This is a genomic window from Actinocrispum wychmicini (genome assembly GCF_004345645.1).
Taxonomy (GTDB): Bacteria; Actinomycetota; Actinomycetes; order Mycobacteriales; family Pseudonocardiaceae; genus Kibdelosporangium; species Kibdelosporangium wychmicini.
The window spans coordinates 57,672-171,678 of sequence record NZ_SLWS01000018.1; the positions used below are offsets into that span (position 1 = coordinate 57,672).

Genomic DNA, 114,007 nt, shown 5'->3' on the forward strand with positions numbered 1-114,007 from the left:
CAGATGAGCCCGGAGGCGTACGGAAAGCCGGTAGTAGGTGAGCCGAGGTTGATCAGCGTTCTGCTCGTCGTGGACATGGACCTGTTGCGCGACGCGTTGGTAACGCTGTTGTCCGACCAACAAGACATGGAGGTGGTCGCCGATCTGAAATGCGATGACAACGTGGTGGCCGTGGCTTCCCGGCTCCGGCCGGCCATTGCGGTGATCGACATCGACCAACCCGGCTCCCGCGGCCTGAAACTCGTGTACGACCTTCGGGACCAGATGCCGGCCACCCGCGTGGTCGCGCTGGCCGCCGCCAAACCACCCGGCCTGGTGCAGCAGGTCCTCACCGCGGAAGTGCTGGGTGTGGTGGACAAGCACACGTCGGCCGAGCGGCTGCTGCACGCCATCCGTGGCGTGGCCAAGGGTTCTCAGGTGGTGGACGTCAACCTCGCGGTCGCGGCGCTGTCCGCCGGCCCGAATCCGTTCACCCCAAGGGAACTGCAGGTACTCCGACTAGCCGCCGACGGCGCCTCCGGACCGGAGATCGCCTCCCGGCTGTCGTTGTCCAAGGGGACCGTGCGCAACTACCTGTCCAAGGTGATGAACAAGACCTGCGCCCGGACCCGAATCGACGCCATCCGGATCGTCCGCGAGGCCGGGTGGCTGTGATGAACCGCTCCAGTGGCCCCAGAGATCGCGGTACAGCGGTGACGTCGCCATCAGCGCGGCGTGATCGCCGACGGCCGCGCTGACCCCGTCGAGCACCAGGATCCGCTCGGAACGGCGCGCCGAGCTGATCCGGTGAGCGATGACGACCAGCGTCCCCGCCCGTCGCGCGAACGCCTCCTCGGCCTGTCGCTCGGCCACCGGATCGAGGTGGCAGGTGGCCTCGTCCAACACGACCAGCTGGGCCGGTGACAGGTAGGCCCGGACCAACGCGATCAGCTGCCGCTCCCCGGCGGACAGCTCACCGGGCTCGACCTTGTCCCCGATCCGGGTGACCAGGTCCGCGGCCCCGATCGCCTGGACCGCCTGGTCTATCTCGACCTGGCGGGCATTCGGATTCAGGTACGTCACGTTCTCGTGGAATGTTCCGGCGAAGACGTACGCCTCCTGCGGGATCAGCACCCGCGCCGAGGGGGCGACGTCACGGGCCGGGACGCCGCCCAGCCGGACGGTGCCCGAGTTCGGTGTCCGCAGCCCGCAGATCAGGCTGGCCAGCGTGGACTTGCCGATGCCGCTCGGCCCCACCACGGCGAGATGGTCGCCGGCGGCGACCGTGAGATCGAGCTCCCGCAGCACCGGTTCGGCATGCGGTCCGTACGCGAACGTGACATCCCGCAGCACGAGGTCGTACCCGACCGGTCGGCCGCCGGGCAACGCGGCGACCGGCTGCGACGACGTCTCGTCCAGGATTCGCCCCAGCGTGATGACGTACCGCAGGCCGCTGCCGCCGATGCCGGAGATCACGCCCTGCAACGCCGACTGAAGTCCGGAAAGGACATACGTCAACCCACCCATGATCGCGCCGGCGGTCAACCCGTTGCCCACCAGCCACGGCCCGGCGACCAGCAGGATCACCAACGGAGCCCAGCCACCCACGGCGAAGCACAGCGTCCGCAGCGCGGCGACCTTCGCCAACGCGCGTTCCGCGTTCGCCTGATCCTCGATCGGGCCAGCGACCATGGCGGCCGCGTGCTCCTCGGCACCGCACGCCACCACATCCCGCGCTCCGGCGAGCACCGACCCGGCGGTGCCCGCGAGCCGCTCGTCCGCCAGCACCGAGGCCCGTTGCCGGGCCGCGGAGATCCCCAACGTGGCGACGAAACCCGCGAACCCCAGCAGGAACGGCGGCATGATCAACAGGACGACGACGGGCGCCAGCGACAACATCCCGACGACCACACCGACGACCGTGACGACGAACCCGCGCAGCACCACGATGATCCCGGCGTACGTGTCCCGGACCACCTCCACCTGACGGGTCAACCGGGCCAACGCGCCGTCGTCCGGCCGTTCGGCGGCCGCCCGGGACAACGCCCCGCCGACGACCCGCCGCACCAGTTCGTCCCGGAACGGCTCGACGATCGCGCCCAGCCGGCGGAAGACCTGCCGGGACGCGGTCGCCCCGACCACCGAGGCCAGCATCAGCCCGGCCAGCCAGGAGAACCCGACGGCGGCCCGGCCGGCGAGAAACCCGTCCACGGCGTTGCCCACGGCCAAGCCGGAGACGGCGGCCGGCAACGCCTCCGGGAACGACCACACGGCGAGCGCCCACGCAGACCGCCCACGCAGGGCGTTGACCCCGTACCGAATCTCACGCCGCACAGTTGGACTCCCCGAACACCGAGCGGTACTCCGGCTGTCGCCACAGCGCGGCATGCGGCGCCACCGCTCTGACCTGGCCTGATTCCATCCACACCACCAGATCCGCGCGGGCCGCGGTGGCCACCCGGTGGGTCACGATCAGCCGGGTGCGGTGGCCGTGGTCGTCCGTCAGCGTCTGGCTGATCTGCATCTCGGTGACCATGTCCAGGCTCGATGTGGCGTCGTCCAGCACGAGCAGGCGCGCGGCCTGCCACGCGCGGGCCAGCCCGAGTCGCTGCGCCTCACCGCCGGACATCGGCGCCTCCCCCAAAGGTGTGTTGTATCCCAACGGAAGTCGTGACACGAACTCGTGCGCGTGGGTCGCCTCGGCCGCGTCCCGGACGTTGCCGGCACGTCCCATCCCGATCGCGTCGGCCACCGTCCCGCCGACCAGGACCGGCCGTTCGAAGGCACACCCGACGGCCCGGCGCAGTTCGTCATGCTCCAAAGAGGACAGCGGGACGCCGTCGAGCAGCACCGATCCGCTGTCGGGTTCCCTGAGTCGGGCGGCGACCGCGGCCAGCACCGACTTCCCCGCCCCGGACCGGCCGACCACGGCGACCGCGGCACCGCCCGGCACGGTCAGGCTCACCTGGTCCAACAGGGTCGAATCACCACTGTGGACGATCACGTCCTTGATCTCAAGCTGTCCCGGCCCCACCGGGAGCCGGGCGTCGCCGTACGTCGACGGCCGCGCCGCGAGCACCTCACTGGCTCGGCCGGCGGCCGCCTTCGACCGGGCCAACCGGCTGAACACGCCGGTCAGGCTGCCGAGTCCGGCGCCCATCACGGCGTACCGCGCCGCGGCGAACAGGTCGCCCGGGGTGATCCGGCCGGTCAGCATGGCGATCCCGCCGGTGCCCAGGACCGCGACTGTCACAAGTGGACCCGCGATGCCGCCCTGCGCGACCGACGTCGACAACACCTGCCAGCTCCGCTGGCCCTGCTCATGCAGTTCAGGCAGCTCACGCAGGACACGGCGTTTCTCGTCGTGCACCGTGCCAGCCGCGGCTATGGTTCGCGCGCCGGCGAGCGACTCGGTCAGCCGAGCCGCGATCCTGCCCTGGACCTTCTGGTACGTGCTGATGACCGCGGCTGTTCGCTTGGTGAACAGCCGCAGCACGACCGCGACCAGGGCGGTGCCGGCCAGGAACGCCACTGCCAGCCACGGGTCGATGACCGTGAGGAGGACCAGGCTGCCGACAGGAGGCACCAGGGACGTCCACACGGTCACCACCGCTGGACCCGCCTGAGCGGCGTCCACCGCGTTCCCGGATACCCGGGTCACCAGGTCGCCCGTGTCGAACCGGCTCTTCGGCCCCACCGCGAGCAGGTGCCGAACCAGTCGGTTGCGCAGCCACGCTGTCGTGCCTGCCACACACGCGGTGCCTGTGAACGTGGAAACCAGGTTGACCACGACACCGACCGCGATCAGTGCCCCGGACAACACCAGCCACTGCGTAGTTCCGGAGCCCGCGACGATCGCGTCGACGGCTCGTCCGAACACCGTGGGCAGCGCGAGCGCCGTCAAGGTGCCCACTACCGCGGACAACCCGATGACGGGCAGCCAACGGCCGCTGTGCCGCACGATCTCGCCGAACGTTGTTGCCGACGCGGTCCTCACCGAAGCTCCTATGATGGAGGGCGTGACCCCGGGGCGAGGCTCAGTCGTCCCGGGGCCACGCCTAGCTCAGACTCAGTGGCAGAGCAGCAGGCTCAGGTCACTCGTGCCGTTGCACAGGGTCAGGCTCAGGTCGCTCGGGCAGCTGTGGCCGGAGCCGGAGCTTCCGTGGCCGCCGCCGCTGTCGCCGTGCGAAGGAGCGGTGTTCTCCATGCCCTGCAGGTCGAGAAGTGACATCGTCTTCTCCTAGAGTGTCGGGGGTTTACTACGAACCCGTGCCGGTCGGCGCGGGCGTCTGGGGGGCCGTGCGGCGCGTCGGCGCGAGCAACGGCATGTGGACTGGCTCGTGGTGCAACGCCATGCCCAGGGCAAGCAGCACACCGGCGGTGCCGGTGGCCAGGTCCATCGAAAGGCGAAGCAGGGCGGTGCCCGGGAAGGCCATGCCGTCCTTGTAGGGCAGCGCGTGCCAGGCCAAGTTGCGGATCTGCTTGACCACCAGCGGGTGGTCGGACGGCAGCCGGCCAACGAGGTAGGCCAGGATCCCGGCGCGGCCCATCGTCAGGCCGGGCAGGATGTACATTGTGGACTCGGCGGCCAGCGCGATGCCCTGGTTGGTCTCGGCGAACTGCTCGTCGTGCCGGCGCGCCAGGTACTCGTCCAGCACCATACCGATGCCCACGCTGCCGGTGGCGAGGTACGGCATGGTCCGCCACCCCTCGCTGACCTCGACGACACCGTTGCTCCGCAGGTACGTCCTGGTCAGGTCCTGGCGCAGCGCTCGTGCCGCCGCGTCCAGGTAGGCGACGTCGCCGGTGTCGTCGTAGGTCCGGATGAGCAGCAGGGCCTGGCCCGCGCGGCCACGCATCAGCCCGGCATACGGGTGTTGGCCGCCGCTGATGCCCGAGTCGTCCGCGTCGTCCGGCCGTTCCGCGAGGATCCCGGCCGCCTTGTGCGCGGCCACCCGCAGCGCGGGCTCGCCGGTGCGGTCCGCGAGGTGCAGCAGGTTGAGGCCGACACCGGCCAGCCCACCGGCCAGGTCCGGGCCCAGCTCCAGCCAGTTCTCCCGCAAGCAGATGTCCACTGTGTCCAGTGCCTGCTGGCGGTAGCCCAGGTGGTCCAGGGTGAACGCGACGCCGTGCAGGCCGTCGTACAGGCCGAGCCGGATCCCGCCGGGCGGGTTCGCTGCCTGGTGCAGAAGCCATTCCTCGTACTGCTCATAGCGGCCGGCGCCGGTGACGGACAGGGCGTAGAGGACCCCGGCGGCGCCGTACGACAGGCCGTGGCCGGCTTTGCCGAACTGCTGCGGATCGCCGGGGAACAGCCGGTCCGTCCGTTGTGGCGTCGCGCTCGCGACGATCGCTCGGGCGAGGTCGTCCCGGAGCAGTGACCAGTGGGTCCGTTCGGTCTGCGGGTTCGGCAGCGCCGGCGTGCCCGGCGGGACGATCACGTCGACACCCTTGGCCAGGAACTCGGTGGCCACCGGGAAGTGGTCGGTGATGATCTGGGCGAAGTGCCGGGCCTTGACCCGGTGCAGGCCCAGCAGGTTCGTCATCGGCAGGAACAGCGCCAACCGCAGGCACGCCAACGCGTAGTTGTCGACGTCGAAACCGGCCATGGTGCGCGAGGCGAACCCCTGGTTGCCCAGGCCCGGCCGGCCGGCCTCCTCGACCGGCGCCGCGACCTCGAAGTCCAGCAGCACGGTCGAACCGTCGTCGCGCACCACGATGTTGAACAGGTGCAGGTCACCGTAGACGATCCCGCGCTCATGCACGGCGTCGATGGTCTCCGCCACCTGGCGGTGGACGTCGACCGCCCAGTCGGTGAAGGAGGCCAGGTCGTCCTCGTCCTGGGACGGTTTGATCAGCGGGTAGCGCCCCACGATCGCCTTGGACAGCACGGTCCCCTCGATGTACTCCATCGCCACGAACCGGTGCTCGCCGACCCAGAACAGGTCGTAGACCTCGGGAATACCGGGGATACCGGCCAGCCGGCGCAGCACGTTGTGCTCCCGTTCCAGCCGGCGCACCGCGTCGTGCCCCCAGGCGTCCAGGCCCGAGTGCGGGCGCGCCTCCTTGAGCACGACCTCCTTGCCGGTCCGCTTGTCCGTGCCGACGTAGATGCCGCCGCCGTTGGAGAAGTGGATGGGCCGGTCGAACGTGTACGGCACGTTCTCGATCGACACCGCGTTGCGCGCGGCCAGGTGCGGTTCGAGGAAGCCCGGCAGGGTCACCCACGGCGGCGTGTGGAACACCGGCGCGCGACGGTCCATCACCAGGTTGCCGTCCGGGTCGGCGATCGCGTCGACCAGTTCGCCGCTCTCGTCCACGGTGTACCGGCTGGCGAAGGCGCCATAGCGGACGAACAACGGGCCCTTGCCCCATCTCAGGTCGCTGAGGATGTACGGGCTGGGTTCACCGTCGAGCAGCTCGCCCAGTTCGGTGAGGATCTGCTCGCACTGGGTGTCGTCCTTCGGGTAGATGGTCACGAGCTTGCCGCTGAAGCCGCGCGGCGCGTACTTGGAGACCCGGGCCAGCAGTGCCTTCTTGGACCGGAGGAACTTGAACTCGATGCCCCGCGGGACGCAGTAGTCCCAGACGGTCTCGATCACCTCGGCGGCGTTGTCCTGGGTCGCCGAAGCGTGGATCTTCCAGCCTTGCAACGGGAGTCCGGGGGTGCCCGGGTTGATCACGAACCAGTCGTCCTGCTCGTGCTTCGTCCAGGTGTCCGGCAGTGGCCGCTCGACCGCGGCGAAGGACTCGCCGGCAGTCCGCTCGGAGTGCATCGCGTCGTAGAACGACGCGTCGGCCATGGTGTAGCCCTCGTACTCCTCGTTCATGACGACCAATACTTGTTAGGGCACCTCCGTATCGATAGTGAGTTCCGTCATTACTCATGAACGCGCATGTCACCGGCTACTGGTGCGTTCTTCACACACGTTGGCTCCGGCGTGTAACGCCCCGATCATCGAGTGCGATGCCCCTTTTGACGAAGGGGCTGGTCACCAAAGCCCCCCGTGGTGCCCAGCCCCTTGTCACGCAGGACCAGCCCACGGAGCGCGAAACCCCGGTGAGTGAAAGTCTGGCGGCGCGTACGACCGGTTACCTCCAGCGCCCTGTATCCGACCAGCGCAACCACGTCAATGGTCTAATCCAGCACCATTGATGCTGGTCGTCGAAAAACGTGAACGAGGAATGGTCGACTTCGGCCACAATGGCGCGGTGGCCACGCTCCGCGACATCATCATCGACAGCCGACACCCAGCCTCCCTGGCCCGGTTCTGGGCCGCGATCCTCGACGACTACGAAATCGCGCCCTACGACGAGGCCGAACTGGAGCGCCTCCGCGGCGAGGGAATCGACTCCCCTGAAGACGACCCCACCGTCGCCCTGGTACCTGGCTCGGGTGGGCCACGCATCTGGTTCCAGCTCGTCCCCGAGTCCAAAGTGGTCAAGAACCGGGTGCACCTGGACATCGACGGCGACCACGAACCCATCCTCGCCCTCGGCGCCACCGTCTCGGCCGAACACGACCACTGGCTGACCCTCCTGGACCCGGAAGGCAACGAGTTCTGCGTGTTCCCCCTCAATACCGACTGATCAGCGCGTACCGCTCGTCGTCGATGGCGCCACCCCACAACGCCGGATCGGTCGCGTCGCCCTGTCCGAACATGCGATACCTTGTGCACGATGTAATTGTGCGCTATGGTTCATGTCATGACAGCGCGTGACACCGACTACCTCCTCCTGGAGCAGCAGGCGTGCTTCGCTTTGTACGCCGCGTCGAGGGCTGTCACGGATGTCTACCGACCGCTTCTCGCCGAGCTCGACATCACGTACCCCCAGTATCTGGTCCTCCTGGTGCTGTGGGAACGGGACGCGCGGCCGGTCAAGGAGATCGCGTCGGCGCTTCAGCTTGACTACGGGACCGTTTCCCCGCTGCTCAAACGACTTGAGACGCGGGGATTGGTGACCAGGCAACGCACACCCGACGACGAGCGGACTGTCGTGATCAGCCTGACCCCGGAGGGGATCGCGCTGCGGTCGCGTGCCGTGCACATCCCCCGGGCGATCGGGTGCGCGCTGGGCCTCGACGACGAGGCCCGGATCGCGCTGATCGAAACGTTGCGCGCGGTCACCAGGTCCGCCCAGCACACGGCCAACACTGCCACCGAAGGAGAACACTGATGCCCAGCCGCGACGCCACCACCCACTGGGAAGGCGGCCTGCAGAAGGGGACCGGCCACGTCACCCTGGACTCGTCCAACGCGGGCCAGTTCGACGTGTCCTTCCCGACCCGCGCCGGCAACCCGGACGGCCAGACCAGCCCGGAGGAACTGATCGCCGCCGCGCACTCCTCCTGCCTGGCGATGAACCTGTCCGGCACCCTCGAGTCGGCCGGCTACACCGCCACGTCGATCGACGTGAGCGCGGAGGTCACCCTCGGCCCGGACCCGGCCGGCGGGTTCCGCCTCAGCGGTATCGCGATCACGCTGTCCGCGGTGGTCGACGGCCTGGACGAGGAGAAGTTCGTCGAACTGGCGGCGACCGCCGAACGCACCTGCCCGGTGACCAAGGCGCTGAGCGGCACCACGATCACGTTGGACGCCTCGCTCACCAAGTAACCGTCAGACGTCGAAGAAGACCGTCTCTTCCGGCCCCTGCAGCCGGATGTCGAACCGGTAGCCGTCCTGGACGGGTGTGGCGATGATGGTGTGCCGGCGGTCCGCCGGCACACCCGCCAGCACCGGGTCGTCCACTGTGGACGAGAAGTAGATTCGGGTGACCACCCGGTTCAGCAGGCCGCGGGCGAACACTGACACGTCGATGTGCGGTGCCTGGCCGGGCAGGGCGCCCGGCGGCAGGGTCAGGATCCAGTAGGCCCCGTCGGTGTCCGTCGGGCACCGGCCGAAACCGCGGAAGTCCGTGCGCTCCGGGGAGTCCGGGTGGGCGAACCGGCCGTCCGGGTCGGCCTGCCAGGTCTCGATCATGGCGTCCGGGACGGGCGCGCCGGCGCCGTCGTAGACCGTGCCGGTGATCATGATGGCGCCCTCGGTGCCGACCGGGACCACGGTCGGTCCGTCCGGCCAGGGCAGGCCGATGGACAGGAACGGGCCGACCGTCTGCGACGGGGTGCTCATTCGTCCTCTTCCTCTTCTTCGAACGGGGTGGCGTCCCGGCCGCGCAGGACGATGTCGAACGAGAAGGCCAGCGCCCAGTTCGGCATGGTCCGGGACAGGTCGAACGTGGCGACCATGCGGGCGCGGGCGGCCGGGTCGGGCACCGAGTTGAAGATCGGGTCCTGGCCGAACAGGGGGTCGTCCGGGAAGTACATCTGGGTGACGAGCCGTTGCGTGAACGACTGGCCGAACAGTGAGAAGTGGATGTGCGCGGGCCGCCAGGCGTTGTCGTGGTTACGCCACGGGTACGCGCCGGGTTTGATCGTGGTGAACGTGTAGTTGCCGTCCGCGTCGGTGAGCGCGCGGCCGACGCCGTCGAAGTTGGGGTCGACCGGGCTGGGCCACCGGTCCTCGACGTGTTTGTACCGGCCGCCCGCGTTGGCCTGCCAGATCTCCACCAGCGAGTCCGGCACCGGCCGGCCGTCGCCGTCCAGCACGCGACCGTGCACGATGATCCGCTGCCCCTGGGGTTCCCGCAGCGTCAGGTCGTTGTCCTGCGGCCCGATCCGGCCCGGACCCAGCAGCGGGCCGGTGATCTCGGTCAGCTTCTGCGGCAACAGAACAAGCGGTTGCTTCGGGTGGCGCAGTTTCGTCGAACCGTACGCCGGGAAGTCCAGCGGTGGATGGGTGTCTTCGGGGTCTTTGCGGTACAACGGTTCCTCCTAGGCGAAGGGCAGACCGACGTAGTTCTCGGCGAGACTGGTCGCCGCGGCGGTCGACGAGACGGTGTACCGCAACTGGGACAGTTGGAGCCGTTGCTGGAACGGGTCCGCGCCAGGCGCGCGGTGCAGCATGGTCGTCATGAAATACGAGAAGTGCTCGGCCCGCCACACCCGGCGCAGGCAAGTGTCCGAATAGGACTCGACCAGGTCGGTCCGGCCGGAGTGCAGCAACGCGGCCAACGCCCGGGACAGCACCCGCACGTCCGCGACCGCCAGGTTCATGCCCTTCGCCCCGGTCGGCGGGACGATGTGGGCCGCGTCCCCGGCCAGGAACAGGCGCCCGTACCGCATCGGCTCGACCACGAACGAACGCATCGGCGCCAGCAGCCGGTCCACCACAGGACCTTCGTGCAGCGCGAACCCGAACCGCTGGTGCAGTTCGTCCCACACCCGCGCGTCCGGCCAGTCGGCGATCACGTCATCCGGGTCCACCTGGAGGTACAACCGGGTCAGGTCCGGCGAACGCATGCTGTGCAAGGCGAACCCTCGCGAGCTGTGGCAGTAGATCAGCTCCTCGTTGGACGGCGGCGCCTTGGCGAGGATTCCCAACCACGCGAACGGGTACACGTGGTCGTAGGTGTGCAGTGTCCCTTCTGGAACGGATCCGCGGCTGACCCCGTGGAAACCGTCGCACCCGGCGATGACGTCACAACGCACCTCGTGCGAGACCCCGTCGGCGTCCCGGAACGTGACGCTCGGTTGCTCGTCGGTCAGGTCGTGCAGGACGACGTCGCTCACTGAGAACCGGATGTCGCCGCCGGCGGCCAGCCGCGCCGCGATCATGTCCTTCACGATCTCCTGCTGGCCGTAGACCGTGAGCGTGCGGCCGGTCAGGTCGGTCAGCGGGACGCGGTGGTTCTCGTTGTCGAATCGCAGGAAGATCCCGTGGTGGGGCAGTCCTTCACGGTCCAGCCGGTCGGCCAGCCCGACTTCGCGCAGCAGGTCGACGGTCGGTGCCTCGCACACGCCGGCCCGTACCCGCCGCTCGACGTACGCCCGGTCGCGGGTCTCCAGCACGACCGAGTCGATCCCGTCCAACCAGAGCAGGTGGGACAGCAGCAGCCCCGCCGGGCCTGCCCCGACGATGGCGACCTGGGTGCGCATATCCGCAGACTGGTCGAAAACGACCATGTCAGCGACCCCGATTTCCACTCAACGGAAGGCACACTTGGGTAATGACGTCGCAGTCCGTGGCCAGCCGGGTGTTCCGCCTGCTGGACAGTTTCACCGCGAGCCGGCCGGCCCTGAGCCTCTCCGAGCTCAGCGCCGCCGCCCACCTGCCGTTGAGCACGACCCACCGGCTGGTCGCCGAGCTCATCACCTGGGGCGGCCTGACCAGAGGCGCGGACGGCCGGTACCGGATCGGCCTGCGTCTGCTGGAGATCGGGTCGTTGTCGCCGGGCAGCCTGAGCCTCCGCGAGCGCGCCATGCCGTTCCTGGAGGACCTCTACGAGGCGACCAGGCAGAACGTGCAGCTCGCGGTCCGCGACGGCCTGGAAGTGGTGTACGTGGAGCGGATCTCCGCGCGCGGCGCGGTGAACATCCTGACCCGGGTCGGCAGCCGAATGCCCTTGCACGCCACCGGAGTCGGCCTGGTCCTGCTGGCCCACGCGGACCCGGACGTCCGGGAAAGGGTGTTCGCGGCGCCGCTGGAGCGGTACACCGAAATGACGATCACGACCACGACGCGGTTGCGTGAAGCGCTCGCGGCGGCCCGACGGGACGGCTACGTAGTGAGCGACCGCCAACTGGAAATGATCACGAAATCGATAGCGGCACCGATCCGGGACGCGAACAACGGGGTGATCGCGGCCCTCTCCATCGTGGTCCCGGTGGAGACCGACTCCCGAACCCTGATCCCGGTGGTCCGAGCGGCCGGCCACGGAATCTCCCGAGCCATGGGCTGGCGCCCCACCCACTCCTGATCCCGAAGCCGTGTCGCGCGTTCCCGGACGGCGTGTCGTGCGTCAGGAGGCGGCGGCTACCTCGGTGTGCGTGCAGCCGCAGCCGCCGGTGAGCTGCCAGCAGTCCACTACCAGCTCGTGCTGGTCCTCGTGGTGGTCGTCACACAGTGGCTCGGCGCACTCACCGGTTCCGTCGCCGTGCCGGACCAGGGTGCCGTGGCAGTGGTCGATCCCGCGGCTGCAGAGATGGCATTCGTGGGCCATCCAGCCTTGCTACAACACTTTGCCGCGTCTGCCCCGCAGACACGCCGTTGGTCTACAGATCTTGTGCGTCTTCGGCGATTTCCGCGTGGCCGATCAGGTCCTCGATGTCCAACTGGCCGAGCGCCGCGCGCAACTCGTCGAAGATCGGTGTCTCCCCAACCGTGACATTCATCGTCATGGCCCCTCTCCCTTCACACAGCGTGCGCACTCGTTCCCCCGTGGGACGCACCTGTCACCCATATGACGTAAGACAGCGCGTTTTCATTCCGGGGTATCCGAGTGAGCTACGTCGCATTTGCCACTCACGGTTCATCCTGAAATAGTGTTCGAGATACGGACATGTGTTCGCAGAGCGAACAGGAGGACGGATGGCGAGGATCACCGGGCTGGCGGAGGCCGTCGGCGAACTGGTGCACGACGGCGATGTGGTCGCTCTGGAGGGGTTCACGCACCTCATCCCGTTCGCCGCCGGACACGAGATCATCCGGCAGGGCCGCAGGGACCTCACGTTGGTGCGGATGACCCCGGATCTGATCTACGACCAGCTCATCGGGGCCGGATGCGCGCGCAAGCTCGTCTTCTCGTGGGGTGGCAACCCCGGTGTCGGGTCGCTGCACCGGTTCCGGGACGCCGTGCAGCACGCATGGCCTGTGCCACTGGAGATCGAGGAGCACAGTCACGCCGGCATGGCGAACCGTTACGTCGCCGGCGCCTCCGGGCTGCCGTTCGCCGTCATGCGCGGATACACCGGTACGGACCTGCCGAAACACACCGACACGATCCGGCCGGTCACGTGCCCCTTCACCGGCGAGGTCCTCACGGCCGTGCCCGCGCTGCGCCCGGACGTGACGATCGTGCACGCGCAACGGGCAGACCGAAAAGGAAACGTGCAGCTCTGGGGCATCACCGGGATCCAGAAGGAGGCTGTGCTCGCGGCCAGCCGGTCGTTGGTGACGGTCGAGGAGATCGTGGACGAACTCGAGCCGCGAGTAGGCGCGGTCACGCTACCCGGCTGGGTGGTCACGATGGTCGCGGAAGCCCCTCGTGGTGCGCATCCGTCGTACGCGCATGACTATTACATCCGGGACAACGAGTTCTACCAGGAATGGGACACCATCAGCCGGGACCGCGAGTCGTTCGGGCGGTGGCTGGAGGAGATCCGATGAGCTGGAGCACCGACGAGATGATGACCGTCGCCGCGGCTCGCGCGCTGCGGGACGGCACGTCGTGTTTCGTGGGCATCGGGTTGCCGAGCGCCGCGGCGAACCTCGCCCGCGCGACGCACGCGCCTGACCTGGTGCTGATCTACGAGTCCGGGTGCATCGGCGCGAAGCCCGACCGGCTGCCACTGTCCATTGGCGACGGGATCCTCGCGGAGACCGCGGACACCGTGGTGAGCGTGCCGGAGGTGTTCAACTACTGGCTGCAACCCGGCCGGATCGACGTCGGCTTCCTTGGCGCCGCGCAGCTCGACCGGTTCGGGAACATCAACACGACCGTGATCGGCGACTACCGTGACCCGAAGGTCCGGCTGCCGGGCGCGGGTGGCGCGCCGGAGATCGCCACGGCCTGCCGGGATGTCGTGATCGTCGTCCGGCAGAGCAGGCGGGCGTTCGCCGAACGGCTGGACTTCATCACGTCCGCTGGCCGGCCCAGCATGATCATCACGGACCTCGGGGTGCTGCGTCCGGACGATACCGGCGAGTTCACGTTGACCCAGGTCCATCCCGGTGTCGAGGCCGAGCAGGCGGTCGCGGCGACCGGCTGGCCGTTGCGGGTCTCGCCGGACCTGACCCGGACCGAGCCGCCGACCGAGGACGAACTGGCCGCGTTGCGTGGGCTGAAGTGATGTTCGACGAGTTGTTCGGCAAGCTCGACGACACTGCCTGGCTGCAGGCGATGCTGGACGCGGAGAAGGCGTTGGTGTCCGCACTGGCGCAGGCCGGCCACATCCCCGTCGAAACGGCGGAGGAGATCAAGCGGCACTGCACGATCGACGGCATCGACCCGGCTGAGCTCGGGAGGCGGGCGATCGCGGCGGGCAATCCCGTTGTGCCGCTGGTAAAGTTGCTGCGGGAACGAGTTCCGGAGCACGCGCGATACGTCCACTTCGGAGCGACCAGCCAGGACATCATGGACACGGCCGCGGCCCTGGTCGCCAGCCGGGCGCTCGTCCCGATGACCGCCGATGTCGACGCTGCCATGCACAAGTGCCTGCTGCTCGCGGGCGACCACCGCGACACCGTCATGATCGGCCGCACGCTGGGGCAGCAGGCGTCGCCGGTCACGTTCGGCCTGAAGTGCGCCGGATGGGCGACCGCCCTGTACCGCGCCGTCCACAATGTACGGCGGGTCAGGCTGGACGCCCAACTGGGCGGCGCGGTCGGCACGCTCGCGATGATTGGCGACACCAAGGTCTCCGAGTGGTTCGCAGTCAAGGTGGGTCTGACCGAGCCAGTCATCCCCTGGCACACCGACCGGACCAGGCTGGCCGAGTTGGCCGCCGCGCTTGGCGTGCTGGCCGGTGTGCTCGGCAAGATCGCGTTGGACGTGACCTTGTTGGCACAGACCGAGATCGACGAGGTGCGGGAGGCCACAGGCGGTGGTTCGTCGACCCTGCCGCACAAGCAGAACCCGACCCGGTCGGTGCTCATCACAGCCGCGGTCCGGCAGGTGCCTGGACTCGTGGCCACCATGCTCGCCGCGATGCCGCAGGAGAACGAGCGCGCGACCGGCGCCTGGCATGCCGAGTGGGAGACGCTCACGTCTCTGTTGCGGCTCGTCGGCGGCGCCGCGGCGCGTACCCGGGATCTGCTCGACGGGCTGCAGGTGGACAAGGAACGTATGCGTGTCAACCTGGAGCTCACGAACGGGCTGGTGATGGCCGAGGCCGTGGTGGCCAGGACAGGCCAACCCGAGGTGGTGGCCGAGATCGTGCGGCGGGCCGCCGAGTCCGGCCAGTCGTTCCGTGCGTGCCTGATCGCCGACCGGCGCATCAACCTGTCCGAAGAGGACATTGACAGGGCACTGGATCCGGCCGAGTACGTCGGAGTCGCCAACGAGTTCGTCGAGCGGGTGCTGCGGTACCGATATGAGTGACTTCGTGCAGTCGCTGGAACGTGGCCTCGCGGTGATCCGGGCGTTCGACGCCGAGCGCCCGGAGCTGACTCTCAGTGAAGTCGCCCGGCTCACCGGGCTCAGCCGGGCCGCGGCCCGGCGGTTCCTGCACACCCTCGTGGACCTGGGGTACATGCGGACCGACGGGCGGCTGTTCGCGCTGCGGCCGAAGGTCCTCGAACTGGGCTTCGCCTACCTGTCCGCGCTCGGCCTGCCCGAGGTCGCCCGGCCGCACCTGGCGAAGCTGGTCGCCGACGTGAACGAGTCGTGCTCGGTGTCCGTTTTGGACGGACCGGACATCGTGTACGTCGCCCGCGTCCCCACCAGGCGGATCATGACGGTCATGATCAGCGTCGGGACCCGGTTCCCGGCGCACGCGACCTCCATGGGCCGGGTCCTGCTCGCCGGCCGGGACGACGCCTGGCTTGACTCGTTCCTCGCGGCGAACCCGCCGGGCGCCCGGACGGACCGGACGATCACCGACCCGGCCGAGCTCAAGGCGGAGGTGGCGAGAGCCCGCCACCAGGGGTGGGCCCTTGTCGACGAGGAGCTGGAGCACGGCCTGCGGTCGGTCGCCGCGCCGATCCACGGCCCGGACGGCCGCGTCAGCGCCGCGGTGAACGTCTCGACCCATGTCAGCCGGGGCAGCGCCGACCAGGTCACGGCCGAGGTGCTGGCACCGCTGCTGGCGGCCGCGGCGGCCATCTCCGCCGACCTCGGCTCCCCGTCGACGTGATCAACCGTCCGGCTCATGTGACCATGGCTGTGGGTGAAATCCCCACTAAGATCGACATCCATGACCGACCTCGACCTGAACCTGCTCACGGTCCTCGACGCTTTGTTGCGTGCGGGCAGTGTCACGGCCGCGGCCGAGAAGCTGCACATGTCGGCCCCCGCGACCAGCCGAGCCCTCGGCCGTCTCCGTAGGACGTTGGATGATCCGCTCTTGGTCCGCGCCGGCCGGGGCCTAGTTCCGACACCGCTCGCCCTGTCGCTGGCGCCTCAGGTCGGCGCCATCGTGGAACAGGCCCGCGCTCTGCTGACCACCTCGCAGGGCCTGGATCTCTCCACTGTGGACCGAAGGTTCACAGTCCGCGCCAACGACGGCTGGACCAGCGTTCTCGGCGGGCCACTGCTCGCCCAAGTGAGCTCAGCCGCGCCCGGGATCCGACTCCGGTTCGCCCCCGAAGGCGACGACGACATCCAACCACTGCGGGACGGCTCGATCGACCTGGACATCGGGGTGATCGACGACCTCGGTCCGGAAATCACCGTACAACCCCTCTGGCAGGAACCCTGGGTCCCCGTGGTCGCCCCCAACCACCCCCTCACCCACGGCCCGGTCACCTGGCAACGCCTGGTAGCACACCCCTACGTCGCGATCTCCCGCCGCGGCCGCTCCACCGGCCCCTACGACGACCTTCTCGCCACCCACGGCCTGCACCGAAAAGTCGTCGCGATCACCCCCACCGCCACCACAGCCGCCCATCTCCTGTTCGAGTCGGACGTGATCTGCCTCTTCATGGCCACCTTCGCCAAACACGCGGCAAAGCGAATGGGCCTGTGCCCCATCCGAACACCAGACCCCCTCCCGGTCACGCGAGTGAGCCAGGCCTGGCATCCCCGGTCCGAGAACGACCCGGCCCACCGCTGGCTCCGCGAAACCATCCACACCCTGGGCCCGGACAACAACCCGCCCTGAAACCCTAGAACACCTGAATATCCGCGATCTTCCAGGAGTCGCCGGATTGTGTCGCGGTGACCAGGAGTTGGGCCACCGCGGACTGGTGTTGGTCGCCGGTCACCACCTGGCGGTCCACGAACACAAGAAGTTTGGCTGTGTCGTTGCGCAGCGTGGTTACTCCGATGGAACGGACTGCTGTGGTGAGGACCTGGTGGGTGGTGAGGGCGTGGTCCTTGGCGGCGTTGAAGAGGGCGTTGTACTGGGTCATCGCTTGGCCGGTCAGGACTTTTCCGGCTTCGGCGGCGGTTTGGTCGAGTTGGGTGGGGTCGTAGGAGAAGATGGTTCTTATTGCCCGGCCTACCTGGTCGGTGACTGTTTTGGTGGTGTTCGCGTCGACCAGGGCCGTGTTGTCGGGGTCGGGCGCTCTGGAGACCATGAACCAGATTGAGGCGACTGTGCACAGGACCGTTATGCCCGCCAAGATTCCGGCCATGGTCCCTTTCACGTGCCCACCGCTTCCAAGGCGCTGACTTTCCAGCCGTCCGGGGTCTTGGTGAGGTCCATGTCCAGGCGGCTGACAGTGGGGGTCGGCGAGCCGCCGTTCAGGGACAGTGAGACTTCCATGGCCGCGATCATGTTCGCGGTTCCGGTGTGGGTGTTCAGGTTCGTGACGGCTGCGGTCACGACTCGCGCTGTGGCAATGGTTTTCGTGCTCGTCGCGTTGGCTTTGTCCGCGTCCTGGTTACGTGTCAGGCGATCCAGCAGGGGGCCTGTGGCTGCGTTGCGCCATCGGGTGAAGTCCGGGTTCCGGTAGTCGACCGTGTTCAGGTCGATGGCGTACCGCTGGCCGTCCTGCAGGACCGCATCCCGGACCTTGGCCAGGTCGGCGGTGTCCGAGTGCCACCAGCGCCAGCCGGTGACGCCCGCCGCCACGATGGACAACACCGCCAGCACGGCGAGCACCCGGACGATCATTGCGGCAGCCCCAGGAGTTGGCCCATGGTGTGCAGGACCGGGTTGCCCGAACTGAGGCCGATCACGCCCGGCGCCTGCGGCGGTGGTGGGGCCACCTGTTTCGGCATGCCGGCGAAGGGGGCGTTCTGGGAACCACGCACGCCGATCGGACTGTTCGGCGGCTCGGCGCAGTAGGCGTTGCGGTTCACCGGCGCCGGGTCGACTTGGCTGGCGCTGCGCTGCTTTGTCCCCTCGTAGCCCCTCGTGCACGGCGGCGGGTCGAAGAAGTTCAGCATGATGCCCAGATGTCCGGTGCCGTCCGGCGCGGTGCTCGGGGTGAACGCCGAGATCACCGGGTAGGCCACCATGAACTGCTCGATCGCCGACGTCCGCGAGGTGGTGATCGTCGTGGTGGTCAACAGGTTCGCGAACACCACACCCAGGTCCGGCCCGGACTCCCGCAGGATGTCGACGACCTGGTTGGCCACCTGCGGGGTCACGTCGATGAGCTTGCGCAGGTCCGGGTCGGACGTCTTCAACTGCGCGGCCAGCTTGGCCAGGCCCGCGCTGAAGTCCAGGAGCTTCTGGGCGTCCGCCTGCTGGCGCTCCAACACGGTCCGGCCCGTCCGCAGCAAGTCAGCGGTCTGCGGCACGTGCTGGGCGGCGGTCGCGGTGAACTGGCCGGTGGCGTCAAGCAGTCGCTGCAGGTCCGGGCCGGCCCCAGCGAACGCGGTGTTCAGCTCGTCGACCACGGTCCGCAACGACTCAGTCGGCACCCCGCGCACAAAACCGTCCAGATTGGACAGCACAGTGTCGGCGGCCGGCGGGATCGCGGTCCGGTCACGGGGGATCACCGAACCACCCACGAGATAAGGCCCGGCGGGCGATGTCGGCTGGAGATCCACGTACTGCTCGCCGATCGCCGACCGGTTCGCCACCACCGCCCGGGTCGACGCCGGGATCGACGGCCCCGACGAGTCCATCTGCAGGTCGACGTCCACCCCGTCCTGGGCCAGGTGCAACTGCCCGACCCGGCCGACGGTCACCCCGCGATACGTCACCTCCGCGTTCGTGAAGATGCCCCCGGAATCAGGCAGCTGAACGGTAACGATGTATCCGGAAGCGCCGAACAAGCGATCCAGACCCGCGTACCGAGCACCGGCGTAGACCACCGCGACGACCGCGATCACCACGAACGCCACGACCCGGACCCGCACTCCCCTGGTGAGCATCACTTGCCTCCCAACAGGAGCCCGAGCAGCCCACCCAACGGCGACTGGTCAATCGACGGCGCCGGGTTCTGCGGAACGTTGGCCGGCGCGATCGGGATCGGCAACGGAACCAGCCCGTTGTTGTTCCCATAAGGCTTTCCGGGCGGCGCCAGAATGGTCTGGCCAGAGTTGCTCAGGTTGCCCAGGATCTCGCTGAAGTCGAGACTCAGCTTGGCGTCCACGTTGAAGTAGTCGCCGCGGACCGCGTTCACCGCGTACGACGGATACGGGTACGTGACGAGGTACTCCAAGGCGACCGGGAGACTGTCCCCGGCCTCCACCAGCTTCTGCAGCGTCGGCTGGAGCAGCTTCAAGTCCGCGACCAGGTCGTTGCGGCTGCGGTTCACCACGTCCGTCGCGGTCCCGGCCAGCTTGTCCAACGCCTGCAGCATGTCCACGAGCTGGCCGCGTTGACTCTCCAGCACCTTGAGGCCGGGCGCGAGGTTGTCCAGCGCGTTGGTCAGGTTCCCGGTCTGCTGGGTGAGCGTCCCGGACAGCTTGTTCAGCCCGTCGATCGCGCGGACGATGTTGTCCCGCTGGCCGTCCAGGTTCGCGACCAGCGTGTTCACATTGGACAGCAGCGACCTGACCTGGGTCTCGTTGCCGGACAACGCCTTGTTCATCTCGGTGACGATGTCGTGCAACTGTCCGACACCACCGCCGTTGAGCAGCATCGACAACGCGCCGAGGACCTCTTCGACCTCCGGGTTGCGGTTGGTCCGGCTCAACGGCACCACAGCGCCCTCAGCGAGCCGGCCCTGCGGCTGTTCACCGACCGGCGAACGCAGTTGAACGTACTTCTCGCCGAGCAGGCTGGACTGGCGCAACTCGGCGCCACTGTTGGCGGGCAACGTGACCGACCCGTTGATCACCATGCTGACCAGGACCATCTTGTTGTCCGGGGTCAGGTCGATCTTGGCCACCCGGCCGACGGACACGTCGTTGACCTTCACACTCGCCTGCGGCACCAGGTCGAGCACGTCCCCGAACTGGGCCGTCACCGCGAACGGGTGGTCGCCGACGTCGGCCCCGCCGGGCAAAGGCGTGTTGTACAGCCCGCCGAAGCCACCCACACTGCACCCGGACAGCAGCAGGACCAGAGCGATGACGAGCCGCCTCATCGGGACATCACATCCAGCAACGGCACCGGCAGCGGCGGCAGCTTTCCCTGTTGCAGCGCGGCCAACGTGTCCGCGACGGACGGCAGCTTCAACGTCCCGTCCAGCACGGGCGCGAGCTGGTTGCAGATGTCGTTCAGGGTCTGCGGGACGCCTTTGGGCGCGGACTGGGCGATCAGCTTGCAGACCATCAGGATCGGCGGATTCGTGAGCTCGTTGATGTCCGCGCGGACACCGATGCTGCCGGACGCCGCGTCGTAGGAGTTGATCAGGTTGGTGGCACCGACCGGGGCCACGTCCAGGATCTCGGCCAACGCGGCCCGCTGGTCCACGAGCGCCTTGGTCACACCGGTGAGCTTCTGCACGTTGTCGGCCAGCAGGTCCTTGTTCTGGCCGACGAAGTCCCGCACCTCGCCCAACGCGACCGCGAGGGAACTCAACGCGTTCGCCACGTCCTGCCGGTCGTCGGCGAGGAACGTGCTGACGTCGCCGAGCCGGCCATAGAACTCGTGCACCGCGTTGTCGCTGTTGGCCAGGGCCTGGGTGAACTTGCCGAGGCTGTCCACGGTCGAGAACAGGTCCTCGCGGGAGTTCGACAAGGTCGCGGCGGCGTCCGCCAACTGGCGCACGGTGTCATGCAGGTTCTGGCCGTTGCCCTTCAACGTGCCTGCAAGCGAGTTCAGGAGATCCGACACGGCCCCGTTCTTGTTGGCACCGTTCGGGCCTAGCTGGGTCGTCAGCTTGTTCACGCTCGCGTACAGGTCGTCCAACTCGACCGGCGACGCGGTCCGCGCCCGCTGCAGGACCGTGCCGGACGCCATCTCCTGGCCGCTTGTGTACGCCGGGGTGAGCTGGACGTACCGGTCGCTGACCAGGCTCGGCGCGACGATGACCGCCTGCGCGTCGGCCGGGACCCGCACGTCGGAGTCCAGGATCATGTCGACCTTGACCTGGTCACCCTCGGGCTGCACGGCGGTGATCTGCCCGACCGGGACACCGAGCACCCGGACCGCGGAGCCGGAGTAGACGCCGACCGTCCGGTCGAAGTACGCGGTGACCCGAAGCCCGGTCGGCGTCCGCAGCGCCCACCAGAGCCCGGTGGCCAGCAGCAACCCGAGAACGCACGCGATGACGACCGTGCGGACCGCGTTGAGCTGGGTGTGCGACTTGATGGTCAATGGCCACCCCCTGGAGTCAGTGGCGGCAGGCATCCGTCCGGGTTGATGGTGGTCTGCGGTGAGCCGAGGTTGATGTACGGCGGCAGCAGCCCGCACAGGTAGCCCTCGAACCAGCGGCCGTTGCCGGTGGTGTTGGTGGAGATCCGCACGAACGGCGCCAGCGCGGCCAGCCCGCGGCTCAGGTTGTCCTGGTTGCGTTGCAGCAGGGACGTCACCTTGTCGAGTTGCTGCAACACCGGTTGCAGCTGCGCTTTGTTGTCCGCGACCAGCCCACGCAACTGGGCCGCTAGGTCCTGGGTGCCTTTCAGCAGCCGGGAGATCGCGTCCTTGCGCTTCTGGATCTCGGCCAGCAGCTGGTTGCCGTCGTTGATGAGCTTGGTGATCTCGTCGTTGCGACCGGCCAAGGTCCTGGACACCTGGCTGGTGTTGCTCAACAGATGAGCCAGCTGCGCGTCCCTGCTGGACACGGTCTTGGACAACGCCGAAAGCCCGGCCAGCGCGGACCGCATGTGCTCCGGCGTGTCCTTGAACGTGTCCGCGACGACCTTGAAGCTGTCCGCGAGCTGCTGGGTGTCGATGTCGTTGACCGTGGTGCTCAGCTGGCTGATGGCCGTGGTGATGTCGAACGGCGACGACGTCCGGGTGCGCGGGATGGGCACGTTCGGGTTCTGGGCGGCGGTCCCGGCCGGTTCGAGCGCCAGGTACTTCTCCCCCAGCAGGGTCTTGATGCCGATCGCGGCCTTGGTCTGGTCGCCCAGCCGGACGTCCTGGATCTTGAACCGGATCCGCACCTGGTCGCCGGCGAGATCCACTGTGGACACCTTGCCGACCTTGACGCCGGCGACCTGCACCTCGTTGCCGTCCGCGAGCCCGCCGGCCTCGCTGAAGTACGCCGAGTACGTGGTGCCCGACCCGATGATGGGCAGGTCGTCGGCGAAGAACACGGCCAGCGTCACCAGCGTCACCAGCAGCAGCGTGAAGCCGCCGACGGCCGTTTGATTGCGGTCCTTGAGCCTTTTCACTGGCCGCACCTCGCCGGCATCTGGGTCGACGGCACCGGCAGGAACGGTACCTGCACGTTCAACGCGGAAATCCCCACGGTTCCGGACATCCGGCACAGGTAGAAGTTGAGCCAGCTGCCGTAGCTGACCGCCCTGGTGAACGTGTCGGCCCGGTTCTCCAGGCCCTTCAGCATCCCGTCGAGCAACGGCTCCTGCTTGTTCAGGTTCTCCGCCAACGGCCCCAACGCGGCGATGTCGGCCTTCAGTGCCGGTCGGGCCTGGTCGAGCAACCCGGCGGTCACGTCGGTGAGCCCGCCGAGAGCGGAGATGGCGTCCCCGATGGGTTTCCGGTCGGCCGAGAGCCCGGAGACGAGTTGCTGCAGGCTGACGACCAGGTCGTTGACCGCACCGCTGCGGCCGTTCACCGTGTCGAGCACGCTGTTGAGGTTGTCGACCAGGTCGCCGATCACCTTGTCCTTGCCGGCGATCGTCGAGGTCAGCGTCGCCGTGTGCTGGAGGATGGCGTCGACCGTACCGCCTTCGCCCTGCAACACCTGGATGATCTCGAACGCCAGCTTGTTGACGTCGTCCGGTTGCAGCGCCTGGAACAACGGCTTGAAACCGTTGAACAGAACGGTCAGGTTCAACGCCGGCGTGGTGCGTTCCACCGGGATGGTTCCACCTGGGTCAAGCAACGCGGTCGAGCCCTCGCCCGTGCCGATCGCGAGATACCGCTGGCCCACCAGATTCCGGTACCTGATCGTGGCGGTCGCCGTACTGGGAAGACGTCGGCCGGCGTCGATGTCGAAGCTCACCTCGGCCACTCGGTCGTCCACAACGGACAGTCGGTCGACCGTGCCCACCTTGACACCGAGGATCCGCACGTCGTCGCCGACCTTGAGGCCGGACGCGTCGGTGAACCGGGCCTGGTACCCGGACGTGCCGCCGAAGTTGCTGTTCGCGATGGTCGCGCCCAGCAACGCGGTCAGCGTGATCGTGACGACCGCGAAGATCGCCATCTTGATGACCGGGCCGGTGACACTCCTCAATCGACCGTCACCTCCGCTCCCCGGTAGACGGGTGCGAGCAGGAACCTGGTCCACGTCGGCACTTCGTCCGGGGTCACGCCCAGGGCCGGTGCGACCAGGACACCCACCAGGTCCATCTCGGACAGGGTGTTCGCGGCGGACTGCGGAGAGGTCGAGCCCGGGATGATCGACGTCGAGCCGGTCTGCTTGGGCGGTGGCGGCTTGGTGGAGCCGTCCTTGACCGGCCCGCCCGGCGGGTACTGCGGGAACACGGCAGGCAACTGCACCTGTTGGTAGCACCGTGGGCCGCGTTTGTCGTCGAACCGGGGAGTGTCCACACCGGGCAGGTACTTGCCGCGGTTCCCGGTGAACTCCAGGGTCACCCGCATCATGTTCGGGTGCGGCTGGCCCTTGCCGAACGCCGCCTCGGCGGCCGGGACCCGGTCGGCGATCTGCTTGAGCATGCACGGGTACTCGGGCGCGTACCTGGCCAGCACGTCCAGGGTCGGCTTGGACGTGACCACCAAGTTGATCAGGTTCGCCTTGTTGACCTGCAGGAAGTTGTCCAGGTCGACGGACGCGTTGGTGAGCGACGCGAACAGGTTGAGCGTGTCGGCCTGTTTGTCCACCAGGGTCTTGCTGGTCGTGGTCAGGTCGGACAGCGCCTGCAACACGTCCGGCGCGGCCTGGGAGAACGTGTTGGACACCGAGGCCAGCGCGGCGATGTCCGCGTCCAGGTTGGGCAGTGACGGGTTGACCTGTTTGAGGTAGTCGTCGAGCTGCACGAGCGTCCTGCCGAGCTGTTCGCCACGACCGGACAACGCCTGGGACAACGAGTTCAACGTGGTCGCGAGCTTCTCCGGCTGCACCGCTTGGAGCAGGGGCATGAGGTCGTCCAGCACCCGTTCCAGCTCGATCGCGGTCGAACTCGAGTCCTGCGGGATCACCGAGCCCGCGACGAGCCTGCGGGAGTCGGGCTGTGCGGGCAACTGCAACGCCACGTACCGTTCACCGAAGAGCGTCTTCGGCAGCAGCCGGGCGGACACGTTGGCCGGAATCACGTCCACTTTGTCCGGCTGCAACGCGAGGTCCAGTTCGGCGTGGTCGCCCATGGCCCGGACCGAGCGGACCTCACCGACGACCATGCCGCGGATCTTCACGTCCGCGCCCACGCTCAGCTGGTTGCCCACATGGTCGGTCTGCAGCGTCACCATCGAGACCGGGGTGAACTCCTTGCGGTAGCTCGCGATCGTGAACCACAGGAACAGCGCCATGACCACCAGGAACACCAGTCCCAGCAGGTGGTAACGCAGGCGCGCGATCATCCGGCTATCCGAACCGTGGTGGTCGAGCCCCAGATCGCCAGGCTGAGGAAGAAGTCCAAGATGGACAGCAGAACGATGGACGCCCGCACCGCCCGGCCGACGGCCACCCCGACCCCGGCCGGCCCACCCGAGGCGGTGTACCCGTAGTAACAATGCGTCAGAATCACGATCACACTGAACGCCAGCACCTTGAGGAACGACCAGAGCACGTCCTCGGGTGGCAGGAACAGGTGGAAGTAGTGGTCGTACGTGCCCGCGGACTGGCCGTAGAAGTAGACTGTGACCGCCCGGGAGGCCAGGTAGGACGACAGCAGGCCAACCGCGTACAGCGGGATCACGGCGGTGAAGCCGGCCAGGACCCGAGTAGTCACCAGGTACGGCATGCTCGGCACGGCCATGGTCTCCAGGGCGTCGATCTCCTCGGAGATCCGCATCGCGCCGAGCTGCGCGGTGAATCCACAGCCGACGGTCGCCGACAACGCCAGCCCGGCGGACAGCGGCGCCACCTCACGGGTGTTGAAGTACGCTGACAGGAACCCGGTCAACGCGCCCGTGCCGAGCTGGTTCAGCGACGAGTACCCCTGCAGGCCGACGATCGTGCCGGTGAACAACGTCATGCCGATCATCACGCCGAGCGTCCCGCCGATGACCGCCAACGCGCCGGTGCCGAAGCTGACCTCGGTGAGCAGCCGCAGGACTTCCTTGGAGTACCGGGTGAGCGTGCGCGGCGCCCACAGCAACGCCCTGGTGTAGAAGGAGAGCTGGCGGCCGAGACGCTCCAGGCCGGTCAACGGCCGAACCACAACGTTCATGGGACTACAGCCCCTTCGACGGCACGATCCGCAGGTAGATCCCGGTCAGCACGACGTTGATCAGGAACAGCAGCAGGAACGTGATCACCACAGCCTGGTTCACCGCGTCACCGACGCCTTTCGGGCCCGCCTTGGGATTGAGCCCGCGGTAGGCCGCGATGACGCCCGCGACGAAACCGTACAGCACCGCCTTGATCTCGCTGATCCACAGGTCCGGCAGCTGCGCCAGCGCGTTGAAACTCGCCAGGTACGCGCCGGGGGTGCCGCCCTGCATGACCACGTTGAAGAAGTAGCCGCCCATCGTGCCGACCACGCTGACCAGCCCGTTCAGCAGCACGGCGACCACCATCGCGGCCAGCACGCGCGGCACGATCAGCCGCTGGACCGGTGAGACGCCAAGGACTTCCATGGCGTCGATCTCCTCGCGGATCTTGCGGGCCCCGATGTCCGCGCACACCGCCGACCCGCCTGCGCCCGCGACCAGCAACGCGGTGATCAGCGGGCTCGCCTGTTGCACGATCGCCAACGCGCTGGCCGCGCCGGTGAACGACTGGGCGCCGATCTGCTGGGTCAACGAGCCCAGCTGCAACGCGATGACCGCGCCGAACGGGATCGCGACCAGCGCGGTCGGCAGAATCGTGACGCTGGCGAAGAACCAGCACTGCTGGACGAACTCGCGGACCTGGAAGGGGCGGCGGGGCGAGGCCCGCAGCACCTCCCAGGCGAGCGTCGAGATCCGGCCCACCTGGGCCAGCGCCGCGGCCCCGGGGACTCGTGATCTCTTGTTGGTGGTGCTCATGGGTTCATCAAACTAGAGAGTGTGTGGCGCTCGCGCCACCATCGGCGACGAATTCCGCTCCAGTGGAGTAGGAACTCTCGTCGCTGGCGAGGAACACCTGCAGGTTCGCGATCTCCTCCGGCTGGCCGACCCGTCTCAGCCCGGCGACCCGTTTGCCCACCTTGGACATGTCGATGTCGATGCCGCCGATGGCGTCGCCGGCCATCTGGGTGTCGATCGCACCCGGGTGAACAGAGTTCACCCGGATGTTCAGCCTGCCGAGCTCCAGCGCCGCGCACTTGGTCATGCCACGGACCGCGAACTTGCTTGCCGCGTAAGCCGTCAGGTGCGCCGAGCCGGCGAGGCCCTCGACCGACGAGACGTTGATGATCGACCCGCCGCCCGCCTCGGTCATCGCCGGGATCACCGCGCGCATACCGAGGAACGTGCCAGTCTGGTTGACCCGGATCACCTGCTCGTAGTCGGCCAGCGTGGTGTCGACAATGGACCCGAACTTCAGGATCCCGGCGTTGTTCACCAGCACGGTCAACCGGCCGAACGCGGCGAGGGTGGCGTCGACAGCGGCCGTCCAGTCCTCTTCGGACGCCACGTCCAGGCGCCGGTAGATGGCGTCGTCACCGAGTTCGGCGGCGAGTTCCTTGCCCAGTTCGTCCCGGATGTCGGCGATCGTGACCCGGGCGCCCTCCTGGACGAACCGGCGCGCGATCGCCGCGCCCTGGCCTCGGGCGGCCCCGGTGACGAGCGCGACTTTGCCGTCGAGCCGCATCACATCATCGCCTCTGTCAGTGGCATGAGGACGGTCTTGAGCTCGGTGTACGCCTCGTACGCGGACCGTCCGCCCTCGCGCCCGATCCCGGACTGCTTGTACCCGCCGAACGGGGTGTGCGGCTCGACCTGGAAGCCGTTGATCCCGATCGTTCCCGCGCGCAAGCGTTTGGCCACCCGGAACGCGGTCTTGGCGTCCTTTGTGTACACACCGGCGCCAAGGCCGTATTCGGTGTCGTTGGCCAGCCGGACGGCCTCGTCCTCGTCGGTGAACGGGACGACGGCCAGCACCGGGCCGAAGATCTCCTCCTGGGCGATGGTCATCTGGTTGTCCACGTCCGCGAACAGCGTCGGCGCCACGAAGTTGCCGTTGCCGTAGTCGCCGTCGAGCCGGTTGCCGCCCATCACCAGCCGTGCGCCTTCCTCCTGGCCCTTCTCGATGTACCCGAGCACGCGACCGAGCTGCCGCTCGTTGATCAGCGGGCTGGCGAGCACGCCCGGGTCGAACGGGTCGCCGTACGTCATGTATCCGCCGACGCCTTGGGCGACCGCGATGAATTCGTCGTACACGTCCCGGTGGACGAGCGCGCGGCTCTGCGCGATGCACGCCTGGCCGGACAGGCCCATCGTGACCATGCCCATCGCGGTGGCCGCTGCCAGCGGGATCTCGGCGTCCGGGAACACCACGGCCGGGCTCTTGCCGCCGAGTTCCATGGACACGCGCTTCATCGTGCCGGCGGAGGCTTCGACGATCCGGCGGCCCACGACCCGGCTGCCGGTGAAGCTGATCTTGTCCACCATCGGGTGCGTGATCAGCGCTTCCCCGGTGGGGTCGCCGGGTCCGGTCACGACATTGACGACACCGTCCGGCAGTCCCGCTTCGGTCAGCAGTTCGACCAGCTTGAGCACGGCGAAGGTGGCGTACTCCGACGGCTTGAGCACGACCGTGCAGCCGGCGGCGAGCGCGGGCCCGAGTTTCTGGGCGAACAGCAGGAAAGGCGCGTTCCACGGCAGGATCGCCGCGACCACGCCGACCGGTTCGCGGAACGTCATGGCCAAGTGGTCGCCGCCCTGGTACGGCGGGAACGTCTCGCCGCCGGCCTTGTCGATCCAGCCGGTGTGGTGGTCGAACACGTCCGCGGCGACCGTGACGCTTGCCGCGTAGATGTTCCCGAACGACAGCGGCACACCGTTGTCCAGGGCCAGCAAGGACAGCAGCTGCTGGGAGTTCTCGCGCAGCAGGTCGCTGTACTTGCGCAGGACCCGGATGCGTTCGCTGGCCGTGCTGCGCGGCCAGGGCCCTTCGTCGAAGGCTCTGCGGGCGGCTTGGACGGCGGCGTCGACGTCCTGGACGGTGGCCACGGGGAACGTGCCGATCTCCTCGTTGGTCGCCGGGTGACGATGGGTCCAGGTGGCACCGTCGCCGCTCGCCCGCCACTGCCCGTCGACGAGCAGCAGACCGTCCTTGAGCCCGACTTCGTCACGGTGTGCGAGCATGCTGAGGGTCATCGCTTCTCCATCGTCACAGCGTCTCCATACAGGCGAACGTCTTCTGGGGATCTCGGTCGGCGAAGTAGGCTTCGATATCTGCGGTGCCCTCGAAGCGTTGCTCGACGGTTGGCGCGGCCATCAGCATCACGGTGTCGCCGTGCACCACGAACACCTGGCCGTTGATCGCGTCCGCCTCGGGCGACGCCAGGAACGCTACGAACCTGCCGACGTGCTCAGGCGCCAACGGGTCCGGCCCAGTCGGTGCGTCACCGAAAACCCGCGCTGTCATACGGGTCCGGGCGCGCGGGCAGATCGCGTTCGCCCGGACTCCGTATTTGGCCAGGGATCGCGCGCTGGTGAGGGTCAACGCGGTGATCCCGGCCTTCGCGGCGGCGTAGTTCGGCTGGCCCTCCGAGCCGAGCAGGAACGCCTCCGACGACGTGTTGACGATCCGGCCGTACCCCGGGCCGTTGGCCTTGGCCTGCGTCCGCCAGTACGCGGCGGCGTTGCGGGACAACAGGAAATGCCCCCGCAGGTGCACCTTGACGACGAGGTCCCATTCCTCGTCGGACATGCTGAACAGCATCCGGTCACGCAGCACACCGGCGTTGTTCACGAGAATGTGCAGCCCACCGAGGTCGATCGCGGCCCGCGTCAAGGCGTCCGCGGTGTCGCGTTCGGACACGTCACCTTTGACGAAGACGGCTTTGCTGCCCAGTTCCTCGATCTCGGCGACCACATCGGACTCGTTGACGTCGCCCACGACGACGTCCGCGCCGGCCGCGGCCAGCGCGAGCGCCTCCGCGCGGCCGAGGCCGTCGCCTCCGCCCGTGACGATCGCGACCTTCCCGGCCAGCGTCACTCGAAGTTCACCACCTGACGGATCATCGTTCCACCACGCAGGGCCTGGAGTCCGTCGTTGATCTCGTTGAGTGTGATCCGGCGGCTGATCATGCCTTCGATGTCCAGCCGGCCGGCCTTCCACAGGTCCAGGAGCCGGGTGTAGTCGCGGCGGATGTCCGCGGATCCGTAGAACGAGCCGAGGATCCGCTTCTCGTGCAGGAACAGCTCCTGCGCGCTGAACTGGACCATCGCGTCACCGCGACCGGCGCCGACCACCACGACCGTGCCGCCCCGGCGGGCGACGTCGAACGCCGACCGGATCGTCACCGGCGCGCCCACCACGTCGAACGTGTAGTCGAAGCCCTCACTGCCGGTCAACTGCGCGTTCAGCTCCTGCAGGCCCTCGGGTGTGGTCGCGTGGGTGGCGCCGAAGCGTTTGGCCACCTCGTGTTTCTCGACAAGCGGGTCAACGGCGACGATCATCGCCGCGCCGGCCACCTTCGCGCCCTGGATCACCGAGATCCCGACCCCGCCGCAGCCGATCACCACGACCTTGGCGCCGGGCTCGACCTTGGCCGTGTTGATCACCGCGCCGACCCCGGTGAGCACCCCGCACGCGGTCAACGCGCCGATCTCCCACGGCACATCCTTGTCGATCTTGACCGCGCCCTGCCACGGCACCACGAGCTCCTCGGCGAACGTCCCCAGCCCGGCGAACCCGAACAGCGGCTGCGCACCAGCCTTGAACCGCGGGTTCATGAACGCCTGGATGGCGTGCACACCGCACAGATGCGGCTGCCCGCGCACACATGCGTTGCACGCGCCACACGGCGGAACGAACGAGACAACAACGTGGTCACCCGGCACAAGGCTGGTGACGGCGGACCCCACCTCGACGACCTCGCCAGCACCCTCATGCCCCACGATCCCCGGCGCCAGGGCGGGCAACGTGCCGTCCATGGCGGACAGGTCGCTGTGGCAGATGCCTGTCGCCCTTACCCGGATGCGCACCTCGCCAGGCCCGGGATCAACGGTCGTGACGTCGTCGCGCAGTTCGAGCTTGTCGTCCCCGATCGCGTTCAGCACAGCTGCCTTCACGGCTTCACTCCTCGTCGAGCGCCGATGCGTTCCCGGTCACACTAGAATAGGTTCTCATCGGAGACAAGGCCGCTAACCAGGAGAATCAAGCCAACTTTGATAACAGGTTCTAAGTCGAACGTCCAACTGTTCGCCCCATCTCGGCCGCGACCGACGAGAATGGCCGCCTGTCCAGTCAACGAGCCGGAGGGCATCTGATGACGGTCGGTCGAGCACTGGTCGCGGTCAGCCTGGGCGCGGCGGTTCTGGCTGGATGCACGAGCGGCACCGCCAAGCCACCGACCAGCGGCACTCCCAGCGTCACGACCATCATCGCCGAGCCGCCGTCCGACGGCTGGAAGCCGCCTAAGGCGTTCGACGCCAAGTACCACGACAGCCAGACTCTTTGCGCCGCACTCCAGGCCCATCTCCCGCGGATCGCCGCCTTCTCGCCGACGAAGGTCGTGGGCAACGGTCAGCCTGGTGACGGCGGGCAGAACTGTCGACTGGACGACGAGCACGACAGGCATATCGCGGTGAGCGTCGTGGCGTTCGGGGACGAACGCCGCGGCGGAACGAGCGCGTTGACCTTCAACGAGATGACCGCCAAGGACAGCGAACCCGTCAGTGGAATCGGCGACCGCGCCGCCATGCTGCACCACGACGGATCGACGCTCGCGGTCCTGAACGGGAACAACTTCTACCTGATCGTCGTGAACATGGACGCAGCCGTGTCTGGCGTTCCGCGTCCCACTGCCGCAGAGATCGAGGACGTGGAGAAGCAAATCGCCCTGGCCATCGTCTGACCCGTTTGCACACCGCGCCGTACCGGCTATCGTGGAACTAGAACGTGTTCCACTCCGGGAGGCCGAGTGCGCATCACCTACACGCCCGAGCAGGAGGATCTGCGCCGCGAGCTGCGGGAGTACTTCGCGGCACTGATGACCCCTGAGCGCAGGGCGGCACTCACCGCCGAAGGCGGCGAGTACGGCGACGGCTCCGCGTACAAGGAGGTTGTGCGGCAGATCGGCCGGGACGGGTGGCTCGCGTTGGGCTGGCCGAAGGAGTACGGCGGCCAGGACCGGTCGCCGTTGGACCAGCTCATCTTCAACGACGAGGCCGCGATCGCCGGGGCGCCCGTGCCGTTCCTGACGCTCAACACGGTCGGCCCGACGATCATGCGGTTCGGCACGCCCGAGCAGAAGACGACGTTGTTGCCCGGCATCGCGGGCGGCGAAACGCACTTCGCCATCGGCTACTCCGAGCCCGAGGCAGGGACCGACCTGGCGTCGTTGAAGACGCGGGCTGTGCGCGACGGTGACGACTACGTCATCAACGGCCAGAAGATGTGGACCAGCCTGATCCAGTACGCCGACTACGTCTGGCTGGCGTGCCGGACCGACCCGGCGGCGCCCAAGCACAAGGGCCTGTCCATGGTGATCGTGCCGACCACCGCCGAGGGGTTCTCGTGGACACCCGTGCACACCGTCGCGGGGGTGATGACGAGCGCCACGTACTACCAGGACGTCCGGGTCCCGGTGACCAGTCGGGTCGGCGAGGAGAACCGGGGTTGGCCGCTGATCACCAACCAGCTCAACCACGAACGGGTCGCGTTGACGTCGTCGGCACCGATCCGCAACGCTTTGCGAGACGTCGTCGAGTGGGCGCAGACCACGAAACTCGACGACGGCAGGCGGGTGATCGACCAGGAGTGGGTGCAGCTGCACCTCGCGCGCGTGCACGCCAAGGTCGAGTTCCTGAAGCTGATGAACTGGCGGATCGCGTGGGGGGTCGAGCATTCGCCCAAGCCGGCGGACGCGTCCGCCACCAAGGTCTTCGGCACGGAGTTCGCCACCGAGGCGTACCGGCTGCTCATGGAGGTTCTCGGCGCGAACGCGTACGTGCGTACCGGTTCGCGTGGCGAGGTGCTCGGCGGCCGGATCGAGCGGATGCACCGGGCGGCGCTCATCCTCACGTTCGGCGGCGGCACCAACGAGGTGCAGCGGGACATCATCGCCACGGTCGGGCTCCAGCTACCCATGTCGAAACGGTGAGGGCGATGGACTTCTCGGTCACGGAGGAACAGCGGGAACTGGCCGGGCTGACCCGGTCGATCATGGGTTCCCTGACACCGGAACGGCTGCGCGCGGCCGAGTCCGGGCCGGACAGGTTCGACCCGCGGCTGTGGGAGACGCTCCGCACGAGCGGGATCCTGGACGACTTCGGGCTGCTCGAACAGTGCAGTGTCCTGGTCGAACTGGGGCGTGCGGTCGCGCCCGTGCCGTACCTGTTCTCGGTCGTCGTCGCCGGTTCGGCGCTGGCCCGGTTCGGGACGCCCACCGACGCGCTCTGTACGGCGGCGTTGTCGGACGACGAGGTCCGGGTCGAGGACGGGCGGCTGTCCGGGTCGAAGTCGTGTGTGCCCGCGGGTGGGATCGCCGAGGTCTTCCTCGTCTCCACCGGCACCGATGTGTACGTTGTAGACAGCGCGGCGCACGGGCTCACCATCGAGCGGCAGCGGATCGTGGACAACGACAGCGAGGCGTGGCTGGACTTCGACCACGTGCCGGCGACCTGGCTCGGCGGCGCTGAGGTCGTCGAGTGGATGGCCACCCGCGCGGCCGTCGGGCTCTGCGCCTCGCAACTGGGAGTGACCGAACGGGCGCTGGAGCTCACCGCCGAGTACGCCTGGACCCGGGTCCAGTTCGACCGGCCCATCGGCAGCTTCCAGGCGGTCGCGCAGCGGCTGGCCGACGCGTACATCGACGTCGAAGCCATCCGGTCGACGCTGTGGCAGGCCGCGTGGCGGGTCAGCGAAGGACTGCCGGCCGAGGTGGAGGTCGCCACCGCGAAGTTCTGGGCCGCGGACGCCGGCCACCGCGTCGCGCACACCGCGGTGCACGTGCACGGCGGCATGGGCATCGACACGGACCACGCGTTGCACCGCTACTTTGTCGCCGCCAAACGCAACGAGTTCACGCTGGGCGCAGCAACGGCACAACTGCGGAAGATCGGGGCCGTGTTGGCGTCAACCCCGGCGTGACAAATCATGACCGGACCTGCCCGCCCGGTCATGATCACCCGAAGAGTACGTCCCTCAGCGGCCTTGCTTGGCCTGGATGTACCGGCCCACACCGGAACCCGCGCCCAGGATGAGCGCGATCACGGGCAGCACCGCGTAGCCGAGCGCGATCACGATCAGGCTGTTGCGGAAGTTCTCGATCGCCCCGATCCCGCCCGCGTTGATCGCCGAGCCGAAGCGGATCGCCCAGTACAGCGCGATCACCACCTCGAGCCCGGTCGCGACCAGGAACAGCCCCCGCGACGAGCCGTTGAGCAGCTGCACCGAGCCGACGATCAGCAGGACCACACCGAGGAACTGCGCGATCATCACCGCGTAGCCCTCGCCAAGGCCACCGGTCACCGAGGACGCGTTGATCAGGCCCATCGTGATGATGATGGTGGTGATCAGGGTGATGCCGGCCTGGATGAACGCCAGGACGGCGGCACCGGTGATGGTGCCCGGCTTCTCGATCGGCATCTGGCCGTAGCCAGGCGCGCCCTGCGGGTACGGCTGTCCCGCGTAGACAGGCTGGCCGCCCGGTGGGGTCTGAGGAGGGTAGCCGTAGCCCGGCTGGCCCGGTTGCTGGCCGTAGCCCGGCTGTTGACCGGGATATGGCTGCTGCTGGCCATATTCGTTTGTCATTCCGAACTCCTCGAGGGACGCCGGCTGTCTGAAGTGGGTGCAGTGTGCCCGGCACGCGTCGGTTATGTCGGCGGTTTCGGCCAATTCGTGACGGCTCGCACCAAATCGATACCTGACCGCCCAGTTGGCCCACGGCGGCCACCCGATCGGCCGCCCCACTGGGCGGGACACCCGCAACGGTCAAAGCCCGCCGAGCCGGGTCAGGGTCGCCTCGGTCTCGGCGACCAGCGTCGCCATCACGTCCGCGACCGACCGCACCTCGGTCATCCGGCCGACGATCTGCCCGACCGGCATCGACACCACAGTCGGGTCGGCGGACCGCTGGATTCGGTTGTGGGCGTCGGTGACCAGCAGGTTCTGCAACGGCATCGGCAACGGCTCAGGCGCGTCCGGCTCCGCCCACGCGTCCGTCCACCTTGTCTTCAGCAGCCGGGCGGGCTTCCCGGTGTAGATCCGGGTCCGGACGGTGTCGCTCGACGTCGCGCCCAGCAGCGCCCGTTGCATCGCCGACTCACCCAGCGACTGCGTGTACTCATCGGTAGCGAGCCAGTACGACCCCATCCACACGCCGTCGGCGCCGAGCGCGAGCGCCGCCGCGACCTGACGGCCGGACCCGACACCGCCCGCGGCCAGCACAGGGACGTCCACGGCGTCGACGATCTCGGGCACCAGGACCATGGTGGCCACCTCGCCCGTGTGCCCGCCGGCCTCATAACCCTGGGCGACCACGATGTCCACGCCTTGACCGACGTGCCGACGGGCGTGTTCGGCCGTCCCAGCCAGGGCGGCGACGAGGACACCGTGCTCGTGCGCCCGCTCGATGACGTCCGGCGGTGGGGAACCGAGGGCGTTCGCGATCAGCTTCACCGGGTGGTCGAGGGCCACGTCCACGTGCGACCGGGCGACCGAGTGCAGCCAGCCGAGCACACCGGCGCGGGCCTCGCCGGCCAGCGGCGGGACCCCCAGCCGCAGCAGGGTCCGTTCGACGAAGTCCTTGTGGCCCTGGGGAATGAGCTTGTCCAGGTCGACCGCCTGGCCCTCGGTCGGGACGTTGGCGGGCATGACGACGTCGACCCCGTACGGCCGCCCGTCGGTGTTCCCGTCCATCCAGTCGAGGACCTTGGCCAGTTCGGCGGCGTCGTTGAACCGGACACAGCCGAGCACCCCGAGGCCGCCGGCCCGGCTGATCGCGGCGGCCACGTGCTCCGACGGGGTGAAGCCGACGATCGGGTGCTCGATGCCGAACGTGTCGCACAACGATGTCCGCATGTCTACAGCCTCGTAGTGCCCGCGGCGACGGCCGCTTGTTCGGTGGGCTCGTTGTCCTGGGCGTACGACTGCGCCCACCGGTAGTCGGGCTTGCCGCTGGGTGAGCGTTTGATCTCGTCGACCAGCCACAGGCTTCGGGGCACCTTGTAGCCGGCGATCTCGCCGCGGGCGTGCGAATCCAGCGCGGACAGCGACGGAGTACGGCCGGGACGCGGCTGGACCACGGCGGCGACCCGTTGGCCGAGGCGGTCGTCGGGGACGCCGATCACCAGGGCGTCGAACACGTCCGGATGCGACTTCAGCGCGCCCTCGACCTCCTCGGGGAACACCTTCTCACCGCCGGTGTTGACGCACACGTTGCCGCGCCCCAGCAAGGTGACGGTCCCGTCGTCCTCCACCCGGGCGAAGTCGCCGGGCACGGCGTACCGCTTGCCGCCGACCTCGGTGAACAACGCCTTGGTCTTGGCCTCGTCCTTGTAGTAGCCCAGCGGGATGTGGCCGCCGCGGGCGATCCGGCCGACCACACCGGGCCCGACCGGCTCGTTGGCCTCGTCGATGACGATGTTGTCGGCGTCGATCTGCACGCGAGGCCCACCGTTGCCGGCCAGTCCTTTCCGGACGATACCGAGGCCGGAGAACCCGGTCTCGGAGGAGCCGATCGAGTCGGTGATCACCACGTTCGGCAGGGCCGCCAGGTACTGCTCCTTCACCGACGGCGAGAACAGCGCGGCGCTGCTGGCGATCGCGACCACCGACGACGTGTCGTAGCGGCCCTGGTTGAGCGCCTCGATCATCGGCCGGGCCATCGCGTCGCCGACGATCAGGATCACCTGCGCGCGGTGTTTCTCGATGGTCCGCCAGACGTCGTGCGCGTCGAACTGCGGCACCAGCACGACGGTTCCGCCGGAGAACAGGCTCTGGAACGTCGCCCACTGGGCCGCGCCGTGGATGAGCGGCGGCACCGGGAACCGGACCATGCTGTACTGCAGACCGGTGTTGGCCTGCTGCCACTCGTCCTCGATCCGCGCGCCGGTGATGAAGTCGATGCCGCCGCCGAGCACCCGCCAGATGTCCTCGTGATGCCACAGCACACCTTTGGGATTCCCGGTCGTGCCACCGGTGTACAACACGTAGACGTCCTGTGGGCTGCGTGCCTCGAAGTCCCGCTCGGGGTGCCCCTGGGCCAGCGCCGACTCGTACTCCTCGCCGTCGAAGTCGGCATCCGAGCCGTCGTCCACGACGATAACGTGTTTCAATTTCGCGGTCCGCGCCTGCGCGACCTTGGCCGCGTTCGCGCGTTCGTGGACGAGGGCGACCAGGTCGGCGTCGTCGAAGATGTACCGCAACTCGTTGGCCACATAGCGGTAGTTGACGTTGACCGCCACCGCCCTGAGCTTGTAGGCGGCCACCATGGTCTCCACCGCCTCGATGGAGTTACGCGAGTACACGCCCACATGAGAGCCCCGCCCGACACCACGGTCGGCGAGATGGTGGGCAAGGCGGTTGGCGCGCTCCTCCAGTTGTGCGTAGGTGACCCGGCGCTCGCCGCAGATCGCGGCGATCCGCTCGGGCACGACATCGACGGCGTGCTCGACGAGATCGGCGATGTTGAAGGTCACCCCGTCAAACTAGAACATGTTACTGTTCAGGACAATCCCCTGAGGAGGCCGGAATGACCGAGGACTGTCTGGTCGAACGCCGAGGGCACGTACTCATCGTGACGATGAACCGCCCGGAGGCCCGAAACGCCCTCTCCGGCCCGATGATGGCGATCATGAAGGCCGCCTGGGACGAAGCGGACAACGACCCGGACATCCGCGCCTGCGTCCTCACCGGCGCCGGCAACGCCTTCTGCGCCGGAGCCGACCTCAAAGCGATGACCACGGCCCACCCCGGTGACACGGCCGCGGACTGGGACCTCTCAGTGATCGAGCCGTTGTTGAAGGGCCGCCGGCTGACCAAGCCGTTGATCGCGGCCGTGGAAGGCCCGGCGATCGCGGGCGGCACGGAAATCCTGCAGGCGACAGACATCCGCGTGGCCGGCGAGAGCGCCCGGTTCGGCGTGTCCGAACCCCGCTGGGGCCTGTTCCCGTTGGGCGGCTCAGCGGTCCGCCTCCCCCGCCAGATCCCGTACACCGTGGCCTGCGACCTCCTGCTGACCGGCCGGCACATCACCGCCGCCGAAGCCCTGCGAATCGGCCTGATCGGGCATTTGGTCCCCGACGGCCAAGCCCTGACCAAGGCGCTGGAACTGGCCGCGTTGATCGCGGCGAACGGCCCGTTGGCGGTGCGGGCGATCCTTCGAACCATCCGAGAAACCGAAGCAATGGCGGAGAACGACGCCTTCAAGATCGACGCCAGACTGGGGATGGAAGTGTTCCAAAGCGAGGACGCGAAGGAAGGCCCCCGCGCCTTCGCGGAAAAGCGAACCCCGGAGTTCCAGGGACGCTGACCCACGCGAACCCACAAGTTCCGCCGCCGCAGACCAAGCGGCCCACACTCCACAGCCACGCACCGAACAACCCAACGAATCCCGACATCAGGCCAAGCGAAGCGCACAAAGCCTCCCCCGCGTTCCCTCTCTCCCGGCCGACCTGTGCTTCGCAAACCATGGGTGTCAAGGGGTGCGCCCACGCGGCGCAAGCCGAGCGGTGGCCATACGTACCCCTTGACGCCCATGGTTCCCTTGGGCAGGTTGGCCGGGAGAGAGGGAAGGCCCCTCCCCTCCTGGTTGATCTGCCGCGCGGCGAGCGCAGTCTTTTCCTTCAGGGGTACCAAAGCCTTCGTTTTTCTTCGGCGCCAACAAAAGCCTCGTTTGCCTCACGGGAGTCAAAAGAATGCCTTCGCCAGGCGGGCAGATCGATCAGGAGAGAGGGGTGCGTCCCCTTAGCTGACCTTTCCGCAGTCGTTGGGGGCTGGTTCGTCTTCTCTCCCGACCGACCTGCCAGAGGCAACCACACGTGTCAAGAGGTCCGTATCGCCGCCGCTCGGCTCGCGCCGCGTAGGCGGACCTCTTGACACGTGCGGTTGGGCTGCGCCCAGGTCGGTCGGGAGAGAAGACGGGGCTCCCCATGTGGGGCGGGCACGCCCATAGGTCGGCCGGGCACGATGATGGGCGGGCGCGCCTATTGTTGCCTGGCCCGCGCTGCTGGCTCCGTTCGGTCTCAGTCGCTCGTTGTTGTTGTTCCCGCCGCTTCCGTGACGTACGCATCGCGGAGCTTTCGCTTGTACAGCTTTCCGTTGGGATCGCGGGGCAGTTCGTCGATGTAGTCGATCGTGCGGGGCAGTTTGAACTTCGCCAGGCGTTCGCGGGCGTAGGCGAGGAGTTCCTCGGTCAACTCGTCGTTCGGCTCGACGCCGTCGGCCGGCTGGACGACCGCTTTGATCTCCTCGCCCCAGTCGGCGTGCGGCACGCCGAACACCGCTATGTCGGCGATTTTCGGGTGGACGGCCAGTTCTCCTTCGATCTCCGCCGGGTAGATGTTCACCCCGCCGGAGATGATCATGTCGCTCTTGCGGTCGCAGAGGTACAGGTAGCCGTCCTCGTCGAGATATCCCACGTCGCCCAACGTGAACAGGTCGCCGACCCGGGCGGCCAGGGTTTTCGCCTTGTCCTTGTGGTACTCGAACGTGGCGGCGCCCATCTTCATGTACACCAGGCCGGGTTCGCCCACGGGCATGTCGTCGCCGTTGTCGTCCAGTACCCGGACCACCGATCCGGGCCAGGCGCGGCCGACGGATCCTTGTTTGCGCAGCCATTCCTCGGCGGTGATCGAGGTTCCGCCGCCTTCGGTCGCCGCGTAGTACTCGACGACGACCGGGCCCCACCAGTCGAGCATCCGGCGTTTCGTCTCCAGCGGGCAGGGCGCGGCGCCGTGGATCATCGTGCGCAGGGAGGAAAGATCGTATCCGGTACGGACTTCCTCGGGCAGCGCCAGCAACCGGTGGAACTGGGTGGGGACCATGTGGCTGTGCGTGACCCGGTGGCGTTCGACCAGCCTGAGCATCTCCGCCGGATCCCACTTCTCCATCAGCACCACGGTGTGTCCCATTTGGAGGGAGATGCCCACGAAGTTCAGCACCGCCGTGTGGTACAGCGGGGAGCCGCAGATGTGGACGTGGTCGTCGAACGGTTTCAGCCCGAAGATCCCGAAGAACCACAGGGACGCGGGCGGTACGGCGTCCGGGTCCTGGCCGGTCAGCGGGCGGCGGACGCCTTTGGGGCGGCCCGTGGTGCCCGAGGTGTACACCATGGGCGCGCCGGCCGTTCGGTTCGCGGGCCGGCCGGTGCCGCCGTCGCCCAACGCCGAGAGCGGCTGGAATCCGGGGATGTCGCCGACGCCGAACCTGTGCGGCACGTCCGTGCCCGCTTCCACCGCCACGTCGGTGAATCGGGAGTGTGCGATGAAGATCTTCGCGCCGCTGTCCGAGATGATGTACGCGACCTCAGGACCGACCAGGTGCCAGTTCACCGGCACGACGTACAAGCCGGTCTGCAGCACCGCGAAGTACAGCGCGACGAGGTCGGCCGAGTTGGGCAGGGCCATCACCACGGTGTCACCGGCCTGAAGACCGAGGGACTGGAAGCCCCGGCCGAACCGGTTCGCCCGGTCGGCCAGCTCGCGGTAGGTCACCACCTCGCCGTCCGGGTCGATCACGGCCGGATGGTCGGGCAGCTCAGTGGCGATACCCCACAGCCCAAGCGCGGTCATACCCACAAAACTAGAACGTGTTACCTCAGATAGGCAACACCTGGATACGCTTGGTTGCCGGCAAGATGAGAACGTGTTTCACTTGCCGAGTGACCCCGCTCAGCGCACCGCTCACCGTGGCGTTCGACTACACCCGGTCGCTCGGTCCGGTCCTCGGCCGGTTCGTCACGGGCCTGCGCGACCGCCGTGTCGAAGGGATCCGCGGCTCTGACGGCCGCGTCCACGTGCCGCCGGTCGAGTTCGACCCGGTCACCGCCGCGCGGCTCACCGAATGGGTGCCCGTCGGGTCCGCCGGCACGGTCACCACCTGGACCTGGGTCGCCGAACCGGACGAAGGGCAGCCGCTGGACCGGCCGTTCGCGTGGGCGTTGGTCAAGCTGGACGGCGCCGACACCGCGATCCTGCACGCCGTGGACGTCCCTTCCGCCGACGCCATGGCCACCGGGATGCGGGTCCGGATCCGCTGGGCGGCCGAACCCGTGGGCAGCATCCACGACATCGCCTGTTTCGAGCCCGGCGAAGCCGCCGGGATCACTGTGATCGAGGAAAGACCGCCGGGCGAGCCCGTGACCATGCTGACCACGCCGGTCCGCTTGAACTACACGCATTCCGCGTCCGAGGAGGAAAGCCGTTACCTGCGTGGCCTCGCCGAAGGACGGCTGCTGGGTCAACGATGTCCGGTCTGCCGCAAGGTGTACATCCCGCCGCGCGGTGCCTGCCCCACCGACGGTGTGCCCACTGTGGACGAAGTCGAGCTGCCCGATCGCGGCACAGTGACCACGTTCTGCGTCGTGAACGTCCCGTTCCTGGGCCAACGGATCGAACCGCCGTACGTGGCCGCGTACGTCCTGTTGGACGGCGCCGACATCCCGTTCCAACACCTGGTTCTCGGCTGTGACGCGGCCGAGGTCCGGATGGGGATGCGAGTCAGGGCGCACTGGCGGCCACGGGCCGAATGGACCACGTCGTTGCGGAACATCGACCACTTCGAGCCGAGCGGCGAACCGGACGCGCCGTTCGACACCTACTCCCAGCACCTGTGAGGCCTGTGGTGAGAGACGTCGCGGTAGTGGGTTTCGCCCAGGCTCCTGCGGTCCGACGAACCCACGGCACCACCAACGGCGTGGAGATGCTGGTACCTGTGCTCCAAGAGGTCCTCGCCGGCACCGGGCTGTCCAAAGGAGACATCGGGTTCTGGTGTTCCGGCTCGTCGGACTACATCGCTGGCCGGTCGTTCTCGTTCGTCGCCGCGGTCGACGCGATCGGCGCGGTGCCGCCGATCAACGAGTCCCATGTGGAGTCCGACGGCGCGTGGGCGCTGTACGAGGCGTGGGTGAAGATCCAGACCGGCGAAGTGGACACCGCGCTGGTGTACGGCTTCGGCAAGTCCTCGGCGGGCAAGCTGCGGCGGACGTTGACCATGCAGCTCGACCCGTACACCGTCGGCCCGCTGTGGCCGGACTCGATCAGCGTCGCCGGGCTGCAGGCCCGCGCGGGACTGGACCGCGGCTGCTGGACGGCCCGCGAGATGGCGCGGGTCGCCGCGCGAAGTCGGGCCGACGCGCGCGACAACCCGATGGCCCAGCTCAAAGGCGAGTTCGACGTCGACGCGTTGCTCGACGAGCCGTACCTGGCCGATCCGTTGCGGAAACACGACTGCGCGCCCATCACCGACGGCGCCGCCGCGGTCGTTCTCGCCGCCGCGGGACGTGCCCAGGAGGTGTGCGAGCGGCCGGCGTGGATCACCGGGATCGCGCACCGGGTCGACTCCGCCAACCTCGGCGGCCGGGACCTGACCACGTCGCCGTCGACCGTCGCCGCCGCCCGCGACGCCGGACTGGACACAGTGGACGTCGCTGAGCTGCACGCCCCCTTCACCCACCAGGAGCTGCTGTTGCGCCGCGAGCTGGGGCTGAACGGGACGACCAGGATCAACCCGTCCGGCGGCGCGCTGTGCGGCAACCCGATGTTCGCGGCCGGCCTGATCCGGATCGGCGAGGCGGCCCGGCAGGTCACCGAAGGGCACGCGGACCGGGCGCTCGCGCACGCCACGAGCGGGCCGGCGCTGCAACAGAACCTGGTGTGCGTGATGGAAGGACGCGACTGATGGCCGGACAGCTGGCCGCGGTGATCGGCACCGGGCAGACCCACCACACCGCCAAGCGGCTGGACGTGTCCATGGCCGGGCTGTGCCGGGAAGCCGTCGACCGGGCGCTCGCGGACGCGGCCGTGGACTGGCCGGACATCGACGCGGTCGTCGTCGGCAAGGCGCCGGACATGTTCGAAGGCGTCATGATGCCCGAACTGTTCCTCGCGGACGCCTTGGGCGCCAACGGGAAGCCGCTGCTGCGCGTGCACACGGCCGGCTCGGTCGGCGGGTCGACCGCGAACGTCGCCGCCAGCCTCGTGCAGGGCGGCGTGCACCGGCGGGTGCTCGCGGTGGCGTTCGAGAAACAGTCCGAGTCGAACGCCATGTGGGCGCTGTCGATCCCGACACCGTTCGTCATGCCCGTGCACGCCGGCGCGGGCGGCTACTTCGCGCCGCACGTGCGTTCGTACATCCGCAGGTCGGGCGCGCCGGAGCACATCGGCGCGATGGTCGCCGCGAAGGACCGCCGCAATGGGGCGTTGAACCCGTACGCACACCTGAAACAACCGGACATCACGGTCGAATCGGTCCGTGCGTCGAAGATGCTGTGGGACCCGATCCGGTACGACGAGACGTGCCCGTCGTCCGACGGTGCCTGCGCGGTCGTCATCGCCGACGAGTCGACCGCCGGCGAAGGCGCCGCGTGGATCACCGCGACCGCGATGCGGACCGAGCCGACCACGTTCGCCGGACGCGATCAGGTGAATCCGCGGGCGGGCCGGGACGCGGCCGCGGCGCTGTGGCGGCAGGCCGGCATCACGGACCCGTTGAGCGAGGTCGACGTCGCCGAGATCTACGTGCCGTTCTCCTGGTTCGAACCGATGTGGCTGGAGAACCTCGGGTTCGCCGCGGCCGGTCAGGGCTGGAAACTGACCGAGGCCGGCGAGACCGCGCTGGGTGGGCAACTGCCGGTGAACCCGTCGGGTGGCGTGCTGTCGTCGAACCCGATCGGCGCGTCCGGGCTGATCCGGTTCGCCGAGGCCGCGGCGCAGGTGATGGGTCGAGCCGGCGCCCACCAGGTGGGTGATGCAAGGGTGGCTCTGGGTCACGCGTACGGCGGAGGTTCGCAATACTTCGCGATGTGGATAGTGAGCGCGAACAAACCGGCCTGAGAACGGCCCTCGTCACCGGCGGCACCGGCGGCCTGGGCACCGCCGTGACCGCCCGGTTCCTGCATGAGGGGTGGCGGGTCGTCGTGCCGTGGGTGGCGCCCGGCGAACTGCCCCGGCTGCCCCGGCACAAGATGCTGGAGCTGACCGAGACCAACCTGTTCGACGACGACGCGGTCGCCTCGTGCGTCGAACTGGCCGCCAGCCGCGAGGACGCACCCCTACAGGCCGTGGTCAACCTGGTCGGCGGCTTCAGCATGGCCGGCCGGGTGCACGAGACCCCGATCGAGGACTTCGAGTCCCAACTGCGCCTGAACCTGCGGCCCACCTACCTGGCCTGCCACCACACCCTGCCGCACATGCTGAAGACCGGCGGCTCGATCGTGTGCGTGTCCAGCCGGGCCGTGCGCCGCCCGTTCTCCCGCGCCGCCGGGTACATCACGGCCAAAGCCGCCGTCCTCGCCCTGGTGGACTCGCTGGCGGTCGAGTACAAACTGGAGGGAGTCCGGATCAACGCGGTCCTGCCCAGCACGATCGACACCCCGGGAAACCGCGCCGCCAACCCGGACGCCGACTACAGCCGCTGGGTGAAACCCGAGCGGATCGCGGACGTCATCCACTATCTCTGCACCGACAGCGCCAGCGCCATCACCGGAACCCACTTGGACGTCCCCGGCCGGGTGTGAGCGCTATGCGTACGTGACCGGGAACTCCTTGATCGAGTTCAGCCAGCCGGAGCGCAGCCGCACCGGCTGCCGGGCCATGGTGATGTTCGGCATCTGGTCGGCGATCGCGTTGAAGATCAGCTCGATCTCCAGGCGGGCCAGGTTCGCGCCCACGCAGTAGTGCGCGCCCGTGCCACCGAACCCGAGGTGCGGGTTGGGATCGCGGCCGATGTCGAAGCGCTCCGGGTGGTCGAAGACGTCGGAGTCGAAGTTCGCCGAGCTGTAGTACAGGCCGAGCCGTTGGCCGGCCTTGATCGCCACCCCGGCCAGCTCGGTGTCGGCCATGGCGGTGCGTTGGAACACCATCACCGGGGTCGCCCAGCGGACGATCTCGTCGGCGGCCGTGGCCGGGCGTTCGGCCTTGAACCGCTCCCACTGGGCCGGGTGCTCCAGGAAGGCGTGCATACCGTGGGTGATCGCGTTGCGTGTGGTCTCGTTGCCGGCGACCGCGAGCAGCAGCACGAAGAAGCCGAACTCGTCCGAGGCCAGTGCCTCGCCGTCGATGTCGGCGTGCACCAACGTGGTGACGATGTCGTGGGCGGGACAGCGTTTGCGGTCCTCGGCCATCTGCCAGGAGTAGCCGAGCAGTTCCGCGGACGCCAACTCCGGCTGGGAGGCCGACGGGTCGTCGTACGAGATCATCCGGTTCGACCAGTCGAACAGTTTGTGCCGGTCGTCCTGCGGCACGCCCAGTAACTCGGCGATCGCCTGCAACGGCAGCTCGCAGGCGATGTCCCGGACGAAGTCGCCGGTGCCCTCGGTGGCCGCGGTCTTCACGATCCGCTCGGCCCGGTCGGCGAGCGCGTCCCGCAGGCTGTTGATGGCCCGTGGGGTGAAGCCGCGTTGGATGATGGCGCGGACCTTGGTGTGCTGCGGCGGGTCCATGTTCAGCATGATCAGCCGCTGGGCCTCGATCTTCTCCCGGGTGATGTCCGGGCCGAACCGGATGATCGCGGTGTTCTCCCGGGTGGAGAACAGCTCGGCGTTGCGGGACACCTCCTTGACGTCCGCGTGCCGGGTGACCACCCAGTAGCCGTCGTCGTCGAAGCCGCAGTCCCGGTTGGGGGTCGCGTTCCACCACACGGGTGCCGTGCGCCGAAGCTCGGCGAACTCCGCGTGCGGAATTCGGGCGGCGTACACGTCCGGGTCGGTGAAGTCGAAGCCTTCGGGGATCCTGGGCTCGGCCACAGCTTGCCTCCTCGATTGCCCCACCACAGTGTGGTCACAAGCACGTGAAACACGTTCTACCGTGGATCTAAGCATACAGTGTTAACTGAACGGAAGACCTGGCGCGAGATTCACCTTGCCCCCAGCAAGAACATGTTCTACTTTTCGATCAGTGACAACGAGGTGAGGAGCCGTCGAGTGGGCACTGCGGTGATCGTCGAAGCGGTACGCACCCCGATCGGGAAACGTGGCGGATGGCTGGCCCACCTGCACGCGGCGGAGTTGCTCGGCGCCGCCCAACGCGCGGTCGTCGAACGCTCCGGCATCGACCCCGCGTCGGTGGAACAGGTAGCCGGCGGCTGCGTCACCCAGGCGGGTGAGCAGTCGAACAACATCACCCGCACGGGGTGGTTGCACGCCGGCCTGCCGGCATCCACCGGATGCATGACCGTCGACTGCCAGTGCGGCTCCGCCCAGCAGTCCATCCACCTCATCGCCGGCCTCATCGCCACGGACGCCATCTCGGTCGGGATCGGCTGCGGCGTGGAGGCGATGAGCCGCGTCCCGCTGCGGGCGAACGTCGGCACGGACGCCGGAACACCGCGTCCGTCGTCGTGGGACATCGACCTGCCGAACCAGTACGTGGCCGCCGAGCGGATCGCGGTCCGCCGCGGCTTCACGCGCGCGGACATCGACGCCTTCGGCGTGCGCTCACAAGCACGCGCACGAGCCGCGTGGGATGCCGGACACTTCGACTCGCAAGTCGTCCGTGTCGGCGACGTCCGCCGGGACCAGGGCCTGCGGGACACCACAGTGGACGGTCTGGCCGGCCTGAAACCGGTCATGGACAACGGTGTCCACACCGCGGGAACGTCGTCGCAGATCTCCGACGGCGCCGCGGCGGTCATGCTGATGGACGCCGACCGGGCGCGGGCACTGGGCCTGCGTCCCCGGGCGCGGATCGTGGCGCAGTGCCTGGTCGGGGCCGAGCCGTACTACCACCTGGACGGGCCGGTGCAGGCGACCGCGCGTGTGTTGGAACGCAGCGGGATGAAGATCGGCGACCTGGACCTGTTCGAGGTGAACGAGGCGTTCGCGTCGGTCGTGCTGTCGTGGATGAGCGCGCACCGCCCGGACGAGGACCGGGTCAACGTGAACGGTGGCGCGATCGCCCTCGGCCATCCGGTCGGCAGCACGGGCGCCCGGCTGATCACCACGGCCCTGCACGAACTGGAACGTCGTGACGGCACGCTCGCGTTGATCACGATGTGCGCGGGCGGCGCGTTGGCCACCGCGACCATCATCGAACGGATCTGATCAAAAGATTCGTCGAATCATCGGACTACCCGACAGGAAATGTCGTTCACGGTCGCTTTCATGAAATAAACGACCGTATCACCTGACAGATCCTGTGCTGGCCGCATGTACAGTCGCCGCCGTGCCCAATGAATTGATTCGCGTCCGGGCCGGGCGCGCTGTCCTGAGCGATGCGGTCTTCAAGGTGGCGGATGTGCTCAATCCGCTCGGCGCCGCGGCCAAGATCGTCGCCACGCTCGGCGCCTGCAGTATCGAGCTGATGACCATGCGGTCGGAGCGGCAACGGTTGGCCGCCGCCCGCGATACCGCGCTTGAAGTGCTGAAAACCCGACAAGGCGTGATCATCGGCCTGTTCGAGCTCAATGCCCGGGAGAGCACCGAGGTGAGTATCGACCGGCGGGAATTCCGACAGGTCTTTCGAGAGATGTCCGCGGCCTCCCGCGACCACAAGTCCGCGGACAGCTTCCGCGTGGCCGCGATGGGCACCGTGCAGATCATGTCGGCGAGCCTGGTCAACCTGCACACGGCCGCCGGCGACCGGCTCGTGCGGTTGAGCGACTCGCTGAACCTCGGCAACACGCGCGCGGCCGTCGAAGCGCTGAGAGCCATCGGCAGATAGATGGCCAAGCGGAACAACTCCCTCGTGGGCTGCCTGTTCCTGCTGTTCCCGATCACGGTGGCAGCCGAACTCGTCTTTCAGGGCCTGCACTGGATGTTCACCCAGGGCCTCCCGGTCACCCTCACCCTGCTCGCACTGCTGGTCATCGACTTCGCGGTACGGTTTCAGCGCACCCGGAAACGGGTGCGAGAACTCACCGAGGACCTGGAAACCCGGGTCAAGCGGGTCCGGGCGGTCGAAGAACGCGCGAATCGCGCGATCCGGCGAATCGTCGCCGACCGGCCCCGCGTCGACAGCAGTGTGAAAAAGCTGACAGACCTGCGCCAGACGATGCGCGGCGAGATTCATTTCCACGTCCTGACGCAGGAGCACAACACATCACGCCTGGCAGGCGACTCCTGGCACGGTCATATGCACGACGCGATCGGCGCACGGCGGGACTTCTCCGGCGAGATCAAAAGCTTCGGCCGGTACGTCGGCGAACTGGAGTCGGTGAAACGAGGCCGTCCGACGTCCGCCATCCGGCAGGCCAAACAAACCGTCGACCATCTCCGGCAGATGTCGGCCGAACTGCAACGCGAGATCGACCGCAGCCGAAGCTCACTCGACTCGCACAACAACCAGACGAAACTGCTCAAAGAACATATCCGCGACCGATGCGGCGGCCGTGGTCAGCGCTGGTACCTGGAACTCGAACAGCGAACGGCGGCCCGAAAACCCAGGACTACCAGGTCCTGAAGACGTCCTCGGCCTGCCGGACCACCCCGTGGATCACTTCCGCGCAGGTCGGCAGGTCGGACAGCATTCCGACAACCTGGCCCGCCGCGAGCACCCCCGCGTCCGTCCGGCCCTCCACCAGGCCCGCGCGTAGCAGCATGGGCGTGTTCGCGGCCATGATCACCTGGGCCAGTGGCAGCTCCTTGCGCATCGACCAGCCCTCCCGGGCCATCGAACGCCACGACAGGTCGCTGAGCTTCTTGAAGCGCGCCGCATTGGCCAACGCGTGCAGCAGGCTCGTCACCCGGCCGGACCGTTCCAGCCGCTCGACGAGTTCGGTCCGCAGTACGCGATGCGGCACACCGTCGACTCGCTTGGTCACCACCGTGCCGTCCAGGCCGCGGTCCAGATAGAGCTGCTTGACGTCGTCCGGGACCGTACTTTCCTTCGTCAGCAGGAACCTCGTGCCCATGGCGATGCCTGCGGCGCCGTACGACAGCGCGGCGGCAAGACCCCGGCCGTCGAAGAACCCACCCGCCGCGATCACGGGAATGTCGACCGTGTCGACCACCGACGGGATCAGCAGCGTCGTCGCCACCGAACCGGTGTGGCCGCCGGCTTCCGCGCCCTGGGCGATGACCGCGTCAGCGCCCCAAGCCGCGACCTTCTCGGCGTGCCGGACGGCGCCGACGGACGGGATGACAACGGTTCCGGCGTCCTTGAGCTTCTGGATCAGGTCCGGCTTGGGGGCACGGGCGAACGACGCCACCCGGACCCTCTCCGCGATGAGCAAGTCGATGCGCCGCGCGGCGTCCACGGCGTCCGCACGGAGATTCACGCCGAACGGTTTGGTCGTGCGGGACTTGGTCTCGGCGATGGCCGCGACGAGTTCGTCGTACGTCATCGTGGCGGACGCGAGAATGCCCAACCCACCTGCCTCGGCGGTGGCCGCGACCAGGCGAGGCCCGGCGACCCACCCCATCCCGGTCTGCACCACCGGATGCTCGACACCGACCAGGCTCGTCAGCGCTGTCTTCACGTCGGCACCTCACGGTCACGCTTGCCGTCCGGATCAAGCACGGTCCTGATCAACCGCAACTCTTCCTGATCAGGCACCCGGGTCGTACCGACATCGCCCGGCGGCAGCGGAAATCCGGTCTGGTCGCGCACCTCGTCGACGTCGACACCGGGATGGACGCTGACCAGCCGCATGTGCCGGTCCAGTGTGCCGAAGTCGAACACAGCCAGGTTCGTGACCACCCGATGGACATCGTGGAACGGGCCGACAGCGTGATCGAACCCGACCCCGGACACCACGTCGACCGCTTCGACGAAGACACGTTTGCTGTGCCTGGGAACCCAGTAGCTGGTTCGGTGGTTCACGGTGTTGCCGGGCGCGCCTCGGACACCGAGCAGTTGGCGGGTCGGCCGCCGGTGGTCGCCGATCGCGGAGATGTTCTGGTTGCCGTACCGGTCGATCTGGTTCGCGCCCATCACCACGTGCCTTGTCCCGTGCGCCACCACGTCGAAGACCTTCCGGTACGGCAGCCAGCCCTCGGTTCGGCCGTCCGGGGTCAGCAGGTCCGCCTCACCGTCGCTGAGCAGCAGGTCCGGTGCCCGGGTGAGCCGCGCGAGGCGGGCGCCCAAGCTGGGAACGAGGCCCATCGGACTGGCGAGGATCTCACCGGCGAACAGGTCCGCACAGGCCGCCACACACACCTCGGCCCTGGTCACTTCCGCCATTCGGCCACCGCCTCCTGGTATCCCCGTTCGCCACCCGCCAGAAAGCGATCCACAAAGGACTCATACGGCTCCGTGGCGTAGAGCCGCTGGAACGCCTCGTCCCGCGGATAGTCCGGGACACAGCTGGTGAAATGCGCTCCCCGCGGCGTCTCGACGACCCCGTCGACCATCATCCGGTTCAGCAGCAACGTCTGCACCGGCCCGGCCAAGGCGTCCACGATCCGCTCGGTCGACACGTACCGCCGTTGCGCCGCCATGCAGAACAGGTCGTCGAAGTACGGGTCCGGGCCGAGATACTGCGCGTTGCCATGCTTGTCCGCGCGGTTCATGTGCACCAGCGCCACATCAAGGCGTAACGCCGGCATCGCCACCAGTTCCTCGTCGCCATACGGGTCGCGGACCGTACGCAACTCCGGGTTCAGCCGCATGACGTCCGAGCCGAGCCCGGCGCGGGTCGGCAGAAAAGGCAGCCGGTGGGACGCGGCGAGCAACCCGGTCTGGAGCATGCCTTCGTCCAGCTCCATGGTGTCCAGCTTCTCGGTCTGCCGGACCCGTTGGAAATGCGGGTCGTAGGCGACCGTGTCCAGCGAGACGAACCCGAACACCAGCCGGCGGATCTTCCCGGCCGCCGCCAGCAGCCCGACGTCCGGGCCGCCGTAGGAGACGATCGTGAGGTCCTTCAGCGGCGAGTCCAGGATCGCCCGGACCAGCGCCATCGGCTTGCGCCGCGAACCCCAGCCGCCGATGCCGATCGTCATCCCGTCGGTCAGTGTGGCGACGACCTCGGCCGAGGTCATCCGTTTGTCACGCATTCCTCGTCCCGTTCACGAAGGCGTCCCTGGCTTCGTCGGACGCGCCGGTCAGGTTGAGCTCGAACGTGAATCCCTGCTCGTAGCGGTAGCTGCGGTGGACGTGCTGCGGGTCGATGCCGTTGATCGCCTCCTTGGCCCGCCGGATCACCCGGGTGTCCTTGGCCGCGATCTCCTCCGCCAGCACCAAAGCCGCCTCGTCCAACTCGTCGCGCGACACCACCGAGTACACCGACCCGTGGTGGTGCAGTTGTGCGGCGTCGATGTTCCTGGCCGTGTAGTACAACGTGCGCATCAGGTGCTGCGGCACCAGCCGGGCCAGGTGGGTGGCCGCGCCGAGCGCGCCCCGGTCCACTTCGGGCAGTCCGAAGTAGGCGTCGTCGGACGCGATCACGACGTCGCTGTTGCCGACCAGGCCGACCCCGCCACCCAGGCAGAATCCTTGCACGGCAGCGATGACCGGAACCGCGCAGTCGTATACGGCCGCGAAAGCCGCCGCACAGCCACGGTTCGCGCCGATCAACGCGTCGTGGCCGGCGCGTTGCATCTCCTTGATGTCCACGCCGGCACAGAAACCACGGCCTTCGGCCCGCAGGATCACGACGTGGGTGGACGGGTCTTCGCCGGCCTCGCGGACCGCGGTGGCGAGGTCGAACCAGCCCCGCACCGGCGGCGCATTGACCGGCGGGAAGTCCAGGGTGACCTGGGTGACACCGGGTTTCGCCCGGCCGCTGCTGACCGACATGGGCCTTCTTCCTAACCTAGCGATTGCTTGGTAACTTATCAGGGCCGGATGCGCATGACCAGGAGGAACCGTGGAACCAGGCCGTGGTTCACATGCCGGGTCGCCGCGCGGCCTGGCGCTCGACGGGTCTGTGGTGCTGGTCACCGGGGGCGGTCGCGGCGTCGGTCTCGGCATCACCCGCGCCTTCCTGGACGCGGGCGCGACCGTTGTCATCTGCGGGCGCCGGCCGCCGGAATCACCCACCGGCGCCGAGTTCCTGCCGTGCGACATCAGGGAAGCCGACCAGGTCGACAGCCTCGTCGCGCAGATCACCGACCGCTTCGGCCGGCTCGACGTGCTGGTCAACAACGCCGGCGGCGCACCGCCCGCGGACACCGCGACCGCGTCACCGCGCTTCCACGACGCCGTCGTCCGGCTCAACCTGCTGGCGCCTTTGCTGGTGTCCCAACGGGTGAACGCCGTGATGCAGTCCCAGGACACCGGCGGCGCCATCGTGATGATCAGCAGCGTGGCCGCGTCGCGCCCGGCGCCCGAGGTCGCCGCCTATGGCGCGGCCAAAGCCGGCCTGAACAGCCTCACATCGACGCTCGCGGTGGAGTGGGCCCCGAAAGTCCGGGTGAACGCACTCGCGGCGGGCATGGTACGAACGGAACTGACCGCCGAGATGTACGGTGACTGGTCCACGACCATCCCGTTAGGACGGCTCGCCGAACCGGCCGAGATCGGCGCCTGCGCGGTGTTCCTGGCTTCACCGCTGGCTTCGTACGTCAGCGGAGCGACCCTGTTGGTCCACGGCGGCGGCGAGGTGAAATCGTGAACGACTTGTGCGCTGGGCGCGTTGTCATCGTCACGGGAGCGGCACGCGGCCTCGGTCGCGCGCACGCCCTCGCGTTCGCGCAGGCAGGCGCACGAGTCGTGGTGAACGACTACGGCGTCGGTCTGGACGGCACAGGCGCGTCGACCAGCCCCGCGGCCGAAGTCGTCGCGGAGATCAAAGCACTCGACGGCGACGCCGTCGCGAACGTCGACGACGTGGCATCCTGGAACGGCGCCGCACAACTCGTGTCAACGGCGATCGAAACGTACGGCCGGCTGGACGTCCTGGTCAACAACGCGGGATTCCTGCGTGACCGAATGCTCGTGAACCTCAACGAGGACGAGTGGGACGCGGTGGTCCGTGTCCACCTCAAGGGGCACTTCGCACCCCTGCGCCACGCTTCCACCCACTGGCGTGCCGAAGCCAAAGCAGGACGACCAGTCGACGCCCGAGTGATCAACACCAGCTCGGGCGCGGGCCTCCAAGGCAGCGTCGGCCAAGGCAACTACTCGGCCGCCAAAGCCGGCATCGCCACCTTGACCCTGGTCGCAGCGGCCGAACTCGCCCGTTACGGAATCACCTGCAACGCGATCGCCCCGGCCGCCCGAACCCGAATGACCGAGCACACCTTCACCGCTATGGCCGCGCCCACTGACGGCTTCGACGCGATGGCACCGGCGAACGTCTCCCCCCTCGTGGTCTGGCTCGGCAGCGCGGAATCCCGGGACGTCACCGGCCGAATGTTCGAAGTGGACGGTGGCCGGATCACCGTCGCCGACGGCTGGCGCCCCGGCCCGACCTCGGACAAGGGCGCCCGGTGGGACCCGGCGGAACTCGGCCCGGTGGTCAGGGACCTGCTGGCCCATACCCAGCCGCCGGTTCCGGTCTACGGCAGCTCCGGCAGCCTGGCCTGATACAGCCACGCGGCGAAGTCGTCCGCCAACGGCCGTGGCGAATGGTTCTGCACCAGTGCCGTGAACGCGTCCGTGGTGACCGTGCCGTACTTGTTCGACGACGTCCACTCGCGCAGCATCGTGAAGAACGCGGACTCCCCCAGCAGCAGCCGGAAACTGTGGATGGCGAGCGCGCCGCGCTGGTAGACGCGGTCGTCGAAGATCCGCTGCACGCCGGGGTCGGCCAGGATCAGGTCCTGCGGCTGCTTGGCGAGTTTCAACCACGCCGTGCGGGCCAGGTCGTCCGCGTGCCGGCCGCCGGATGCCTGCGACCACAGCCATTCCGCGTACGTGGCCATGCCCTCGTTGAGCCAGATGTGCTGCCAGCCGGCCACAGTGAGGCTGTTGCCGAACCATTGGTGGGCCAGTTCGTGCGCCACCAGGTTCTCGGCGCCGCGGTGGCCGTCCACGTGGTTGGCGCCGAAGATCGACAGGCCCTGGGCCTCGATCGGGATGTCCAGGTCGTCGTCGGTGACCACGACCGTGTACCAGCCGAACGGGTACGGTCCGAACATCCGCTCGAACGCCACCATCATCTCGGTCTGCCGGCCGAAGTCGTGCGCGAACCCGGGCGCCAGCCGGGACGGCAGCACCGCCCGGATCGGCACCCGTTCGTCGGCCTGCTCGACCACCTCGTACCGTCCGATTTGGACAGTCGCGAGGTAGGACGCCATCGGCTCGGTCTGTTCGTACACCCAGGTCGTGGTGCTCGCGCCGACCCGCCCGTCGATCAGGTTCCCGTTCGCCACAACGTGGTACGGCGACGCCGTGGTCACCGAGATCCGGTACGTGGCCTTGTCGCTCGGGTGGTCGTTGCACGGAAACCAGGACGGCGCCCCGACCGGCTGGCTCGCCACCAGCACGCCGTCGGACAGCTGGTCCCAGCCGACCTCACCCCACTCGCGGGTCCGGATCGGCTCCGGGTTGCCGACATACCGGACGTCGACGGTGAACGACCGGCCGGCGGCGACCTTGCCGAACACGGTCAGCCGGTGGCCGCGATGGGCGAACCGGACCGGCCTGCCGTTCAGCTGCACCCTGGCGACCCGGAACGCGCCCAGGTCCAGGGTGAATCTGGACAGGGCGGTCCGCGCCACCGCGGTGACGGTGGCGCGGCCGGACAGCCGACCGGCGGCGATCCGGTAGTCCAGCTCCAGGTCGTAGTGCTCGGTGTGGTAGCCGGGGTCGCCGTGGTCAGGCAGGTACGGGTCGATCACGTTCCCAAAGTAAGCCACGCCGAGATCGGGTTGCCCAGCCACCTGGTGTCCGGCGGGACGCCCTCGCCGCGCATCACCAGCGAGGCCGGTCCGATCGTGGCACGGGCGCCGACCTTCGCCCCGGGCAGCACGATGCCGTGCGGGCCGAGGGTCGAGCCGTCGTCCATGAGCACCTCGGACATGCTCATGATCCGGTCGTGGAACAGGTGCGTCTGCAGCACGCAGCCGCGGTTCACGCTCACGCCGTCGCCCAGGGACACCAGGTCGGCCTCGGGCAGCCAGTACGTGTCCAGGTAGACACCCCGGCCGATCTTCGCGCCCATGGTCCGCAGCCAGGCGGTCAGCACCGGCGTGCCCAGGGACGACGTGACCAGCCACGGACCGGCGACCACCTCCACGAACGTGTCCGCCAGCTCGTTGCGCCACACGAACGAGCTCCACAGTGGATGCTCCACGGCCTTGAACCGGCCCACCAGCAGCCACTTCGCGGCGGTCGTCAGCAGGCAGGCGGCCACGCCGCCGGCCAGCAGGACACCACCGGACAGCAGCGCCGCGACACCGAAGCCGAACTTGACGGTGAGGGCTTCGAGGGCCGCCAAGGCCAGGACCGCCAACGCGACCGCGGCCATCACCGGGATGACCCGGCACGCTTCGACCAGCGCCCGCGCCAGGACGAGCCGTTTCGGCGGGTTGAACGTCCGGCTCGCGTCACCCTCGGCGGTCTGCCGGCGCAGCTTCATCGGCGGCATGCCCAGCCACGACGACCCCGCCTTGGCCCGCTTCGGCGTCGCCGACAGGACACCCACCAGGCCGCCGTTCGGCACCGCCCGGCCAGGCGCGGTCATGCCGGAGTTGCCGAGGAACGCGCGCTTGCCGACGCGCGCCGCGCCGACCCGGACCCACCCGCCGGCCAGCTCGTACGTGGCGACCATGGTGTCGTCAGCCAGGAACGCGCCGTCGCCGATGGTCGTCATCTTCGGGATCGCCAGCACGGTCGACGCCTCCACGTGCCGGCCGACCTTGGCGCCGAGCAGCCGCAGCCACACCGGCGTGAACAGGCTCGCGTACATCGGGAACAGCAGGATCCGGGACAGGTCCATCAGCCGTTCCGTGGCCCACGCCTGCCAACCGACCCGGCTGTGCACGGGGTGGTCGCCTTCCCGCAGGCCGATGCCCAGGAACCGGACCGTGACCAGGATCAACGCGGCGAAGCTCGCCATCGCCGTGACGGTCGCCAGCGGAACCGCCAGCAGCACGCTCAACAGGCCACCGTCAACAGCCGCGGCCAGGATCAGCAGACCGGGCACGGCGCCGAAAAGCGGGTACATGCCCATCAGCAACGCGGTGACGCCGTACGCGACGACCCAGCGCAACTTGCGTGGGGCGCGCGCGGACGGCCATGAGCGGTTGGGTTTGCCCGACCGCGCTGCCGGCGCGCCGGCCCAACGCTGACCGGGCCGCACCGCGCCGACGACCGCCGAACCAGGGGCGATCTCAGCTCGTTTGCCGATCCGTGCGCCCGGGAACAGCGTGCTGCGCGCGCCGACCGTGGCGCCCGCGCCGATACGGATCTTGCCGACGTGCAGCTGGTCGCCGTCCATCCAGTAGCCGGACAGGTCCACCTCCGGCTCGACCGCCGCGCCCTTGCCGAGCTTCAACATCCCGGTCACCGGCGGCAGTGAGTGCAGGTCCGCGTCACGGCCGATCTTCGCGCCCAACACGCGGGCGTAGTACGTGATCCAGGGCGCGTTGGAAAGGTTCGACACACCGGTCGTCGCGGCGACCCGTTCAGCCAGCCACAGCCGCAAATGAACGCTGCCACCACGCTGGTAGGAGCCTGGTTTCAGGCCCTTCAGCAGCAGTCTGGCAGCGCCCGCGGCGATACCGAGCCGGCCGGGCGGACTCACGAACAGCAGCCAGCCGAGGCCGACGAACCACCACGAAACCGTTGGGCCCCAAGAGAAGATGTTGTTGAGCGCGGCGAGCGCGACCATCCACCGCAGGCCAACCAGAGTCAGCAGCGGAACCATCAGCAGCGTCTGCGCGACGGCTGCCTTGCGCGGCATCGGCGTGACGGTCCGCGTCATGGTCTGCGCGTCGCCCAGTTCGTCCAGGCGTTTGGCGAGATCGCGGAGCTTCGGGTTCTGATAGACGTCGCTGACCGAAAGCCCCGGGTAGCGGCGGCGCACGAGCGACACCAGCTGGGCGGCACCCAGGCTGCTGCCGCCCCGGGCGAAGAAGTCCTCGTCCTCGGTGTCGACGCCGATGCCGAGGACCTCGGTCCACTGCTCGGCCAGCCAGCCTGCGGTGCCCGCCAGACCCGTGCTGGCGGTGGCCAGCGGCCAAGGCAGGGCGTTGCGGTCCACCTTGCCGGACGTCCGCGTCGGCAGCGTGTCCACGACCGCGAGCAGCGGCACCAACGCGGCGGGCAGCGCGGTACGCAGCCGCTCCAGCGCGCCGGTCTCGTCAAAGTCCTCGGCCACCACATAACCGACCAGAACCTGGTTGCCGGCCTTGGTCTTCTTCACGGCCGCCGCGGCGCCCGCGACACCGGGCAGCGCCTGCAAGGCGGCGTCGACCTCGCCAAGCTCGATCCGGCGGCCGCCGAGTTTGACCTGTTCATCGCCCCGGCCGACGAACACCAAGCCCTCCGGCTCGGCCTTGACCAAGTCGCCGCTGCGGTATGCGCGGTCCCAGCCGAGGGTCGGCAACGGTGCGAACTTCTCCGCGTCCTTGGCCACGTCCAGGTATCGGGCCAGGCCGACGCCGCCGATCACCAGCTCACCGACCTCGCCCATGGGCACCGGCTGTCCCTGCGGATCGACGACCGCCAGGTCCCAGCCGTCCAGCGGCATCCCGATCCGGACCGGGCCCTCGCCTGTCAGCTGCGCGGCACACGCGACGACTGTCGCCTCGGTCGGGCCGTACGTGTTCCAGACCTCGCGGCCTTCCACCGCGAGACGTTCCGCCAGCTCAGGCGGGCACGCCTCACCGCCGAAGATCAGCAGGCGAACCTCGTCCAACGCCTCCACCGGCCACAACGCGGCCAGCGTCGGCACCGTGGACACGACCGTGATCTCCTTCGCGAGCAGCCACGGGCCTAGGTCCATGCCGGTGCGCACAAGCGCGCGCGGCGCGGGCACCAGGCAGGCGCCGTGCCGCCAGGCGAGCCACATCTCCTCACAGGACGCGTCGAACGCGACCGACAGCCCCGCGAGCACACGGTCATCAGGGCCGATGGGTTCTTCGGTGAGGAACAGGCGGGCTTCGGCGTCAACGAACGCGGCCGCGCTGCGATGGCTGACCGCGACACCTTTCGGCGTGCCGGTCGAGCCGGACGTGAAAATGATCCAGGCGTCGTCGTTCGGGCCAGGGCCGCCGGCGATCCGCATCGGCTGCCCGACCGGCCGGATCGTGCCCTGCGAACCGATCACCGCGGCGACGCCGGCCTCGGCCCACACCAGCTCGGCGCGCTCGTCCGGGTCGTCCGCGTCCACCGGCACGTAGGCGGCGCCGGCCGCGAGGACCGCGAGAATAGAGAGGTACAGCTCGGCGGTGCCGGACTCGACGCGGATCCCCACGCGGTCGCCGACGCCGACGCCGGTCGACGCCAGGATCTCGCGGCGCGCCTCCACCTCGACCATGAGCTGGCGGTACGTGATCACGCCGGTGCCGTCGTCAAGCGCGGCGGCGTGCGGGTGCTGGCGCGCGGTCGCGGCCAGGATGTCCACGAGCGTGCGTTCCGGTGGCGTGGTTCCGCCGGAGAACAACAGGGACGGGGCTTCAACCGTTCCGGAGCCGAGCAGCAGCTGACTTTCATCCAGGACGGTCAATCGGACTCCCTACTCCGCGTATCAAGGCCAGCCCAAAACAATAACGACTAGATGAACAAAGAGCCAACTGGTGTGGCACGAGTCCCAGCCGGCAGTCACACACATCGGATCTCATACGAACGGCGTCTAGCCAGTTCGAGGCAGTAAACGCTTACATTGCGGTGTTCTCTGCTGATTTTTGTTTGATTCTGTTGGACAACAACGGTGAGGTCCGATGTTTAAGTACCTTCGAAGAGTCGCGGCAGCGACACTGCTGGTGACCGTCGGTGTGTCGCCGACGGCGACGGCGGCCGTCACGCCTGGGGACGGGCTGGCGCTGACGCCGCCCATGGGCTTCAACAACTGGAACTCCACGCACTGCGGCGCCGAGTTCACCGAGGCGATGGTCAAGGGCATCGCCGACATCTTCGTGGCCAAGGGCCTGAAGGACGCCGGCTACCAGTACGTCAACCTGGACGACTGCTGGGCCCTGCCGCACCGGGACAGTTCGGGCAACCTCGTACCCGACCCGATCAGGTTCCCGAACGGCATCAAGGCCGTCGCCGACTACGTGCACGCCCAAGGCCTGAAGTTCGGCATCTACACCAGCGCCGGCACCAAGACCTGCAACACAGCCGGCTTCCCCGGCGGCCTCGGCCACGAACAGCAGGACGCCAACCTGTTCGCGTCCTTCGGCGTCGACTACCTGAAATATGACAACTGCAACAACCAAGGCGTCGACGCCAAACTCCGCTACGGGGCGATGCGCGACGCCCTGCGCAACACCGGCCGGCCGATCGTCTTCTCGTTGTGCGAGTGGGGGCAGAACAAGCCGTGGCAGTGGGCGTCGGACGTGGGTCACCTGTGGCGGACCACCGGCGACATCAGTGACAACTACGCCAAGATGCTGTCGATCGCCAAACAGAACTGGGTGCTTGCCCCGTTCGCCGGGCCCGGCCACTGGAACGACCCGGACATGCTCGAAGTCGGCAACGGCGGCATGACAGCAACCGAGTACCGGTCCCACTTCAGCCTGTGGTCAATGATGTCCGCACCCCTGCTGATCGGCACCGACCTGCGAAAAGCCACCCCCGCCACCTTCGAGATGCTCAGCAACCGCGAGGTCATCGCCATCGACCAGGACCCACTCGGCATCCAGGCAACGGTGTCGCGCACCACCAACGGCCTCAACGTCCTGGTGAAACCCCTCCAGAACGGCGAAAAAGCAGTCCTGCTGTTCAACGAAGGGGAGACACCGAACCAGATCACCACCAGCGCCACGGAAATCGGCCTCCCCCGGTCGCCCGCCTACCGTCTACGTGACCTCTGGACCCACACAGACACCCACACGGCCAACACGATCTCAGCGACACTGCCCCCGCACGCCAGCGCGATGTTCCGCGTGAGCACCGACCGTCACTGGGCGACGTATCCACCCGCAATGGACGCCGGCGCCACCATCGCGACGGTCTACCCAGGCGCCCTGCCCATCGTCACCCCCGGTACAACCACCTCGGTCATCACCACTGTCACCAACAACGGCCGTCTCCCAGCCATCGGCGTCGACACGACCCTGACCGCGCCGAACGGCTGGACCGCACAACCCCAGTCGTCCACCTCAGCCATCGTCCTGCGGACCGACCAGTCCCTGAGTACACAGTGGACAATAACGGTCCCGCCCGGACTCACCCCGGGCAAGTACGCCTTCACCGGCGCGGCGACCCTCCGTCCCAACGTGACCCTGCCGTACACACTGGACGTGGTCATACCGGGCGCGCCCCCACTGGCACCCGCCTACCTGAGCGACCTGAAGTGGCTGCGCTCCACCAACGGCTTCGGCCCGGTGGAACTCGACCACAGCAACGGAGAATCAAAACCCGGCGACGGCCACACCATGACCATCCATGGCGTCACCTACCCCAAAGGCCTCGGCACCCACGCCCCCAGCGTGGTCGAGTTCTACACAGCCGGCCACTGCACCACGGTCACCGCCGACGTGGGAATAGACGACGAGAAAGCCGGCGCGGGCACAGCCACCTTCGAAATCTGGTCCGACGGCACCAAAGTCGCCGACAGCGGCCTGATGACCACCAAGAAGCCCGCCCAACCACTGCAAGGGAACATCACAGGCGCCACCCTCCTCCGCCTGATCACCACCGACGGAGGAGACGGCAACAACAGCGACCACACCGACTGGGCCAACGCCCACATCACCTGCACCAACTGAAAACCCACCCCCAAGAGGGCGCCGCCACCAAGCGGCGCCCTCAGTTCGATGCCCCCTCCTGCGACGCTCTCCCAGCCAGTGCCCACCCCAACGACGCCCCTCCCAGCCCAACACCCCAATCCAGAAGCTGGATCGCACCGCGTGGGTTGCCGTATCCGCCCACTGTTCGCGCCCGTTCGAGCTGTGTCCACCAGGTTCGACATGGCTCGCGAACAGTCAACAATATCGAACACTTCTTGGTGAAGTCTTGACAGTCGATCGGTCTCGTCGTGTTATTGCGTCGATATCCGCTCGATTTTGTTCGATTATGTTGGACATTCAATGGTGAGGTCCGATGCTCAAACATGTTCGTAGGGTGACCGTGGCGGTGGGGGTTGGAGCCCTTGTCGCCGTCGGGTCACTCCCAACGCCACAGCGTCAGTCACCCCTGGTGATGGTTTGGCGCTGACGCCGCCCATGGGCTTCAACAACTGGAACTCCACCAACTGCCGGGCCGAGTTCACCGAGACGATGGTCAAGGGCATCGCCGACATCTTCGTGGCCAAGGGCCTGAAGGACGCCGGCTACCAGTACGTCAACCTCGATGACTGCTGGGCCCTGCCCCAACGCGACGCCGCCGGTGACCTGGTCCCTGACCCTGTGCGTTTTCCCCACGGCATCAAGGCTGTGGCCGACTATGTGCACGCCCAAGGCCTGAAGTTCGGCATCTACACCAGCGCCGGCACCATGACCTGCAGCAATGTCGGCTTTCCCGGCGGGCTGGGTCACGAACAGCAAGACGCCAACCTGTTCGCGTCCTTCGGCGTCGACTACTTGAAATATGACAACTGCAACAACCAAGGCGTCGACGCCAAACTCCGCTACACCACCATGCGTGACGCCCTGCGCAAGACCGGCCGGCCCATTGTGTTCTCCCTGTGTGAGTGGGGCGAGAACCAGCCGTGGACGTGGGCCTCGGATGTCGGCCACCTGTGGCGGACCACCGGCGACATCAGCGACAGCTACGACAGCATGCTCGCCATCGCGAAGAAGAACTGGACGCTGTCCGCATTCGCCGGACCCGGCCACTGGAACGACCCGGACATGCTCGAAGTCGGCAACGGCGGCATGACGGCAACCGAGTACCAGTCCCACTTCAGCCTGTGGTCAATGATGTCCGCACCGCTACTGATCGGCACCGACCTACGCAAAGCCACCCCCGCCACCTTCGACATGCTCAGCAACCGCGACGTCATCGCCATCGACCAGGACCGGCTCGGCGTCCAAGCCACCCCACTGCACACCGCCAACGGCCTCGACGTGCTGGTGAAACCCCTCCAGAACGGCGACAAAGCAGTCCTGCTGTTCAACGAAGGCGACACGCCCAACCGGATCACCACGACCACGGCGGAGATCGGCCTTCCCCGCGCCGGGGCGTACAAGATCCGCGATCTGTGGGCGCACACAGACCGGCACACCGCCGGCACGATCGCTGCAACGCTGCCACCGCACGGCAGTGCGATGTTCCGCGTAAGCACCGACCGTCACTGGGCGGCATACCCACCCGCGGTGGACACAGCCGCGAGTGTGCCGACCGTGTACCCAGGCGCACTGCCGCTCGTGCCACCGGGCAAGGCCGCGACCGTCACCACCACTGTGACCAACAGCGGCCGGCTACCCGCGATCGACACCCGCGTCGAACTGACCGGGCCCGCCGGGTGGTCGATCAAGCACTCGTCGGCTCCGTCGACGATCATCCTGCCCACGAACCAGTCGTTCAGTACCACGTGGACAGTGACGACGCCGGCGAACGTCAAACCCGGGCAGTACTCGCTGACTGTCCAGACCAGATACCAACCGGGCGGTTCGTCGACCTACGCGCTCGACGTGGTCGTTCCCGACCCGGCGCCGACAGCGTCCACCTATTTGAGCGACCTGCCGTGGCTGCGAATGAGCAACGGCTGGGGACCGGTGGAACGCGACCGCAGCAATGGCGAAGACAACGCCGGTGACGGCAACCCGATCACCATCAACGGCGTCACCTACGCCAAAGGTCTCGGCGCGCACGCACCCGGCGTGATCGAGTACTACGTCGCCGGCAACTGCACCTCGGTCACCGCCGACGTCGGTGTCGACGACGAGAAAGGCGCCAACGGGACCGTCAGCTTCGAGATCTGGGCCGACGGGACCAAGGTCGCCGACAGCGGCGTCCTGACCAACCAGATGCCCGCGAAACCGCTGCAGGCCAACGTCACCGGCGCCACACTCGTTCGCTTGATCACGGGCGACGGCGGCGACGGCATCAACAGCGACCACGGCGACTGGGCCAACGCCCACATCACCTGCGCCTGACCACCCGTGGACACTGTGGACGGTTCCGCCACAGTGTCCACGGCCGTGGTCCGACCGTCCCGTGCACGAAGTGCACGGGACGGTGTCTTGTCAGTTCACTAACCTGTGCGGCTGCTTGTTGCCGCGAGTGGAGCAGACCTCGCCCACGTCGATGGTCTGGCCGCGGTCGACGAACACGTCCGTCATCCCCACGGTCCGGCCGATGCGGTCACTGCACGTCAACGTATAGGCCTCTTTCGGCCCGTACGTCGTGGGCAGCGGCGACGCGAAGTCCACCCGGCCGGCCCAGTCGTCCGGGTGCGCCGGATCGGCCTGGTCGAAGTCGACCATCACCGCGGTGTAGTTGCCGGGTGGTGGGTCGAACAGGGTGGCACGCTCCGAGTTCGTCCCGCCGCTCGCGGACTGGCCGACGAGTTGCCCGGCGGAGTTGAAGATGAAGAGGTCCCAGTCGTCGTTCGACGAGGCCCACTGCACCGAGACATCGACCCGGCCGTTGTCCACCTCGGGCAGGCCCTTGACGGTGAACGGCATCGACTCCGCCACCGGGTTGCTCGGGTAGCTGGTGTTCTCCGCCGGCACCCCGGGCGGGTTCACCAGGTCGACACCGGCCTGGTGCGGGCCCTGCGGGTCGCGGCCGTACCGCCCGGCGACGTACGGACGCGTGGACGGGTTGACCGACCAGGCGAACCGGCCACCGGTCGGCGCGAACGTCGAGTCCAGCGTGTCGGTGACGTAGATGGGCGGCTTGGTGGTGCCGTCCGGCTGCAGCACCGGCGACGTCGGCGTCTGGAACGTCTTGTGCAACTTCAACTGGTAGCCACGCGGTGCCGACCCGATGAGCGTCGAGTGCGCCGCCGGGTCCGCAGTGTTGGCCAGCATGTCGAGGAACGCCTGCCGGTTGCCACCCTTGCCCGCACCGAGCGCCGGAGCGACACCGGTGTATTCGGCGACCACACCGTCCTGGTAGGGCGGGTGGAAGGCGACGGTACCGATCTCGAAGGTGAATCCGTAACCGCCGGTCGCCCAGTACGACCAGTCCTCGGTCGTACCCGTGGTGTCGTACAGACCCCACGACGGCTCGCTGGTGTACCCGTTGCGGGACGCCAGCTTGTCACCCAATGCCTTGAACGTCGGCTCGTCCAGCGGCGGCCGCACGTCCGCGACACCCGGCGGGCGCAGCACCAGGCCGGAGAACGTGTGCAGCGTGATCAGGTTGGTGACCTGCCGCTTGGACACGATGTCCCGGATGTTGCGGGTCTCCGGCTCGGAGAACGGCTGCGAGCCGCGGAACGTCTCGCTGTTCCAGTTCAGGCCCGCGCCATTGCCGCCCCAGAAGCCCGCGTAGTTGCGGTTCGGGTCGGTTCCGCGCTGCGCGCCGCCTGGGTTGGCCATGCACACACCGGTGCGGAACTGCGGCGGCGAGTCGGCCGGCTCGCAGGTCTTGCGCTTCATCTCGTAGTCGAACCGGGAGAAGTCGCCCTTGGGCTCGGCCTCGCGGGAGATGGAGAACCCGTCCGGGTTGACGATCGGCACGATGATGTTGCGCGTCTTGCCGACCAGCGACCGGATCGACGGGTCGGCCCGGTAGCCGTTGACCAGCTCGTACGCCCACTCGATGGCGTGCTCACCGGCCGGCCACTCACGGGCGTGGTGGACGCCCATGACGAAGTCGATCGCCTTGCCGTCGGCCAGGTTGTTGACGTCGGTCGCGATCTCGATCCCGACCACGTCCCGGCCCTCGATGGTCGGTTCGGCCGCGGTGAACGCCCGGACCAGGTTCGGGTTCTTCCGGGCGAGTTCCTTGAGCTCGTACTCGTACTCATAGAGATGCCGGTACGTCGTCCGGCCGGACGGCAGCGCCGACGCCGGGGTCTTCTGGGCGTAGGCGACGTCCTTGGCCGCGTTGTCCCGAGACGTCCTGGACAGGTCAGGGTCGACCGTGTTGAACTTCAACCCGCTGTCGCGCAAGGTCTTGCGGTCGGCGTCGTTGGCCAGCACCACGTCCACACCGGTGGCGTCGGCCTTCTCGGTCACGTCCAGGCCGAGGCCGAGCAGGTGCTGCTTGTCCTTGCGCTCGGGCGTCTCGACCCGAACCATCTCGGCCCGCTCCGCCGCGGGAGCCGCCGTGCCCGTCGGCGTCCCCTGCTTGGTCAGCGCCAGGAAATCGACCCCCAGCGTGACCGTCCTGGCCGAGCCGGCGTACCGGCATGCCTGGACGACGAGTTGCTGCCCCTTCTTCACGAAGCTCTCGGCGAGTTCCCGACTGCGGAACGCCGACGACCCGGCGACGACACCACCCGTCGCCTTGTCGAACACGGCCAGGTCCCAGTCACCCTCAGCACCGGACTGCGGTGCCAGCCGGGCCTGGATCAGACCGTCCACGGTGGACGTGATTTCCCGTTGGTCCGCGCCGCGCGCGTTGCGCGGCAGCAAGGACGAGTAGCACGCGCGCGTGACCGCTTGGTCCGCACGCAGGACGTTGTCGGCCGCGGTGGCGGCCGGCACGGTAAGACCGAAGACCACCAGCCCTGCCGCGCCCAGCGCGACACCCGACCGCGCGATCACGGCCGATCTGAGCCTTGATCCCATACGCTGCACCCCTCTCGGTCCACGCAGCTAACCGGCTGAAAATAGACCAACGACCGGCCTATCGGACGCGCCGAAAGTAGGCACTACCGACAGTCGCCGGGCACGCCCGCGAACTGGTCTGTCCGCGCACGTCAGCGCCGCGTAAGCGCCCCGTCAGCAGGGGTCGCGGCCGGTGCTCGCCGAGCACTGTTCGATTCCCGAGGGTGGTCATGGCGAGCACGGTAGACCACGGCACCGACAGTTTCGGATTTCCTCTTGTCAGGGCTCGTTTTCGGCTAGCCGAGGCGTTCGATCACGGTCACGTTGGCCTGCCCGCCGCCCTCACACATGGTCTGCAGCCCGAACCGGCCGCCGGTGCGTTCCAGCTCGCACAGCAGCGTGGTGAACAGTCGGGTGCCGGTGGCGCCGATGGGATGGCCGAGGGCAATCCCGCCGCCGTTGACGTTCACCCGCTCCAGGTCGACCTTCAACTCCCTGGCCCACGCCAGCACAACGCTCGCAAATGCCTCGTTCGCCTCGAACAAGTCGAAGTCCGACACGCTCATTCCCGTGCGCTCCAAGGCGTGACGGGTGGCGCGGATGGGCGCGGTCAGCATGTACACAGGATCAGCGCCGCGCGCAGACAGGTGATGTACGCGGGCACGCGGAGTGAGCTTGTGCCGTAGCACCATCCGTTCAGAGGCGACGAGTACCGCGCTCGCGCCGTCCGAGATCTGGCTCGCCAATGCCGCGGTGGTCACTCCGCCCGGTCGCAACGGTTTGAGCTTCGCCATCTTCGCCAGGTCGGTGTCCCGTCGCGGGCCTTCGTCCCGGTCGATCCCGTTCAGCGGGACGATCTCCCGGTCGAACCGGCCCGCGTCGATCGCCGCGGCCGCCTTGGTGTGGCTGGCCAACGCGAACTCCTCCAACTCCGCGCGGGACAGCTCCCAGCGGGCCGCGATCATGTCGGCGGCCCGGAACTGGGAGAGCTCCTCGTCGCCGTACCGGTGCGTCCAGCCGTCCGAGCCGGATGTCGGCGTGCGGAACCCGTACTGCTCGCCGACGAGCATCGCCGCGGAAATCGGAATCTGGCTCATGTTCTGCACGCCGCCCGCGACCACCAGGTCGGCCGTGCCGCTGAGCACCGCCTGTGCCGCGAAATGCAGTGCCTGCTGGCTCGAACCGCACTGCCGGTCCACCGTCACCCCAGGCACGTCCTCCGGGAATCCCGCGGCCAGCCAAGCGGTCCGCGCGATGTCACCGGCCTGCGGTCCGATCGTGTCCACGCACCCGAAGATCACGTCGTCGGTCTCGATCGGGTCGACGTCCACCCGGTCGAACAACGCCTTGATCACGTGCGCGCCCAGGTCGGCGGGATGGACGCCGGCCAGCGCGCCACCGCGCCGGCCGACCGGGGTGCGCACGGCGTCGATGATGTACGCCTCGGACACGGACTTCTCCTCTCAGCGCCTCAAGGGCGACGGACCGGACGGCGCCGGGTGGAGATGCCGTCCAACAGAATGCCCAGGTACTGCTCTGCCACCGCCTGCGCGGACAGCGCACCGCCAGGCCGGTACCAGTGCACGGCCACCCACACCGTGTCGCGGATGAAGCGGTACACCAGCTCGACGTCCAGGTCCGGCCGGAACGCGCCGGCCCGGACACCTTCCTCCAGCACGCCCACCCAGATCTTGCGGAACTCGACCCCGCGCTCGGCGATGTAGCCGAACCGCTCGAACTCGGCGAGGTACTTGGCATCGTTCTGGTAGATCGCGACCTCGGCGTGCCTGCGGTCGATGCTCTCCAGCGACGCGGTCACGATCGCCTCGAGCGTCGCCTTCGGCGGCATGCCCGCGTCGACGATCTCCCGGTAGCGGCCGAACAGCTCGTCCAGGAACCCGGTCAGTATCTCGTCCACCATGGACTCCTTGGAGTCGAAATGGTGGTACAGGCTGCCGGACAGGATGCCGGCGGCGTCCGCGATGTCCCGGACCGTTGTCGCCCGGTACCCGCGTTCCGCGAACATCCTCGCGGCCAGCCGCAGAAGTTCGGCGCGCCGCTCGGAACTGTTGGCGTTGCGGATGGCTGCCTCGTTCTTCACGCTCTTTCCTCTCATGGGTGCTGGCTGGACACCGACACGACCTCGCCGGTCAGATACGAGGCGTAGTCGCTGGCCAGGAACACCATCACATTGGCGACCTCCCACGGCTGCGCGGCACGCCCGAACGCCTCCCTTTCGGCGAGTTCGGTGAGCAGCTCGGCACTGGTCACCTTGGCCAGGAAGGGGTGTGCCGCCAGGCTCGGCGCGACCGCGTTCACCCTGATCCCGTGGTCGGCGGCGTCCAGCGCGGCACACCTGGTCAACGCCATCACCCCCGCTTTTGCCGCCGCGTAGTGCGCCTGACCCCGCTGCGCGCGCCAACCGACCACCGACGCGTTGTTGACGATCGCGCCGCCGCCACCCTGGGCGACCATCTGCCGCAGCGCCGCCCGGGTGCACCGGAACGTGCCGTTGAGGGTCACATCCAGCACGTTCGTCCACTCCTCGTCAGCCATGTCCAGGACGGACCTGGTGCCGCCGAGGCCGGCGTTGTTGATCATCACGTCGATCCGGCCGAACACCGCCACCGCGCCCTCGATCAGGGCGTCGACGTGGTCCTGCCGGGTGACGTCGCAGGTCAGCGCCGCGACCCGGCCGTCGTGCTCGGCCCGGAACAGCTCAAGGGTCTCGCCGAGCCTGCGCTCGTGGTGGTCGCTGACGACCACGTTCGCGCCCTCCTCCAGGCAACGCCGGGCGGCCGCGGACCCGATCCCGGTACCGGCCGCGGCTGTCACCACGACGACCTTGCCGGCGAGCAGGTCACGCCCCTCGGGGTACGTCGGGTTCACGGGCGCGGCTCCTTCGGCAGGCCAAGCACGCGCTCGGCGATGATGTTGCGCTGGATCTCGTCCGAGCCGCCGTAGATGGTGTCCGCGCGGCTGAACAAGAACAGCCGCTGCCACTCGTCCAGGCCGTCCTCGACGGTCATCCCGGCCGCACCGACCACGTCCATCGCGAGTTCGCCCAGGTCACGGTGCCATCTCGCCCAGACGAGCTTGGCCACCGACGCCTCGAAGCCCGGATTGTCCCGCGACAGCGTCCGGATCGCGTGCGCCCGCATGACCTCCAGGCCGATCCGGGCCTGTGCCAGGCGGTACTCGATGACCGGGTCGGCCATGGCGCCATTGCGCCTGGCCAGTCCCACGAGCGCGTCGAGTTCCCGCCGGAAGCCGACCTGCTGGCCGAACGTGGCCACGCCGCGTTCGAACGCCAGGGTGCCCATCGCGACCCGCCAGCCGTCGTCACCCACCACCATGCCCGCGGGTGTGCGCGCCTGGTCGAAGAACACCTCGTTGAACTCGGACGTCCCGGTCAGCTGCCGGATCGGCCGCACCTCGACACCCGGCTGGTTCATCGGGACGAGCAGGTACGACAGACCCCGCTGCCGGCGGGATCCCGGTTCGGTTCGGGCCAGCACGAAGCACCAGTCCGCCACGTGCGCCAGCGACGTCCACACCTTCTGGCCGGTGACCACCCACTCGTCACCGTCCAATGTGGCCGTTGTGGACACCGCGGCGAGGTCGGAGCCCGCGCCCGGCTCCGAGTAGCCCTGGCACCAGAGCTCCTCGACCGCCGCGATCCTCGGCAGGAACCGGTCCCGCTGCTCCTTGGTGCCGAACGCGATCAGCGTCGGCCCAAGCAGCTCCTCACCGATGTGGCTCACCCGTGCGGGCGCTCGCGCGGCGGCGTACTCCTCGTGGAAGATCACCTGCTCCGCGAGGCTCGCCTGCCGGCCGCCGTGCTCCACCGGCCAGCCGAGGCAGGTCCAGCCCGCCCTGGCGAGCCTACGGTCCCACGCCAGCCGCAGCTCGAACTCCTCGTGCTCGCGCCCTGGCCCGCCAACCCCGCGCAGCTTCGCGAACTCGCCGGTGAGGTTCTCGGCGAGCCAGCCTCTCAGCTGTTGACGGAACTGGTCACTCACGTAGGCTAGCCTACCAAGCACTTGCTTGAGGAGGTGAGTGTGCGCCGAGAAACCGTTCCCGCCGCGCTCATCGAAGCCGCCCAGACCTTCGGCGACGCCGAAGCCTTGGTCGACGGTGAGGTCAGGCTCGGATTCCGGACCTTGCACAACCGCGTCATGTCTGTCGCGTACGGCTTGTCCGCCAGCGGCATCACGCGCGGTGACCGGGTCGCGATCTACGCACCGAACACCCATCACTGGGTCACGTCCGCGTTGGGCGTGCTGTACGCGGGCGCCACGCTCGTGCCGCTCAACACACGCTTCACCACAGCCGAGGCACTCGACATCATCGAGCGCAGTGGAGCGCGCGGGCTGTTCGTCACAGGCGAGTTCCTTGGCGTCGACCGGCATGCCGCGTTCCTGGAAGCCGACCCGACACTGGCTTCCCGGGTGCGCGTCCACCGGGTCGACACCGTGTGGCCCGAGGCGTCCTTCGAGTCACCGGCCACTCCGGACGACGTGGCCGACATTCTCTTCACGTCCGGCACGACCGGCCGCAGCAAGGGCGCGATGAGCGCACACCGGCAGTCGCTGGGAGTGGCCCGGTCCTGGGCGTCGCGCGCCGGACTGGGACCGACCGACCGCTACCTGGTGGTCAACCCGTTCTTCCACAGTTTCGGTTACAAGGCGGGCATCCTGGCGTGCCTGCTGACCGGCGCGACCATCGTCCCGCAGGCGGTCTTCGACGTCGCCACCACTGTTCAGTTGATCAAAGGCGAGGGGATCACCGTCCTTCCTGGTGCGCCGACCGTCCATCAGTCCATCATGGACCATCCGGAGTCGGCTGGGCTGTCACGGATACGGCTCGCGGTCACGGGTGCGGCGACCGTTCCCGTCACTCTCGTCGAGCGGATGCGACGCGAGCTTTTCGAGACCGTGCTTACAGGTTACGGCCTCACCGAGGCCGTTGTGGTAACGATGTGCTATCCCACTGACTCCCCGGAGGTCGTCGCCCACACGTCGGGCACACCGGCCGCGGACTGCGCGGTCCGGATCGCCGACGACGGTGAAATCCTTGTCCGGGGCCCGAACGTGATGCTCGGCTACCTGGACGACCCGGCCGCGACCGCGGCGGCCGTCGACCCGGACGGCTGGCTGCACACCGGCGACGTCGGACGGCTGGACGCCGACGGGCACCTCACGATCACCGACCGCCTCAAGGACATGTACATATGTGGTGGGTTCAACGTCTACCCGGCGGAGGTCGAGCAGGTGCTGGCCCGCCTGGACGGGGTCGCGGAGTCGGCCGTGATCGGCGTCCCGGACGACCGGCTCGGCGAGGTCGGCAAGGCGTTCGTGGTCCGCGAACCCGGCGCTGACCTGTCCGAACACGACGTCATCAGTTTTTGTCGGACCCTCGTGGCAAACTTCAAAACACCCCGGAAAGTGGAGTTCCGAACCGAACTCCCACGCAACAGCTCCGGCAAGGTCCTGAAGCGAGTCCTCAGAGGAGAGTCATGAACGTCGTCCGTTACGAGACCCAGGGTCCGGTCGCCATCGTCACGATGAACCGGCCCGACTACCGCAACGCTCAGAACTCGGCGATGACGTACGCGCTCGACGAAGCCTTCGCCAAGGCCGTCGACGACGCCGATGTCCGCGTCATCGTCCTCGCCGGCGAAGGCAGGCATTTCTCCGCCGGGCACGACATAGGAACGCCGGAGCGCGATGTCGACGTGTCCTTCGAGCGCAGGGCCGTGATGTGGTGGGACCACGTCGGCCGGCCGGGCGGCGACCAGCGGTACGCCCGGGAAATGGAAGTATACCTGGGAATGTGCCGCCGATGGCGGGAGATCCCCAAACCCACCATCGCGATGGTCCAGGGCGCTTGCATCGCCGGCGGCCTGATGCTGGCCTGGGTGTGCGACATGATCGTCGCCTCGTCCGACAGTTTCTTCGCGGATCCCGTGGTCCGGATGGGAATTCCCGGTGTCGAGTACTTCGCGCACCCCTGGGTGCTCGGCCCGCGCGCGGCCAAGGAGGTCCTGTTCACCGGGGACCGCTTCACAGCGGAGCAGGCCCATGCCTGGGGAATGGTGAACCGGGTGGTCCCCAGGGAGTCCTTGGCGGAGGAGACGTTACGGCTGGCCAACCGGATCGCCGAGATGCCCCAGTTCGGCCTCGCGCTGGCCAAACGCGCGGTGAATCAGGCCGAAGACCTGATGGGCATGCGCTCCGGCATGGACTCGGTCTTCGGACTGCACCACTTCGCGCACGCGCACAACGCCGAAGTCTCCCCCGACTCGCTCGCGGGCATGAACGCCCGCACGATGAAAGAACGCCCATGAACCTGGACCTGGACGAACCGACGCTCGCGTTCCGCGACGAAGTCAGATCGTGGCTCGCCGCGAACGCGCCACCGCAACTGCCCTCAATGGACACTCTCGATGGCTTCGCCGCTCATCGGGACTGGGAGCGACGGTTGTTCGACGCCAGACTCGCCGTGGTGTCGTGGCCTGAGGAGTTCGGTGGTCGTGACGCTTCGCTGCTGCAATGGGTGATCTTCGAGGAGGAGTACTACGCGGCAGGCGCGCCCGCGCGGGTGAGCCAGAACGGAATCTTCCTGTTGGCGCCGACCTTGTTCACGCATGGGACGCCCGAGCAGCTCGCCAGGGTGTTGCCGCCGATGGCGAGAGCGGAGGAGATCTGGGCGCAGGCGTGGTCGGAGCCGGAGGCCGGCAGCGATCTGGCGGCGATCCGCGCGGCCGCCGTGCGGACCGACGGTGGCTGGCTGCTGCGCGGTCAGAAGACGTGGAGTTCACGGGCGACGTTCGCCGACCGTGGATTCGGGCTGTTCCGCACATCCGGGGAACGTCACCATGGTCTCACGTACTTCATGTTCTCGTTGCGGGCCAAGGGGGTCACTGTCCGGCCGATCGCCCAACTGGACGGCGAGCCCGGATTCGCCGAGATCTTCCTCGACGACGTGTTCGTGCCGGACGAGGACGTCATCGGCGAGGTCGGCAACGGTTGGCGGGTGGCGATGAGCACCGCCAGCAACGAGCGTGGCCTGTCCCTGCGCAGTCCCGGCAGATTCCTGGCCACCACTCGTCGCCTGGTGGGCCTGTGGCACGACCATCCGGATCCCGCGCTGCGCGACCGTGTCGTCGACGCATGGCTCGGCGCGCAGGCGTACCGTCTCTACACCTTCGGTACCGTCACGCGCCTGGCCGAGGGCGGAACGCTCGGCGCGGAGTCGAGTGTCAACAAGCTGTTCTGGTCCGAACTGGACATAGCGGCGCACGAGACCGCACTGGAGTTACTCGGCCCTGAGGGCGAGCTTGACGGTCCGTGGCTCGACGGCTATCTGTTCTCGCTGGCCGGCCCGATCTACGCGGGCACCAACGAGATCCAACGAAACGTGGTCGCCGAGCGGATTCTCGGCCTGCCCAAGTGACCGGAGCCGCGATGAGATTCGCCCTCACCCCGGAACAGAACCAGTTCGCCGAGACACTCGACGCGGTGTTGGCCAAGTCCGATGTCGCCCGTCCCTGGGCGGACGGCGACCACACACCCGGCCTCGCGGTCTGGCGCCGGCTCGCCGAACTGGGTGTCACGACCATCGCACAGGAAGGAGACCCCACTGATCTGGTCGTCGTGATGGAGGCGATTGGGTTCCACGCGTTACCCGGACCTGCCATCGAGACCATCGCCGTGCTCCCGACATTGCTGGACGGCATGTCGCTGGGCACTGTGGCCATCCCGCCGCGCGTCCCGTACGCCGTGGACGCGGACGTGGCCGACCGTGTCCTGGTGATCCGCGATGACGTGGTGTTCGACGCCGAATGTGGGCCACAGGTCGCGTCCGTGGATCCATGTCGACGGCTGTTCACGGTGACCGCGACGACCGAGGTCGCGCGCTTGGGGAACGCTTTCGAACGGGGCGTTCTGGCTTGCGCCGCGCAGTTGCTGGGAGCCGGACGAGCGTTGCTGGCGCGGTCGGTGGCGTATGCCAAACAGCGAGCCCAGTTCGGTCGGCCCATCGGGTCGTTCCAGGCCGTGAAACACCAGTTAGCGAACGTTCACGTCGCCCTGGAACTGGCCCGCCCCCTGGTCTACGGCGCCGCCCTCGACGCAGTGGACGTGTCGGGCGCAAAGGTGGCCGCCGGCAACGCGGCCGGCCTGGCCGCCCGGTGCGCCCTGCAAGTCCACGGCGCCATCGGATACACCCGCGAGAACGACCTCAGCTTCTGGCTGACCAAAGTCCGCGCCCTCCGCTCAGCCTGGGGCACCGAATCCATCCACCGCGCTCAGATCCTGACCAATCTCCATCCACGAAAGCAATCCAGCCCCGAGGAGGCCCCAACCAGCTAACCATCAACCTGCCTCCAAGGCGTCACTCCATGACGCCCGTACCGAACGAGCTCGCCAGCAATTCTCCGGTGAACTCCCACGCAACGGACCACGCGCGTTCGCCATGGCGCGATCTCGACCCCTTGTGTTCATCGGCTCGGACTTGGCACAACCGGGGGCGAGTCGGTCGGACTGCTCAGCGGCGGCCGGGCAGTCATGCACGCGGTGCATAGTGCGCAGTGGACAGTGGCACCGGGCACCGGGTTACGCCACTGGCAATGCGATCTGCCTGTGTCGCCACGCAGGCAGGTCTTCCGACCCACCACTCGGCGCCGGGAGCCGAGAGTGCACCCGCCTACTAGGGAGTGGGTGGTCAGGCGCAGTGCAGATCGGGCAGCAACCGGACTGGACTGCAACGCAAACCGGACACCGGGCCGGACACCAATGCAGGCTGGGCATCGGGCTCACTGAGCATCCGCCTCCGGCCAGACACCGAGCGGACCAGACAACAACGCGAACCGGCACCAGGCAGACTGCGCAATGACCCGGGGCCGGGCACCAGGCGGACTGCGCAGCGCTTCGAGCTGGGCAGGGAATCGAACTGGGCGGCGATTGGGGCGCGCGGAGATAGGGATGGTCGGCGATTGAGATGGGCAGGTGATTCGAACTGGACGGTGATTTGAGACGGGCAGCGATTGAGATGGGCGGCGTTTGGGGATGGGCAGGTGATTGGGTGATTGAGATGGGCAGGTGATTCGAGCTGGGCGGTGATTTGGGATGGGCGGCGATTGGGGGCGGGCGACGTTTGGGGATGCGCGGCGTTTGGGATGGGCGGCGATAGGGCGATAGGGATGGGCGGCGATTGGGGGTGGCGCCGACCGGACAGGAGCGCGAACCGGTCAGCTCTCGTGAACTGGCCACTGCGTGCAGCGGCCATGGCGCCGACCAGGCGGCACGCATCCAGCCCATGGCATGACTCACGCCGCGGCGCCAGCCGCGACACGACCCTCGCGCGCGCCCCAGCCACGGGCAGGCACAGGCCGGGCTGCGGCACAGCCCGGGTGCGCAACCACGGCTGAGGCGCATCGCATGCCGCTGCCGGAGGTCCGCCGTGGCAGGAGGCAGGTCGTGGCGGGAGATCTGCCGTGGCGGGAGGCAGGTCGTGGCGGGAGATCGGCCACGGCACAAGCAGGCTCGCGGCCTGAAACGACCTCAGCACGACACTGGCCATGGCCTGGACCCAACCATGGCACAACGCAGCCATAGCCTGAGCCAACCGCAGCACAACGCAGCCACGGGTCTGAACCCAGCCATGGCACGCAAGCGATGGCCTGAAGTCGGTCGTGGTGTCGACAGGGTGGGCGGTGACGCCGTCGTCGCACTGCTGCCCGGTTGAGCTGGCTGTTGCCGTGGGCTGGGCTGTTTATGCTGGTCAGGGGTTGTTCGTAACGGTGGGGGTCGTTCACCGCAACTGGTTAGTGTGAGTGAGCCTGTGGAGCGAGTTGAGGTGAGCGAGCCTGTGGGTCCGCCTGACTTGAGTGGGGCGGCGGCGGAGTTCGAGCGAATATATCGGGCGCATGTTGGGGAGATCACTGCTTATTTCGCGCGGCGGACGGTTGAGGCGCAGACCGTCGCGGATCTCACGGCGGACACCTTTGTGCAGGCGATCGGTTCGTTTGGCAGTTTCGATCCGGCTCGGGGGCATGCGCGGGGGTGGTTGTTCGGGATCGCGCGGCGGGTTTTCGCGCAGCATTGTGAGCGGACCAGTCGGGGGCGGGACACCGTTGTGCGGTTGGCGGGGCGTCGGGTGCTTGATGTCGATGAGACCGCTGAGCTGGTTGCCCGGGTCGATGCTGAGCGGGACGGGCGTGGGTTGGTGGAGGCGATGACCGCGCTGCCGGCCGGGGATCGGGAGGCCGTGGAGTTGGTGGACATCGCTGGGCTCGGGCGCGGGGAGGCCGCGGCCGCGCTGGGGATCACGTTGGGAGCGTTGCGGATCAGGTTGTTCCGGGCTCGGGGTCGACTGCGGAAGATTGTGGGTGAGAAGTCATGAGCAAGTTCGAGGATCAGCTGTTCGACGACCTGATTCGGGCGCATGGGCCGACACTCGCGGAAGTGGAACGGCCGGCAGTGAAGCGGATCAGGACGTCCGTGTGGGTCGCGGCGGGAGCTGTGGGGTTGGCTGGGGCGACGACGGCCGGGGTGGTGTTGTTCACCGGCGGGACGCCGGCTTACGCGGTGGACCAGCATTCGGACGGCTCGGTCACCGTGTCCATTCGGGACATGACCGCGATCGACGACATGAACCGGGAGCTGGCCAGGCGTCGGATACCCGTTGTCGCCGTCCCGATGCGAACAGGCTGCCCGCGACCGCCCGTGGACAGGCTGCCGCACGATACGACCATGCCGAAGTGGGGTTTCGGTTTCGACTCCGACACCAAAGCCGGCTCGGTGACTGTCGAGGCGACCGCGAACACCGACCAGAAGTTGGTGTTGGCCGTGGGAACCGACGAGCACGGCAAGGTGTTGCTCGGCGTCATGATATCGACACACGTGCCGGAATGTCTGCCACTGGAGCCGATCAACGAGACGGGAACGCCCGCGCCGACCACGTAAGGCGGCTCAGCGCAAGGCGGCCAGCAACATCGGGAACGAGTTGTGCAGGGCGCGCTGCCAGTAGGGCCAGTCGTGGTGGCCCGGACCGTAGAAGTCCGTTGTGACGTTCACGTGCTTGGCACGGAGTTGGTCGGCTGTGGCGACTGACTGCTCACCGAGCAGTTGTTCCAGGCCGTCCACGCCAGAACCAGGCGGATCGAACGGGCCGGGCTGTCCGTTGCCGGCCGAGAGGTACACCGGGATGCCGCGCAGCCGCCCGGCGAGGTCGAACGGGTTGTGGGCGGTCCAGGTGGCGGCGTCGGCCACTGGGTCGCCCCAGAGGGTGCGGGGGTCGGCGCCGGCGCCTCGGGCGATCGACTGGACCAGGTTCGTGCTGCGCGTCCCCTGGTAGGTGGTGTGCACGACGCCGCTGAACGAGGCCGCCGCACGGAAGAAGCCGGGATGCCTTGCCGCGTAGGACAAAGCGCCGAAGCCACCCATGGACAGGCCGGCGACGACGCGCTGGTGGCCGGACCGGAACCGCTGTTCCAGCAGCCGGCGCAGCTCGGTGAGGTGGAATGTCTCCCAGGCCGGGCCGGTGTTCCAGTTCGTGTAGAAGCCGCCGGTGCCGCCTTCGGGCATCACGATCAGCACGTCGGTGCGTGCGGTGAACGCTTCGACGTCCGTCTTCGTGGTCCACGACCGGTATCCCGTGTCACCGTCGCAACATCCGTGCAGCAGGTACAGGGTCGGCCATGCGCGGTGCGGGAACCGTTGCCAGTCCGGCGGGAGCAGCAGGCGGACACCGACGTCGTGGCCGACCGCGTCGGAGTGCACGGTCAGTTCGACCAGCCGGTCGTCCAGCTGCTGGGACCGGACGATCCACGCGCCTGCGGTCTGCGCGGCGGCGGGAAGCGTGACGAGGAGGTTGACCAGCACGACGAAGGCGAGCAGCAGTCCCCGAAAGCGCATTCCTGACCTCCGTTGGCCGGTACTGTCTTTCCAACATGGGCCAGCGGTCGTCAGCTGTCAACCCGCTCCGTTTCGGCCTGGACGCGCAGGAACCGGCGGTATTCCACGATGGCGCCGAGCCCGCCGACGGCCAGGCCGGCGCACGCGACGCAGGCGAGCTGCAGCCACACCGTGGGCTGTTGGGCGAACGAACTGAGCTCCGCGCGTACGTAGTCCGCGGCGGCGAACAGGCCCCCGACCCCACCGGCGAACATCACGGCGCAGCTCAGGACGGGCAGCCGGAACACCATGGCGCCGATGGCCAGCATGGCGGCGACGACCGCGACCATCACCCCGCCCCACGGCGACCCCTGGTAGGGCACGAAGAGAGCGATGTCCTGCTGAACGTCGATCCACGGGTACGACGAGGCGTAGAGGAGCAGGCCGGACAGCAGCACGAACGTCAGGTTGAGTCCCAACCACCTAGGCGCGAGCACGGGTCAAGATAACCCGACAATCCCGACTCCGTGGTGCCGAAACCACGGACGGGTCACTTGGTGTCGGAGTCGATCTTCAGCTGTCCGCCGGTCCGGACGACCCGGACCTGCTTGTGCTGTTGGTTGCCGTTGGCGTACGTGACGTCCACCGGCACGGTGACCGAGCCGTCCTGGTTGGGGGTGACGCCGTTCGCGTTGCGTGAGCTGAGCTGCGGGTACGCGGACCAGTACTGCTGGAACTGCTCCAGGCCGCCGTAGGTCGCCTGGCCCTGCGGGGTGAGCATGGCCCAACGCGTGGCCGCGTCGCCCGAGCCGTAGTAGTTGATCACCAGGCGGCCGGCCGAACTCCAGTCGATCGCGCCTTCGTTGGCCACCGAGGACGGCGGCGTGGAGCTGGAGGACTGCGGCGACTCCGAGGGCGGGACGGTCACGATGACCGTGCCGGGCGGGCTCTGGATCGGTGTCGGGCCCGCGCCGGACGATCCCTTCGAGCTGAGCAGCGTGGCCACCAGGCCGCCCAGGACGGCCGCCGCGACGATCGCACCGATGACGACCAGCGCGCGCCGGCCGCGGCCGGGTTGGGCCGGTTCGTCGGATCTTGGCGGCGGCGGGGGTGGCGGTGGTGTCGGTTCGATCGGAGTCGGGACAGGCGCGGGCGGCGCGGGTACCGCGGCCTTCGACGGTGTGGCGGCGACCAGCGTGGGCTGGGCGGGCGCCTTGACGGGCACGGGCGGCGGGGCGACCACGCCGACGCCGTTGGCCAGCACGGACAGGGTCGCGACCACCTCGGGCATGGTCGGCCGCTCGTCCGCCTGGCTGCTGAGCAGGCGCATCAACGGCATGGTCAACGGCCCGGCGTGGGCCGGCTCAGGCACGTTCCCCATGGCCACGGCGTAGAGCTGGGCCAGCGGGTTGTCCTTGAAGCCGTACGGCGGCTGGCCTTCGACCGCGTGGTAGAGGGTCGCGCCGAGGGAGAACACGTCCGAGGCGCGGGTCGGGTCCTGGCCGCGGGCGACTTCGGGCGCCAGGTACGCGGGCGTACCGGCGAGCATGCCGGCCGAGGACTGGGTCAGGGTGCCTTCGTCGACCGAGCGGGAGATGCCGAAGTCGGTGATCTTCACCTGGCCGGTGTCGTCGATCAGGATGTTGCCCGGCTTGACGTCCCGGTGCACGATGCCGGCGGCGTGCGCGGCGGTCAGCGCGGTGGCGACCTGCTCGCCGATCTGGGCCGCTTCCTGGGGCGAGAGGGTGCCGCGCTCGGACAACAGCCGGGAGAGGCTGCGCGACGGCAGGTATTCCATGATCAGGCAGGGGTCGCCCTCGTGCTCGGCCACATCGAACAACGCGATGGCGTTGCGGTGCTGCAGTCGGGCGGCCAGCCGCCCTTCGCGCATCGCGCGGCGGCGCGCGTCCTCGGCCTGGGTGTCGGACAGGCCGGCGCGCACCATCAGTTGCTTGATGGCGACCGTACGATCCAGCCGCTCGTCACGTGCCTGCCAGACGATGCCCATCGCGCCGCTGCCGATGGTGTCCAGCAACCGGTAGCGACCGGCGACCAGCTGACCTTTTTCGATGGCGGACTCTTCCTCGCGTGCTTGTACCGGACGCCGTCAACCTTATCGAATCGCCCCCACGTTAGAGTGACACGGTCATAGCAAACCAAGCGATTGTTTGGTTGAATGGCGGCATGTCGAACGTGGAGCACGAAGCACTGCGCGACACCGTCCGACAAATGTTGGCCCGCAAGGCCAACAGTGCGGACGTGCGGGCCGCGAACGGTTATTCCGAATCACTCTGGCGCGCCCTGTGCGAAGACATCGGAGTGGCCGCGATCACCGTGCCGGAGGAGTTCGGCGGCGCCGGCGCCACCCTGCTCGAAGCGCACATCGTGCTCGAGGAGATCGGTCGCACGCTCGCACCCGTTCCGATGCTCGGCACGGTTCTCGCCACCGAAGCCCTGCTGCGAAGCGGCAATCCGGCCGCGTGCGCACGTCTCCTCCCCGGCATCGCCGACGGTTCGACCGTCGCCACGGTCGCCTGGCCGGATCTCGACGACTACGTCCTCAACGGAGACATAGCGGACATCATCCTGGCGGTGACCGACGACGGCCTGGTCGAGATCACGCCGACACGCCGGGAGAACACGCCGGCCATGGACATCACCCGCCGGTTGGCAAAAGTCGACTTCACGGCCGCCTCACATCTGGGGGCCGCGTCCCCGCAACTGCGCGCCATCGCATGTATTTCGCTCAGTGCCGAACAGGTCGGCGCCGCACAACGCTGCCTGGACATGACCGTCGAGTACACGAAGACACGTGTCCAGTTCGGCCGTCCCATCGGTGGTTTCCAGGCGTTGAAACACCGGATGGCGGACATGTACGTCCTGGTGGAGACCGCTCGGTCCATCTCGTACGCGGCCGTCGACGACCTCTCGCTGGCGTCCGCCGCGAAGGCGCACTGCTCGACCGCGCTGTCCACTGTGGCCGGTGAGATGGTCCAGCTGCACGGCGGTATCGCGATCACCTGGGAACACGACGCGCACCTCTACCTCAAACGGGCGCACGGCAGCGCACAGCTGTTCGGCGGGCCGCGTGAGCACGTGTCGAACGTTGCTAGAGCCAGTCGGCGTGTCGCGGCCAGGTGAAGAGGTTGTCCAGCATGGCGTTGGGTCTGCTCTCGGCGGTGGCGTCGGCCGCCGTGTACCGCCCGCGGTAGAACAGCAGCGGTTGGGCGTCACGGCAGGGGCCCAGATGGCGTACCCGGCCGATCACCACATGGTGGTCGCCGCCGTCGAGGACCTCCGCGACCTCGCAGTCGATCCAGGTGAGCACCCCGTCGAGAACGGGCGCTCCGCCGGGCGCGGGCTGCCACGCGCACGTGGCGAACTTGTCCGTGCCCGCCCGGCCGAACACTGTGGACAGCTCGCGCTGGTCGGCGGCGAGGACGTTCACGCAGAACCGGCCGGTCCGGGCGATCGACTGCCAGGTCCGGGACGATTTCCCGGGGCAGAACAGCACCAGCGGCGGGTCCAGGGACAGCGCGGCGAACGCCTGGCAGGCGAAGCCGACCGGGCCGGCACCGGTGACCACCGTGACGCCGGTACAGAAGTGGCCGAGGACCGTGCGGAACTGGGCGCGGAACTCGGCTGCCACGGGCACGGTCGCGGCCGTTCCGCCGGTCGCGGTCACCGGCCCGGTCGCCGCCGTTAGGTCGGTCGCCGCCAACCCGCCGGTCGCCGCCATCGGGCCAGGCGCTGTCATTGCTGGGCGCCGACGCTGAAGTCGTGGCCCCACAGGCTGACCGCCGTGCTCTCCCTGGCGATCCAGTTCTCGTCGTCCACCTGCCGGCCCTCGCAGCCGAACTCGACGTCGAAGCCGCCGGGGGTCTTCATGTAGAACGACAGCATCAGGTCGTTGACGTGCCGGCCGAGCGTCGCGGACAACGACACCTTCCGGCGCAGCGCCCGGTCCAGGGTCAGGCCGACGTCGTCGCTGTTCTCGACTTCGACCATCAGGTGGACGATCCCGCTCGGCGTGGGCATCGGCAGGAACGCGAGGCTGTGGTGCCTCGGGTTGCAGCCGAAGAACCGCAGCCACGCGGGCGGTCCGTCGGCCGGCCGGCCGACGAGTTGCGGTGGCAGGCGCATCGAGTCCCGCAGCTTGAACCCGAGGACGTCGCGGTAGAACGCGAGCGCCGCCGCGTCGTCGTGAGTGGACAGCACGACGTGCCCCAGCCCCTGGTCCGCGGTCACGAACTTGTGCCCGTACGGACTGACCACCCGCCTGTGCTCCAGGGCGGCGCCGTGGAACACCTCAAGGGTGTTGCCGGACGGGTCGTCGAAGCTGATCAGCTCGTCCACCCGCCGGTCGGCCAACTCGGCCGCGGTGCCTTCCTTGTACGGCACGCCCGCGGCTTCCAAACGCCCACGGATGTCCGCGAGTTCGGCGGCGTTGGCGGTCTCCCAGCCGGACTGGGCGAGCCGGTCGGTGTCGCCCGGGAAGATCACCAGCCGGGCCGGGAAGTCGTCCATCCGCAGGTAGAGGGCCTCCGGGTGGGTGCCTCGGCCTTCCACCATGCCGAGCACCTTCAGCCCGTACTCGCGCCAGCGAGGCACGTCGGTGGCCTCGATCCGCAGGTAGCCCAGCTGCCTGATCATCACTCGCTCCTCAGGAAGTCCAGGGTGAGCCGGTTGAACTCGGCGAACTTCTCCAGTTGCGCCCAGTGCCCGCACCGGCCGAAGACATGCAGTTGCGCGCGCGGGATCATCTTCAACGCGAGCAGGGCTCCGTCGAGCGGGTTGACGCGGTCCTCACGTCCCCAGATCAACAGCACCCGCTGCCGCAGCCGGTACGCCTCGCGCCACAGCATGCCTTCCTCGAACGTGTCCGGCCTGGTGAACGACTTGCCCATGGACGCCATGGCACGCAGTGAGGCCGGGTCGGCGGCCACCTGGAACCGTTCGTCGACCAGTTCGTCGGTGATCAGCGACTGGTCGTGGACGAGCGTGCGCAGGAACTCGGCCAGCTTCTCCCGGCTCGGTCCCGCGCCGAACGCGTACAGCCGCTTGATCCCTTCGGTCGGATCGGGCGCGAACACGTTCACGCCGAGGCCGCCCGGCGCCATCAGCACGAGCCGTCCCGCACGGGAGGGATGGCGCAGCGCGAACCGGACCGCGGTACCGCCGCCGAGGGAGTTGCCGACCAGATGTATACGTTGTATACCGAGCGTGTCCAGCAGGTTCACCAGGGCGTCGGCGCTGTAGGTGAAGTACTGGCCGGTGATCTCGGGCTTGTCCGAGTGGCCGAACCCCGGCTGGTCCACCAGCAGCGTGCGGTGCTCCGCGGCGAACACGGGCAGGTTGCGGCCGAAGTTGCTCCACGCGGACGCACCCGGCCCGCCGCCGTGCAGCAGCACGACCGGCTCGCCGTCGCCGGCCTCGTGGTAGTGCAGCTTGAGGTCCCCGGCCTGGCCGATCCGGGATGTGGACTCGAAAGTCGCCGCGTTTGTTGTCACAGCCATGCGTCCTGCACCTTCAGTCCGAGCTCGCTCTTGCCGAACATGGCCAGCGCCCGTTCCGGGTCGTTGATGGCGTGCACGCGCCCGGCGTGCGCGTCCCGCCAGAACCGTTGGATGGGGGTGCCGACGTTCAACGCCTTGCCGCCGGAGTTCTCGAAGAGCTTGTCCACGGCGCCGATCGACCGGGTGGTGGCGCGCACCTGGTCGCGCCGGACCTTGAGGCGCAACGCGATCGGGATCTTCTCGCCCGCGACGACCAGCCGGTACTCCTCGCCGATGTTGTGCTCCAACTGCAGCCACGCGGCGTCGATGTCGCTGGCGGCCTCGGCGACGCGGACCTGGGAGTACGGGTCCTCGGCCGCCTTGGTGCCGTATGACGCGCGGACGCGCTCGGCCATATAGGAGACGTGTGACTCGTACGCGCCGGTCGCCATCCCTATGACAGGCACTGCGATCGAGTACGAGAACACCGACGCGAACGGCAGCTTGTACAGCGGGTCGGGGTTCACGGCCTGCCCCGGGCAGACGCACTTGCCGGTGTCCATGAAGCTCAACGTGCGGTACTCCGGCACGAACACGTCGTCGACGAGGATGTCGTTGCTGCCTGTCCCGCGCAGCCCGACCGTGTCCCACACGTCCTCGATCTTGTAGTCCGACAACGGCAGCAGGAACGTCCGGAAGTCCACCGGGTTTCCGTCGTCGCCCAGCACCAGCCCACCGAGGAAGACCCAGGACGCGTGGTCACAGCCGGAGGAGAAGCTCCATCGCCCGGAGAACCGAAAGCCGCCGTCAACCGGGGTCGCGCGGCCCATCGGCGCGTACGACGAGGAGATCCGCGCATCCTGGTCCTCGCCCCACACGTCGTCCTGCGCCTGCGCGGCGAACAGTCCGAGCTGCCACGGATGCACACCGAGCACGGACGAGACCCAGCCGGTGGAGCCGCAGGCGCTGGCGATCAGCCGGACCGCGCGGTAGAAGTCCAGCGGGTCGGCCGCCAGCCCGCCGTGCCGGGTGGGTTGGAGGAGCTTGAAGAACCCGGCCTGCCGGAGCGCCTCGATCGACTCGGCCGGGATCCTGCGCAGATCCTCGGTCTCCTGCGCCCGTTCCCGCAGCACCGGCCGGAGTTCCCGGACCGCGGCGACGACCTCGCTCATGAGTGGCTCCCGAACTGGAACGTGTTCTGCTTGCCCACCCAGACTAGAACACGTTCCAGTTTCTGTCACGGCGGCGGCGCCTGCCGATTCCCCTGCCCCGAACAGCCCAGCGACCGGTGTGCCGAATGGCGCTACCCGCCAGTAGCCGATCATCATTAGGGTCGGTCGAAGAAAGTGGCGCCGGTCACAGGGAGGCTCACCCATGCGGCACGTGTTGGCACAGTGCCTCGCATGCTGCTCCCGATGCGCTTACTGCGATCTGCCGGTGCTGCTGGCGGGCGAGCGCGAACACCCTGGTTACGGCGTTGTGGACGTGGTCGGTGATGGCTATCCGGGGCTGGGTCTGCTGCACCTGTTCTGCCGTGGCGCGGCCCGGTCGCGCAGTGCCTCCCGGCGGGGAGCCGTGATCCGGCGGGCGTATCTCGGACGGGCCACCGAGCGTTATGAAGCGCGTCTACCGGTTCGGCCCTACGATCGGCTCGGGGTTTGTCCGGGTGACGGCAAGCGGTGGCGGATTGCGAAAATGCGGTACGCGTGCAAAGCGTGCCGGTACTACACAAGCTCACACTGACGAGGTTGGGTCCACGTGGTCGTTCGTCTCGTTCTGGGATTGCTCTCCACCGTCGTCGTGCTGGCGTTCGCGGCCCGACGCGTCCAGTGGCTGAACCGGCTGATCAAGTCCGGCCAGCCCGACCACGAGCGGGCCGACCGGCTCGGCGCGCGGGTCGCGGCGCACCTCGCCGAGGTGTTCGGCCAGCGCAAGCTGCTGAAGTGGTCGGTGCCGGGGCTGGCGCACCTGTTCACGTTCTGGGGCTTCGTGATCCTGGCGTCGGTGTACCTGGAGGCGTACGGCGCGCTGTTCTACTCGAAGTTCGCGATCCCGTTCATCGGCCACTGGTCGGTGCTGGGTTTCGTACAGGACTTCATCGCGGTGATGGTGTTCCTGTCGCTCGTCGTGTTCGCGGTCCTGCGCATCCGGCAGTCACCGGAGCGCAAGGAGCGCAAGTCGCGGTTCTACGGCTCGCACACCGGCGGCGCGTGGCTCATCCTGGTCATGATCTTCAACGTCGTGTGGACGATGTTCCTGTTCCGCGGCGCGTCGGCCGCGGCCGGCAACTTCCCGTACGACAGCGGCGCGTTCGTGTCCCGCGGCGTCGGCGACCTGCTGCGGCCGCTCGGCGCGGACACCCTCGACGTGGTCGAGACGGTCGGCCTGCTGCTGCACATCGGCGTGATGCTCAGCTTCCTGATCATCGTGCTGCACTCCAAGCACCTGCACATCTTCCTGGCGCCGGTCAACGTCACCGCGAAACGGCTGCCGGACGGCCTCGGCCCGCTGCTGCCGATGCAGTCGCACGGCAAGCCGATCGACTTCGAGGACCCGGGCGAGGACGACGTGTTCGGCCGCGGCAAGATCGAGGACTTCACGTGGAAGGGCATGCTCGACTTCGCCACGTGCACCGAGTGCGGACGCTGCCAGTCGCAGTGCCCGGCGTGGAACACGGGCAAGCCGTTGTCGCCGAAGCTGCTGATCATGGACCTGCGGGACCACATGTTCGCCAAGGCGCCGTACCTGATCGGCGGCAAGGAAGCTCCCGAGGACGCCACCCCTGAGGTGACGGACCACCCGCACGGCGTTCCGGAGGCGGGCTTCCCACGTGTGCCCGGTGACCAGGCGGGCCGGCCGTTGGTGGGCACGCTGGAGGCCGGCGGGGTGATCGACCCGGACGTGTTGTGGTCGTGCACGACGTGCGGCGCGTGCGTCGAGCAGTGCCCGGTGGACATCGAGCACGTGGACCACATCGTCGACATGCGGCGCTACCAGGTGATGATCGAGTCGGAGTTCCCGACCGAGCTGGGCACGTTGTTCCGCAACCTGGAGACCAAGGGCAACCCGTGGGGCCAGAACCAGTCCGAGCGGATGGACTGGGCCAAGGGCCTGGACTTCGAGGTCCCGGTGTTCGACGGCGAACTGGCCGCCGACGTCGAGTACGTGTACTGGATCGGCTGCGCGGGCGCGTTCGACGACAACGCCCGGAGGACGGTCCGTGCCACGGCCGAACTGCTGCACCTCGCGGGCGTGAAGTACGCCGTGCTGGGCGACGGCGAGAGCTGCACGGGCGACCCGGCGCGTCGTTCCGGGAACGAGTTCCTGTTCCAGATGATGGCGCAGCAGACCGTGGAGACGCTCAACGCCGTGTTCGAAGGCCGCGAGCCCGCTCAGCGCAAGATCGTCACCACGTGCCCGCACTGCATGAACACCCTCGGCCGTGAGTACCCGCAACTGGACGGCCACTACGAGGTCGTGCACCACACGCAGTTGCTGAACCGCCTGGTGCAGGCAAAGAAGCTCACCCCCGTGGCCCCCGCGGACAGCGAGGACGTCACCTACCACGACCCGTGTTACCTCGGCCGTCACAACAAGGTGTACACGCCTCCGCGCGAGCTCATCGGCGCGACTGGCGCCGCGCTCACCGAGATGCCACGGCACGCCGACCGGTCCCTGTGCTGTGGCGCGGGCGGCGCTCGCATGTGGATGGAGGAGCGCATCGGCAAGCGCGTCAACGAGGAACGCGTCGACGAAGCGCTCACCACAGGCGCGTCCACGGTCGTCACCGGCTGCCCGTTCTGCCGCGTGATGATCAACGACGGCCTGACCGCACGGCAGGCCGAGAACAAGGGCGAGGGCGTCACGGTCCGGGACGTGTCCCAGATGCTCCTGGAGTCGGTGAAACGCAGCAACGGCGCCATTCCCGCGGACTAGGAGACGGCGGCGAGGACGTCGGCGGCGAGTTGGTCGCTCAGTGCTGTGCCGGTCAGGCCGCGGACCAGGATGGCGAACATCCTGGCCATGGCCGCGTCCAGTGCTTCCTCGGGCCATTCGCTGAGCGGGCCGTCGATCACGAGCATCGCGAAGCCGTGGACCGCGGACCAGGCGGTGATCTCCGCGAAGGGCCGGTAGTCGTTGGTGAGGTGGCCCACGTCGACGAGGCGGTCCAGGCCTTCCATCAGGATTCCGTAGGCCGCGTCGTCGGGGACGGGGGTCGCGGTGCCGAGGTCGGTGGCGTCGACGCGTTTGCCGCCTGGGGTGAAGGCGGTGCGGAACAGGCCGGGTTCGGCGATGGCGAACTGGATGTAGCCGCGGGCGACGGCGGCCAGGTTGCTCAGGGCGGCGCGGGGCGGGTCGTCGATGTCCGGGAGTTTCTGGATCTGCTCGCGCATTGACTCGGCGAGGCGTTCCAGAGCTTGCTCAGCCGCGGCGTGGAGCAGCTCCTCGTGGTTCTCGAAGTGCCGGTATGCGGCTGTGGGGGTGACACCGGCGGCACGGGCCGCGGCTCTGACCGTGATGGCCTGGGGGCCGTTCTCCTCGGCCAGCGTGCCCGCGGCCTCGATCAGTGCGTTGCGGAGATCTCCGTGGTGGTAGCCGCGTTTCGGGGTCATGGCCATCGATGTTGACACCTGCACACATCCATGGCAAGTTTACACCCATCAAGTTTATGGATGTAAACATTGTTACTAGGAGTGCACATGTTCGTCCGTGTCGGCATGTTCGCCGCTCGCCACGCCAAGGCCGTCCTGATCGGTACGTTGGTGGTCCTGATCGCCGCGGGCGCGTTCGGGTTCACCGCGTTCAGCAAGCTGAAAAGCGGCGGGTTCGACGATCCCGACTCGCCATCGAGCCAGGCAGCCGCCCTGGTGAGGAGCGATTTCAACGGGGAGGACGGTGTCGTCTTCCTGATCAAGGGGCCAGTCGACGACCCCGCGGTCCGCCAGGCGGGCACCGCGCTGACCCAGCGGTTATCCAGCGATCCGACGCTCAAGGACGTGGCCTCGTACTACGTCACCGGCGCACCACCGATGAGGTCGAACGACGGGCAGTACGCCATCGCGATCGCGAAACCCGTCGGTGATGTCGACACGGACGAGCTACGCCAGCGCTACGACGGGACCCAAGGGCCGATCCAGGTGACGGTCGGCGGGGGCGCCACGGTCGGTGCCGACATCGGCGGCCAGGTCGGCAAGGACCTCGCGGTCGCCGAGGCGATCGCGGTGCCGTTGATCCTGATCCTGCTGGTCATCGCGTTCGGCAGCCTGGTGGCGTCGGTGGTGCCGCTGGCCATCGGCGGCATCGCGATCATGGGCACGTTCGCCGAGTTGTCGGTGCTCGGCTCCATCACGGACGTGTCGGTGTTCTCCATCAACCTGACCACCGCGCTGGGCTTGGGCCTCGCGATCGACTACGCGCTGCTGATGGTCAGCAGGTTCCGCGAGGAGTTGGCCACCAACGACGTCCATACGGCCGTCGCGCGTACGGTCGCTACGGCCGGCCGCACGATCACATTCAGCGCGCTGGCCGTCGCGTCCGCGCTGGCCGTGCTGCTCGTCTTCCCCATGTACTTCCTACGGTCGTTCGCGTACGCGGGTGTGGGTGTTGTGCTGATCTCCATGGTCAGCGCGCTGCTGGTGTTGCCCGCGCTGCTGACTGTGCTGGGGCACCGCATCAACGCTGGCAAGGTCCGTCGTCGTACGCCGAGCATGGTGTCGCCGTTCTGGGGCAGGTTCGCGGGTTCGACCATGCGACGGCCGATACGGGCCGCGCTGCCGGTGCTGCTTGTGCTCGTCGCCGCGGCGATCCCGTTGCTGCACGTACAGTTCGGCACACCCGACGACCGTGTGCTGCCGAAGACCACGGACACCAGAATCGTCGGCGACGTCATGCGCGACCACTTCCCCAGCGACGACTCCCGGGCCATCCAGGCCGTCGCCGGCAACGGGATCGACGTGGCGGCCTACACCACCACCCTGTCCGGACTCCCAGGCGTGACGCACGTGAGTGGCACCCCCGGCCGCAACGGGACGTTGTTCACCGTCATCCCGGCCGGCGAGTCCCGCTCCGACCAGGCACAGGACGTCGTCAAGGAGATCCGCGCGACCGGTCTGGACGTCAAGGTCGGCGGTCCGGCCGCGGCCCTGATGGACACCAAGGCCGCGATCGGGTCCAAACTGCCGCTGGCCGCGCTGCTGATCGCGCTGACCACGTTCGTCCTGCTGTTCCTGTTCACCGGGAGCGTGTTGCAACCGTTGCGCGCCTTGGTGTTCAACGTGGTCGGCCTGTCCGCGACGCTGGGCCTGATGGTGCTGGTGTTCCAGGACGGCTGGCTGTCCGGGTTCCTCGGCTTCACCCCGCTGCCGTTGGACACCAGCATGCTGGTGCTGCTGTTCTGCATCACGTTCGGCCTGTCCATGGACTACGAGGTGTTCGTGATGAGCCGGATCAAGGAGCAACACGACAACGGCGCCTCGCTCACGGACGCGGTGGTCGGCGGCCTGTCGCACACCGGTCGCCTGGTGTCCACCGCGGCCGTGCTCCTGGCGGTGAGCCTGCTCGCCTTCGGCACCAGCGGCGTCAGCTTCATCCAGCTGTTCGGCATCGGCAGCGGCCTGGCGATCCTGGTCGACGCGACGCTGATCCGCGGTGTCCTCGTCCCGGCCGGCATGCGCCTGCTGGGCCGAGCCGCCTGGTGGTCGCCGAAACCCTTGCGCCGCCTGCACAACCGAGTCGGCTTGAGCGAGACGGCCGAGCAACCTCGCGAGCCTGTGTCGGTCTAGGGATGGGTGAGATGGTCCTGTAGACGAGCATGGCGGAACTGGTAGACGGCGCCCGCTTGGCGGAGAACACCGCGCCGGCAGGCGTCGTCCAGGAACGCGATCACCGCCCAGGGCAGGCGTCCGGTCAGCGGGAGCCAGATTCGGGCCAGCACCAGCCACTGGCCCCACGCGGTCATGCTCAGGCCGAATCCGGTTCCCACGCCGAGGCCGACGACCAGGCCGAAGGCGAGGCCGTCCACCGCCCCGCCGACGAGCCCGACGCACAGGCCGAACACCGGTCCCCAGATCAGGGACTGGTAGGCGACCGTGGTTCGGTTCACCGCCAGCAGGTCCGCCGGGCTCGCGGTGGACGTGACGTCGATCGGGGCTTCGAACCTGACCATCAGCGCGCCGACCAGCCCGCACACCAGTCCGAACGCCAGGCCGGCGCCGAGCCCGCCGAGCAGCCCGGTGCCCAGGCCGCCCAGGACTTCGGCGCCGAGCCCGCCGGTGAGGCCGAGGATGAGCCCGCCGGCCAGGCCACCCGCGACGCCGAGCATCAGCCGCCGGACCGGTCTGCCCGGGGTCGGTCCGCGACGCAGCCGGACTCGGACCCGCGACGGGGAGAACGCCGCGCCGCCCAGCACGAGTCCGAGCCAGTGCACGAGCCCGAAGCTCACGCCGGTGGCCAGGCCGCCGATGAGCGCGGCGTCCAAGCCGGCGGCGAGCCCTTCCCGCAGGCCGGCGCCGAGTCCGTGCACCACCGCGTTGACCAGGCCGACCACGAGGCCGACCAGAAGTACGCGCGACCGTCGAGGCATCGTGGTCCCCAGTTCCCACCAGGCGATGTCCCGGGAGCCGAGGTGGCCCAGCCAGCGCCGGACGCGGTCCACGTCGTAGTCCGGCGAGCCCGGTCCGGTGCGGTAGACGGTCGGGATGAACTCGCCGAGCAGGTGCTGTTCGAGCGATTCGGGAGTGCTGAACCGTTCCGTGTTGAGCAGTTCGCCGGGGTCGCGGTCCGATGTGTCGCTGTAGATGGCACGGGCGAGGGCGACCATCAGCGGGGTACGGAACACGCTCGTGAGTGGGCTGTCCGGGCGGTCGCGCAGCTCGGTCAGCACCGAGTCCCAGACCGGGGTGGCGAGTTTCCTTGTCGTCCGGGGCAGGTAGCCGGCCAGGTCGGCCAGGGTGAGGTCGGCGAGCTGAACGCACGCGGCCGCGGTCAGCACGTCTGTCTCGGCTACAGCCCGCCTGTACTCGTCGGGCCGGCTCGTCAGCACGAACGGCATGGTCGTCGCGCTGAGCTGTTCGAGCGCGGCGCGATGCAGGCCGGTGGCGATCTCGTCGAACCCGTCCAGCACGGGCAGGATGCGACCAGACTCCACCAACGCGGCCGCTGTCCCGGGCGCGGCCAGCCCGTGGTCCCGGATCAGACGATCCGTCATCCAGTCCCGCAACGCGGTGCTGGTCGGGTTCCACGACCCGATGCCGAAGATCACCGGCACGGTCTCCACCCGGGCCCGGGTGCCGAGCAGGTCGAGGACGAACCGCAGGGCGAGGATGGTCTTCCCGGACCCCGCCCGGCCAAGGACCACCAGCCGGCCGGACGGGATCCGGCGGTGCACCGGGACGATCTCGGCCAGCCGGCCGCCGAGATCCAGTGGCCGGGCCGTCGCCCCAGGCGGGACACCGCAGATGTTGTCCCAGTGGTCCATGTCCTGTTCAGCCGCGGACTCCCAGCGCACCGGCAACGGGAACGGATCCTGGATCTGCCTCAGCTCCTCCTCACGCTGCCAACGGGCACGGACCGCGTGCGCGAGGTCCTCGGCCGCCTCGGCCAACGAGTCGTTCGGCCGGGCCACGGGTTCGGGGACGGCGGGCTCGGGGCGGGTCAGCCCGGCGGCCGCGTCCAGCAGCTCCTGCCGTTTGTCCGGTTTCAGGGCGAGCGCGTCGGCCAGTTGCCGGACCGTCGCCACCCGCGGGTCGGCGCGTTCGCCCGTCTCGAACCCACGGATGGACCGGACGGACACAAAGGACCGATTCGCCAAGCCCTCCTGAGTCAGCCCGGCCTGCAGCCGCAGTTCCCGGAGCCGCGCGCCGAACAGGCTGGTCACGTCGACGACTGTATAAGAACCCGGTCAGCGCGCGAGGTTGATCGCGATGTCCGCGAGTTGGTCCTCCTGGCCGCCGACCAGTTTGCGTTTCCCGGCCTGGACAAGGATCTCCGCGCCCGAGACACCGTACCGCTCGGCCTGCCGGTAGGCGTGCTTGAGGAAACTCGAGTACACCCCGGCGTACCCCATCAGCAGGGCCATCCGGTCGAGCCGGCACTCCTCGGGCATCGCGGGCAGGACCACGTCCTCGGCCGCGTCGACGATCTTGAAGAAGTCGATGCCGGTGTCGATGCCGATCTTGTCGCACACGCCGACGAACGCCTCGGTCGGCGTGTTGCCGGCGCCCGCGCCGAACCGCCGGGCGCTGCCGTCGATCTGCCGCGCGCCGGCTCGGTACGCGGCCACCGAGTTGGCCACCGCCAACCCCAGGTTCTCGTGGCCGTGGAACCCGACCTGGGCGTCGGTACCGAGTTCGGCGACGAGCGCGGACACCCGGTCACCGACCTGCTCCAGCACCAGGGCACCGGCCGAGTCCACCACGTAAACGCACTGACAGCCCGCGTCGGCCATGATCCGGGCCTGCCGGGCGAGCACCTCGGGTGGCTGGGAATGCGCCATCATCAGGAAGCCCACGGTTTCCAGGCCGCGTTCCCGGGCCAGCCCGAAGTGCTGCACGGCGATGTCCGCCTCGGTGCAGTGGGTCGCGATCCGGCAGATCGAGGCGCCGTTGTCCCGCGCCACCAGGATGTCGTCCTTCACGCCGACACCGGGCAGCATCAGGAACGCGATCTGCGCGTTCCTGGCCGTCTCCGCCGCGGTCCTGATCAGCTGCTGCTCAGGGGTTTTGCTGAAGCCGTAGGTGAAGGACGAGCCGCCAAGGCCGTCGCCGTGGGTCACTTCGATGACCGGGACTCCGGCGCCGTCCAGCGCGGCCACAATGGACCGTACTTCGTCCACTGTGAACTGGTGACGTTTATGGTGCGACCCGTCCCGCAGCGATGTGTCCGTGATCCGAACCTTCATCGGCTCCTCCATGTGTCATCCGCGCTCCGATTCGCTCGCCGACGCGCACCGCGGCGGCGGTCATGATGTCCAGGTTCCCGGCGTACGGCGGCAGGAAGTCACCCGCGCCCTCGACTTCGACGAACACGGTCACCCGCGCCGGCCCGGCACTGTCGGCCTTGTCGAACTGCGGCTCGTTCAGCAGGCGGTAGCCCGGCACGTACTGGGCCACGTCCGCGGCCATGGACACCACCGACTCGCCGATGGCCTCAGTGTTCGCGTCGTCCGGAATCGCGCAGATGATGGTGTCCCGCATGATCATCGGCGGGTCGGCCGGGTTGAGGACGATGATGGCCTTGCCACGCTGGGCGCCGCCGATCACCTCGATGCCCTTGCTGGTGGTCCGGGTGAACTCGTCGATGTTCGCCCGGGTCCCCGGCCCGGCCGACACCGACGCGACCGAGGCGACGATCTCCGCGTACGGCACCGGAACCACGCGCGACACGGCGTGCACCATCGGGATGGTGGCCTGTCCGCCGCACGTGATCAGGTTGACGTTCGGGGCGTCCAGGTGCTCGTCGAGATTCACCGGCGGCACCACGTACGGCCCGATCGCGGCGGGCGTGAGGTCCACCGCTCTGATCCCCAGCTCCGCGTACTTCGGGGCGTTCTCGCGGTGGACGTACGCCGAGGTCGCCTCGAAGACCAGCTGCGGTGGATCGGCCAGCATCGGCCCGACACCGTCCGAAGTGGTCTTCAGCCCCAGCGACGCCGCCCGCTTGAGGCCCTCGCTCGCCGGGTCGATGCCCACCATCCACACTGGTTCGACCACAGTGCTGCGCATCAGCTTCGCCAGCAGGTCCGTGCCGATGTTGCCGGAGCCCACGATTCCAGCTTTGATCACCGCACACTCCCGAATCGCAGTGAGACGTCGCCGAGTCCGCTGAACTCGGCGTGGAAGGAGTCGCCTGGCCGCGCGTCGATCGCGCGCGTGCACGACCCGGGCAGCACGATGTGCCCGGCCTTGAGCCGGACACCGAAGCTCGCGACCTTGCCGGCGAGCCAGGCGACCGCGGTCACCGGATTGCCGAGGATCGCATCCGAGCGGCCCTTGGCGACCTGTTCGTCGTTACGCCACAAGGTCGCGTCGATCGCCCGAAGATCCACATCGGACGGTCGCACTCGGCCGGACCCGAGCACGAACCCGGCGGAGGACGCGTTGTCCGCGATGGTGTCGGCGAGGCTGATCTTCCAGTCCAGGATGCGGCTGTCGATCAGCTCGATCGACGGCGCGACGGCCTCGGTCGCGGCCAGCACGTCATCCTCCGTGCATCCCTCGCCAGGCAGGTCGTCGCCTAGGATGAACGCCACTTCGACCTCCACGCGCGGATAGCAGTAGCGCGAGGCGTCGGCGGGTGCGGCTTCGGGCAGGGCCATGTCGTCGAGCAGGTGACCGTAGTCGGGCTCGTCGACACCCATCATCTGCTGCATTGCCAACGACGACAGGCCGACCTTGTGGCCGAGGACCGGGCGGTTGCGCCGCCGGATGTTGTACAGCTGGATCTCGTACGCGTCGACTACGTCGACTGGATGCGAGTCGGTCAACGGCGGGATCGGGGTCCGGGTGCGTTCGGCGGCGTAGAGCCGGTCCGCGAGATCGATCCGTTGGTCAGCCGTGAGCACGTGTCCTCCTCAGGCTGGCGTGGACGCCCGCTCTCCGGCCGGAGAACACACAGTCCGCCAGCGACAGTCCGCTGACATAAGAGTTCGAGCAGATCCCGACGGCGGTCCGCCCGGCGGCGTACAGCCCGTCGATCACCGTGCCGTCCTCGCGACGGACACCGCCGGTGTCCTCGTCCACCACGAGCCCGCCGAGGGTCAACATCGGACACGGGTAGGCGGCGCTCGGTTTGACCGAGATGTCCAACAACGAGTACGGCGGCGAGTCCAGCACACGCACGAACTCGCCCGGTTTCCCAGCGGGGTCGGGCTTTCCGTCGCGGGCCGCCGAGTTGTGCGCCTCGACGGTCGCGACCAGCCCGGCCGGGTCGATCCCGGCCCGCCGCGCCACTTCATCCACTGTGGACGCCGTCACCGCCTCCCGCCGAAGCAGATACATCGCCTGCAACCGTTGGAACCACACGGTTTGGTCGCTCAACTGGGCGCGTGCCTCGGCGACCAGACCCTTGTCGACGAGCAACCAGCCCCGCGAGCCGTGGTACTTCACCAAGTCGTGGCCGAGTGCCGCGCCGTACCGCGACTCGTCGCCGACCCGCTGCCCTCTGGAATCTACAAGCAAACTACTGAGGAAAACACTAGGCGGACTGATGAACCGCCACGCCGACACCCGTTCCATGTGCGCGGTCGCGCCACCGGCCGCGACGCCCATCTGGATCCCGGCGCCGTCGTCGGCGATCGTCCCCAACGGCAGCCCGCCCCGGTACTCCGGAGCGTGTTCGCGCATCATCTCCCGGTTCGCCACGAACCCGCCGGCCGCCAGCACGACCCCGCTCCGCGCGGCGATCCGCACAGGTCTCCCGCGCCGCTCCAAAGCCAATGCCCACCGGCTGAGCCGTTTGCGCAAGGCGGGTACGTACAGGCCGGGTTTGGCCGCGAATTTCCCACACGCGCGGTGCAGCCGGGCCGCTAGCCCGGTGAGGACCGTGGCCTCCACTCCGGTCACTCGGTCGTCGGTCATGGTCAGCCGCCGGACGAACGTCTGCGTCCGAACCCGGGCGCGGGCTTTCGCGGCCTCGGCGAGCCGGGCGTAGAAAACCTTCCCGGACGTGCCCTTGCCCTTGGTTCGGTGACCGCGCGGCGCGGGTGGGGCGACGTCCCGGAACCCGCCTGCCGACTCGCTGCCCGAGTAGTAGAGGTAGTGCTTGTTGCTCGGGTAGGACGTCTTGTACGGGCACAGGCTGGCGTCGAACGGCACACCGTGCTCCGCCAGCCAAGCGACCATGTCCACGCTGGAGTCGCAGAACCGACGGAGGGTCCGCTCCGACACCGCGTCACCGACCTCCATCGCCAGGTACGCGGCCATCCCGGCGGGACTGTCGGGCACACCGGCGGCCTGCTGCTGCGGGGTGCCGCCGCCCGCGTAGACCACGCCGCCGGACATCGCAGTGGCGCCGCCGCCGGCGAACCGGTCCAGGACCAGCACGTCGGCACCGGCCACGGCGGCTTCGATGGCCGCACAGGCGCCGGCCGCGCCGAACCCGACGACGACCACGTCCGCCTCATCTTCTGTAACACGTTTCGACACCGCTGGACCTACCTCACAGTGACCGAATTCTCGTGACACCGTAGCGCGTCACCGACCAAGACTATAACCTGTTCTAGTATTGAGCAGGAGGTGCTGATGACCGATCCGGACGAGTTCGACCTGGTTGTCGTGGGTAGCGGCGCGGCGGGCATGGTCGCCGCGCTCACCGCCGCGCACAACGGGCTGAGCGCCCTGGTGATCGAGAAGGCGCCCACGTACGGCGGCTCCACAGCCCGGTCCGGCGGCGGCGTGTGGATCCCCAACAACAGCGTGATCCTGCGTCAGGGCGTGCCGGACACGCCCGAGCAGGCCGCCGCCTACCTGGACCACATCGTCGGCGATATCGTCCCCGACGAGAACAAGCGGGCGTTCCTCGAACGCGGCCCGGAGATGCTCGACTTCGTGCTGGCCAACACCCCGCTCAAGTTCGCCTGGGTGCCCGGCTACGCCGACTACTACCCGGAGGCGCCCGGCGGGCAGCCCGGCGGCCGGTCGATCGAGCCGAAGCCGATGCCGGTCCGTCTGGTCGGCGACCTTCTGGACACGCTCACCCCGCCCTATCTCGCGTCCCCGCTCCAGGTGGCCGTCACCCAGGCCGACTACCGCTGGCTCAACCTGGTCCGGCGACACCCACGCGGCCTGCTCAGGGCGCTACGAGTCGGTGTCCGCGGGTTCGTCGCCAAGGTCACCGGCCGTCGGATCGCCATGGGCCAGGCGCTCGCCGCCGGCATGCGCGCCGGACTCGCCCAGGCCCGCGTCCCGGTGTGGCTGAACACCGCGCTCGTCGACCTCCAGACCACCGACGACCGGGTCACCGGCGTGCAGGTTTCGCGTGACGGCAAGGAGTTCACGGTCCTCGCGCGGCGCGGCGTGCTGCTGGCGTCCGGTGGGTTCGAGCGGAACGAGGAGCTGCGCAAGAAGTACCAGCGGGAACCGATCGGGACACAGTGGACTGTCGGCGCGAAGGAGAACACCGGTGATGGCATCGAAGCCGGGCTCCGCCTCGGCGCGGCCGTCGACCTGATGGACGACGCCTGGTGGGGCCCGTCCATCCCACTCACCGGCGGCCCGTACTTCTGCCTGGCCGAACGCACGCTGCCGGGCTGCGTCCTGGTGAACGCCGAAGGCAACCGGTTCGTCAACGAAGCCGCGCCTTATGTGGACGCGGTGCACGCGATGTACGGCGAAGGCGACGGCCCGGCCCGCAACATCCCGACCTGGCTCGTCGCCGACCAGCGCTACCGGGACCGGTATGTGTTCGCCGGGCTGTACCCGGGTCAGCCGTTCCCCGGCCGCTGGTACAAGGCCGGCGCGGTGGTCAAGGCGGCGTCTCTGGCCGAGTTGGCCGAGCAGATCGACGTCCCGGCGGACGCGTTGACGGCGACCGTGCAGCGGTTCAACGGCTTCGCGAACACCGGCCGGGACGAGGATTTCCACCGCGGCGACTCGGCGTACGACAGGTACTACGGCGATCCGCGCAACCGGCCGAACCCGTGCCTCGCCGCCCTGGTCAAGCCGCCTTTTTACGCTGTAAAAATCGTACCCGGCGACCTGGGCACCAAAGGTGGGCTGCGGACCGACAGCGCAGCACGGGTGCTGCGCGAGGACGGATCGGTCATCGCGGGGCTGTACGCGGCAGGGAACGCCAGCGCGGCCGTGATGGGCCGGACGTACGCGGGACCGGGCGCGACCATCGGACCCGCGATGACGTTCGGCTACCTGGCCGCGCTGGACATGAAGGGGAGCTCATGAACGAGGTCCGGACCATCGACGTCGGCAAGCCGCCGACCAGGTACGCGCGCGGCTGGCACTGCGTCGGCCTGGCTCAGAACTTCAAGGACGGCCAGCCGCACGCGGTCAACGCCTTCGGCACGAAACTCGTGGTGTTCCAGGGCGAGGACGGCTCGCTGAACGTGCTCGACAGTTACTGCCGGCACATGGGCGGCGATCTCAGCCAGGGCACGGTCAAGGGCGACAACATCGCGTGTCCGTTCCACGACTGGCGTTGGGCGGGCAACGGCAAGTGCGTGGAGATCCCGTACGCCAAAAGGGTTCCGCTGCGGGCACGGACGCGGTCCTGGACCACGTTGGAGATCAACGGCCAGCTGTTGGTGTGGCACGACCCGCAGGGCAACCCGCCGCCGCCCGAGCTGATGATCCCGCGCGTCGAGGGCGCGTACTCCGACGAGTGGAGCAACTGGACCTGGGACACCATCCTGATCGAGGGCTCCAACTGCCGCGAGATCATCGACAACATGGTCGACATGGCCCACTTCTACTACATCCACTTCGCGTTCCCGACGTACTTCAAGAACATCTTCGACGGGCACATCGCGACCCAGTACCTCAACTCGCGCGGCCGTCCGGACGTCGGCAAGGGCAACTACTCCGGTGAGGACAACCTGTTGCGCTCCGAGGCGTCCTACTACGGCCCGGCGTACATGATCAACTACCTGTGGAACGACTACAAGGGCATCGAGGTCGAGACGGTCCTGGTCAACTGCCACTACCCGATCACGCACGACTCGTTCATGCTGCAGTACGGCCTGATCGTGAAGAAGCTGCCCGGCCTGGACACCGCGCAGGCGGACGTGGTCGCCGGCAAGTTCGCCCGCAGCTTCAAGGTCGGCTTCCTGCAGGACGTGGAGATCTGGAAGAACAAGACCCGGATCGACAACCCGTTGCTGTGCGAAGAGGACGGTCCGGTCTACCAGCTGCGCCGATGGTACGAACAGTTCTATGTGGACGCGGAGGCGGTCACCGAGGACATGACCAGGCGGTTCGAGTTCGAAGTGGACACCAGCAAGGCGAACGAGGCCTGGGAGCGGGAGGTCGCCGAGAACCTGGCCCGCCGGGAAGCCGGTGTGTGATGTGGGCGAAGGCGCCGGTCACCGACATGACCTTCGACACCACGGCCGACCGCCGATCGTTCCTGTCCGAGGGGCTGCGTCCGGTGGAGTGCGTGACCTGCGGCACGTGCGTGCTGGTGAAGAAGAACAGCCTGCACCACACGAGCATCCAGTGGCAGACGTCCACCTCCAGTTGCGCGGAGTTCGCCGCGGCCGGTGGCCCGTCGGCGTTGCAGGACACCTGCTCGAAGCTTCGGGCGAGCATCGAGTCGTTGGTCGCCACAGGGTTGCTTGAGGTCCCCGATGGCTGAGTACCAGCAGGTCAAGGTCGCCGACGTGATCCAGGAGACGGCGGACGCGGTGTCGGTGGTGTTCGACGCGGACTTCCCCTACCGGCCAGGCCAGTTCCTGACCCTGCGGTGCGGCGACGTCGCCCGGTGCTACTCGCTGTCCAGCGCCCCTGGGCTGGACCGTCCACAAGTGACGGTCAAGCGCATCCCGGACGGCTACGGTTCGGCGTGGGTCTGCGACAACGTCCGTCCGGGCACGGTTCTCGACGTCCTCCCGCCGGCCGGGATCTTCACGCCGAAGTCGCTGGACGACAACCTGTTGCTGTTCGCCGCAGGCAGCGGGATCACGCCGGTGATGTCGATCGTCAAGTCCGCGCTGGCGCACGGCACCGGCAAGCTGGTTCTGGTGTACGCCAACCGCGACGAGTCGTCGGTGATCTTCGCGGCCCGGCTCAGGGAACTCGCCTCCAGGTATCCGGAACGACTGTTGGTGGTGCATTGGCTGGAGTCGTTGCAGGGCCTGCCGACGGCTCGGCACTTCGCCGCGCTGCGGCCGTTCATGGGATACCAGTCGTTCCTGTGCGGGCCGGCCCCGTTCATGGACGTCGTCAGCCAGGCACTGCGTTCGTCGGGCGTGCCTCGGGAACGGATCCACGTCGAGCGATTCATCTCGTTGTCCGGCAACCCGTTCGAGGAGGTCGTCGACGAGGAACCGGCGGACGGGTCCGAGGCGACCGTGCAGGTGGACCTGGACGGTGAGAGCCACACGTTCCCGTGGCCACGGCACAAGAAGCTGCTGGACCTGTTGCTGGAGAAGGGGTTGGCCGCGCCGTACTCGTGCCGGGAGGGCGCGTGCAGTGCGTGCGCGTGCCGGATCGAGCGGGGTGAGGTGAAGATGCTGCAGAACGAGATCCTGGACCAGGAGGACCTGGACGACGGTATCGTCCTTGCCTGCCAGTCACTTCCGGTCACCGACACCGTCCGGATCACGTACACCTAAAGGATTGCTGATGCCGATCGACCGCGCAGTCGCCGTGAGCGCGCCCCGGCGCGAGAGCACGTTCTCGTGGACGTCCGCCGACGTGCTGCTGTACCACCTGGCGCTCGGTGCCGGAACGGATCCGCTGTCGCCGACGGAGCTTCGGTACGCGACCGAGAAAGACCTGCAGGTGCTGCCGACGTTCGGTGTGGTCGCACCCAACCTGCGACTGACCGAGCCGCCGAAGGTGTCGTTCCCGGGCATCGAGGTCGACCTGGCCAAGGTGTTGCACGGCCAGCAGGAGATCACCGTGCACCGGCCGTTGCCCGTCGAGGCAACCGTGACGGCGTACACCGGGGTCACGGACGTGTACGACAAGGTCAAGGCCGCCGTGATCGTGCAGGAGTCCACTGTGGTGAATTCAACCGGCGATCCGTTGTACACCACGAGATCCACGATCTTCGCTCGCGGCGAGGGCGGCTTCGGCGGAGAGCGCGGCCCGTCGGCCACGGTCGACCTGCCCGACCGGGAGCCGGACTTCGTGCTGGAGACCCCGATCCTGCCGCAGCAGGCGTTGCTCTACCGGCTCTGCGGCGACCGGAATCCACTGCACTCGGATCCGGATTTCGCGGCGGCAGCGGGGTTCCCACGGCCGATCCTGCACGGACTGTGCACGTACGGCATGGTGTGCAAGGCGGTCGTCGACGGGGTCCTGGACGGGGACGTCACCAGGGTGGCCGGGTTCGCGGTGCGGTTCGCCGGGGTGGTCTATCCCGGCGAGACCCTGCGCACCCAGGTCTGGCAGGAGGACAAACGGTTGCTGATCACCGCGTCAGCGGACGGCCCGGTCCTCTCGGACGCGATCATGACAGTGCTTTGATCATGATCACCGGGTGCTTGGCCGGGTCCAGCCAGCGCATGACGTCGTCCAACTTGTCGGCGGGAATCGACACGCAGCCGGAGGTCGGTTTGCCCGTGGACACGTGCAGGAAGAACGCGGAGCCCGCGCCCGAAACGACCGGATCACGGTTGTAGTCGATCACCACGGCATGGTTGTACGCGGTGCCCGCGGCCTGGAGGCGTTCACCGGCGGCCTCGTTGAACGGGCACGTGCCGACCGCACAGCGCTGACGGGTGTTGTACGTCGGCGAACCGCTGTCGCTGACCCACCAGTCCTGGTCGTCCACCTGGACGAACGGCAGCCGGGTGCCGTTGTTCGCCTGGATGCCGAACGACTCGGTGAGCCCGAACGTGCCAGTCGGGGTCCTGGACGTGGTCTCGCTCGCCTGCCCGATGCCCTGCGAACCCACATAGGCGGTCATCGGCCCGTACACCCGCTGCCACCAGTTCGGCCCCCCGCGCTGCCATACGGCCAACGTCGCCGTGGTGTCAGTGGATTTCACCGCGGTCACCGCGACGATCTGTTGCGCGGGTCCGTCGTACGACAAGGTGGTGACACTCGGCGCATCCGGGGCTTGCTCGGCACGTTGCTCGGGGACGGTGGTGTCCTGCGGCGGAGCCTGCTGTTTCGGAGCCTGCGGGGCCGGCTTCGGCGCCACGCGGGCAACCTGTGGCTCGGACCCTCGCACCGGCTCCAACCCGACCGGCGGGGGCGCGAGCACCTGCGCTTCCGCGAGCGGGGCGGCGACGGTCACCTGCCGGACCGTGCCAGGCGTGGACGGCTGAGCCAGACCGGACGACGTCAGCGCGCCACAAGCTAAGACGGCGACCACCCCGGACAGCAAGATACGACGCACGGCCGCCAGCCTACTGTGATCCACCACCCGTGCACCCGCCCGTTCGAGCGCCCTCGAACGCACGCGTCAGGACGTCACGACCAGGCCGCTGGTTGGGACGCCGGTTCCGGCTGTGACCAGCACCGGAGCGCCGACCTGGTTCACCGATGTGCCGCGGACCTGCCGGACCGCCTCGGCGATTCCGTTCATCCCATGTATGTACGCCTCGCCAAGTTGACCGCCGTGCGTGTTGACCGGCAGCCGACCGCCGACCTCGATGGCGCCGTCGGCAATGAAGTCCTTGGCTTCGCCGGCCGCGCAGAAGCCCAGTTCCTCCAACTGAACCAGGACAAACGGGGTGAAATGGTCGTACAGGATCGCTGTTCGCACATCGTCGACGCGCAGCCCGGACTGGGCCCACAGCTGGTCGCCGACCACGCGCATCTCGGGCAGCCCGACCAGACCGTCCCGGTAGTACGAGGTCATCACGAACTGGTCCGGACCACTGCCCTGGGCCGCCGCCGCGATCACCGCGGGTGCGTTGGGCAGGTCGCGGGCCCGCTCCACACTCGTGACGACAAGGGCGACCGCGCCGTCGCTCTCCTGGCAGCAGTCGAGCAGGTGCAGTGGTTCGACCACCCAACGGGACTGCTGGTGGTCGTCCAGGGTGATCGGCTTCTGGTAGAACCAGGCGTTCGGGTTGACTGCCGCGTGCCTGCGGTCGGCGACAGCGACGCGACCGAAGTCCGCCGAGGTCGCGCCGTAGACATGCTGGTAGCGGCGGGCGAACATGGCGACGTCGGCCGCGGGTGTGCCCAGGCCCATCGGATACGACCAGGCGTTGTCGATCCCGTTGCTGGTCGGCGCGGTCGCGGCGGCCGTGGACACCTGGCCGAAGCGGTGACCGGACCGTTCGTTGAACGCCCGGTAACACACGACGACCTTGGCGACACCGGTGGCGACGGCCATGGCGGCCTGCTGGACGGTCGCACATGCCGCGCCACCGCCGAAGTTGATCCGGCTGAAGAAGCTCAGCGACGGCACGCCCAGCTCGCGCGCCACCGCGATCTCCGAGTTGGTGTCCATGGTGAACGTCACCAGTCCATCCACATCGGACGGTTTTAGGCCGGCGTCGGCGAGCGCGGCCCCGATCGCTTCGACGGCGAGACGCAGTTCGGTACGGCCGGAATTCTTGGAGAACTCGGTCGCCCCCATGCCGACGATGGCCGCTTTGCCGGAGAGTGTCATGACCGCACCAGCCGTACTGTTCCGGTGACGTGGTCACCCAGCGAGCACCGACCGGTCACCGACACCACGGTTTCGTCGCCCTCCTCGGTCGCGTGGCCGGCGAAGACCAGCGTGTCCCCGGCGTAACACGGCACGCCGAGCTTGATGGAGACGTTGCGTACCAACGAGTCCGGCCCGGCCCAGTCGGTGACGAACCGTTGTACCAGGCCGGTCGTGGTCAGGATGTTCAGGAAGATGTCCTGGGAGCCACGCCGGACGGCCGCGTCCCGGTCGTGGTGGACGTCCTGGAAGTCGCGGGTGGCGATGGCCGTGCTCACCACGAACGTCGCGGTGGCCTCGATCCTCAGCTCGGGAAGCTCCGTCATCGCGTCCGCCAGGCCGGGACGGTGAGCTCACTGTCCACATGCGACCATTCTACCCGCACCGGCTGACCGATCCGAACCTCCGCTGGGGGCACGTCGAGCAGTTCGCCGAGCATCCGCACGCCTTCCTTGAGTTCCACCAGGGCGATCACGATGGGCAGCTGTTTGCCCGGCACAGGCGGATGGTGGTGGACGACGTAACTGAAGATCGTGCCTTCACCCGCCGAAACCACGTATCCCGGCCGATCGTGGCCGCAGTGCGGGCAGACCGGCCCTGGTGGATGCCGGAGTCGTTCGCAGGAAGGACATTTCTGGATCCGCAGCTCGCGCCGGGCGGTGCCGTCCCAGAAGACCTGGGTGTCCTGGTTGACCTGCGGCCGGATGACCTGCCCGGCGGGTTGCGGCCGGAACTTCAGGACACGGAACATCATCTCCGCGACCGGCTCGTCGTCGACGTACCAGGCGCTGTTGGTCGTGACGAACCATCCCTCGCCCAACGCTGTCCGCTTAGGACCGACCACATCGGACAGTGTGGTGGTCACGGCGAGTTGCTCGCCCGGTCGGAGATACCGGTGGTACGTCTGTTCGCAGTTGGTGGCGACCACCGAGGTGTAGCCGGCCTCGTCCAGGATCCGGCTCATCGCGCCGAGCGGGTCGTCGCCGTCGCGTTCGCCGGTCAGGCCGTACATCGTCCACACCTGGACCATCGCGGGCGGCGCGAACTTCGGGTAGGCGGGGTTGCGGTCGCCCATCGCCTCCACCCAGTTGTTGATCATCGGCTCGTTGACCGGGTCCCGCGCCAGGCGTGGTTTGCTCTCCCCCAACGCCTTGAGCCGGGCGGCCTCGGTTTCGACGGCGTTCATCGCACCACCCGCGGCAGCTTCAGTCCGGCGGTGGCGATCAGCTCGCGTTGGATCTCGTTCACGCCGCCGCCGAACGACAACACCAGATTCCGTTTCGCCTGCACGTCAAGCCAGCGCATGAGGTCCCCCGTCGCCGGGTCGGCCGGATCGCCGTGCCTGCCGACGATGTCCTCCATCAGCCGGCCGACCCGCTGCACCCGGTCCGACGCGAACACCTTGGTCACCGAAGCGTCGGCGATGTCCAACTCGGCCGCCGCCACCTGGCCGTTGAGCAGCGTGTTGACCTCGACGCACGCGTACGCCTCGGCCAGCGACCTGCGCACATCGCGTCGGTCCAGAAGTCCTTGCCCGGCGGCCCAGTCCCGGACGCGGGAGTACAACGCGTCGATCCGGCCGGCCGGGCCGAGCATCACCCGCTCGTGGTTGAGCTGCGTGGTGATCAGCTTCCATCCGCCGTTCTCCGGCCCGACCCGCCTACTCACCGGTACGCGCACGTCCGTGAAGTACGTGGCGTTCACGTGGTGGGCGCCGTCGCACGTGATGATCGGCGTCCATTCGTAGCCGGGCGCCGTCGTGGCCACGATCAGGATGGAGATTCCCTTGTGGCGCTGGGCTTCCGGGTCGGTGCGGCACGCCAGCCAGATGTAGTCCGCCTCGTGTGCGCCGGTGGTGAAGATCTTCTGCCCGTTGACCACATAGGACTCGCCGGCGCGGACAGCAGTGGTTCGCAACGACGCGAGGTCGGTGCCGGACTCGGGTTCGGTGTAGCCGATGGCGAAGTGGATCTCCCCGGCGACGATCTTCGGCAGGAAGAAGTCCCGCTGCTCCTGGGTGCCGAACTCCTTGAGGGTCGGGCCGACCGTCTGCAGGGTCACGTACGGCAGCGGGACGTCCGCGCGGGCCGCCTCGTCCACCAGGATCTGCCGTTCCACGTCACCGGTGTCCGTGAACCAGCCGTCCGCGCCGATCCGCCGCATCAGGGCCCGGTAGACCTCGCCGTGCCGGTCGGTGAGCATCACCTCCCGCTCGGCCGGTGTCACCAGGTCGGCGAAGTAGGCCCGGAGCCGGTCCTTCAGCGCCCGCTGGTCCTCGGTCAGATCGACGAACACAGCTGGTCCAGCCTTTCCTCGACACCGCCGGCGAACCGCACGAGATCCTTGCCCAGCGCGTAGAACCGATGCATCGGGTACGAGATGTCCACGCCGATCCCGCCGTGCAAGTGGTGGCACGTGTGCATGGCCTTCGGCAGTTCCTCGGTCAGCCAGTACGCGGCGACGTCCAGCGCGGACCTGGCGTCCCGGCCGGTGCCCAGCCGCCAGATCGCCGACCACGTGGCCAGGTGCAAGGTTCTGGCGGCGATGTACACGTCCGCGATCTGCTGCGCCACCGCCTGGAAAGTCGCCAACGGCTTGCCGAACTGCCGCCGGTTCCCGACGTGCTCAGCGGTCAACTCCAGAGCACCGGCCAACAATCCGTCACCCACCGCGCAGATCCCGGCAAGCGCAAACGCTTGCAAGTGTCTCGCCGAGCCCAGAAGCTCACCCGGAGTGTCATCGAGCCGGACTGTGTACTCCGGTTGCCCGCTAGATGAGTGTGTCTTTGTTAACACTACATCTTGCCTGTGAACTGAGTACACAAGATCATTGGCGACGACAAGGATACAAGTTGCATGCTCGGCGTACGGAACCTGCGTCTTGGTCCCGGTGAGGAAGGCATCAGCGGTCCCGACGCGGCGGTCACGGTCGGTCCCGACGCCGCGGTCACGGTCGGCCCCAGCGCGGCGGTCACGGTCGGCCCCAGCGCGGCGGTCACGGTCGGTCCCGACGCCGCGGTCACGGTCGGCCCCAGCACCGCGATCACGGTCGGTCCCAGCGCCGCAGTCACGGTCGGTCCCAGCGCGGCTATCGTTGACTGTGACCTGCCCACGCATCGCTGCGGTCAAAACTCCGGGAGATGCCAGCCAGCGGTCCTGCTGTGCCAGCGTTCCCATGTGGACAATGGGCAGCACACCGAGGGCGAGCGTGGCCAACGCGGGCGTGTCCACCGCGGCCCGGCCGACCTCGGCGAGCACCACGCACGTCTCGATCACGCCAAGGCCGTCGCCGCCGAGCCGCTCAGGCCTGGCCAGTGTGAGCAGACCGGCTTGATCCAGGGCCTTCCATGGCTGCTCGGGTTCGCGGCGCAGGACGCTCGCGGCCAGGTCGGCGATCTCCCGTTGGGTGTCGTCGAAGCTGAAGTCCACCGAACCTCCTATCGGGGCAGTCCGAGGACGCGCTCGGCGGCCAGGGTCAACAGGATCTGGCTGGTGCCGCCGGCGATGCTCAGGCAGCGGGTCAGGAGGAAGGCGTGGATCGCGTCGCCCGCCACATCCGCCAGGGCGCCTTCCGGCCCGTACAGGTCCAGTGCGGCCTCAGCCACCTCCTGCCGGTGCCGGACGCCGACGAGTTTGCGCACGCTCGGGTCCGTGGCGAGATGGTCCATCAAGGACACCACCAGCCCGTCGGCCACCAAGGCGCCCAACCGTTCCTGATCACACCCTCGGGTGGCAGCCAGGTGGAGCAGGCCTTCCACCTCGGCGCCGAACGAGGATCCGCCGCCCATGGCCACGCGCTCGTTCGCCAGGGTCGTGCGGGTCAGCCGCCAGCCGTCGCCCAGGTCGCCCACGACGCACGAGTCCGGGACGAACACGTCGTCCAGGAACACCTCGTTGAACATGGCGTCGCCGGTGATCTCCCGCAACGGTCGGATGTCGATGCCTTCGGACCGCATGTCCACCAGGAAGTACGTGATTCCCTTGTGTTTGGGCACGTCCGGGTCGGTGCGGGCGAGGCAGATCGCCCAGTCCGCCTCGGCGGCGCGGGACGTCCAGACCTTCTGGCCGGACAGCCGCCAGCCGCCGTCGGCCCGGACCGCGCGCGTCCGCAACGCGGCCAGGTCCGAGCCTGCCTCGGGTTCGCTGAACAGTTGGCACCACGAGATCTCGCCGCGCAGGGTCGGCCGCACGAACCTGTCCTGCTGCTCAGGGGTGCCGTGCTGGAGGACGGTCGGCGCGGCCCACGCCCCGATCACCAGGTCCGGCCGCCGCACACCGGCCCGCCGGAGTTCGTCGGCGATCATCACCTGGTCCGAGGCGGACGCGTCGAGGCCGTAGGGCTTGGGCCACTCGGGCATGAGCAGTCCGGTCTCGGCCAGTCGCGCACGTTGGTCATCCAGAGACAGGGCGGCGATCTCCGCGATCAGGTCCCGGGTTCGACTGTCCGCAGTGGAGGCCGCACGGACCTGGCGCCGCGCGCCGCTCAATGCCAGTTCGGCGACCCGACGACGCCACATGGCCGTGCCGCCGAGCAACGCCCGCAAGGTCAACGCCCGCCGCAGGTACAGGTGGGCGTCATGTTCCCAGGTGAAGCCGATGCCGCCGAGCACTTGGACGCAGTCCTTCGCGGTCTCCACGGCCGCTTCCAGTGCCACGGCCGCCGCGACCGCCGCGGACAACGGGTGTTCGTCGGGTGCCTCGTCGGCTGCGCGCGCCGCGTCCCATGCTGCCGCCGACGCCGCGGAGACCCGGCACAACATGCCCGCACACAGGTGTTTCACCGCCTGGAAGGAGCCGATCGGCTTGCCGAACTGCGCACGCACCTTCGCGTACGAGGTCGCCGTGTCCAGGCACCAGCGCGCGATGCCCGTGGCCTCGGCGGCGGCGAGGGTCGCGGCCAGGTCCAGGACCTCCCGGGTACTCACCGGAATGACGTGAGTACCGCTCGCATTCGTCGGCCGGGCCGACAGTGGTTGGGACAAGTCCAGGGACTCACGGGCGGTCGACGGCCCGTCCACCAACGTCCAGACGTCGTCCACCGCGACGAGTTGATACGGTGCGTGACCGAACAGCGGCCCGTCCGGCAGGAGTCCGACCGCGACCGGGATACCGCCTTCGGCCAGCGCGGGCAGCAGTTCCTTGGCCGCCGGGCTGTCCGGGCTACGAGCGAGTAACAGTCCGGTGAGCACAGTCGGCAACACCGGCCCCGGGACCAACGCGGCGGCAGTCTGTTCCAGCGCGGCGGCCAGGTCCGCGACCGATCCGCCCCCGTCCGGCCGGACCATCTCGAACAAACCCAGGTGGGCCAGGTCGGCCCAGTGTTCCCGCCAGTGCTTCGCGCCGTCCCGGCCGCGGACGGTCGCGACCACGCCGGCGCGGTCGGCCCACGCCCTGATCGACTCCCCGATGGCCCGCTGCTCAGCGGTAATGGCGATCGACACACGGTCATTATAGAACGTGTTTCAGTTCTGTCGGCAACCCCGGCAGCGCGTATGATTCGAACGCGCGCGGTACACTGGTATCTGAAGTGGAACAGGTTTTAGCAAGGGGTTCGGATCGATGACAGCGACACCGTCCGGTGCGATCAGCGCTCTCGGCGACGACGAGCTCGGCTCGGCGGCCCAGCGCGACCGGCGCAAGCGCATCCTGGACGCGACCATCGCGCTGGCCACCAAGGGCGGCTACGACGCGGTCCAGATGCGTGCCGTGGCCGAACGCGCCGAAGTGGCACTGGGCACCCTGTACCGGTACTTCCCGTCCAAGATCCACCTCCTGGTGTCCGGCCTGGCCCGCGAGTTCGAGCGCAACCAGGAACGCATCGAGAAGGCGTCGGTGCCCGGCGAGACCCCGTACGACCGGGTGCTGTTCGTTCTCGGCCGGGTGACCAGGGCGATGCAGCGCGACCCGCACCTCACCGAGGCGATGACCCGCGCGTTCATGTTCGCCGACACCTCGGCGGCGACCGAGGTCGACCACGTGAGCCTGCTGATGGAGCGGATGTTCACCCGAGTAATGCATGACGGCGAGCCCACCGACGAGGACAAGGCCATCGCCCGGGTGATCGGCGACGTCTGGCTGTCCAATCTGGTCTCCTGGGTGACCAGGCGCGCGTCCGCGACGGACGTGACCACGCGCCTGGAACTCACCGTACGACTGCTGCTCAAGAAGGACTGAGGCTTTCAGCCCAGGACGCCGCTGATCGAGGCGTGTCCTTTCAGCAGGTTGCGGGCGATGGTCCGGCGCTGGATCTCGTCCGTGCCCTCGTAGATCCGCAGCAGCCGCAGCTCGCGGTACCACCGCTCGATCGGCAGTTCACGGGTGTAGCCCATGCCGCCGTGGATCTGCAGGACGCGGTCGACGATCTCGTTGGCCTTCACCCCGCCGTACAGCTTGGCCATGGACTGCGCCTGCCGGGAGTCCATGCCCTGGTCGACCTGCCACGCGGCGTGCAGCACGAGCCAGCGCAACGCCTCGATCTCCACCGCCGAGTCCGCGATCATCCACTGGATCGCCTGGCGTTCCGCGATCGGCTGGCCGAACGTGGTCCGGGTCCTGGCGTAGTCGATGCCCATGTCGACGAGCCGCTCGCACGCGCCGATCGCACGGGCGGGCAGCAGGTACCGGCCCTGGCCGATCCACCGCATCGCCAGTTCGAAGCCGCGGCCGACCTCGCCGAGGATGTTGCGGGACGGCACGCGCACGTTGTCGAACGTCAGCGCGGCCGGGCCCCACTCGCCCATGGTGTCGATCGGGTGCGACTTCCAGCCCATCTCCCGGTCGGCCAGGAAGCACGTGACGCCGCCGTTGGCACCCTTCTCCTTGTCCGTCACCGCGAACACCATGGTGAAGTCGGCTTCGTTGCCGCCGGTGATGAACGTCTTCTCGCCGTTGATCACCCAGTCGTCGCCGTCCTGGTGGGCGAACGCGCGGATGGCCCGCGCGTCCGAGCCGGCGCCGGGCTCGGTGATCGCGAAGCACGAGATCTTCTCGCCCGCGATGGTCGGCTTCAGGTACGTCTCACGCTGCTCTTCGTTGGCGTAGAACAGGATATTGTCCGCGGCGCCGCCGAACCGGAACTGGATGAACGAACGCCCCAGTTCCGCCTCCAGCAGGGCGGCCATGATCGCGCCCAGGTTCATGCCGCCGTACTCCTCGGGGGTGAGCACACCCCAGAAGCCGGACTCCTTGGCCTTCAACTGAAGCTCGCGGATCTCGGCGCGCTCCAGGCCGGGCCGCCCGGCGCGTTCCCGCCGGAGCACCTCCGGCTCCAACGGCATGATCTCCTTGCGCACGAATGTCCGCACCCAGTCGCGGACCTCACGCTGCTCGCCGGTGAGTGAGAAGTCCATTGTCAGCTCCTAGAGACGGCGGCCGCCGTCGACATAGATGGTTTGACCGGTGATGAACGAGGACTCGTCGCCGACCAGGAACGCGATCGTGGCGGCGATGTCGGCGGGCTGGCCGACCCGGCGCACCGGCGTGATGTCGGCGCTGCGCTGGGCCAGTTCCGCCGGCGTGATCCCGACGCGCTCGGCTGTGGCCGCGGTCATCTCGGTGACGATGAAGCCGGGGGCGACCGCGTTCACGTTGATACCGAACGGACCCAGTTCGATCGCGAGCGTGCGGGTGAACCCCTGCAGGCCCATCTTGGCGGCCGAGTAGTTGGCCTGGCCGCGGTTGCCCAGCGCGGACACGCTGGACAGGCTCACGATCTTGCCGTACTTCTGGGCGACCATGTGCTTCTGCGCGGCCTTGCTCGCCAGGAACGCGCCCTTGAGGTGGACGCCGATCACCGTGTCCCAGTCCTGCTCGGTGAGCTTGAACAGCAGGTTGTCCCTGGTCACGCCGGCGTTGTTGACCAGGATGTCCAGCGACCCGAACTCCTCGGCGGCCCGGTCGGCGGCGTTGGTCACCTGATCGGCGTCGGTGACGTCGGCGCCGACCGCGATCGCCCGCCCGCCGGCCGCCACAATGGCATCCACAGTGGACTTACCAGCGGCCTCGTCCAGATCGAGGACCACCACGGCCGCGCCGTCCGCCGCCAGCCGCGCGGCGACAGCGGCACCGATTCCCCTCGCCGCCCCGGTCACCAGGGCCACCCGTCCGTCCAGAGCCATCCGAGTCCTCCGAAAACCATACGCTGTTAGGTATAGTCCGAGCATAACTCCGGGAGGACACAGATGCCACGGCCGACGACACCCTTGCTGAGCCGGGATCGGATCAGGGTGGCCGCACTGGCGATCATCGACCGCGACGGCCTCCCGGGCCTGTCCATGCGCCGCCTCGCCGCCGACCTCGGCGTGCAGGCACCGTCCCTGTACAGCCACTTCCCCACCAAGGACGCCCTGCTGGACGAGGTCTGCGACGCGATCATGTCCGCCGTCGACGTCTCCGACTTCGCCGGCACCGACTGGCGCAAAGGCATCCGGACGTGGGCGAGGTCATACCGCGCGGCCCTGGCCGCCCACCCCAACGTGGTCCCGTTCCTGGCCGGCGGCCCGGCCCGGCGGGACTCGGCACTCCGGGTCGCCGACGCGGTGCACGGCGGGCTCGTGCGGGCGGGCTGGCCGCCGAAACTGGCGACCATGATCGGAGCGTCCACGAAGTACCTGGTCCTGGGCGCCGCGATCGGCTCGTTCTCCCGGGGCTTCGAAGACGACGTGCAGGTCTACCTCGACCGGTATCCCAACCTCAACCAGGCCCACCGCCTGGCCGAACACGCCGACGAGATCGACCAGGGCTCGTTCGAACTGGCCCTGGACGCCTTCCTGCACGGCCTCTCAGCCCTGCACGGTGCGACCACCTGACCCGGGCGGGTCCCGGGCCAGGATTCACTGGTCAGTTCGTCAGGCTGTCGAACATGCCAGGTTCGTAGGAACCCGCCGGGGTACGCACGATCACGTTCATCCGGTTGGCCGCGTTGATCAACGCCACCAAGGAGACGAGTGCGACGACCTGGTCTTCGTCGTAGTGCTTGCGCACCTGGGCCCAGGTCTCGTCGGACACGCCGGTGTGGGCATCGGCGAGCCGGGTGCCTTCCTCGGCGAGCGCCAACGCGGCCCGCTCGGCCTCGGTGAACACAGTCGCCTCACGCCACGCGGCGACCAGATTGAGCCGGACCGAGGTCTCGCCGGCGGCCGTGGCGTCCTTGGTGTGCATGTCGGTGCAGAAGCCGCAGCCGTTGATCTGACTGGCCCGCAACGACACCAGCTCCTGGATGGGCAGCGGCAGCGGCGACTGCCGGATCACCATGCTGGCGTTGGCGAACCGCTTGCCGAACTTGGCGGCGAGCTCGTTGTCGAACATGTTGAGTCGAGTTTCCATGGCCACAAGATGCCGACCACCCGCTCCTTGTGACAGCTCGCCGACGTGACGCGCACCACTAGGCGGTCAGCAAGGCATCACGGACCTTCGTGGCCTCGGCCGTCGATGCTCCCCGCCACGCCACGATGTCGTCCGGACGCACCAGCAGACATTCGTCGTCGGACAGGAAGTCGACCTGGTCGCCCGTGACGGTCGCCCAGTCCGGACCGGCCAGGTCCACTGTGGAGCGACTGTCGTCGAGCCACCGGTGTGGGATCCGGGTGCCGACCCGGCCGGCCGGTGCGAACTCAAGGATCGGCTCCTCGGAACCGTCCGGCACCAGTGCTCCCTCGGTGTACTGAAAGCCGCCTGCCGCAAGGACGAACGGATGCGCCAACGTGGGATCCGGTGTGCCGAGGGTGAAGCTCTCGGCGCGACGCGTGGACTGGTCCGCCACGAACCATCCGGCTGGGCGGCGTTCGGCGTGGTAACTGGCGAGCAACGACGGCGCGGCTTCGCCGCGCAGGACGGCGGCGAGTTTCCAGCCGAGGTTGTGCACGTCGGCGATCCCGGTGTTGGCGCCGCTGGCCGCGTACGGTGGCATCACGTGGGCCGCGTCACCCGCCAGGTGCACCCGTCCCGCCGAGTAGTGGTCCGCCACCAGCATCTCCGCCTGCCACGGCAGGACACTGCGGACCTCCAGGTCCGGCGCGGGCACGCCGAGCGCCGTCCGCACCAGCGTCGGCCAGTCCCGGTCGGTATCGGCGCCCGGCGTCATGAACACCCAACGGCGACGGCCGTCCACGGACGCCAGTCCGCCCGGAATGTCCGGGTGATCGATCCGGCACAGGTTGAACTCCCGGCCGCGCACCACGGACGCGAGGTCGGCGTAGAAGTACACATTCACGTTCGGTTCCCCGACGGCGCCCTGGCCCGACCGGGTGATGCCCAGGGCGTCCCGTACGCCGCTGTGTGCCCCGTCCGCGGCGATCAGATACTGGGCGTGGATCTCCTCGCCGGCGAGCCGGCCGACCACGCCGTCGGTCGTCTGCTCGAAACCGAGCAGCTCTGTGCTGAACCGAACCTCGGCACCGGCCTCGACAGCGGCCGCCCGCAGGACGGGCTCCAGTACGTCCTGCGCGATCAGGCATGGCAGCTCCGGGCTGACTTCCACGGCCGAAACCCCGGTCGGCTGCCACAACGGCAACTGCTCTGCCTCCGCCAGGGTGCGTCCGGCGGCCATGTGGTCGTGCCCGGCCAGGTCCCGCGCTGCCTCGTGGACCAGGCCGGCGAGCCCCATCTCGCGGAAGATCTCCATGGTCCGGACGTGGAATCGGCGCGCTTTCGGCTGCGGTGACGTGGTCTCGCGCCGCTCGACCACCGTCACTGGGACGCCGTGGTGCCGCAGCACGAGCGCGGCCGTGAGCCCGACCAGTCCGCCGCCGACGACCAACACCTCTGGTGTACGTTGTCCACTCATATGGACGTTGTACACCAACTGCTAGCCTGTGTCGACCATGAACGACAAACTGGTGTGGCTCGAAGACTCCGTGGCCTCCCGCGCCGCGGAGCCGCTCAGCCGCGAACGCATCGTGGCCGCCGCGGTCCAGATGGCGGACCAGGAGACGAGCGGCGACGTCACCATGCGGGCCCTGGCCGGTCGGCTCGGTGTGCGCAGCCCGATGGCGCTCTACCGGTACGTCCACAGCAAGGACGGACTGGCCGACCTGATGGCCGACCACGTCTACGGCCAGCTCAGCGTCACCCGGGGCGAGGGCTGGCGACCGGCCCTGCGCCGGCTCGGCACCTCCGG

The 114,007-nt window shown here is 68.4% G+C and carries 104 protein-coding genes and 1 pseudogene (2 of these 105 only partly in view); 42 read left to right on the forward strand and 63 right to left on the reverse strand.

What is annotated here, in order from left to right:
• A protein-coding gene (locus tag EV192_RS55175; RefSeq protein WP_132125781.1) for a LuxR C-terminal-related transcriptional regulator crosses the window boundary here: on the forward strand, nucleotides 1-654 show its 3' portion. 15 nt of this gene lie to the left of the window's left edge; 654 of the gene's 669 nt are visible here — the last part of the coding sequence; its start codon lies beyond the left edge, outside the window; it ends in the stop codon at nucleotides 652-654.
• 225 nt (nucleotides 655-879) lie between these two features.
• Here EV192_RS55175 and EV192_RS49520 read toward each other — a convergent pair.
• The 4 genes and pseudogenes from EV192_RS49520 to lanKC form a co-directional block, all read right to left on the reverse strand.
• A pseudogene (locus tag EV192_RS49520) lies at nucleotides 880-2,367 on the reverse strand (ATP-binding cassette domain-containing protein); the annotation flags it as partial.
• On the reverse strand, nucleotides 2,303-3,976 hold the full coding sequence (locus EV192_RS49525; protein WP_132125783.1) for an ABC transporter ATP-binding protein: 1,674 nt from the start codon (nucleotides 3,974-3,976) through the stop codon (nucleotides 2,303-2,305). The gene EV192_RS49525 and the pseudogene EV192_RS49520, both read right to left, overlap by 65 nt.
• 72 nt (nucleotides 3,977-4,048) lie before the next feature.
• Nucleotides 4,049-4,210, reverse strand: coding sequence for a SapB/AmfS family lanthipeptide (locus tag EV192_RS49530; protein ID WP_132125784.1), 162 nt, complete (start codon nucleotides 4,208-4,210; stop codon nucleotides 4,049-4,051).
• Nucleotides 4,211-4,238: 28 nt separating this feature from the next.
• Complete coding sequence (lanKC, locus tag EV192_RS49535; protein WP_132125785.1) at nucleotides 4,239-6,809, reverse strand: class III lanthionine synthetase LanKC; 2,571 nt, start codon at nucleotides 6,807-6,809, stop codon at nucleotides 4,239-4,241.
• A gap of 325 nt (nucleotides 6,810-7,134) precedes the next feature.
• On the opposite strand from lanKC, the gene EV192_RS49540 reads away from it, so the two are divergent.
• The 3 genes from EV192_RS49540 to EV192_RS49550 all read left to right on the forward strand — a co-directional run bounded on the left by EV192_RS49540 (nucleotide 7,135) and on the right by EV192_RS49550 (nucleotide 8,594).
• Nucleotides 7,135-7,569, forward strand: a complete 435-nt coding sequence (locus EV192_RS49540; RefSeq protein ID WP_243727572.1) for a VOC family protein — start codon at nucleotides 7,135-7,137, stop codon at nucleotides 7,567-7,569.
• A 117-nt stretch (nucleotides 7,570-7,686) separates the two neighbouring features.
• Nucleotides 7,687-8,157: a MarR family winged helix-turn-helix transcriptional regulator gene (locus EV192_RS49545; RefSeq protein ID WP_132125786.1), complete on the forward strand. Its 471-nt coding sequence runs from the start codon at nucleotides 7,687-7,689 to the stop codon at nucleotides 8,155-8,157.
• Nucleotides 8,157-8,594, forward strand: a complete 438-nt coding sequence (locus tag EV192_RS49550; RefSeq protein WP_132125787.1) for an OsmC family peroxiredoxin — start codon at nucleotides 8,157-8,159, stop codon at nucleotides 8,592-8,594. Before EV192_RS49545 ends, EV192_RS49550 begins: the two co-directional genes overlap by 1 nt.
• Nucleotides 8,595-8,597: 3 nt before the next feature.
• Here EV192_RS49550 and pcaG read toward each other — a convergent pair whose 3' ends face one another.
• The 3 genes from pcaG to EV192_RS49565 are packed head-to-tail and all read right to left on the reverse strand — an operon-like array spanning nucleotide 8,598 to nucleotide 10,975.
• Nucleotides 8,598-9,110 (reverse strand): protocatechuate 3,4-dioxygenase subunit alpha, encoded by a 513-nt coding sequence (pcaG, locus tag EV192_RS49555; protein ID WP_132125788.1) that lies wholly within the window; start codon nucleotides 9,108-9,110, stop codon nucleotides 8,598-8,600.
• A complete protein-coding gene (gene pcaH, locus EV192_RS49560) occupies nucleotides 9,107-9,802 on the reverse strand; it encodes a protocatechuate 3,4-dioxygenase subunit beta (protein WP_132125789.1) in 696 nt (231 codons plus the stop codon). The genes pcaG and pcaH overlap by 4 nt, the downstream gene beginning before the upstream one ends.
• A 9-nt stretch (nucleotides 9,803-9,811) precedes the next feature.
• Nucleotides 9,812-10,975 (reverse strand): 4-hydroxybenzoate 3-monooxygenase, encoded by a 1,164-nt coding sequence (locus EV192_RS49565; protein ID WP_132125790.1) that lies wholly within the window; start codon nucleotides 10,973-10,975, stop codon nucleotides 9,812-9,814.
• 71 nt (nucleotides 10,976-11,046) lie between these two features.
• Between EV192_RS49565 and EV192_RS49570 the strand changes: the two genes are divergently transcribed.
• Nucleotides 11,047-11,796, forward strand: a complete 750-nt coding sequence (locus EV192_RS49570) for an IclR family transcriptional regulator (protein WP_132125791.1) — start codon at nucleotides 11,047-11,049, stop codon at nucleotides 11,794-11,796.
• Between the two features lie 42 nt (nucleotides 11,797-11,838).
• Here EV192_RS49570 and EV192_RS49575 read toward each other — a convergent pair whose 3' ends face one another.
• Both EV192_RS49575 and EV192_RS57060 read right to left on the reverse strand, forming a co-directional pair.
• On the reverse strand, nucleotides 11,839-12,039 hold the full coding sequence (locus EV192_RS49575) for a hypothetical protein (RefSeq protein ID WP_132125792.1): 201 nt from the start codon (nucleotides 12,037-12,039) through the stop codon (nucleotides 11,839-11,841).
• A gap of 52 nt (nucleotides 12,040-12,091) precedes the next feature.
• Nucleotides 12,092-12,217, reverse strand: coding sequence for a hypothetical protein (locus EV192_RS57060; protein ID WP_279496050.1), 126 nt, complete (start codon nucleotides 12,215-12,217; stop codon nucleotides 12,092-12,094).
• A 190-nt stretch (nucleotides 12,218-12,407) separates the two neighbouring features.
• Between EV192_RS57060 and EV192_RS49580 the strand changes: the two genes are divergently transcribed.
• From EV192_RS49580 to EV192_RS49600, 5 genes are read left to right on the forward strand one after another with little or no spacing between them, the layout of a single operon-like run.
• The gene (locus EV192_RS49580; protein WP_132125793.1) at nucleotides 12,408-13,205 is read left to right on the forward strand and encodes a CoA transferase subunit A; all 798 of its coding nucleotides are present in this window, start codon (nucleotides 12,408-12,410) and stop codon (nucleotides 13,203-13,205) included.
• The gene (locus tag EV192_RS49585) at nucleotides 13,202-13,888 is read left to right on the forward strand and encodes a CoA-transferase subunit beta (protein ID WP_132125794.1); all 687 of its coding nucleotides are present in this window, start codon (nucleotides 13,202-13,204) and stop codon (nucleotides 13,886-13,888) included. The genes EV192_RS49580 and EV192_RS49585 overlap by 4 nt, the downstream gene beginning before the upstream one ends.
• Nucleotides 13,888-15,138: a class-II fumarase/aspartase family protein gene (locus EV192_RS49590; RefSeq protein WP_132125795.1), complete on the forward strand. Its 1,251-nt coding sequence runs from the start codon at nucleotides 13,888-13,890 to the stop codon at nucleotides 15,136-15,138. Before EV192_RS49585 ends, EV192_RS49590 begins: the two co-directional genes overlap by 1 nt.
• Nucleotides 15,131-15,892: an IclR family transcriptional regulator domain-containing protein gene (locus tag EV192_RS49595; protein WP_132125796.1), complete on the forward strand. Its 762-nt coding sequence runs from the start codon at nucleotides 15,131-15,133 to the stop codon at nucleotides 15,890-15,892. The genes EV192_RS49590 and EV192_RS49595 overlap by 8 nt, the downstream gene beginning before the upstream one ends.
• Before the next feature lie 60 nt (nucleotides 15,893-15,952).
• Nucleotides 15,953-16,858 (forward strand): LysR family transcriptional regulator, encoded by a 906-nt coding sequence (locus EV192_RS49600; protein ID WP_132125797.1) that lies wholly within the window; start codon nucleotides 15,953-15,955, stop codon nucleotides 16,856-16,858.
• A 4-nt stretch (nucleotides 16,859-16,862) separates the two neighbouring features.
• Here EV192_RS49600 and EV192_RS49605 read toward each other — a convergent pair whose 3' ends face one another.
• The 14 genes from EV192_RS49605 to EV192_RS49670 all read right to left on the reverse strand — a co-directional run bounded on the left by EV192_RS49605 (nucleotide 16,863) and on the right by EV192_RS49670 (nucleotide 30,523).
• A complete protein-coding gene (locus EV192_RS49605) occupies nucleotides 16,863-17,276 on the reverse strand; it encodes a hypothetical protein (RefSeq protein WP_132125798.1) in 414 nt (137 codons plus the stop codon).
• A 65-nt stretch (nucleotides 17,277-17,341) separates the two neighbouring features.
• Nucleotides 17,342-17,815: a hypothetical protein gene (locus tag EV192_RS49610; protein ID WP_132125799.1), complete on the reverse strand. Its 474-nt coding sequence runs from the start codon at nucleotides 17,813-17,815 to the stop codon at nucleotides 17,342-17,344.
• The gene (locus EV192_RS49615) at nucleotides 17,812-19,026 is read right to left on the reverse strand and encodes an MCE family protein (RefSeq protein WP_132125800.1); all 1,215 of its coding nucleotides are present in this window, start codon (nucleotides 19,024-19,026) and stop codon (nucleotides 17,812-17,814) included. Before EV192_RS49615 ends, EV192_RS49610 begins: the two co-directional genes overlap by 4 nt.
• Nucleotides 19,026-20,186: an MCE family protein gene (locus tag EV192_RS49620; protein WP_132125801.1), complete on the reverse strand. Its 1,161-nt coding sequence runs from the start codon at nucleotides 20,184-20,186 to the stop codon at nucleotides 19,026-19,028. Before EV192_RS49620 ends, EV192_RS49615 begins: the two co-directional genes overlap by 1 nt.
• On the reverse strand, nucleotides 20,183-21,361 hold the full coding sequence (locus tag EV192_RS49625) for an MCE family protein (protein WP_165961010.1): 1,179 nt from the start codon (nucleotides 21,359-21,361) through the stop codon (nucleotides 20,183-20,185). Before EV192_RS49625 ends, EV192_RS49620 begins: the two co-directional genes overlap by 4 nt.
• Complete coding sequence (locus tag EV192_RS49630) at nucleotides 21,358-22,383, reverse strand: MCE family protein (protein ID WP_132125803.1); 1,026 nt, start codon at nucleotides 22,381-22,383, stop codon at nucleotides 21,358-21,360. The genes EV192_RS49625 and EV192_RS49630 overlap by 4 nt, the downstream gene beginning before the upstream one ends.
• The gene (locus EV192_RS49635) at nucleotides 22,380-23,411 is read right to left on the reverse strand and encodes an MCE family protein (RefSeq protein ID WP_424923451.1); all 1,032 of its coding nucleotides are present in this window, start codon (nucleotides 23,409-23,411) and stop codon (nucleotides 22,380-22,382) included. The genes EV192_RS49630 and EV192_RS49635 overlap by 4 nt, the downstream gene beginning before the upstream one ends.
• Nucleotides 23,408-24,715, reverse strand: coding sequence for an MCE family protein (locus EV192_RS49640; RefSeq protein WP_132125804.1), 1,308 nt, complete (start codon nucleotides 24,713-24,715; stop codon nucleotides 23,408-23,410). Before EV192_RS49640 ends, EV192_RS49635 begins: the two co-directional genes overlap by 4 nt.
• Complete coding sequence (locus EV192_RS49645; protein ID WP_132125805.1) at nucleotides 24,712-25,527, reverse strand: MlaE family ABC transporter permease; 816 nt, start codon at nucleotides 25,525-25,527, stop codon at nucleotides 24,712-24,714. Before EV192_RS49645 ends, EV192_RS49640 begins: the two co-directional genes overlap by 4 nt.
• A 4-nt stretch (nucleotides 25,528-25,531) precedes the next feature.
• Entirely contained in the window at nucleotides 25,532-26,326 is a 795-nt protein-coding gene (locus EV192_RS49650) for an MlaE family ABC transporter permease (RefSeq protein WP_132125806.1), read from the reverse strand.
• A gap of 7 nt (nucleotides 26,327-26,333) precedes the next feature.
• A complete protein-coding gene (locus EV192_RS49655) occupies nucleotides 26,334-27,092 on the reverse strand; it encodes a glucose 1-dehydrogenase (protein WP_132125807.1) in 759 nt (252 codons plus the stop codon).
• On the reverse strand, nucleotides 27,092-28,600 hold the full coding sequence (locus EV192_RS49660) for an aldehyde dehydrogenase family protein (RefSeq protein ID WP_132125808.1): 1,509 nt from the start codon (nucleotides 28,598-28,600) through the stop codon (nucleotides 27,092-27,094). Before EV192_RS49660 ends, EV192_RS49655 begins: the two co-directional genes overlap by 1 nt.
• 13 nt (nucleotides 28,601-28,613) lie before the next feature.
• Nucleotides 28,614-29,444 (reverse strand): 3-oxoacyl-ACP reductase, encoded by an 831-nt coding sequence (locus tag EV192_RS49665; RefSeq protein ID WP_132125809.1) that lies wholly within the window; start codon nucleotides 29,442-29,444, stop codon nucleotides 28,614-28,616.
• On the reverse strand, nucleotides 29,441-30,523 hold the full coding sequence (locus EV192_RS49670; protein ID WP_132125810.1) for a zinc-binding dehydrogenase: 1,083 nt from the start codon (nucleotides 30,521-30,523) through the stop codon (nucleotides 29,441-29,443). Before EV192_RS49670 ends, EV192_RS49665 begins: the two co-directional genes overlap by 4 nt.
• A 197-nt stretch (nucleotides 30,524-30,720) precedes the next feature.
• On the opposite strand from EV192_RS49670, the gene EV192_RS49675 reads away from it, so the two are divergent.
• The 3 genes from EV192_RS49675 (at nucleotide 30,721) to EV192_RS49685 (ending at nucleotide 33,545) form a co-directional block, all read left to right on the forward strand.
• The gene (locus tag EV192_RS49675) at nucleotides 30,721-31,308 is read left to right on the forward strand and encodes a hypothetical protein (RefSeq protein ID WP_132125811.1); all 588 of its coding nucleotides are present in this window, start codon (nucleotides 30,721-30,723) and stop codon (nucleotides 31,306-31,308) included.
• 66 nt (nucleotides 31,309-31,374) lie between these two features.
• Nucleotides 31,375-32,556, forward strand: coding sequence for an acyl-CoA dehydrogenase family protein (locus EV192_RS49680; protein WP_132125812.1), 1,182 nt, complete (start codon nucleotides 31,375-31,377; stop codon nucleotides 32,554-32,556).
• Nucleotides 32,557-32,561: 5 nt separating this feature from the next.
• A complete protein-coding gene (locus EV192_RS49685; protein WP_132125813.1) occupies nucleotides 32,562-33,545 on the forward strand; it encodes an acyl-CoA dehydrogenase family protein in 984 nt (327 codons plus the stop codon).
• A gap of 54 nt (nucleotides 33,546-33,599) precedes the next feature.
• On the opposite strand, the gene EV192_RS49690 is transcribed toward EV192_RS49685, so the two are convergent.
• The 3 genes from EV192_RS49690 to EV192_RS49700 all read right to left on the reverse strand — a co-directional run bounded on the left by EV192_RS49690 (nucleotide 33,600) and on the right by EV192_RS49700 (nucleotide 37,096).
• Complete coding sequence (locus tag EV192_RS49690; RefSeq protein ID WP_132125814.1) at nucleotides 33,600-34,208, reverse strand: hypothetical protein; 609 nt, start codon at nucleotides 34,206-34,208, stop codon at nucleotides 33,600-33,602.
• A gap of 180 nt (nucleotides 34,209-34,388) precedes the next feature.
• Nucleotides 34,389-35,477, reverse strand: coding sequence for an NAD(P)H-dependent flavin oxidoreductase (locus tag EV192_RS49695; RefSeq protein ID WP_132125815.1), 1,089 nt, complete (start codon nucleotides 35,475-35,477; stop codon nucleotides 34,389-34,391).
• 2 nt (nucleotides 35,478-35,479) lie between these two features.
• Nucleotides 35,480-37,096, reverse strand: a complete 1,617-nt coding sequence (locus EV192_RS49700; protein ID WP_165961011.1) for an acyl-CoA synthetase — start codon at nucleotides 37,094-37,096, stop codon at nucleotides 35,480-35,482.
• A 53-nt stretch (nucleotides 37,097-37,149) separates the two neighbouring features.
• Between EV192_RS49700 and EV192_RS49705 the strand changes: the two genes are divergently transcribed.
• Nucleotides 37,150-37,929 (forward strand): crotonase/enoyl-CoA hydratase family protein, encoded by a 780-nt coding sequence (locus EV192_RS49705; RefSeq protein WP_132125816.1) that lies wholly within the window; start codon nucleotides 37,150-37,152, stop codon nucleotides 37,927-37,929.
• A 712-nt stretch (nucleotides 37,930-38,641) separates the two neighbouring features.
• Here the strand turns inward: EV192_RS49705 and EV192_RS49710 are convergent.
• Entirely contained in the window at nucleotides 38,642-40,189 is a 1,548-nt protein-coding gene (locus EV192_RS49710) for an acyl-CoA synthetase (RefSeq protein ID WP_132125817.1), read from the reverse strand.
• A 65-nt stretch (nucleotides 40,190-40,254) separates the two neighbouring features.
• On the opposite strand from EV192_RS49710, the gene EV192_RS49715 reads away from it, so the two are divergent.
• From EV192_RS49715 to EV192_RS49730, 4 genes are read left to right on the forward strand one after another with little or no spacing between them, the layout of a single operon-like run.
• Complete coding sequence (locus EV192_RS49715; RefSeq protein ID WP_132125818.1) at nucleotides 40,255-41,232, forward strand: Zn-ribbon domain-containing OB-fold protein; 978 nt, start codon at nucleotides 40,255-40,257, stop codon at nucleotides 41,230-41,232.
• 8 nt (nucleotides 41,233-41,240) lie between these two features.
• A complete protein-coding gene (locus tag EV192_RS49720; RefSeq protein ID WP_132125819.1) occupies nucleotides 41,241-42,296 on the forward strand; it encodes a thiolase domain-containing protein in 1,056 nt (351 codons plus the stop codon).
• Nucleotides 42,296-43,450: a thiolase domain-containing protein gene (locus EV192_RS49725; protein ID WP_132125820.1), complete on the forward strand. Its 1,155-nt coding sequence runs from the start codon at nucleotides 42,296-42,298 to the stop codon at nucleotides 43,448-43,450. Before EV192_RS49720 ends, EV192_RS49725 begins: the two co-directional genes overlap by 1 nt.
• Nucleotides 43,420-44,133 carry an SDR family oxidoreductase gene (locus tag EV192_RS49730; RefSeq protein WP_243727573.1) on the forward strand — a complete coding sequence of 238 codons (714 nt, stop codon included), beginning with the start codon at nucleotides 43,420-43,422 and terminating at the stop codon, nucleotides 44,131-44,133. The genes EV192_RS49725 and EV192_RS49730 overlap by 31 nt, the downstream gene beginning before the upstream one ends.
• A 3-nt stretch (nucleotides 44,134-44,136) precedes the next feature.
• Here the strand turns inward: EV192_RS49730 and EV192_RS49735 are convergent, their stop codons facing one another.
• Complete coding sequence (locus EV192_RS49735) at nucleotides 44,137-45,360, reverse strand: cytochrome P450 (RefSeq protein ID WP_165961012.1); 1,224 nt, start codon at nucleotides 45,358-45,360, stop codon at nucleotides 44,137-44,139.
• A 177-nt stretch (nucleotides 45,361-45,537) separates the two neighbouring features.
• On the opposite strand from EV192_RS49735, the gene EV192_RS49740 reads away from it, so the two are divergent.
• From EV192_RS49740 to EV192_RS49750, 3 genes are all read left to right on the forward strand, one after another.
• Nucleotides 45,538-46,656, forward strand: coding sequence for a steroid 3-ketoacyl-CoA thiolase (locus tag EV192_RS49740; protein ID WP_132125822.1), 1,119 nt, complete (start codon nucleotides 45,538-45,540; stop codon nucleotides 46,654-46,656).
• A gap of 94 nt (nucleotides 46,657-46,750) precedes the next feature.
• A complete protein-coding gene (locus tag EV192_RS49745; RefSeq protein WP_132125823.1) occupies nucleotides 46,751-47,275 on the forward strand; it encodes a hypothetical protein in 525 nt (174 codons plus the stop codon).
• Nucleotides 47,276-48,013: a hypothetical protein gene (locus EV192_RS49750; protein WP_132125824.1), complete on the forward strand. Its 738-nt coding sequence runs from the start codon at nucleotides 47,276-47,278 to the stop codon at nucleotides 48,011-48,013.
• Here EV192_RS49750 and EV192_RS49755 read toward each other — a convergent pair.
• The 4 genes from EV192_RS49755 to EV192_RS49770 are packed head-to-tail and all read right to left on the reverse strand — an operon-like array spanning nucleotide 48,000 to nucleotide 51,289.
• Nucleotides 48,000-49,031 carry an NAD(P)H-dependent flavin oxidoreductase gene (locus EV192_RS49755; RefSeq protein WP_132125825.1) on the reverse strand — a complete coding sequence of 344 codons (1,032 nt, stop codon included), beginning with the start codon at nucleotides 49,029-49,031 and terminating at the stop codon, nucleotides 48,000-48,002. The genes EV192_RS49750 and EV192_RS49755 overlap by 14 nt on opposite strands.
• On the reverse strand, nucleotides 49,028-49,735 hold the full coding sequence (locus tag EV192_RS49760; protein WP_132125826.1) for a CoA-transferase subunit beta: 708 nt from the start codon (nucleotides 49,733-49,735) through the stop codon (nucleotides 49,028-49,030). Before EV192_RS49760 ends, EV192_RS49755 begins: the two co-directional genes overlap by 4 nt.
• Complete coding sequence (locus tag EV192_RS49765) at nucleotides 49,723-50,547, reverse strand: CoA transferase subunit A (protein WP_132125827.1); 825 nt, start codon at nucleotides 50,545-50,547, stop codon at nucleotides 49,723-49,725. The genes EV192_RS49760 and EV192_RS49765 overlap by 13 nt, the downstream gene beginning before the upstream one ends.
• Entirely contained in the window at nucleotides 50,540-51,289 is a 750-nt protein-coding gene (locus EV192_RS49770) for an enoyl-CoA hydratase family protein (protein ID WP_132125828.1), read from the reverse strand. The genes EV192_RS49765 and EV192_RS49770 overlap by 8 nt, the downstream gene beginning before the upstream one ends.
• 70 nt (nucleotides 51,290-51,359) lie before the next feature.
• On the opposite strand from EV192_RS49770, the gene EV192_RS49775 reads away from it, so the two are divergent.
• Both EV192_RS49775 and EV192_RS49780 read left to right on the forward strand, forming a co-directional pair.
• Nucleotides 51,360-52,106, forward strand: coding sequence for an SDR family oxidoreductase (locus EV192_RS49775; protein ID WP_243727574.1), 747 nt, complete (start codon nucleotides 51,360-51,362; stop codon nucleotides 52,104-52,106).
• The gene (locus tag EV192_RS49780) at nucleotides 52,103-53,020 is read left to right on the forward strand and encodes an SDR family oxidoreductase (RefSeq protein ID WP_132125829.1); all 918 of its coding nucleotides are present in this window, start codon (nucleotides 52,103-52,105) and stop codon (nucleotides 53,018-53,020) included. Before EV192_RS49775 ends, EV192_RS49780 begins: the two co-directional genes overlap by 4 nt.
• Here EV192_RS49780 and EV192_RS49785 read toward each other — a convergent pair.
• Together EV192_RS49785 and EV192_RS49790 are read right to left on the reverse strand one after the other, a co-directional pair.
• Complete coding sequence (locus EV192_RS49785; protein WP_132125830.1) at nucleotides 52,993-54,276, reverse strand: M1 family metallopeptidase; 1,284 nt, start codon at nucleotides 54,274-54,276, stop codon at nucleotides 52,993-52,995. The two genes, EV192_RS49780 and EV192_RS49785, sit on opposite strands and share 28 nt — an antisense overlap.
• On the reverse strand, nucleotides 54,273-58,109 hold the full coding sequence (locus tag EV192_RS49790; protein WP_132125831.1) for a Pls/PosA family non-ribosomal peptide synthetase: 3,837 nt from the start codon (nucleotides 58,107-58,109) through the stop codon (nucleotides 54,273-54,275). The genes EV192_RS49785 and EV192_RS49790 overlap by 4 nt, the downstream gene beginning before the upstream one ends.
• A gap of 214 nt (nucleotides 58,110-58,323) precedes the next feature.
• Here EV192_RS49790 and EV192_RS49795 point away from each other — a divergent pair, with 214 nt between their 5' ends.
• Nucleotides 58,324-60,315: an NPCBM/NEW2 domain-containing protein gene (locus tag EV192_RS49795; protein WP_132125832.1), complete on the forward strand. Its 1,992-nt coding sequence runs from the start codon at nucleotides 58,324-58,326 to the stop codon at nucleotides 60,313-60,315.
• Between the two features lie 438 nt (nucleotides 60,316-60,753).
• Nucleotides 60,754-62,646: an NPCBM/NEW2 domain-containing protein gene (locus EV192_RS49800; protein ID WP_243727575.1), complete on the forward strand. Its 1,893-nt coding sequence runs from the start codon at nucleotides 60,754-60,756 to the stop codon at nucleotides 62,644-62,646.
• A 90-nt stretch (nucleotides 62,647-62,736) separates the two neighbouring features.
• Here the strand turns inward: EV192_RS49800 and EV192_RS49805 are convergent, their stop codons facing one another.
• From EV192_RS49805 to EV192_RS49825, 5 genes are all read right to left on the reverse strand, one after another.
• Complete coding sequence (locus EV192_RS49805) at nucleotides 62,737-65,235, reverse strand: M14 family zinc carboxypeptidase (RefSeq protein ID WP_132125833.1); 2,499 nt, start codon at nucleotides 65,233-65,235, stop codon at nucleotides 62,737-62,739.
• A 275-nt stretch (nucleotides 65,236-65,510) separates the two neighbouring features.
• On the reverse strand, nucleotides 65,511-66,665 hold the full coding sequence (locus EV192_RS49810) for an acetyl-CoA C-acetyltransferase (RefSeq protein WP_132125834.1): 1,155 nt from the start codon (nucleotides 66,663-66,665) through the stop codon (nucleotides 65,511-65,513).
• 20 nt (nucleotides 66,666-66,685) lie between these two features.
• A complete protein-coding gene (locus tag EV192_RS49815; protein ID WP_132125835.1) occupies nucleotides 66,686-67,330 on the reverse strand; it encodes a TetR/AcrR family transcriptional regulator in 645 nt (214 codons plus the stop codon).
• Entirely contained in the window at nucleotides 67,327-68,103 is a 777-nt protein-coding gene (locus tag EV192_RS49820; RefSeq protein WP_132125836.1) for an SDR family oxidoreductase, read from the reverse strand. The genes EV192_RS49815 and EV192_RS49820 overlap by 4 nt, the downstream gene beginning before the upstream one ends.
• Entirely contained in the window at nucleotides 68,100-69,236 is a 1,137-nt protein-coding gene (locus EV192_RS49825; RefSeq protein WP_132125837.1) for an acyl-CoA dehydrogenase family protein, read from the reverse strand. Before EV192_RS49825 ends, EV192_RS49820 begins: the two co-directional genes overlap by 4 nt.
• A gap of 39 nt (nucleotides 69,237-69,275) precedes the next feature.
• Here EV192_RS49825 and EV192_RS49830 point away from each other — a divergent pair, with 39 nt between their 5' ends.
• From EV192_RS49830 to EV192_RS49855, 6 genes are all read left to right on the forward strand, one after another.
• Nucleotides 69,276-70,736, forward strand: coding sequence for a FadD3 family acyl-CoA ligase (locus EV192_RS49830; RefSeq protein ID WP_132125838.1), 1,461 nt, complete (start codon nucleotides 69,276-69,278; stop codon nucleotides 70,734-70,736).
• Nucleotides 70,733-71,563, forward strand: coding sequence for an enoyl-CoA hydratase (locus EV192_RS49835; RefSeq protein WP_132125839.1), 831 nt, complete (start codon nucleotides 70,733-70,735; stop codon nucleotides 71,561-71,563). Before EV192_RS49830 ends, EV192_RS49835 begins: the two co-directional genes overlap by 4 nt.
• The gene (locus EV192_RS49840) at nucleotides 71,560-72,672 is read left to right on the forward strand and encodes an acyl-CoA dehydrogenase family protein (RefSeq protein ID WP_132125840.1); all 1,113 of its coding nucleotides are present in this window, start codon (nucleotides 71,560-71,562) and stop codon (nucleotides 72,670-72,672) included. Before EV192_RS49835 ends, EV192_RS49840 begins: the two co-directional genes overlap by 4 nt.
• Nucleotides 72,673-72,683: 11 nt before the next feature.
• Nucleotides 72,684-73,589, forward strand: a complete 906-nt coding sequence (locus EV192_RS49845; protein ID WP_132125841.1) for an acyl-CoA dehydrogenase family protein — start codon at nucleotides 72,684-72,686, stop codon at nucleotides 73,587-73,589.
• A gap of 1,498 nt (nucleotides 73,590-75,087) precedes the next feature.
• Nucleotides 75,088-75,621, forward strand: coding sequence for an RNA polymerase sigma factor (locus EV192_RS49850; protein WP_243727585.1), 534 nt, complete (start codon nucleotides 75,088-75,090; stop codon nucleotides 75,619-75,621).
• On the forward strand, nucleotides 75,618-76,184 hold the full coding sequence (locus EV192_RS49855; protein ID WP_132125843.1) for a hypothetical protein: 567 nt from the start codon (nucleotides 75,618-75,620) through the stop codon (nucleotides 76,182-76,184). The genes EV192_RS49850 and EV192_RS49855 overlap by 4 nt, the downstream gene beginning before the upstream one ends.
• Before the next feature lie 6 nt (nucleotides 76,185-76,190).
• Here EV192_RS49855 and EV192_RS49860 read toward each other — a convergent pair whose 3' ends face one another.
• From EV192_RS49860 to EV192_RS49870, 3 genes are read right to left on the reverse strand one after another with little or no spacing between them, the layout of a single operon-like run.
• Complete coding sequence (locus tag EV192_RS49860; protein ID WP_132125844.1) at nucleotides 76,191-77,135, reverse strand: alpha/beta hydrolase; 945 nt, start codon at nucleotides 77,133-77,135, stop codon at nucleotides 76,191-76,193.
• Between the two features lie 50 nt (nucleotides 77,136-77,185).
• On the reverse strand, nucleotides 77,186-77,611 hold the full coding sequence (locus EV192_RS49865) for a hypothetical protein (RefSeq protein ID WP_132125845.1): 426 nt from the start codon (nucleotides 77,609-77,611) through the stop codon (nucleotides 77,186-77,188).
• 53 nt (nucleotides 77,612-77,664) lie between these two features.
• Nucleotides 77,665-79,149 carry a serine/threonine-protein kinase gene (locus EV192_RS49870; RefSeq protein WP_279496080.1) on the reverse strand — a complete coding sequence of 495 codons (1,485 nt, stop codon included), beginning with the start codon at nucleotides 79,147-79,149 and terminating at the stop codon, nucleotides 77,665-77,667.
• Between the two features lie 149 nt (nucleotides 79,150-79,298).
• Between EV192_RS49870 and EV192_RS49875 the strand changes: the two genes are divergently transcribed.
• Nucleotides 79,299-80,255 carry an acyl-CoA dehydrogenase family protein gene (locus tag EV192_RS49875; protein WP_132125847.1) on the forward strand — a complete coding sequence of 319 codons (957 nt, stop codon included), beginning with the start codon at nucleotides 79,299-79,301 and terminating at the stop codon, nucleotides 80,253-80,255.
• Here the strand turns inward: EV192_RS49875 and hsaB are convergent.
• The 4 genes from hsaB to hsaA form a co-directional block, all read right to left on the reverse strand.
• Nucleotides 80,224-80,769 (reverse strand): 3-hydroxy-9,10-secoandrosta-1,3,5(10)-triene-9,17-dione monooxygenase reductase subunit, encoded by a 546-nt coding sequence (hsaB, locus tag EV192_RS49880; protein ID WP_424923452.1) that lies wholly within the window; start codon nucleotides 80,767-80,769, stop codon nucleotides 80,224-80,226. The genes EV192_RS49875 and hsaB overlap by 32 nt on opposite strands.
• Nucleotides 80,770-80,867: 98 nt before the next feature.
• Nucleotides 80,868-81,770, reverse strand: a complete 903-nt coding sequence (hsaC, locus tag EV192_RS49885) for an iron-dependent extradiol dioxygenase HsaC (protein WP_132125848.1) — start codon at nucleotides 81,768-81,770, stop codon at nucleotides 80,868-80,870.
• Complete coding sequence (gene hsaD / locus EV192_RS49890) at nucleotides 81,767-82,630, reverse strand: 4,5:9,10-diseco-3-hydroxy-5,9,17-trioxoandrosta-1(10),2-diene-4-oate hydrolase (protein ID WP_132125849.1); 864 nt, start codon at nucleotides 82,628-82,630, stop codon at nucleotides 81,767-81,769. The genes hsaC and hsaD overlap by 4 nt, the downstream gene beginning before the upstream one ends.
• Complete coding sequence (hsaA, locus tag EV192_RS49895) at nucleotides 82,621-83,781, reverse strand: 3-hydroxy-9,10-secoandrosta-1,3,5(10)-triene-9,17-dione monooxygenase oxygenase subunit (RefSeq protein WP_132125850.1); 1,161 nt, start codon at nucleotides 83,779-83,781, stop codon at nucleotides 82,621-82,623. The genes hsaD and hsaA overlap by 10 nt, the downstream gene beginning before the upstream one ends.
• A 586-nt stretch (nucleotides 83,782-84,367) precedes the next feature.
• On the opposite strand from hsaA, the gene EV192_RS49905 reads away from it, so the two are divergent.
• The gene (locus EV192_RS49905) at nucleotides 84,368-86,545 is read left to right on the forward strand and encodes a (Fe-S)-binding protein (protein WP_132125852.1); all 2,178 of its coding nucleotides are present in this window, start codon (nucleotides 84,368-84,370) and stop codon (nucleotides 86,543-86,545) included.
• Here EV192_RS49905 and EV192_RS49910 read toward each other — a convergent pair.
• On the reverse strand, nucleotides 86,542-87,222 hold the full coding sequence (locus tag EV192_RS49910; RefSeq protein WP_243727577.1) for a TetR/AcrR family transcriptional regulator: 681 nt from the start codon (nucleotides 87,220-87,222) through the stop codon (nucleotides 86,542-86,544). The genes EV192_RS49905 and EV192_RS49910 overlap by 4 nt on opposite strands.
• A gap of 87 nt (nucleotides 87,223-87,309) precedes the next feature.
• Between EV192_RS49910 and EV192_RS49915 the strand changes: the two genes are divergently transcribed.
• Complete coding sequence (locus EV192_RS49915; RefSeq protein ID WP_132125854.1) at nucleotides 87,310-89,391, forward strand: MMPL family transporter; 2,082 nt, start codon at nucleotides 87,310-87,312, stop codon at nucleotides 89,389-89,391.
• Here the strand turns inward: EV192_RS49915 and EV192_RS49920 are convergent.
• From EV192_RS49920 to EV192_RS49940, 5 genes are read right to left on the reverse strand one after another with little or no spacing between them, the layout of a single operon-like run.
• Nucleotides 89,388-91,484 carry an NACHT domain-containing protein gene (locus EV192_RS49920; protein ID WP_132125855.1) on the reverse strand — a complete coding sequence of 699 codons (2,097 nt, stop codon included), beginning with the start codon at nucleotides 91,482-91,484 and terminating at the stop codon, nucleotides 89,388-89,390. The genes EV192_RS49915 and EV192_RS49920 overlap by 4 nt on opposite strands.
• Before the next feature lie 24 nt (nucleotides 91,485-91,508).
• Nucleotides 91,509-92,507, reverse strand: a complete 999-nt coding sequence (gene dmpG / locus EV192_RS49925; protein ID WP_243727578.1) for a 4-hydroxy-2-oxovalerate aldolase — start codon at nucleotides 92,505-92,507, stop codon at nucleotides 91,509-91,511.
• A complete protein-coding gene (locus tag EV192_RS49930; RefSeq protein ID WP_132125857.1) occupies nucleotides 92,458-93,390 on the reverse strand; it encodes an acetaldehyde dehydrogenase (acetylating) in 933 nt (310 codons plus the stop codon). Before EV192_RS49930 ends, dmpG begins: the two co-directional genes overlap by 50 nt.
• Complete coding sequence (locus EV192_RS49935) at nucleotides 93,387-94,169, reverse strand: 2-keto-4-pentenoate hydratase (RefSeq protein WP_132125858.1); 783 nt, start codon at nucleotides 94,167-94,169, stop codon at nucleotides 93,387-93,389. The genes EV192_RS49930 and EV192_RS49935 overlap by 4 nt, the downstream gene beginning before the upstream one ends.
• Nucleotides 94,156-95,751: an FAD-binding protein gene (locus tag EV192_RS49940; protein WP_132125859.1), complete on the reverse strand. Its 1,596-nt coding sequence runs from the start codon at nucleotides 95,749-95,751 to the stop codon at nucleotides 94,156-94,158. The genes EV192_RS49935 and EV192_RS49940 overlap by 14 nt, the downstream gene beginning before the upstream one ends.
• A gap of 96 nt (nucleotides 95,752-95,847) precedes the next feature.
• Here EV192_RS49940 and kstD point away from each other — a divergent pair, with 96 nt between their 5' ends.
• Genes kstD through EV192_RS49965 form a run of 5 tightly spaced genes read left to right on the forward strand, consistent with a single transcriptional unit; the run spans nucleotide 95,848 to nucleotide 100,749 of the window.
• A complete protein-coding gene (gene kstD, locus EV192_RS49945; protein WP_132125860.1) occupies nucleotides 95,848-97,503 on the forward strand; it encodes a 3-oxosteroid 1-dehydrogenase in 1,656 nt (551 codons plus the stop codon).
• Nucleotides 97,500-98,621: a 3-ketosteroid-9-alpha-monooxygenase, oxygenase component gene (locus EV192_RS49950; RefSeq protein WP_132125861.1), complete on the forward strand. Its 1,122-nt coding sequence runs from the start codon at nucleotides 97,500-97,502 to the stop codon at nucleotides 98,619-98,621. The genes kstD and EV192_RS49950 overlap by 4 nt, the downstream gene beginning before the upstream one ends.
• A complete protein-coding gene (locus EV192_RS49955) occupies nucleotides 98,621-98,911 on the forward strand; it encodes a hypothetical protein (protein WP_243727588.1) in 291 nt (96 codons plus the stop codon). Before EV192_RS49950 ends, EV192_RS49955 begins: the two co-directional genes overlap by 1 nt.
• Nucleotides 98,904-99,890 carry a ferredoxin--NADP reductase gene (locus EV192_RS49960; protein WP_132125862.1) on the forward strand — a complete coding sequence of 329 codons (987 nt, stop codon included), beginning with the start codon at nucleotides 98,904-98,906 and terminating at the stop codon, nucleotides 99,888-99,890. The genes EV192_RS49955 and EV192_RS49960 overlap by 8 nt, the downstream gene beginning before the upstream one ends.
• A 10-nt stretch (nucleotides 99,891-99,900) precedes the next feature.
• Nucleotides 99,901-100,749, forward strand: a complete 849-nt coding sequence (locus EV192_RS49965; protein WP_132125863.1) for a MaoC/PaaZ C-terminal domain-containing protein — start codon at nucleotides 99,901-99,903, stop codon at nucleotides 100,747-100,749.
• Here the strand turns inward: EV192_RS49965 and EV192_RS55180 are convergent.
• From EV192_RS55180 to EV192_RS50005, 7 genes are all read right to left on the reverse strand, one after another.
• Nucleotides 100,733-101,626 carry a L,D-transpeptidase family protein gene (locus EV192_RS55180; RefSeq protein WP_207926905.1) on the reverse strand — a complete coding sequence of 298 codons (894 nt, stop codon included), beginning with the start codon at nucleotides 101,624-101,626 and terminating at the stop codon, nucleotides 100,733-100,735. The genes EV192_RS49965 and EV192_RS55180 overlap by 17 nt on opposite strands.
• Nucleotides 101,627-101,692: 66 nt before the next feature.
• Entirely contained in the window at nucleotides 101,693-102,853 is a 1,161-nt protein-coding gene (locus EV192_RS49975; RefSeq protein ID WP_132125864.1) for a lipid-transfer protein, read from the reverse strand.
• On the reverse strand, nucleotides 102,850-103,218 hold the full coding sequence (locus tag EV192_RS49980; RefSeq protein WP_132125865.1) for a MaoC family dehydratase: 369 nt from the start codon (nucleotides 103,216-103,218) through the stop codon (nucleotides 102,850-102,852). Before EV192_RS49980 ends, EV192_RS49975 begins: the two co-directional genes overlap by 4 nt.
• Nucleotides 103,215-104,078, reverse strand: a complete 864-nt coding sequence (locus tag EV192_RS49985; RefSeq protein WP_132125866.1) for a bifunctional MaoC family dehydratase N-terminal/OB-fold nucleic acid binding domain-containing protein — start codon at nucleotides 104,076-104,078, stop codon at nucleotides 103,215-103,217. The genes EV192_RS49980 and EV192_RS49985 overlap by 4 nt, the downstream gene beginning before the upstream one ends.
• On the reverse strand, nucleotides 104,075-105,187 hold the full coding sequence (locus tag EV192_RS49990) for an acyl-CoA dehydrogenase family protein (RefSeq protein ID WP_132125867.1): 1,113 nt from the start codon (nucleotides 105,185-105,187) through the stop codon (nucleotides 104,075-104,077). Before EV192_RS49990 ends, EV192_RS49985 begins: the two co-directional genes overlap by 4 nt.
• Nucleotides 105,172-106,320 carry an acyl-CoA dehydrogenase family protein gene (locus tag EV192_RS55185; protein WP_243727579.1) on the reverse strand — a complete coding sequence of 383 codons (1,149 nt, stop codon included), beginning with the start codon at nucleotides 106,318-106,320 and terminating at the stop codon, nucleotides 105,172-105,174. Before EV192_RS55185 ends, EV192_RS49990 begins: the two co-directional genes overlap by 16 nt.
• Before the next feature lie 8 nt (nucleotides 106,321-106,328).
• Nucleotides 106,329-108,332 (reverse strand): acyl-CoA dehydrogenase family protein, encoded by a 2,004-nt coding sequence (locus EV192_RS50005; protein ID WP_132125868.1) that lies wholly within the window; start codon nucleotides 108,330-108,332, stop codon nucleotides 106,329-106,331.
• Nucleotides 108,333-108,450: 118 nt separating this feature from the next.
• On the opposite strand from EV192_RS50005, the gene kstR reads away from it, so the two are divergent.
• Complete coding sequence (gene kstR, locus EV192_RS50010; protein ID WP_132125869.1) at nucleotides 108,451-109,065, forward strand: cholesterol catabolism transcriptional regulator KstR; 615 nt, start codon at nucleotides 108,451-108,453, stop codon at nucleotides 109,063-109,065.
• 5 nt (nucleotides 109,066-109,070) lie between these two features.
• Here kstR and EV192_RS50015 read toward each other — a convergent pair whose 3' ends face one another.
• The gene (locus tag EV192_RS50015; protein WP_132125870.1) at nucleotides 109,071-110,240 is read right to left on the reverse strand and encodes an acyl-CoA dehydrogenase family protein; all 1,170 of its coding nucleotides are present in this window, start codon (nucleotides 110,238-110,240) and stop codon (nucleotides 109,071-109,073) included.
• 9 nt (nucleotides 110,241-110,249) lie between these two features.
• Complete coding sequence (gene fabG / locus EV192_RS50020; RefSeq protein WP_132125871.1) at nucleotides 110,250-111,008, reverse strand: 3-oxoacyl-ACP reductase FabG; 759 nt, start codon at nucleotides 111,006-111,008, stop codon at nucleotides 110,250-110,252.
• Between the two features lie 63 nt (nucleotides 111,009-111,071).
• Between fabG and EV192_RS50025 the strand changes: the two genes are divergently transcribed.
• Nucleotides 111,072-111,698 (forward strand): TetR/AcrR family transcriptional regulator, encoded by a 627-nt coding sequence (locus EV192_RS50025; RefSeq protein ID WP_132125872.1) that lies wholly within the window; start codon nucleotides 111,072-111,074, stop codon nucleotides 111,696-111,698.
• Nucleotides 111,699-111,729: 31 nt separating this feature from the next.
• On the opposite strand, the gene EV192_RS50030 is transcribed toward EV192_RS50025, so the two are convergent.
• Together EV192_RS50030 and EV192_RS50035 are read right to left on the reverse strand one after the other, a co-directional pair.
• Nucleotides 111,730-112,215: a carboxymuconolactone decarboxylase family protein gene (locus EV192_RS50030; RefSeq protein WP_132125873.1), complete on the reverse strand. Its 486-nt coding sequence runs from the start codon at nucleotides 112,213-112,215 to the stop codon at nucleotides 111,730-111,732.
• A gap of 58 nt (nucleotides 112,216-112,273) precedes the next feature.
• The gene (locus tag EV192_RS50035; protein WP_132125874.1) at nucleotides 112,274-113,674 is read right to left on the reverse strand and encodes an FAD-dependent monooxygenase; all 1,401 of its coding nucleotides are present in this window, start codon (nucleotides 113,672-113,674) and stop codon (nucleotides 112,274-112,276) included.
• A gap of 37 nt (nucleotides 113,675-113,711) precedes the next feature.
• On the opposite strand from EV192_RS50035, the gene EV192_RS50040 reads away from it, so the two are divergent.
• Nucleotides 113,712-114,007 carry the beginning of a TetR/AcrR family transcriptional regulator gene (locus tag EV192_RS50040; protein ID WP_132125875.1) on the forward strand. It continues 406 nt past the right edge of the window, so 296 of the gene's 702 nt are visible here — the first part of the coding sequence; the start codon lies at nucleotides 113,712-113,714; its stop codon lies beyond the right edge, outside the window.

What these genes read in the sequence shown, in the direction of transcription:
- EV192_RS49840 (WP_132125840.1), top strand. Translation starts at nt 71,560, where the DNA reads ATGAACCTGGACCTGGACGAACCGACGCTCGCGTTCCGCGACGAAGTC.
- EV192_RS49765 (WP_132125827.1), bottom strand. Translation starts at nt 50,547, where the DNA reads ATGCGTGACAAACGGATGACCTCGGCCGAGGTCGTCGCCACACTGACC.
- EV192_RS49835 (WP_132125839.1), top strand. Translation starts at nt 70,733, where the DNA reads ATGAACGTCGTCCGTTACGAGACCCAGGGTCCGGTCGCCATCGTCACG.
- dmpG (WP_243727578.1), bottom strand. Translation starts at nt 92,507, where the DNA reads ATGAAGGTTCGGATCACGGACACATCGCTGCGGGACGGGTCGCACCAT.
- kstD (WP_132125860.1), top strand. Translation starts at nt 95,848, where the DNA reads ATGACCGATCCGGACGAGTTCGACCTGGTTGTCGTGGGTAGCGGCGCG.
- EV192_RS49955 (WP_243727588.1), top strand. Translation starts at nt 98,621, where the DNA reads ATGTGGGCGAAGGCGCCGGTCACCGACATGACCTTCGACACCACGGCC.
- EV192_RS49565 (WP_132125790.1), bottom strand. Translation starts at nt 10,975, where the DNA reads ATGCGCACCCAGGTCGCCATCGTCGGGGCAGGCCCGGCGGGGCTGCTG.
- EV192_RS49950 (WP_132125861.1), top strand. Translation starts at nt 97,500, where the DNA reads ATGAACGAGGTCCGGACCATCGACGTCGGCAAGCCGCCGACCAGGTAC.
- EV192_RS49910 (WP_243727577.1), bottom strand. Translation starts at nt 87,222, where the DNA reads ATGACCCCGAAACGCGGCTACCACCACGGAGATCTCCGCAACGCACTG.
- fabG (WP_132125871.1), bottom strand. Translation starts at nt 111,008, where the DNA reads ATGGCTCTGGACGGACGGGTGGCCCTGGTGACCGGGGCGGCGAGGGGA.
- EV192_RS49685 (WP_132125813.1), top strand. Translation starts at nt 32,562, where the DNA reads ATGGACTTCTCGGTCACGGAGGAACAGCGGGAACTGGCCGGGCTGACC.
- EV192_RS49915 (WP_132125854.1), top strand. Translation starts at nt 87,310, where the DNA reads ATGTTCGTCCGTGTCGGCATGTTCGCCGCTCGCCACGCCAAGGCCGTC.
- EV192_RS50025 (WP_132125872.1), top strand. Translation starts at nt 111,072, where the DNA reads ATGCCACGGCCGACGACACCCTTGCTGAGCCGGGATCGGATCAGGGTG.
- EV192_RS57060 (WP_279496050.1), bottom strand. Translation starts at nt 12,217, where the DNA reads ATGACGATGAATGTCACGGTTGGGGAGACACCGATCTTCGACGAGTTG.
- EV192_RS49570 (WP_132125791.1), top strand. Translation starts at nt 11,047, where the DNA reads ATGACGTCGCAGTCCGTGGCCAGCCGGGTGTTCCGCCTGCTGGACAGT.
- kstR (WP_132125869.1), top strand. Translation starts at nt 108,451, where the DNA reads ATGACAGCGACACCGTCCGGTGCGATCAGCGCTCTCGGCGACGACGAG.
- EV192_RS49805 (WP_132125833.1), bottom strand. Translation starts at nt 65,235, where the DNA reads ATGGGATCAAGGCTCAGATCGGCCGTGATCGCGCGGTCGGGTGTCGCG.
- EV192_RS49590 (WP_132125795.1), top strand. Translation starts at nt 13,888, where the DNA reads ATGTTCGACGAGTTGTTCGGCAAGCTCGACGACACTGCCTGGCTGCAG.
- EV192_RS49770 (WP_132125828.1), bottom strand. Translation starts at nt 51,289, where the DNA reads ATGTCGGTCAGCAGCGGCCGGGCGAAACCCGGTGTCACCCAGGTCACC.
- EV192_RS49875 (WP_132125847.1), top strand. Translation starts at nt 79,299, where the DNA reads ATGTCGAACGTGGAGCACGAAGCACTGCGCGACACCGTCCGACAAATG.
- EV192_RS50015 (WP_132125870.1), bottom strand. Translation starts at nt 110,240, where the DNA reads ATGGACTTCTCACTCACCGGCGAGCAGCGTGAGGTCCGCGACTGGGTG.
- EV192_RS49985 (WP_132125866.1), bottom strand. Translation starts at nt 104,078, where the DNA reads ATGAACGCCGTCGAAACCGAGGCCGCCCGGCTCAAGGCGTTGGGGGAG.
- EV192_RS49605 (WP_132125798.1), bottom strand. Translation starts at nt 17,276, where the DNA reads ATGGTCTCCAGAGCGCCCGACCCCGACAACACGGCCCTGGTCGACGCG.
- EV192_RS49650 (WP_132125806.1), bottom strand. Translation starts at nt 26,326, where the DNA reads ATGAGCACCACCAACAAGAGATCACGAGTCCCCGGGGCCGCGGCGCTG.
- EV192_RS49980 (WP_132125865.1), bottom strand. Translation starts at nt 103,218, where the DNA reads ATGACGGAGCTTCCCGAGCTGAGGATCGAGGCCACCGCGACGTTCGTG.
- EV192_RS49845 (WP_132125841.1), top strand. Translation starts at nt 72,684, where the DNA reads ATGAGATTCGCCCTCACCCCGGAACAGAACCAGTTCGCCGAGACACTC.
- EV192_RS49620 (WP_132125801.1), bottom strand. Translation starts at nt 20,186, where the DNA reads ATGAGGCGGCTCGTCATCGCTCTGGTCCTGCTGCTGTCCGGGTGCAGT.
- EV192_RS49855 (WP_132125843.1), top strand. Translation starts at nt 75,618, where the DNA reads ATGAGCAAGTTCGAGGATCAGCTGTTCGACGACCTGATTCGGGCGCAT.
- EV192_RS49610 (WP_132125799.1), bottom strand. Translation starts at nt 17,815, where the DNA reads ATGATCGTCCGGGTGCTCGCCGTGCTGGCGGTGTTGTCCATCGTGGCG.
- EV192_RS49965 (WP_132125863.1), top strand. Translation starts at nt 99,901, where the DNA reads ATGCCGATCGACCGCGCAGTCGCCGTGAGCGCGCCCCGGCGCGAGAGC.
- EV192_RS50030 (WP_132125873.1), bottom strand. Translation starts at nt 112,215, where the DNA reads ATGGAAACTCGACTCAACATGTTCGACAACGAGCTCGCCGCCAAGTTC.
- lanKC (WP_132125785.1), bottom strand. Translation starts at nt 6,809, where the DNA reads ATGAACGAGGAGTACGAGGGCTACACCATGGCCGACGCGTCGTTCTAC.
- EV192_RS49600 (WP_132125797.1), top strand. Translation starts at nt 15,953, where the DNA reads ATGACCGACCTCGACCTGAACCTGCTCACGGTCCTCGACGCTTTGTTG.
- EV192_RS49575 (WP_132125792.1), bottom strand. Translation starts at nt 12,039, where the DNA reads ATGGCCCACGAATGCCATCTCTGCAGCCGCGGGATCGACCACTGCCAC.
- pcaG (WP_132125788.1), bottom strand. Translation starts at nt 9,110, where the DNA reads ATGAGCACCCCGTCGCAGACGGTCGGCCCGTTCCTGTCCATCGGCCTG.
- EV192_RS49705 (WP_132125816.1), top strand. Translation starts at nt 37,150, where the DNA reads ATGACCGAGGACTGTCTGGTCGAACGCCGAGGGCACGTACTCATCGTG.
- EV192_RS49645 (WP_132125805.1), bottom strand. Translation starts at nt 25,527, where the DNA reads ATGAACGTTGTGGTTCGGCCGTTGACCGGCCTGGAGCGTCTCGGCCGC.
- EV192_RS49580 (WP_132125793.1), top strand. Translation starts at nt 12,408, where the DNA reads ATGGCGAGGATCACCGGGCTGGCGGAGGCCGTCGGCGAACTGGTGCAC.
- EV192_RS49715 (WP_132125818.1), top strand. Translation starts at nt 40,255, where the DNA reads ATGAGAACGTGTTTCACTTGCCGAGTGACCCCGCTCAGCGCACCGCTC.
- EV192_RS49690 (WP_132125814.1), bottom strand. Translation starts at nt 34,208, where the DNA reads ATGACAAACGAATATGGCCAGCAGCAGCCATATCCCGGTCAACAGCCG.
- EV192_RS49540 (WP_243727572.1), top strand. Translation starts at nt 7,135, where the DNA reads ATGCTGGTCGTCGAAAAACGTGAACGAGGAATGGTCGACTTCGGCCAC.
- EV192_RS49530 (WP_132125784.1), bottom strand. Translation starts at nt 4,210, where the DNA reads ATGTCACTTCTCGACCTGCAGGGCATGGAGAACACCGCTCCTTCGCAC.
- EV192_RS49975 (WP_132125864.1), bottom strand. Translation starts at nt 102,853, where the DNA reads ATGACACTCTCCGGCAAAGCGGCCATCGTCGGCATGGGGGCGACCGAG.
- EV192_RS49675 (WP_132125811.1), top strand. Translation starts at nt 30,721, where the DNA reads ATGACGGTCGGTCGAGCACTGGTCGCGGTCAGCCTGGGCGCGGCGGTT.
- EV192_RS49725 (WP_132125820.1), top strand. Translation starts at nt 42,296, where the DNA reads ATGGCCGGACAGCTGGCCGCGGTGATCGGCACCGGGCAGACCCACCAC.
- EV192_RS49760 (WP_132125826.1), bottom strand. Translation starts at nt 49,735, where the DNA reads ATGGCGGAAGTGACCAGGGCCGAGGTGTGTGTGGCGGCCTGTGCGGAC.
- EV192_RS49550 (WP_132125787.1), top strand. Translation starts at nt 8,157, where the DNA reads ATGCCCAGCCGCGACGCCACCACCCACTGGGAAGGCGGCCTGCAGAAG.
- EV192_RS49595 (WP_132125796.1), top strand. Translation starts at nt 15,131, where the DNA reads ATGAGTGACTTCGTGCAGTCGCTGGAACGTGGCCTCGCGGTGATCCGG.
- EV192_RS50035 (WP_132125874.1), bottom strand. Translation starts at nt 113,674, where the DNA reads ATGAGTGGACAACGTACACCAGAGGTGTTGGTCGTCGGCGGCGGACTG.
- EV192_RS49545 (WP_132125786.1), top strand. Translation starts at nt 7,687, where the DNA reads ATGACAGCGCGTGACACCGACTACCTCCTCCTGGAGCAGCAGGCGTGC.
- EV192_RS49860 (WP_132125844.1), bottom strand. Translation starts at nt 77,135, where the DNA reads ATGCGCTTTCGGGGACTGCTGCTCGCCTTCGTCGTGCTGGTCAACCTC.
- EV192_RS49615 (WP_132125800.1), bottom strand. Translation starts at nt 19,026, where the DNA reads ATGCTCACCAGGGGAGTGCGGGTCCGGGTCGTGGCGTTCGTGGTGATC.
- EV192_RS49710 (WP_132125817.1), bottom strand. Translation starts at nt 40,189, where the DNA reads ATGACCGCGCTTGGGCTGTGGGGTATCGCCACTGAGCTGCCCGACCAT.
- EV192_RS49695 (WP_132125815.1), bottom strand. Translation starts at nt 35,477, where the DNA reads ATGCGGACATCGTTGTGCGACACGTTCGGCATCGAGCACCCGATCGTC.
- EV192_RS49640 (WP_132125804.1), bottom strand. Translation starts at nt 24,715, where the DNA reads ATGATCGCGCGCCTGCGTTACCACCTGCTGGGACTGGTGTTCCTGGTG.
- EV192_RS49815 (WP_132125835.1), bottom strand. Translation starts at nt 67,330, where the DNA reads ATGAGAGGAAAGAGCGTGAAGAACGAGGCAGCCATCCGCAACGCCAAC.
- EV192_RS49585 (WP_132125794.1), top strand. Translation starts at nt 13,202, where the DNA reads ATGAGCTGGAGCACCGACGAGATGATGACCGTCGCCGCGGCTCGCGCG.
- EV192_RS49750 (WP_132125824.1), top strand. Translation starts at nt 47,276, where the DNA reads ATGGCCAAGCGGAACAACTCCCTCGTGGGCTGCCTGTTCCTGCTGTTC.
- hsaD (WP_132125849.1), bottom strand. Translation starts at nt 82,630, where the DNA reads ATGGCTGTGACAACAAACGCGGCGACTTTCGAGTCCACATCCCGGATC.
- EV192_RS49960 (WP_132125862.1), top strand. Translation starts at nt 98,904, where the DNA reads ATGGCTGAGTACCAGCAGGTCAAGGTCGCCGACGTGATCCAGGAGACG.
- hsaA (WP_132125850.1), bottom strand. Translation starts at nt 83,781, where the DNA reads ATGAGCGAGGTCGTCGCCGCGGTCCGGGAACTCCGGCCGGTGCTGCGG.
- EV192_RS49795 (WP_132125832.1), top strand. Translation starts at nt 58,324, where the DNA reads ATGTTTAAGTACCTTCGAAGAGTCGCGGCAGCGACACTGCTGGTGACC.
- EV192_RS49655 (WP_132125807.1), bottom strand. Translation starts at nt 27,092, where the DNA reads ATGCGGCTCGACGGCAAAGTCGCGCTCGTCACCGGGGCCGCCCGAGGC.
- EV192_RS49660 (WP_132125808.1), bottom strand. Translation starts at nt 28,600, where the DNA reads ATGACCCTCAGCATGCTCGCACACCGTGACGAAGTCGGGCTCAAGGAC.